This window comes from Microbacterium sp. S1037 (assembly GCF_048381605.1).
Taxonomy (GTDB): Bacteria; Actinomycetota; Actinomycetes; order Actinomycetales; family Microbacteriaceae; genus Microbacterium; species Microbacterium testaceum_B.
In genome coordinates, this window is sequence record NZ_JBLWIG010000001.1 from 1,906,634 (window position 1) to 2,014,747 (window position 108,114).

General features: G+C 68.9%; 124 protein-coding genes, 2 tRNA genes and 1 riboswitch (2 of these 127 only partly in view). Of the genes, 84 read left to right on the forward strand and 42 right to left on the reverse strand.

Annotated elements, in window-relative coordinates; genetic code table 11:
• The 7 genes from ACMW4R_RS08485 to ACMW4R_RS08515 form a co-directional block, all read right to left on the reverse strand.
• Window positions 1–33: the start of a M4 family metallopeptidase gene (locus ACMW4R_RS08485; RefSeq protein WP_058626379.1), read on the reverse strand. 1,026 nt of this gene lie to the left of the window's left edge; 33 of the gene's 1,059 nt are visible here — the first part of the coding sequence; the start codon lies at window positions 31–33; the stop codon falls past the left edge of the window.
• Between the two features lie 137 nt (window positions 34–170).
• Window positions 171–959, reverse strand: coding sequence for an ATP-binding cassette domain-containing protein (locus ACMW4R_RS08490; protein WP_418299654.1), 789 nt, complete (start codon window positions 957–959; stop codon window positions 171–173).
• On the reverse strand, window positions 956–1,822 hold the full coding sequence (locus ACMW4R_RS08495; RefSeq protein ID WP_058614049.1) for an ATP-binding cassette domain-containing protein: 867 nt from the start codon (window positions 1,820–1,822) through the stop codon (window positions 956–958). The genes ACMW4R_RS08490 and ACMW4R_RS08495 overlap by 4 nt, the downstream gene beginning before the upstream one ends.
• Window positions 1,819–2,688: an ABC transporter permease gene (locus ACMW4R_RS08500; protein ID WP_418299655.1), complete on the reverse strand. Its 870-nt coding sequence runs from the start codon at window positions 2,686–2,688 to the stop codon at window positions 1,819–1,821. The genes ACMW4R_RS08495 and ACMW4R_RS08500 overlap by 4 nt, the downstream gene beginning before the upstream one ends.
• Entirely contained in the window at window positions 2,685–3,635 is a 951-nt protein-coding gene (locus ACMW4R_RS08505; protein WP_418299656.1) for an ABC transporter permease, read from the reverse strand. Before ACMW4R_RS08505 ends, ACMW4R_RS08500 begins: the two co-directional genes overlap by 4 nt.
• Window positions 3,632–5,143, reverse strand: a complete 1,512-nt coding sequence (locus ACMW4R_RS08510) for an ABC transporter substrate-binding protein (RefSeq protein WP_418299657.1) — start codon at window positions 5,141–5,143, stop codon at window positions 3,632–3,634. The genes ACMW4R_RS08505 and ACMW4R_RS08510 overlap by 4 nt, the downstream gene beginning before the upstream one ends.
• A 140-nt stretch (window positions 5,144–5,283) precedes the next feature.
• Window positions 5,284–6,201 carry an alpha/beta fold hydrolase gene (locus ACMW4R_RS08515; RefSeq protein ID WP_418299897.1) on the reverse strand — a complete coding sequence of 306 codons (918 nt, stop codon included), beginning with the start codon at window positions 6,199–6,201 and terminating at the stop codon, window positions 5,284–5,286.
• A gap of 91 nt (window positions 6,202–6,292) precedes the next feature.
• On the opposite strand from ACMW4R_RS08515, the gene ACMW4R_RS08520 reads away from it, so the two are divergent.
• From ACMW4R_RS08520 to ACMW4R_RS08530, 3 genes are all read left to right on the forward strand, one after another.
• On the forward strand, window positions 6,293–6,781 hold the full coding sequence (locus tag ACMW4R_RS08520; RefSeq protein WP_418299658.1) for a carboxymuconolactone decarboxylase family protein: 489 nt from the start codon (window positions 6,293–6,295) through the stop codon (window positions 6,779–6,781).
• The gene (locus ACMW4R_RS08525) at window positions 6,778–7,488 is read left to right on the forward strand and encodes a tyrosine-protein phosphatase (RefSeq protein ID WP_058596563.1); all 711 of its coding nucleotides are present in this window, start codon (window positions 6,778–6,780) and stop codon (window positions 7,486–7,488) included. Before ACMW4R_RS08520 ends, ACMW4R_RS08525 begins: the two co-directional genes overlap by 4 nt.
• A 76-nt stretch (window positions 7,489–7,564) precedes the next feature.
• The gene (locus tag ACMW4R_RS08530; protein ID WP_058596564.1) at window positions 7,565–8,029 is read left to right on the forward strand and encodes an SIP domain-containing protein; all 465 of its coding nucleotides are present in this window, start codon (window positions 7,565–7,567) and stop codon (window positions 8,027–8,029) included.
• 218 nt (window positions 8,030–8,247) lie between these two features.
• Here ACMW4R_RS08530 and ACMW4R_RS08535 read toward each other — a convergent pair whose 3' ends face one another.
• The 4 genes from ACMW4R_RS08535 to ACMW4R_RS08550 all read right to left on the reverse strand — a co-directional run bounded on the left by ACMW4R_RS08535 (window position 8,248) and on the right by ACMW4R_RS08550 (window position 12,459).
• Window positions 8,248–8,703, reverse strand: a complete 456-nt coding sequence (locus ACMW4R_RS08535; protein ID WP_058615285.1) for a hypothetical protein — start codon at window positions 8,701–8,703, stop codon at window positions 8,248–8,250.
• On the reverse strand, window positions 8,700–9,512 hold the full coding sequence (locus ACMW4R_RS08540) for an arginase family protein (protein WP_058615284.1): 813 nt from the start codon (window positions 9,510–9,512) through the stop codon (window positions 8,700–8,702). The genes ACMW4R_RS08535 and ACMW4R_RS08540 overlap by 4 nt, the downstream gene beginning before the upstream one ends.
• Before the next feature lie 66 nt (window positions 9,513–9,578).
• A complete protein-coding gene (locus ACMW4R_RS08545) occupies window positions 9,579–10,334 on the reverse strand; it encodes a PspA/IM30 family protein (protein ID WP_058596567.1) in 756 nt (251 codons plus the stop codon).
• Between the two features lie 91 nt (window positions 10,335–10,425).
• On the reverse strand, window positions 10,426–12,459 hold the full coding sequence (locus ACMW4R_RS08550) for a TPM domain-containing protein (protein WP_058596568.1): 2,034 nt from the start codon (window positions 12,457–12,459) through the stop codon (window positions 10,426–10,428).
• Window positions 12,460–12,581: 122 nt separating this feature from the next.
• Here ACMW4R_RS08550 and ACMW4R_RS08555 point away from each other — a divergent pair, with 122 nt between their 5' ends.
• The 5 genes from ACMW4R_RS08555 (at window position 12,582) to ACMW4R_RS08575 (ending at window position 16,968) form a co-directional block, all read left to right on the forward strand.
• The gene (locus ACMW4R_RS08555) at window positions 12,582–13,415 is read left to right on the forward strand and encodes a DUF3097 domain-containing protein (RefSeq protein WP_418299659.1); all 834 of its coding nucleotides are present in this window, start codon (window positions 12,582–12,584) and stop codon (window positions 13,413–13,415) included.
• 56 nt (window positions 13,416–13,471) lie between these two features.
• Window positions 13,472–14,197, forward strand: a complete 726-nt coding sequence (trmB, locus tag ACMW4R_RS08560) for a tRNA (guanosine(46)-N7)-methyltransferase TrmB (RefSeq protein ID WP_418299660.1) — start codon at window positions 13,472–13,474, stop codon at window positions 14,195–14,197.
• Window positions 14,194–15,054 carry a CPBP family intramembrane glutamic endopeptidase gene (locus ACMW4R_RS08565; RefSeq protein WP_418299661.1) on the forward strand — a complete coding sequence of 287 codons (861 nt, stop codon included), beginning with the start codon at window positions 14,194–14,196 and terminating at the stop codon, window positions 15,052–15,054. The genes trmB and ACMW4R_RS08565 overlap by 4 nt, the downstream gene beginning before the upstream one ends.
• A gap of 63 nt (window positions 15,055–15,117) precedes the next feature.
• Window positions 15,118–15,182: riboswitch (guanidine-III (ykkC-III) riboswitch) on the forward strand.
• Window positions 15,183–15,192: 10 nt separating this feature from the next.
• Window positions 15,193–15,516 (forward strand): DMT family transporter, encoded by a 324-nt coding sequence (locus ACMW4R_RS08570; protein ID WP_418299662.1) that lies wholly within the window; start codon window positions 15,193–15,195, stop codon window positions 15,514–15,516.
• Between the two features lie 129 nt (window positions 15,517–15,645).
• Window positions 15,646–16,968 (forward strand): hypothetical protein, encoded by a 1,323-nt coding sequence (locus ACMW4R_RS08575; protein WP_058596572.1) that lies wholly within the window; start codon window positions 15,646–15,648, stop codon window positions 16,966–16,968.
• 61 nt (window positions 16,969–17,029) lie between these two features.
• Here the strand turns inward: ACMW4R_RS08575 and ACMW4R_RS08580 are convergent, their stop codons facing one another.
• Together ACMW4R_RS08580 and ACMW4R_RS08585 are read right to left on the reverse strand one after the other, a co-directional pair.
• Window positions 17,030–17,173: a hypothetical protein gene (locus tag ACMW4R_RS08580; RefSeq protein ID WP_193753676.1), complete on the reverse strand. Its 144-nt coding sequence runs from the start codon at window positions 17,171–17,173 to the stop codon at window positions 17,030–17,032.
• Window positions 17,170–17,313: a hypothetical protein gene (locus ACMW4R_RS08585; protein ID WP_193752680.1), complete on the reverse strand. Its 144-nt coding sequence runs from the start codon at window positions 17,311–17,313 to the stop codon at window positions 17,170–17,172. Before ACMW4R_RS08585 ends, ACMW4R_RS08580 begins: the two co-directional genes overlap by 4 nt.
• Before the next feature lie 110 nt (window positions 17,314–17,423).
• Here ACMW4R_RS08585 and ACMW4R_RS08590 point away from each other — a divergent pair, with 110 nt between their 5' ends.
• From ACMW4R_RS08590 to ACMW4R_RS08610, 5 genes are all read left to right on the forward strand, one after another.
• Window positions 17,424–18,599 (forward strand): sensor histidine kinase, encoded by a 1,176-nt coding sequence (locus tag ACMW4R_RS08590; protein WP_081317422.1) that lies wholly within the window; start codon window positions 17,424–17,426, stop codon window positions 18,597–18,599.
• A 97-nt stretch (window positions 18,600–18,696) separates the two neighbouring features.
• Window positions 18,697–19,200: an SRPBCC family protein gene (locus ACMW4R_RS08595; RefSeq protein ID WP_418299663.1), complete on the forward strand. Its 504-nt coding sequence runs from the start codon at window positions 18,697–18,699 to the stop codon at window positions 19,198–19,200.
• A complete protein-coding gene (locus ACMW4R_RS08600) occupies window positions 19,197–20,675 on the forward strand; it encodes a phytoene desaturase family protein (protein WP_418299664.1) in 1,479 nt (492 codons plus the stop codon). The genes ACMW4R_RS08595 and ACMW4R_RS08600 overlap by 4 nt, the downstream gene beginning before the upstream one ends.
• A 2-nt stretch (window positions 20,676–20,677) precedes the next feature.
• On the forward strand, window positions 20,678–21,502 hold the full coding sequence (locus ACMW4R_RS08605) for a DNA-formamidopyrimidine glycosylase family protein (protein WP_418299665.1): 825 nt from the start codon (window positions 20,678–20,680) through the stop codon (window positions 21,500–21,502).
• A 9-nt stretch (window positions 21,503–21,511) separates the two neighbouring features.
• Window positions 21,512–22,582, forward strand: coding sequence for a spore photoproduct lyase family protein (locus ACMW4R_RS08610; RefSeq protein ID WP_418299666.1), 1,071 nt, complete (start codon window positions 21,512–21,514; stop codon window positions 22,580–22,582).
• A gap of 6 nt (window positions 22,583–22,588) precedes the next feature.
• On the opposite strand, the gene ACMW4R_RS08615 is transcribed toward ACMW4R_RS08610, so the two are convergent.
• The 4 genes from ACMW4R_RS08615 to ACMW4R_RS08630 form a co-directional block, all read right to left on the reverse strand.
• The gene (locus tag ACMW4R_RS08615; protein ID WP_193751363.1) at window positions 22,589–22,738 is read right to left on the reverse strand and encodes a hypothetical protein; all 150 of its coding nucleotides are present in this window, start codon (window positions 22,736–22,738) and stop codon (window positions 22,589–22,591) included.
• A gap of 87 nt (window positions 22,739–22,825) precedes the next feature.
• The gene (locus tag ACMW4R_RS08620) at window positions 22,826–22,954 is read right to left on the reverse strand and encodes a hypothetical protein (protein ID WP_275044498.1); all 129 of its coding nucleotides are present in this window, start codon (window positions 22,952–22,954) and stop codon (window positions 22,826–22,828) included.
• Window positions 22,954–23,340 carry a hypothetical protein gene (locus ACMW4R_RS08625; protein WP_418299667.1) on the reverse strand — a complete coding sequence of 129 codons (387 nt, stop codon included), beginning with the start codon at window positions 23,338–23,340 and terminating at the stop codon, window positions 22,954–22,956. Before ACMW4R_RS08625 ends, ACMW4R_RS08620 begins: the two co-directional genes overlap by 1 nt.
• Before the next feature lies 1 nt (window position 23,341).
• On the reverse strand, window positions 23,342–23,725 hold the full coding sequence (locus ACMW4R_RS08630; RefSeq protein WP_058597238.1) for a hypothetical protein: 384 nt from the start codon (window positions 23,723–23,725) through the stop codon (window positions 23,342–23,344).
• A 112-nt stretch (window positions 23,726–23,837) separates the two neighbouring features.
• Here ACMW4R_RS08630 and ACMW4R_RS08635 point away from each other — a divergent pair, with 112 nt between their 5' ends.
• The 7 genes from ACMW4R_RS08635 to ACMW4R_RS08665 all read left to right on the forward strand — a co-directional run bounded on the left by ACMW4R_RS08635 (window position 23,838) and on the right by ACMW4R_RS08665 (window position 30,152).
• Complete coding sequence (locus ACMW4R_RS08635; RefSeq protein WP_058597239.1) at window positions 23,838–24,410, forward strand: MarR family winged helix-turn-helix transcriptional regulator; 573 nt, start codon at window positions 23,838–23,840, stop codon at window positions 24,408–24,410.
• Entirely contained in the window at window positions 24,407–24,586 is a 180-nt protein-coding gene (locus ACMW4R_RS08640) for a hypothetical protein (RefSeq protein ID WP_058597240.1), read from the forward strand. The genes ACMW4R_RS08635 and ACMW4R_RS08640 overlap by 4 nt, the downstream gene beginning before the upstream one ends.
• A gap of 69 nt (window positions 24,587–24,655) precedes the next feature.
• Window positions 24,656–25,012: a hypothetical protein gene (locus tag ACMW4R_RS08645; RefSeq protein WP_241490575.1), complete on the forward strand. Its 357-nt coding sequence runs from the start codon at window positions 24,656–24,658 to the stop codon at window positions 25,010–25,012.
• Window positions 25,013–25,342: 330 nt separating this feature from the next.
• Window positions 25,343–26,512: an RtcB family protein gene (locus ACMW4R_RS08650; protein ID WP_418299668.1), complete on the forward strand. Its 1,170-nt coding sequence runs from the start codon at window positions 25,343–25,345 to the stop codon at window positions 26,510–26,512.
• Window positions 26,513–26,600: 88 nt separating this feature from the next.
• Complete coding sequence (locus tag ACMW4R_RS08655) at window positions 26,601–27,230, forward strand: hypothetical protein (RefSeq protein WP_418299669.1); 630 nt, start codon at window positions 26,601–26,603, stop codon at window positions 27,228–27,230.
• A gap of 130 nt (window positions 27,231–27,360) precedes the next feature.
• Entirely contained in the window at window positions 27,361–29,886 is a 2,526-nt protein-coding gene (locus ACMW4R_RS08660) for a bifunctional lysylphosphatidylglycerol flippase/synthetase MprF (protein WP_418299670.1), read from the forward strand.
• The gene (locus ACMW4R_RS08665) at window positions 29,883–30,152 is read left to right on the forward strand and encodes a hypothetical protein (protein WP_058614592.1); all 270 of its coding nucleotides are present in this window, start codon (window positions 29,883–29,885) and stop codon (window positions 30,150–30,152) included. Before ACMW4R_RS08660 ends, ACMW4R_RS08665 begins: the two co-directional genes overlap by 4 nt.
• A gap of 81 nt (window positions 30,153–30,233) precedes the next feature.
• Here the strand turns inward: ACMW4R_RS08665 and ACMW4R_RS08670 are convergent, their stop codons facing one another.
• Entirely contained in the window at window positions 30,234–30,626 is a 393-nt protein-coding gene (locus ACMW4R_RS08670; RefSeq protein ID WP_193751224.1) for a DUF5684 domain-containing protein, read from the reverse strand.
• Between the two features lie 114 nt (window positions 30,627–30,740).
• Here ACMW4R_RS08670 and ACMW4R_RS08675 point away from each other — a divergent pair, with 114 nt between their 5' ends.
• The 3 genes from ACMW4R_RS08675 to ACMW4R_RS08685 all read left to right on the forward strand — a co-directional run bounded on the left by ACMW4R_RS08675 (window position 30,741) and on the right by ACMW4R_RS08685 (window position 31,639).
• Window positions 30,741–31,190, forward strand: a complete 450-nt coding sequence (locus tag ACMW4R_RS08675) for a hypothetical protein (protein WP_058597245.1) — start codon at window positions 30,741–30,743, stop codon at window positions 31,188–31,190.
• Window positions 31,191–31,273: 83 nt separating this feature from the next.
• Complete coding sequence (locus ACMW4R_RS08680; protein ID WP_193751225.1) at window positions 31,274–31,447, forward strand: hypothetical protein; 174 nt, start codon at window positions 31,274–31,276, stop codon at window positions 31,445–31,447.
• A 116-nt stretch (window positions 31,448–31,563) separates the two neighbouring features.
• A tRNA-Arg gene (locus tag ACMW4R_RS08685) sits at window positions 31,564–31,639 on the forward strand.
• 46 nt (window positions 31,640–31,685) lie between these two features.
• Here the strand turns inward: ACMW4R_RS08685 and ACMW4R_RS08690 are convergent.
• Together ACMW4R_RS08690 and ACMW4R_RS08695 are read right to left on the reverse strand one after the other, a co-directional pair.
• Complete coding sequence (locus ACMW4R_RS08690; RefSeq protein ID WP_418299671.1) at window positions 31,686–32,840, reverse strand: tyrosine-type recombinase/integrase; 1,155 nt, start codon at window positions 32,838–32,840, stop codon at window positions 31,686–31,688.
• Complete coding sequence (locus tag ACMW4R_RS08695; RefSeq protein WP_418299672.1) at window positions 32,833–33,447, reverse strand: helix-turn-helix domain-containing protein; 615 nt, start codon at window positions 33,445–33,447, stop codon at window positions 32,833–32,835. The genes ACMW4R_RS08690 and ACMW4R_RS08695 overlap by 8 nt, the downstream gene beginning before the upstream one ends.
• 90 nt (window positions 33,448–33,537) lie before the next feature.
• Between ACMW4R_RS08695 and ACMW4R_RS08700 the strand changes: the two genes are divergently transcribed.
• The 13 genes from ACMW4R_RS08700 (at window position 33,538) to ACMW4R_RS08760 (ending at window position 40,093) form a co-directional block, all read left to right on the forward strand.
• Window positions 33,538–33,753 (forward strand): helix-turn-helix transcriptional regulator, encoded by a 216-nt coding sequence (locus ACMW4R_RS08700; protein WP_418299673.1) that lies wholly within the window; start codon window positions 33,538–33,540, stop codon window positions 33,751–33,753.
• A 95-nt stretch (window positions 33,754–33,848) separates the two neighbouring features.
• Window positions 33,849–34,301 carry a hypothetical protein gene (locus tag ACMW4R_RS08705; protein WP_418299674.1) on the forward strand — a complete coding sequence of 151 codons (453 nt, stop codon included), beginning with the start codon at window positions 33,849–33,851 and terminating at the stop codon, window positions 34,299–34,301.
• Window positions 34,298–34,564, forward strand: coding sequence for a hypothetical protein (locus ACMW4R_RS08710; protein WP_418299675.1), 267 nt, complete (start codon window positions 34,298–34,300; stop codon window positions 34,562–34,564). Before ACMW4R_RS08705 ends, ACMW4R_RS08710 begins: the two co-directional genes overlap by 4 nt.
• A 78-nt stretch (window positions 34,565–34,642) precedes the next feature.
• Window positions 34,643–35,386 (forward strand): hypothetical protein, encoded by a 744-nt coding sequence (locus ACMW4R_RS08715; protein WP_418299676.1) that lies wholly within the window; start codon window positions 34,643–34,645, stop codon window positions 35,384–35,386.
• 191 nt (window positions 35,387–35,577) lie between these two features.
• Window positions 35,578–35,650, forward strand: a tRNA-Arg gene (locus ACMW4R_RS08720).
• A gap of 29 nt (window positions 35,651–35,679) precedes the next feature.
• Entirely contained in the window at window positions 35,680–35,943 is a 264-nt protein-coding gene (locus ACMW4R_RS08725) for a hypothetical protein (RefSeq protein ID WP_418299677.1), read from the forward strand.
• On the forward strand, window positions 35,940–36,323 hold the full coding sequence (locus tag ACMW4R_RS08730) for a helix-turn-helix domain-containing protein (protein WP_418299678.1): 384 nt from the start codon (window positions 35,940–35,942) through the stop codon (window positions 36,321–36,323). Before ACMW4R_RS08725 ends, ACMW4R_RS08730 begins: the two co-directional genes overlap by 4 nt.
• The gene (locus ACMW4R_RS08735) at window positions 36,320–36,865 is read left to right on the forward strand and encodes a hypothetical protein (protein ID WP_418299679.1); all 546 of its coding nucleotides are present in this window, start codon (window positions 36,320–36,322) and stop codon (window positions 36,863–36,865) included. Before ACMW4R_RS08730 ends, ACMW4R_RS08735 begins: the two co-directional genes overlap by 4 nt.
• Window positions 36,866–36,882: 17 nt before the next feature.
• Window positions 36,883–37,245: a hypothetical protein gene (locus ACMW4R_RS08740; protein ID WP_418299680.1), complete on the forward strand. Its 363-nt coding sequence runs from the start codon at window positions 36,883–36,885 to the stop codon at window positions 37,243–37,245.
• Complete coding sequence (locus ACMW4R_RS08745) at window positions 37,235–37,666, forward strand: hypothetical protein (RefSeq protein WP_418299681.1); 432 nt, start codon at window positions 37,235–37,237, stop codon at window positions 37,664–37,666. Before ACMW4R_RS08740 ends, ACMW4R_RS08745 begins: the two co-directional genes overlap by 11 nt.
• Window positions 37,667–37,957: 291 nt before the next feature.
• Entirely contained in the window at window positions 37,958–38,224 is a 267-nt protein-coding gene (locus tag ACMW4R_RS08750) for a hypothetical protein (protein ID WP_418299682.1), read from the forward strand.
• A 70-nt stretch (window positions 38,225–38,294) separates the two neighbouring features.
• Window positions 38,295–39,392, forward strand: a complete 1,098-nt coding sequence (locus ACMW4R_RS08755; RefSeq protein WP_418299683.1) for a hypothetical protein — start codon at window positions 38,295–38,297, stop codon at window positions 39,390–39,392.
• Complete coding sequence (locus ACMW4R_RS08760) at window positions 39,389–40,093, forward strand: hypothetical protein (protein WP_418299684.1); 705 nt, start codon at window positions 39,389–39,391, stop codon at window positions 40,091–40,093. Before ACMW4R_RS08755 ends, ACMW4R_RS08760 begins: the two co-directional genes overlap by 4 nt.
• Before the next feature lie 189 nt (window positions 40,094–40,282).
• Here the strand turns inward: ACMW4R_RS08760 and ACMW4R_RS08765 are convergent, their stop codons facing one another.
• Complete coding sequence (locus tag ACMW4R_RS08765) at window positions 40,283–40,717, reverse strand: DUF4145 domain-containing protein (protein WP_418299898.1); 435 nt, start codon at window positions 40,715–40,717, stop codon at window positions 40,283–40,285.
• A 912-nt stretch (window positions 40,718–41,629) separates the two neighbouring features.
• Between ACMW4R_RS08765 and ACMW4R_RS08770 the strand changes: the two genes are divergently transcribed.
• Complete coding sequence (locus tag ACMW4R_RS08770) at window positions 41,630–41,755, forward strand: hypothetical protein (protein WP_418299685.1); 126 nt, start codon at window positions 41,630–41,632, stop codon at window positions 41,753–41,755.
• Between the two features lie 314 nt (window positions 41,756–42,069).
• Window positions 42,070–42,285, forward strand: a complete 216-nt coding sequence (locus ACMW4R_RS08775; protein ID WP_418299686.1) for a hypothetical protein — start codon at window positions 42,070–42,072, stop codon at window positions 42,283–42,285.
• A gap of 113 nt (window positions 42,286–42,398) precedes the next feature.
• Here ACMW4R_RS08775 and ACMW4R_RS08780 read toward each other — a convergent pair whose 3' ends face one another.
• Together ACMW4R_RS08780 and ACMW4R_RS08785 are read right to left on the reverse strand one after the other, a co-directional pair.
• Complete coding sequence (locus ACMW4R_RS08780) at window positions 42,399–43,595, reverse strand: ATP-binding protein (protein ID WP_418299687.1); 1,197 nt, start codon at window positions 43,593–43,595, stop codon at window positions 42,399–42,401.
• 138 nt (window positions 43,596–43,733) lie between these two features.
• Window positions 43,734–44,144 (reverse strand): hypothetical protein, encoded by a 411-nt coding sequence (locus tag ACMW4R_RS08785; RefSeq protein ID WP_418299688.1) that lies wholly within the window; start codon window positions 44,142–44,144, stop codon window positions 43,734–43,736.
• Window positions 44,145–44,299: 155 nt separating this feature from the next.
• Between ACMW4R_RS08785 and ACMW4R_RS08790 the strand changes: the two genes are divergently transcribed.
• Window positions 44,300–44,581 carry a hypothetical protein gene (locus tag ACMW4R_RS08790; protein ID WP_418299689.1) on the forward strand — a complete coding sequence of 94 codons (282 nt, stop codon included), beginning with the start codon at window positions 44,300–44,302 and terminating at the stop codon, window positions 44,579–44,581.
• 17 nt (window positions 44,582–44,598) lie between these two features.
• Here ACMW4R_RS08790 and ACMW4R_RS08795 read toward each other — a convergent pair whose 3' ends face one another.
• Window positions 44,599–44,883 (reverse strand): hypothetical protein, encoded by a 285-nt coding sequence (locus ACMW4R_RS08795; protein WP_418299690.1) that lies wholly within the window; start codon window positions 44,881–44,883, stop codon window positions 44,599–44,601.
• A gap of 129 nt (window positions 44,884–45,012) precedes the next feature.
• On the opposite strand from ACMW4R_RS08795, the gene ACMW4R_RS08800 reads away from it, so the two are divergent.
• On the forward strand, window positions 45,013–45,423 hold the full coding sequence (locus ACMW4R_RS08800) for a hypothetical protein (protein WP_418299691.1): 411 nt from the start codon (window positions 45,013–45,015) through the stop codon (window positions 45,421–45,423).
• A 9-nt stretch (window positions 45,424–45,432) separates the two neighbouring features.
• Here ACMW4R_RS08800 and ACMW4R_RS08805 read toward each other — a convergent pair whose 3' ends face one another.
• Window positions 45,433–45,648, reverse strand: a complete 216-nt coding sequence (locus ACMW4R_RS08805; protein WP_418299692.1) for a hypothetical protein — start codon at window positions 45,646–45,648, stop codon at window positions 45,433–45,435.
• Window positions 45,649–45,831: 183 nt separating this feature from the next.
• Window positions 45,832–46,212 (reverse strand): ATP-dependent DNA ligase, encoded by a 381-nt coding sequence (locus tag ACMW4R_RS08810; RefSeq protein WP_418299693.1) that lies wholly within the window; start codon window positions 46,210–46,212, stop codon window positions 45,832–45,834.
• Window positions 46,213–46,440: 228 nt separating this feature from the next.
• Between ACMW4R_RS08810 and ACMW4R_RS08815 the strand changes: the two genes are divergently transcribed.
• The 3 genes from ACMW4R_RS08815 to ACMW4R_RS08825 all read left to right on the forward strand — a co-directional run bounded on the left by ACMW4R_RS08815 (window position 46,441) and on the right by ACMW4R_RS08825 (window position 48,471).
• The gene (locus tag ACMW4R_RS08815) at window positions 46,441–46,749 is read left to right on the forward strand and encodes a hypothetical protein (protein WP_418299694.1); all 309 of its coding nucleotides are present in this window, start codon (window positions 46,441–46,443) and stop codon (window positions 46,747–46,749) included.
• Window positions 46,750–47,896: 1,147 nt separating this feature from the next.
• Window positions 47,897–48,175, forward strand: a complete 279-nt coding sequence (locus ACMW4R_RS08820) for a type II toxin-antitoxin system RelE/ParE family toxin (protein WP_418299695.1) — start codon at window positions 47,897–47,899, stop codon at window positions 48,173–48,175.
• Window positions 48,176–48,192: 17 nt separating this feature from the next.
• Entirely contained in the window at window positions 48,193–48,471 is a 279-nt protein-coding gene (locus tag ACMW4R_RS08825) for a HigA family addiction module antitoxin (protein WP_418299899.1), read from the forward strand.
• A 61-nt stretch (window positions 48,472–48,532) separates the two neighbouring features.
• Here the strand turns inward: ACMW4R_RS08825 and ACMW4R_RS08830 are convergent, their stop codons facing one another.
• Entirely contained in the window at window positions 48,533–49,612 is a 1,080-nt protein-coding gene (locus ACMW4R_RS08830; protein ID WP_418299696.1) for a hypothetical protein, read from the reverse strand.
• 150 nt (window positions 49,613–49,762) lie between these two features.
• Between ACMW4R_RS08830 and ACMW4R_RS08835 the strand changes: the two genes are divergently transcribed.
• The 12 genes from ACMW4R_RS08835 to prfA all read left to right on the forward strand — a co-directional run bounded on the left by ACMW4R_RS08835 (window position 49,763) and on the right by prfA (window position 63,502).
• A complete protein-coding gene (locus ACMW4R_RS08835) occupies window positions 49,763–50,017 on the forward strand; it encodes a DUF6458 family protein (protein ID WP_058597247.1) in 255 nt (84 codons plus the stop codon).
• A gap of 33 nt (window positions 50,018–50,050) precedes the next feature.
• On the forward strand, window positions 50,051–51,190 hold the full coding sequence (locus ACMW4R_RS08840) for a serine/threonine-protein kinase (RefSeq protein WP_418299697.1): 1,140 nt from the start codon (window positions 50,051–50,053) through the stop codon (window positions 51,188–51,190).
• A complete protein-coding gene (locus tag ACMW4R_RS08845; protein ID WP_418299698.1) occupies window positions 51,187–51,675 on the forward strand; it encodes a hypothetical protein in 489 nt (162 codons plus the stop codon). Before ACMW4R_RS08840 ends, ACMW4R_RS08845 begins: the two co-directional genes overlap by 4 nt.
• Before the next feature lie 56 nt (window positions 51,676–51,731).
• Window positions 51,732–52,541: a transglutaminase-like domain-containing protein gene (locus ACMW4R_RS08850; protein WP_058628459.1), complete on the forward strand. Its 810-nt coding sequence runs from the start codon at window positions 51,732–51,734 to the stop codon at window positions 52,539–52,541.
• 146 nt (window positions 52,542–52,687) lie between these two features.
• Complete coding sequence (gene argS, locus ACMW4R_RS08855) at window positions 52,688–54,352, forward strand: arginine--tRNA ligase (protein WP_418299699.1); 1,665 nt, start codon at window positions 52,688–52,690, stop codon at window positions 54,350–54,352.
• 3 nt (window positions 54,353–54,355) lie between these two features.
• Window positions 54,356–55,129 (forward strand): DUF2993 domain-containing protein, encoded by a 774-nt coding sequence (locus ACMW4R_RS08860; RefSeq protein ID WP_058628461.1) that lies wholly within the window; start codon window positions 54,356–54,358, stop codon window positions 55,127–55,129.
• Window positions 55,130–55,256: 127 nt separating this feature from the next.
• Window positions 55,257–56,687 (forward strand): diaminopimelate decarboxylase, encoded by a 1,431-nt coding sequence (gene lysA, locus ACMW4R_RS08865; protein WP_058597253.1) that lies wholly within the window; start codon window positions 55,257–55,259, stop codon window positions 56,685–56,687.
• Window positions 56,684–58,006, forward strand: coding sequence for a homoserine dehydrogenase (locus ACMW4R_RS08870; RefSeq protein ID WP_418299700.1), 1,323 nt, complete (start codon window positions 56,684–56,686; stop codon window positions 58,004–58,006). Before lysA ends, ACMW4R_RS08870 begins: the two co-directional genes overlap by 4 nt.
• Before the next feature lie 2 nt (window positions 58,007–58,008).
• Window positions 58,009–59,091, forward strand: a complete 1,083-nt coding sequence (gene thrC / locus ACMW4R_RS08875; protein ID WP_058628463.1) for a threonine synthase — start codon at window positions 58,009–58,011, stop codon at window positions 59,089–59,091.
• Window positions 59,088–60,020, forward strand: coding sequence for a homoserine kinase (gene thrB, locus ACMW4R_RS08880; RefSeq protein WP_058597256.1), 933 nt, complete (start codon window positions 59,088–59,090; stop codon window positions 60,018–60,020). The genes thrC and thrB overlap by 4 nt, the downstream gene beginning before the upstream one ends.
• Window positions 60,021–60,173: 153 nt before the next feature.
• Window positions 60,174–62,393 carry a transcription termination factor Rho gene (gene rho, locus ACMW4R_RS08885; protein ID WP_418299701.1) on the forward strand — a complete coding sequence of 740 codons (2,220 nt, stop codon included), beginning with the start codon at window positions 60,174–60,176 and terminating at the stop codon, window positions 62,391–62,393.
• Window positions 62,394–62,425: 32 nt separating this feature from the next.
• Complete coding sequence (prfA, locus tag ACMW4R_RS08890) at window positions 62,426–63,502, forward strand: peptide chain release factor 1 (protein WP_058627841.1); 1,077 nt, start codon at window positions 62,426–62,428, stop codon at window positions 63,500–63,502.
• Window positions 63,503–63,577: 75 nt separating this feature from the next.
• Here prfA and ACMW4R_RS08895 read toward each other — a convergent pair whose 3' ends face one another.
• From ACMW4R_RS08895 to cysK, 3 genes are read right to left on the reverse strand one after another with little or no spacing between them, the layout of a single operon-like run.
• On the reverse strand, window positions 63,578–64,981 hold the full coding sequence (locus ACMW4R_RS08895) for an amidase (RefSeq protein WP_418299702.1): 1,404 nt from the start codon (window positions 64,979–64,981) through the stop codon (window positions 63,578–63,580).
• A gap of 37 nt (window positions 64,982–65,018) precedes the next feature.
• Window positions 65,019–65,588 carry a serine O-acetyltransferase EpsC gene (epsC, locus tag ACMW4R_RS08900; protein ID WP_058597258.1) on the reverse strand — a complete coding sequence of 190 codons (570 nt, stop codon included), beginning with the start codon at window positions 65,586–65,588 and terminating at the stop codon, window positions 65,019–65,021.
• A gap of 2 nt (window positions 65,589–65,590) precedes the next feature.
• The gene (gene cysK / locus ACMW4R_RS08905) at window positions 65,591–66,529 is read right to left on the reverse strand and encodes a cysteine synthase A (protein ID WP_058597259.1); all 939 of its coding nucleotides are present in this window, start codon (window positions 66,527–66,529) and stop codon (window positions 65,591–65,593) included.
• A 98-nt stretch (window positions 66,530–66,627) separates the two neighbouring features.
• On the opposite strand from cysK, the gene prmC reads away from it, so the two are divergent.
• The 17 genes from prmC to ACMW4R_RS08990 all read left to right on the forward strand — a co-directional run bounded on the left by prmC (window position 66,628) and on the right by ACMW4R_RS08990 (window position 82,245).
• Entirely contained in the window at window positions 66,628–67,521 is an 894-nt protein-coding gene (prmC, locus tag ACMW4R_RS08910) for a peptide chain release factor N(5)-glutamine methyltransferase (protein ID WP_058627822.1), read from the forward strand.
• 54 nt (window positions 67,522–67,575) lie between these two features.
• Window positions 67,576–68,364 (forward strand): L-threonylcarbamoyladenylate synthase, encoded by a 789-nt coding sequence (locus ACMW4R_RS08915; protein ID WP_058597261.1) that lies wholly within the window; start codon window positions 67,576–67,578, stop codon window positions 68,362–68,364.
• Complete coding sequence (locus ACMW4R_RS08920) at window positions 68,361–69,536, forward strand: MraY family glycosyltransferase (protein ID WP_058597262.1); 1,176 nt, start codon at window positions 68,361–68,363, stop codon at window positions 69,534–69,536. The genes ACMW4R_RS08915 and ACMW4R_RS08920 overlap by 4 nt, the downstream gene beginning before the upstream one ends.
• The gene (locus ACMW4R_RS08925) at window positions 69,533–70,015 is read left to right on the forward strand and encodes a hypothetical protein (RefSeq protein ID WP_058597263.1); all 483 of its coding nucleotides are present in this window, start codon (window positions 69,533–69,535) and stop codon (window positions 70,013–70,015) included. The genes ACMW4R_RS08920 and ACMW4R_RS08925 overlap by 4 nt, the downstream gene beginning before the upstream one ends.
• A gap of 222 nt (window positions 70,016–70,237) precedes the next feature.
• The gene (atpB, locus tag ACMW4R_RS08930) at window positions 70,238–71,050 is read left to right on the forward strand and encodes a F0F1 ATP synthase subunit A (RefSeq protein WP_373426631.1); all 813 of its coding nucleotides are present in this window, start codon (window positions 70,238–70,240) and stop codon (window positions 71,048–71,050) included.
• A 44-nt stretch (window positions 71,051–71,094) separates the two neighbouring features.
• The gene (atpE, locus tag ACMW4R_RS08935) at window positions 71,095–71,328 is read left to right on the forward strand and encodes a F0F1 ATP synthase subunit C (RefSeq protein ID WP_043360904.1); all 234 of its coding nucleotides are present in this window, start codon (window positions 71,095–71,097) and stop codon (window positions 71,326–71,328) included.
• A 34-nt stretch (window positions 71,329–71,362) separates the two neighbouring features.
• A complete protein-coding gene (locus ACMW4R_RS08940) occupies window positions 71,363–71,920 on the forward strand; it encodes a F0F1 ATP synthase subunit B (protein WP_058597264.1) in 558 nt (185 codons plus the stop codon).
• On the forward strand, window positions 71,920–72,708 hold the full coding sequence (locus tag ACMW4R_RS08945; protein WP_058597265.1) for a F0F1 ATP synthase subunit delta: 789 nt from the start codon (window positions 71,920–71,922) through the stop codon (window positions 72,706–72,708). The genes ACMW4R_RS08940 and ACMW4R_RS08945 overlap by 1 nt, the downstream gene beginning before the upstream one ends.
• Window positions 72,709–72,771: 63 nt before the next feature.
• Window positions 72,772–74,403, forward strand: a complete 1,632-nt coding sequence (atpA, locus tag ACMW4R_RS08950; protein WP_058597266.1) for a F0F1 ATP synthase subunit alpha — start codon at window positions 72,772–72,774, stop codon at window positions 74,401–74,403.
• 24 nt (window positions 74,404–74,427) lie between these two features.
• Window positions 74,428–75,327: a F0F1 ATP synthase subunit gamma gene (locus ACMW4R_RS08955; protein WP_058627821.1), complete on the forward strand. Its 900-nt coding sequence runs from the start codon at window positions 74,428–74,430 to the stop codon at window positions 75,325–75,327.
• Window positions 75,328–75,349: 22 nt separating this feature from the next.
• The gene (gene atpD, locus ACMW4R_RS08960) at window positions 75,350–76,798 is read left to right on the forward strand and encodes a F0F1 ATP synthase subunit beta (RefSeq protein WP_058597268.1); all 1,449 of its coding nucleotides are present in this window, start codon (window positions 75,350–75,352) and stop codon (window positions 76,796–76,798) included.
• 1 nt (window position 76,799) lies between these two features.
• Window positions 76,800–77,060, forward strand: coding sequence for a F0F1 ATP synthase subunit epsilon (locus ACMW4R_RS08965; RefSeq protein WP_058597269.1), 261 nt, complete (start codon window positions 76,800–76,802; stop codon window positions 77,058–77,060).
• Between the two features lie 72 nt (window positions 77,061–77,132).
• Entirely contained in the window at window positions 77,133–77,882 is a 750-nt protein-coding gene (locus ACMW4R_RS08970; protein ID WP_418299703.1) for a YaaA family protein, read from the forward strand.
• Between the two features lie 107 nt (window positions 77,883–77,989).
• Window positions 77,990–78,694 (forward strand): large exoprotein, encoded by a 705-nt coding sequence (locus ACMW4R_RS08975; RefSeq protein ID WP_418299704.1) that lies wholly within the window; start codon window positions 77,990–77,992, stop codon window positions 78,692–78,694.
• Between the two features lie 99 nt (window positions 78,695–78,793).
• The gene (locus tag ACMW4R_RS08980; protein ID WP_307382033.1) at window positions 78,794–79,774 is read left to right on the forward strand and encodes an aldo/keto reductase; all 981 of its coding nucleotides are present in this window, start codon (window positions 78,794–78,796) and stop codon (window positions 79,772–79,774) included.
• 118 nt (window positions 79,775–79,892) lie between these two features.
• A complete protein-coding gene (locus ACMW4R_RS08985; protein ID WP_058597026.1) occupies window positions 79,893–80,666 on the forward strand; it encodes a PP2C family protein-serine/threonine phosphatase in 774 nt (257 codons plus the stop codon).
• Between the two features lie 46 nt (window positions 80,667–80,712).
• Window positions 80,713–82,245 (forward strand): APC family permease, encoded by a 1,533-nt coding sequence (locus tag ACMW4R_RS08990; RefSeq protein ID WP_058629444.1) that lies wholly within the window; start codon window positions 80,713–80,715, stop codon window positions 82,243–82,245.
• Between the two features lie 32 nt (window positions 82,246–82,277).
• Here ACMW4R_RS08990 and ACMW4R_RS08995 read toward each other — a convergent pair whose 3' ends face one another.
• Window positions 82,278–83,261, reverse strand: a complete 984-nt coding sequence (locus tag ACMW4R_RS08995; protein WP_058626243.1) for an asparaginase — start codon at window positions 83,259–83,261, stop codon at window positions 82,278–82,280.
• A gap of 103 nt (window positions 83,262–83,364) precedes the next feature.
• Between ACMW4R_RS08995 and ACMW4R_RS09000 the strand changes: the two genes are divergently transcribed.
• Window positions 83,365–83,835, forward strand: a complete 471-nt coding sequence (locus ACMW4R_RS09000) for an OsmC family protein (protein ID WP_058614361.1) — start codon at window positions 83,365–83,367, stop codon at window positions 83,833–83,835.
• Between the two features lie 47 nt (window positions 83,836–83,882).
• A complete protein-coding gene (locus ACMW4R_RS09005; protein ID WP_058626244.1) occupies window positions 83,883–84,362 on the forward strand; it encodes a hypothetical protein in 480 nt (159 codons plus the stop codon).
• Window positions 84,363–84,450: 88 nt separating this feature from the next.
• On the opposite strand, the gene glpK is transcribed toward ACMW4R_RS09005, so the two are convergent.
• The 3 genes from glpK to ACMW4R_RS09020 all read right to left on the reverse strand — a co-directional run bounded on the left by glpK (window position 84,451) and on the right by ACMW4R_RS09020 (window position 88,654).
• Complete coding sequence (gene glpK, locus ACMW4R_RS09010; protein WP_058614357.1) at window positions 84,451–85,962, reverse strand: glycerol kinase GlpK; 1,512 nt, start codon at window positions 85,960–85,962, stop codon at window positions 84,451–84,453.
• A 96-nt stretch (window positions 85,963–86,058) separates the two neighbouring features.
• Window positions 86,059–86,814, reverse strand: coding sequence for an MIP/aquaporin family protein (locus ACMW4R_RS09015; protein WP_058597032.1), 756 nt, complete (start codon window positions 86,812–86,814; stop codon window positions 86,059–86,061).
• A 121-nt stretch (window positions 86,815–86,935) separates the two neighbouring features.
• On the reverse strand, window positions 86,936–88,654 hold the full coding sequence (locus tag ACMW4R_RS09020) for an FAD-dependent oxidoreductase (protein ID WP_418299705.1): 1,719 nt from the start codon (window positions 88,652–88,654) through the stop codon (window positions 86,936–86,938).
• 107 nt (window positions 88,655–88,761) lie between these two features.
• Here ACMW4R_RS09020 and ACMW4R_RS09025 point away from each other — a divergent pair, with 107 nt between their 5' ends.
• Window positions 88,762–89,727, forward strand: coding sequence for a sugar-binding transcriptional regulator (locus tag ACMW4R_RS09025; RefSeq protein WP_058597034.1), 966 nt, complete (start codon window positions 88,762–88,764; stop codon window positions 89,725–89,727).
• A gap of 3 nt (window positions 89,728–89,730) precedes the next feature.
• Here ACMW4R_RS09025 and dhaM read toward each other — a convergent pair whose 3' ends face one another.
• The 4 genes from dhaM to ACMW4R_RS09045 all read right to left on the reverse strand — a co-directional run bounded on the left by dhaM (window position 89,731) and on the right by ACMW4R_RS09045 (window position 92,886).
• A complete protein-coding gene (gene dhaM / locus ACMW4R_RS09030; protein ID WP_058626247.1) occupies window positions 89,731–90,459 on the reverse strand; it encodes a dihydroxyacetone kinase phosphoryl donor subunit DhaM in 729 nt (242 codons plus the stop codon).
• Window positions 90,456–91,094: a dihydroxyacetone kinase subunit DhaL gene (gene dhaL, locus ACMW4R_RS09035; RefSeq protein ID WP_058614369.1), complete on the reverse strand. Its 639-nt coding sequence runs from the start codon at window positions 91,092–91,094 to the stop codon at window positions 90,456–90,458. Before dhaL ends, dhaM begins: the two co-directional genes overlap by 4 nt.
• Window positions 91,091–92,086: a dihydroxyacetone kinase subunit DhaK gene (dhaK, locus tag ACMW4R_RS09040; RefSeq protein ID WP_363337413.1), complete on the reverse strand. Its 996-nt coding sequence runs from the start codon at window positions 92,084–92,086 to the stop codon at window positions 91,091–91,093. Before dhaK ends, dhaL begins: the two co-directional genes overlap by 4 nt.
• Before the next feature lie 98 nt (window positions 92,087–92,184).
• Window positions 92,185–92,886, reverse strand: coding sequence for a lysophospholipid acyltransferase family protein (locus tag ACMW4R_RS09045; protein ID WP_153001368.1), 702 nt, complete (start codon window positions 92,884–92,886; stop codon window positions 92,185–92,187).
• Window positions 92,887–93,045: 159 nt separating this feature from the next.
• Between ACMW4R_RS09045 and ACMW4R_RS09050 the strand changes: the two genes are divergently transcribed.
• Window positions 93,046–94,008: an FKBP-type peptidyl-prolyl cis-trans isomerase gene (locus ACMW4R_RS09050; protein WP_058597038.1), complete on the forward strand. Its 963-nt coding sequence runs from the start codon at window positions 93,046–93,048 to the stop codon at window positions 94,006–94,008.
• Between the two features lie 9 nt (window positions 94,009–94,017).
• Complete coding sequence (gene dxr, locus ACMW4R_RS09055; protein WP_418299706.1) at window positions 94,018–95,100, forward strand: 1-deoxy-D-xylulose-5-phosphate reductoisomerase; 1,083 nt, start codon at window positions 94,018–94,020, stop codon at window positions 95,098–95,100.
• Between the two features lie 127 nt (window positions 95,101–95,227).
• Here dxr and ACMW4R_RS09060 read toward each other — a convergent pair whose 3' ends face one another.
• A complete protein-coding gene (locus ACMW4R_RS09060; RefSeq protein ID WP_418299707.1) occupies window positions 95,228–96,886 on the reverse strand; it encodes a Mur ligase family protein in 1,659 nt (552 codons plus the stop codon).
• 87 nt (window positions 96,887–96,973) lie between these two features.
• On the opposite strand from ACMW4R_RS09060, the gene ACMW4R_RS09065 reads away from it, so the two are divergent.
• Window positions 96,974–98,290, forward strand: a complete 1,317-nt coding sequence (locus tag ACMW4R_RS09065) for a M50 family metallopeptidase (RefSeq protein WP_418299708.1) — start codon at window positions 96,974–96,976, stop codon at window positions 98,288–98,290.
• 94 nt (window positions 98,291–98,384) lie between these two features.
• On the opposite strand, the gene ACMW4R_RS09070 is transcribed toward ACMW4R_RS09065, so the two are convergent.
• Window positions 98,385–100,322, reverse strand: coding sequence for an anthranilate synthase family protein (locus ACMW4R_RS09070; RefSeq protein ID WP_058614352.1), 1,938 nt, complete (start codon window positions 100,320–100,322; stop codon window positions 98,385–98,387).
• Window positions 100,323–100,528: 206 nt separating this feature from the next.
• Between ACMW4R_RS09070 and ispG the strand changes: the two genes are divergently transcribed.
• Both ispG and ACMW4R_RS09080 read left to right on the forward strand, forming a co-directional pair.
• A complete protein-coding gene (ispG, locus tag ACMW4R_RS09075) occupies window positions 100,529–101,680 on the forward strand; it encodes a flavodoxin-dependent (E)-4-hydroxy-3-methylbut-2-enyl-diphosphate synthase (RefSeq protein ID WP_193751290.1) in 1,152 nt (383 codons plus the stop codon).
• Window positions 101,681–101,762: 82 nt separating this feature from the next.
• Window positions 101,763–102,974, forward strand: coding sequence for a benzoate/H(+) symporter BenE family transporter (locus ACMW4R_RS09080; protein ID WP_418299709.1), 1,212 nt, complete (start codon window positions 101,763–101,765; stop codon window positions 102,972–102,974).
• A 7-nt stretch (window positions 102,975–102,981) separates the two neighbouring features.
• On the opposite strand, the gene pcp is transcribed toward ACMW4R_RS09080, so the two are convergent.
• Both pcp and ACMW4R_RS09090 read right to left on the reverse strand, forming a co-directional pair.
• Window positions 102,982–103,620 carry a pyroglutamyl-peptidase I gene (gene pcp / locus ACMW4R_RS09085; protein ID WP_193754801.1) on the reverse strand — a complete coding sequence of 213 codons (639 nt, stop codon included), beginning with the start codon at window positions 103,618–103,620 and terminating at the stop codon, window positions 102,982–102,984.
• A complete protein-coding gene (locus tag ACMW4R_RS09090) occupies window positions 103,617–104,444 on the reverse strand; it encodes an NADH:ubiquinone oxidoreductase subunit 4 (chain M) (RefSeq protein ID WP_418299710.1) in 828 nt (275 codons plus the stop codon). The genes pcp and ACMW4R_RS09090 overlap by 4 nt, the downstream gene beginning before the upstream one ends.
• A gap of 105 nt (window positions 104,445–104,549) precedes the next feature.
• On the opposite strand from ACMW4R_RS09090, the gene ACMW4R_RS09095 reads away from it, so the two are divergent.
• From ACMW4R_RS09095 to ACMW4R_RS09110, 4 genes are all read left to right on the forward strand, one after another.
• The gene (locus ACMW4R_RS09095; protein ID WP_058614349.1) at window positions 104,550–105,077 is read left to right on the forward strand and encodes an RNA polymerase sigma factor; all 528 of its coding nucleotides are present in this window, start codon (window positions 104,550–104,552) and stop codon (window positions 105,075–105,077) included.
• Window positions 105,074–106,186, forward strand: a complete 1,113-nt coding sequence (locus ACMW4R_RS09100; protein ID WP_418299711.1) for a hypothetical protein — start codon at window positions 105,074–105,076, stop codon at window positions 106,184–106,186. Before ACMW4R_RS09095 ends, ACMW4R_RS09100 begins: the two co-directional genes overlap by 4 nt.
• Window positions 106,187–106,212: 26 nt before the next feature.
• Window positions 106,213–108,009, forward strand: a complete 1,797-nt coding sequence (locus ACMW4R_RS09105) for a proline--tRNA ligase (protein ID WP_058614366.1) — start codon at window positions 106,213–106,215, stop codon at window positions 108,007–108,009.
• 88 nt (window positions 108,010–108,097) lie between these two features.
• Window positions 108,098–108,114: the beginning of an aldo/keto reductase gene (locus tag ACMW4R_RS09110; RefSeq protein ID WP_418299712.1), read on the forward strand. Its footprint extends 805 nt past the window's final position; only the first 17 of its 822 coding nucleotides appear in the window; it begins with the start codon at window positions 108,098–108,100; the stop codon falls past the right edge of the window.

Below are 108,114 nucleotides of genomic sequence, written 5' to 3' on the forward strand. Positions count from 1 at the left end.
GAGAAGGAACGGGGGAACGATTCCGGGGATCATGCGCCGAGGCTAGCGCCGACCACCGACATCGCGGCATCCCTTGTCCACAGGTGCGCGGAGAGTCCGCGGGCGCCGGGGCGCGGCATCCGTCACGCGAACGCGATGAAACGGCGACGGGGCGCGACCGTCCTCGCCGCTTAGTGCGGAAGCGTCGGAACGGACGCCAACAATTGCCGGGTGTACGCGGCCTGCGGCTGCAAGAGCACCTTCTCGGTCGGTCCCTGCTCGACGACGCGCCCGTCCTTCATGACGACGACCTGGTCGCAGACGTTCTGCACCACACCGATGTCATGCGACACGAGCACGAGCGTCAGGTCTTCTTCCGCGCGCAGGCGGCTGAGAAGCCGCAGGATCTGCGCGCGCACGGTCACGTCGAGCGCCGACAGCGGCTCATCGCCGACGAGGATGCGCGGGCGGTGCACGATCGCGCGCGCCAGGGCGATCCTCTGGCGCTGGCCTCCCGAGAACTCGTGCGGGAAGCGGGTGGCCATGTCAGCCTCGAGACCGACCTGCCCGAGCACCTCGCGCACCCGCGCGCGCCGGTCGCCCTCGATGCCGAGTGCCCAGAGCGGCTCACCGACGATCCGGCCGATGCTCATGCGGGGGTCGAGCGAGGCGTACGGATCCTGGAAGACGATGCCCGTCGCCCGCCGCAGCCAGTGCAGCGAGCGGGCCGACCCGCGCGCGTCGACGGCGCGACCGTCGACCTCGACGGTGCCGGCCGTCGGGACGTCGAGTCCCAACAGCAGGCGGACGAGCGTCGACTTGCCCGATCCCGACTCGCCGATGACGCCCACGGCGGAGCCCGCGCGGACCGTCAGGTCGACGTCGTCGAGACCGATCGTGGGTTCCGGCCGGCCGAAGCCGCGACGGGGTGCGGGGTAGCTGCGCGACAGGCCGCGCGCGTGGATCTGCGTCTCGCTCACGGCGTCTCCTCTCCCGCGGCCGCCTCGCCGTGCGCGCGCGACGGACCGCGCGGATCCGTCGGGGTCCCGGCATCCCGACCAGGATGCTCCGGATGCCAGAGCGTCGCCGTCGCGTCCCGCAGCAGGGCCTTCGTGATCGGGGACGACGGTGCGCGCAGCAGCTCCGAGACCTCGCCCCGCTCGACCACGCGTCCGTGCTCGAGGACGACCGCGTGGGTCGCGACCTGCGCGAGCACCGCGAGGTCGTGCGTGATGAAGACGAGCGACATCCCGGCATCCTGGACCAGTTCGCGCAGCAGCGAGAGGACACCGGCCTGGATGGTCACGTCGAGAGCGGTAGTCGGCTCGTCGGCGATGAGCAGGCGCGGCCGGCACGCGAGGGCCATCGCGATCGCGACGCGCTGGCGTTGACCGCCCGACAACTGGTGCGGGTAGCGCGACACGATGCGCTCGGGGTCGGGCAGGGCCACGCGCCCGGCCTCGGCGACGGCACGCCGGAGAGCCTCACGACGCGAGACCCGCTCGTGGATGCGGACGGACTCGCCGATCTGGCGGCCGACCGTGTGGAGGGGGTTGAGAGCGGTGCGGGGTTCCTGGAACACCATGCCGATGTCGTCGCCCCGCAGGGTGGCGAGGTCGCGATCCGGAAGGCCGAGGATCTCGCGGTCGTTCCAGCGGACGCTGCCGGTGGCGCGAGCGCCGTCGGGGAGAAGCCCGAGGATCGCGAGGGCCGTCAGCGACTTGCCCGAACCAGACTCGCCGATGAGGCCGACGCGGGCGCCGTCGGGCACCTCGAACGAGATCCCGTCGACGACGGCGCGACCGCCGATCTCGACACGGAGGTCGGTCACCCGGAGACTCACGCGACCACCCCCGGCACGTGCGTGCGAGCGGCGGGCGCGCGCTCGGCGAGCGTCGGGTCGGCGGCCTCGCGCAGCGCGTCTCCGAGCAGGTTGAGTCCGAGAACGGTGAGGGTGATCGCGAGCCCCGGCCACACCACGGTCAGCGGATGCACGGCGATGTAGGCCTGCAGGTCGTTGAGCAGCACGCCCCACGAGGGCTGCGTGAGCGGGGCACCGAAGCCGAGGTACGACAGGCTCGCCTCCGCGAGCACGGCGACGGCCATACCCCACGACAACTGCACGATGAAGACGGGAGCGACGTTCGGGAGGAGGTGCCGCGTGAGGTTCTGCCACGTCGTGAGCCCGCTCGCGCGCCCCGCGAGAACGAAGTCGCTCTGCATCACGCGTCGCAGCTCAGGTCGGGTGACGCGCGCGATGTTCACGCCGAAGCCGATCCCGACGGCCCAGATCACGACGGCGAGCGAGCCGCCCCAGACGGCCGAGATCATCATCGCGATGATCAGCACGGGGAAGGCGATGAGGATGTCGACGAGCACCGCGACGCTCTCGCGTATCCACCGCGCCGTGAGTGAGCCGAGGGCGGCGAGGGCGATGCCCAGCACCGAGGCGACGACACCGGCACCCACCGCGACGACGATCGTCGTGCGGGTCCCGGCCATGAGCAGGCTCGCGATGTCGCGGCCGTTGTTGTCGGTGCCGAGGACGTGGGGCCAGGACGGGTCCGACCAGCGCGCACGCGCGTCGACGGCGGCCGGGTCGAACGGCGTCCACACGAGCGAGACCAGGGCGACGACGACCAGCGAGACGACGATCAGGATGCCGAATCTCCCGGTGCCGAGGGCCCAGAGGCGCCTGAGGGTGCTCACGAGGCCTCCCTCTGCCGGGGGTCGATCAGCCGGTGGACGAGATCGACGACGAAGCCGACGACGAGCACGAAACCGGTCAGTGCGAGGAGCTCTCCCTGCACCTTGGGCAGATCGCGCGCCGCGACGTCGGCGACCAGCATGCGTCCCACACCGGGGAGGGTGAACAGCTGCTCGATGACGACGGCCCCGACGATGATGCCGGCGACCTGCAGGCCGAGCACCGTGATGATCGACAGGCCCACGTTGGGTAGGCCGTGGCGCAGCAGCGCCCGCGTCCGGGTGAGGCCCTTCGCGGCCGCCGTGCGCACGTAATCCTGGCCGAGCGCCTGCAGGGTCGCGCTTCGCACGAAGCGGAGGAGCATCGCCCCCTCGACCACGCCGATGGTCACCGCGGGCAGCACGAGTGCTCGGAAGGCGGCCGCCGGGTCTTTCCAGCCCGCGCGGGGGAAGCCCTGCGGCGGGAGCCACCCGAGCCACACGGCGAACACGACGACGAGCATCATGCCCGCCCACACGATCGGAACGGCCGCGAGAGCCTGGGCGCCCACGCTGATCGCGGTGCCGCCCGCGTGCCGACGGCCTAGGGCCGACAGCACTCCGAGGGGGATGCCGACGACGAGCGCCACCGTGAGCGACATCGCCGCGAGGGGCACGGTCACCTGCGCCTTGCTGACGAGCTCGGTCATCACCGGCGTCCCGGTGAGCAGCGAACTGCCGAGATCGCCGCGGAGCAGTCCGCCGATCCAGTCGAGGTACTGCTGCCACAGCGGGACGTTCAGCCCGAGGCTCTCGCGCAACGCGGCGACCTGCTCGGGGCTCGCCTGCGTGCCCCCGACCAGCTGGGCGACATCACCCGGGAGCACGCGGAGCGAGAGGAAGATCAGCGCGCTGGCCACGGCCAGGCCCAGCACGAGCAGGCCCAGCCGTGTCAGCGCGTATCGGATCACTCCGACGAGACCGTCACGCCCGCGAGAGGCAGGCGCACGTTCAGCGAGTTCTTCGGGAAGTTCGACACGTTCGTGCCCACCGCCGTGCGCGGGGCCGAGAGGAACAGCCAGTCGGCGGCATCCTGATCGTCGACGATCTGTGCGGCTTCGGCGAGGAGATCGGACGACTGCTGGTCGTCGGTGCTCGCCAGGGCCTCCGCGTACAGGCGCTGCACCTCGGCGTTGTCGAAGCCGAAGTAATAGGTCGGGTCGGCCCAGTTGCCGAAGTCCCGCGCCTCGACGTGGCGCACGAAGCTCAGGTCGTAGTCGTGGTTGGTGTACACGTCGGTGAGCCACGTCGAGAAGTCGACCTGCTTGACCTGGAGCGTCACTCCCACGTCGGCGTAGGACGACACGAGGAAGGTCGCGAGAGTGCTCGGGTAGACGTTGGGGATCGTCAGCGACAGGTTGAGGTTCTCGGCGCCCGCCTCGGCCAGGAGCTCGCGCGCACGATCGGGGTTGTACGACACGCTGCCCGTGAGGTCTTCGTAGCCGGGGTCGAGCGGGGGGATCGGACCGTTCAGCGGCTGCGCCGTGACCAGCGTTTCGACGAGCGCGTTGTGGTCGACCGCGAGACGCAGGGCCTCGCGCACGCGCTGGTCGTTCAGGGGAGCGCGCTGGTTGTTGAACGCGAGGGTGCCCTTGTCGGTGGTGAGCCCGGACTCGATCGTGAAGTTCCCGGTGCCCTCGATCTGGCCCTGCAGGTCGGGGTCGATCTCGAGCGCCACATCGACGTCGCCGCTGACCGCCGCATTGGTGGCCGCGCTCTGGTCGGGGATGTAGTCGAGCACGACTTCGGCGACTCCCGCCTTGTCGCCCCAGTAGCCGTCGTAGCGGGCGAGCGTGAGGCTCTGTCCCGTGTTCCACGACGCGACGCGGAAGGGACCCGTGCCGTTCTCGGCGGTCTGGAGGTTCGTCGTGTCGCCGTTCTTGAAGATCAGGCCCGCGCGACCCGTCAGCGCGAACAGGAAGTCGATGTTGGGCTTCGCGAGCGTGACGACGACGGTGGACGCGTCGGGGGAGGAGATGGATGCCACGTTCGCGAGATCGGTGCTGTTCTGCACCGTCGCGTCGTCTTTCGCTGTCTGCAGCGAGGTGACCACGTCGTCGGCGGTGAGCGCGCTGCCGTCGTGGAACGTGACGCCCCCACGGAGCGTGAACGTGTACGTCAGACCGTCGGGCGAGACGTTCCACTCAGTGGCCAGGGCGGGCACGATCGCGTTGTTCTCGTCGCCGTTGCGGGTCACGAGGCCCTGGTAGACGTTGTCGACGAGGGCTTGCTCGAGGGCGGCTCCGCTGGTGTGGCGGATGTCGAGGTTCGACGGCTCGAGCGACAGGCGCACCGTGAGAGTGGCGTTCGGGTCGGCCTCGCCGGTCGGGCCGGGCGCGGTGTTCGAGCCCGTGCACGAGGTGAGCAGCAGGGCTGAGATCAGGAGCGCGCTCGTGGCGAGGGCAGTGCGGCGCAGCATTGCGGGATGTCCTTTCGCAGGCCGAAGGCATCCGAGTGCTGTGGATGCCGTGCAGGGGTGCAAACAGCCTACTTTCACCCGTATTCCCCGCACGCCGATGATGACGCCGCGCGACGGAGGATGACGCGGCGCGCAGGACGTCACTGCGCGGACGCGACCTCGCGGATCAGGGCGGCGAGACCGGCGGGGTCTTCCTCCTGGGCGTTGTGTCCGGTCGAGAGGACACGGACGTCGGCGGTCGGCACGCGCCGCACGAGCTCGTCGGCGTCGTCGGCGGTCACGAACCCGCGCTCGCCGCGAATCAGGGTGATCGGGGCGGTGACCTGGGCCACATCGTCCCAGCCCGTCGTCGCGAGCACCGCGCGCACGGCATCCGGGGTCGAGGGATCCGCCCCGGCGTTCACCGCGGCGGCGGCGAGGTGGGCGAAGTGGTGCTTCCACTCGACCCGCCCGTCGGGGCGCACGCGCGAGTTGTGGAACACCCCGCGTTCCGCGGCGGCGCGCGAACCGCCCAGACCGAACGACAGCGCGCGCTCCACCAGCTCGTCGCGCGACGCCCAGTCGGTGGGGCCGGCGAAGAACGCCCGCAGCTGCGCGGGACCGCCGCTCGGATCGATGCCCGGCGTGATGTCGACGACGAGGAGTCGTGCGACGAGATCGGGACGGGATGCCGCGACCGCGCCGCCCGTGAGACCACCGAGCGAGTGGCCGACGAGCGTCTGCGGTCCCTCCGTCCACGTCTCGATGGCGGTCACCACGTCGGGGGCGAGCACGCGGGCGACGTACGCGGCGTCGTCGCGCCACGAGGAGTCGCCGTGCCCCGGGAGGTCGAGCGCGAGCGCGGGCAGCCCGAGGTGCAGCAGCGTCGTGTCCCAGGTGTGGGCGTTCAGCCCCGCGCCGTGGAGGAGGGTCACCGCGGGGGGAGCGTCGCCCCACCGCAGGCCGCTCAGCACGCGACCGTCGTCGAGCGTCAACTGCACGCGTTCGACGGTCGGTGTCGGGCGACCGGCCTCGGCGGCCTGGGCGGGAAGGAACGAGAATTCGTCGACCTCGGGCATGGCATCCACCCTCCCACCCGCGCCCGCGGGCCGCCACCGCGCGTCCGGGGACAGGGGACCGGACAGGGTGAGGTCGCCGTAGGCTGTGGCCATGGGTGAGGAGAAGCGCGTTCATCTGTCGAAGAAGGCCCCCGAGGCGTACGCCGCGCTGCGATCGTTCTCGAGCACCGTCGGGCGGCTCGCCGCCGATGCCGGTGTCGACGCGCGCTTGCGCGAGATCGTGCAGATCCACGCCTCCCAGCTCAACGGCTGCGCGTACTGCGTGCGTGTGCACGTCGACGCGGCGGTCAAGGCCGGCCTCGACGCCGACGCGATCGCGCAGATCGCCACCTGGCGGGAGTCCGGCGTGTTCGACGAGCGCGAGCGGGCGGCTCTCGAACTCACCGAGTCGTTCACCTTCATCCATGAGGACGGCATCCCCGACGACGTCTACGACCAGGCGGGCGGCATCCTGAGCGAAGCCGAGTACGTGGCGCTCTCGTGGATCCTCGTCGCGATCAACGCGTTCAACCGCGTGGCGATCGCGGGACGATACCCCGTCCCGCCGCGCGCGGCTCACGACCACGGGGAGACCGCGTGACGTCGCTGGTCTCGGGGGCGGCGAACTTCCGCGACGTCGGCGGGCTGCCCGCGGGTGACGGCCGGACGCGAGCCGGCGTCCTCTTCCGCTCCGGCAATCTCGTCGCGGTCGACGACGACGGCATCGACACGCTGCGCTCGCTGCGGATTCGCCGCGTCATCGACCTGCGTGACGAGACCGAGCTCGCCCACGCCCCGAGCCGCTTCGACGATCTGCCCGTGGAGGTGCAGCACGAGCCGCTGTTCCTCGGGTCCGTCGACTCGTTCTTCGCCCGTGACGTGACCCTCGACGAGCTCTACGCCGCGATCGTCGACGAGTCCGCCGACCGGGTCGTGGCGGTGGTGCGTGGCATCCTGAGCGCCCAGCCCGTGCTCGTGCACTGCACCGTCGGCAAGGACCGCACCGGGGTGACGGTCGCGATCGCGCTCGCGGCGGCGGGCGTCGACCGCGAGGCCGTGGTCGCCGACTACGCGCGTACCGAGGCCCTCCTTCCACCCGAGCGCAACGCCGCCGTGCTGCGGGCGATCCGGGCGTTCCATCCCGAGAACGTCAACGCCGAGGCCCTGGCCACCCGCTCGCCGGCGCCCGTGATGCGGGCGCTGCTCGCGCGCCTCGACCGCGAGTACGGCTCACCCGCGGGTTACCTCCGTACCCACGGGATGAGCGACGACGAACTTCGACGCCTGCGTGAGGTCCTGATCGACTGAGCGATGCTTCGACGTCGCGATACAAAGCGGGAACTCAGGTTAGGCAACCCTTCTTCGCGGGTATAGTAGGGGCATCATGTCCTTCCCCTCCGAGCACAACGACGCCGCCTGTCGCGCGTCGCGGCACACCCGCGTGCAGCACCTCGTGACCGCCGACGAGACCTCTCTCGCCGAGCTCGAGGCACTGCTGGCGACGCTGCCGATCTGCTCGACGGGGCGCGTGTTCGTCGAGGTCCCCGACGCGTCGTGGATCGGCCGGATCGCGGCTCCCGCGCGCATGACCCTGACCTGGCTCGATCGTTCCCGCCGCGGTGGCGCGCCGGGGACCGGCCGCTGCTGCGCCGCGGGCGAGGCGCTCGTCCGCGCGGTCTCGGGCTGGGCCGGCGAGATGCTGTGCTGCGACGATGACGACACCCGCATCTTCCTGCTGGGCGGGTACCTCGGCACGGCCGAGATCGTCGACGAGCTCGTCGCCCGCCACGGCGTCGACGCGCAGTCGATCCACACGCCCGAGCGCTTCGGCCTCGCGACCGCGCGCTGAGCGCGGCCGAGGATCGGCTCGCTCGCGCGTGATCGGCGTGCCGCGCGCTTTTCGGCGCTGCATAAACGCGATCCGCGCGCATAAACGCGCTGTGCTCGTGTTTCTGTGAGCGGATGGCGTTTATGCGCGTCCGGCGGCGGTGCCGTGCGCCGGCGCGCTGAGCGCAGGGGCGGCGAAGCGCGAGGCGGCGGCACAGCGACGATGCGCGGTCGCGCCGATCAGCTGCCGCGCGGCACGTAGTTGCCCTCGACCAGGCCCGCCTCGATCTCGAAGCGGTTGCGCAAGGGGTCGCGGCCGGCGAGGGCGTAGAGGACCGGCATGAGGAAGCCGTAGCGCTGCCACTGGCGTTTGTGCACGGCCTCGTGGCCGAGCACGGTGTCGGTCGGTCGGGCGTCGCCGGTGAGGAAGCACCCGCCGACGCAGACGCCGCCGCGGGGATACGCCCACGAGGGCAGCCCGCGGAACACCCACAGGCCGTGGCGCTTCTCGACGCGACCGGTGCTCCAGAGGGATCCCCACACCCATCCGACGGTGCAGCCATACCAGTACCCGACGCGGCTGACGGGGGAATCGAGCAGGAAACCGGGAATGAACCGGTCCCAGAAGCGCCCGCGCGCGACAGCCCGGTCGGCGCGCTCTCGCCATCCGGCAGGCGGCCTTGGGACCGGGCTCACGCCAAGGCCCCGATGAGCCGGAGGATGGTCCCCAGGTCGTCGACGGCGGCGGCGGGCGACGACGGCGAGAACTCTGTGAGCGTGGCCCCCGCGAGCGGCACCCGCTCCCGCAGGCGACGAAGGGATGCCACGACGTCGGTCGTGCGCGCACCGAAGGGCTCCGGCAGGGCGACGCCGGTCATCTCCGCCGGGTCGAGCACGTCGAGGTCGACGTGCACGTACACACGGGAGGCTCCGGTCGCCTGCACCGCCTCGGCCAGCACCTCGGGGTCGGCGAGAGCGTCTGGCGCGATGACACGGATGCCGTGCTCGTCGATGAAGCGCTGCTCCTCGGCATCCAGAGCCCGCGTTCCCGCGAGAACGATCCGGGACGGCGAGATCCCGGGTTCGAGGCGGTGAAGGTTCTCGCCCTCGCCGGTGATCGCCCGGAGAACCATTCCGTGGAACGCGCCGCTGGGGGAGGAGGCGGGGGTGTTCAGGTCGGCGTGCGCGTCGATCCAGACCACGGCGAGGTCGTCGGCCGCGACGGGGGAGATCGCGCCGAGGGCTACGCCGCAGTCACCGCCGACGACGATCGCGGGATCGGTACTCGCGCGGACGGCGTCTTCGATCCGCTCGCGCATCCGAATCAGCGCGCTGAGCCGGTGGACGGCGGTGCCCTGGGCGTCGCCGGCCTCGGGCACGGCGTCGAGGACAGTGGTGGAGGCGCGCGGCAGGTCGCCCGCGATCGCCTCGGCTCCGTCGATGAGCTGCATCGCTCGAGAAGACGAAGAGCCCTGCCACTGCGGAGCGACGATGAAACGCGCCATGGGTACCTCCGGAAGAGACCGAGAGTGCACCGCCCGGCGGGCCGGACGATGCACTCTCGGAACAGATCAGACCTGGTCGGGGCTCGGGGCGTCGATCGCGGCGCGCTGCGGGCCGCCGACCTTGAGCGCGGCGAGGCGCGCCTCGACCTCGGTGAGCTCGCCCACGTCTTCGAGAGCGTTGAACTGCGCGTCGATGCTCGAGGCCGCCAGCTCCTGCTTCCCGGCGGCCAGGGCCTCCTGGCGGCGGATCTTGTCTTCGAAGCGGCCGAGCTCGCTCGTCGGGTCGAGGACGTCGATCGAGCGGACGGCGTCGTGCACCTTGTTCTGCGCCTCGGCGACCTTCGCCCGCGCGGTGAGCTCGTTGCGCTTCGCCTTCAGCTGCTCGAGCTTGGTCTTCATGCCGTTGAGGCCGTCTTTGAGCTTGTCGACGACCTCGGTCTGCGCGGCGATGGTCGGCTCGGCGGCCTTGGCCTCGCCCTCGGCGGTGATCTGACGCTGGAGGGCGATCTTGGCGAGGTTGTCGAACTTGTCGGCCTCGGGGATGTTGCCCGACGCGCGGAGCTCGTCGCCCTTGCGGCTCGCGGCGAGGGCCTTGTTGCCCCACTCCGCGGCGGCCTGGCGGTCTTCCTGGTGGTCGCGCTCGAGGAGGCGCAGGTTGCCGATGGTCTCGGCGATCGCCGATTCGGCGTCGGCGATCGAGTTGGAGTAGTCGCGGACGAGCTGATCCAGCATCTTCTGCGGGTCCTCGGCCTGGTCGAGGAGCGCGTTGATGTTCGCGCGGACGAGGGTGGTCATGCGACCGAAGATGGACTGCTTGGCCATGCGGGGGTTCCTTCCTAGGGCGACGATGTCGAGTCTGGTGTCGAATGCTACGAATTTTCTGTGACGGCCGGGATCGGCTTGCGGCGGCGGCTCAGAAGCGCCCGCCTCCGCGGCGCGACCTGCCGCCGCCGCTGCTCCGCGAGCCGCCCGAACGCATGCCGCCACCGCCGGAGCGCGACCGGGAGCCGCCGGAGCGGATGCTCCCACCGAAGCCTCCACCGAACCCTCCACCGAAGCCGCCGCGCGAGCGCGAACCGCCCCCGCCGAGCAGGGAGTTGACGGCGATCCCGCCCAGAATCGCGCCCAGCATGTCGGTTCCGCCGCCGGAGCCGCCCCCGAACCCGCCCACGTCGTTCTGGGCGAGGGAGCCGGCCTCGCCGGAGAGCTGGACCGCGCGCTGAGCGAGCGTCAGCGCCGTCACCGGATCGCTCGCGCGCAGCTGCTCGGCCTGCACGAGGGCGGCGCCGGCTTCGGCCAGACGTGTCCGGGCCGTGGGTCCTACGGCTCCGCGTCGGGCGGCGATGAAGCTCTCTGTCGACGACACCTGCGCGCGCGCCTGAACGAGGGTGCTCTCGAGCTGAGAGGCGGCGCGCCGCTGGCGCTCCGCCGCGTCGCGCGCTTCGGCGAGAACGGCATCGATCGTCGCGTTGGCCTTCTCGAGCGTGCCGAGCGCCCCCAGGGGATCGGAGCGCTCCCCGCCGAGCGAGGCGCGCGCCGCGTTGCGTTGCGCCGTCGCGGCCGCCACGGCTCCCGCGATCCGGCCGTCGGGGTCGGGGAGGGCGCCGGCGGCGGCGATGTCGCCGTCGATCTCGGCAGCGAGGTCGGCGCAGCGCTTCTCCGCGGTCGCCAGGTCGGCGGCCAGGGCCGATACCGCCTTCTCGAGCGTGTCGGCCTGGCTGACGGCCATCTGGCTCGCGCGCAGGGCGACGGCTGCCTCGCCCGTGTCACCCGCGGCGAGGGCGGTCGAGGCCGTCGCGATCTGTTGCGCGGCGAGGTCGAGCCGCGCCCGGGCTTGCGCCGGATTGTCGGCGACGGGGGAGAGGGCGGCGTCGCTGTAGCGCTGGCGGAGTCGCGCGAGCTCGGCCTCGGCGCCGGGGAGCGCGGCTGCGGCCGCGGCGTGCTGCTCCTGCACGCGCGCGAGGGCCTCGGGTGCCTCGGCCTCGAGGGCGCGGAGCTCTTCGAACGCCGACGCCTTGGCATCCAGGGCCTCATCGGCCGACGCGCACAGGCGCAGGATCTCGGTGTACCCCGCGCGGCGCTGTTCGGGACTCTCGGGCGTTTCGTCGTCGAGCTGCTGCGAGATCGTGAAGGCACGGTCGAGATCGGCCTTCGCCTGCGCGAGGACCTCGACGAACGGGGCTGCGGCCTCGTCGCCGAACTGCGCGCGGGCGAACCCGAGCTCTTGCTCGCTGTTCTTGACCGCGTCGTCGGTGGCGACGAGCGCCGACCCCGCCCGCTTCGCGAGATCGTCGATGTCTTCCTCGCGTGACGACGAACCCCCGGATGCCGCGCGCCGACGGCGCAGCCCGAACCACAGCAGGCCGCCGCCGATCGCCAGTACGAGCACGACGAGCAGGACGATGAGCCCGATGTCGGGCCCGCTCCCGGCGGGCGTCGGCGGGGCGGGAGCGGGAGCTGCACGCTCGGCGGCCGTGAGCCCGTCCGCGGCCCTGATCGCCGCCCCTGCCCAGTCACCGTTCGCGAGAGCGGGCTGGACGAGGTCCTGCTCGATGTCGGCCAGCTGGGTCGAGGTCAGGGCGCCGTCATCGACGTCGCCCGACAGGTAATAGGCGCGGCCGCCGACCGAGACGGCGAGCAGGTACTGGTGCGGACCGAGGTTGTTGCGGTTCGCCGTCTCGTTGGCCCAGTCCGCAGCCGCCTCGGGCTGCGTGAACTCGTCGACGTACGCGACCCACATGTCGAAGCCGGTCTCGTTCGTGAGCCGCAGCAACCGGGACTGCACCTCGGCCTCTTGCGCGTTGGTCAGCACGTCGGCCTGATCGAGGACGTAGCTCGACCCCAGCGCGGGCGGGGGGACGGCCGCCGCGGACAGCGGCCACCCGAGCACCCCCGCGGCCAGCACGAGCAGAGCCACCGTCGCTTTCGCGGCACCGGGCTTTCGCATCCCTCCCCCTTCGGCTGCGGACCCGACCACTCTATAAACGACCTCCGACACCGGGGTAGGAGCGGCGCGTCCGCTCTCAGCGCACACGAGCGCCGCATAGGCTCGAATGCTCGGAGGTAGGTATGGACGACCGCTACGGCACCGATGTGCTCGCCCGCGGCTGGCGCGACGCCGGACGAGTGAAGCCCGCCCAGGTGGCGGCATCCGTCGATCTGGTGGTCGAGGTCGCCGGCACGGACTTCGTGGGTGCCGTGACCCGCGTCGAGGGCATGAACGTCGAACTCGAGGACCGCTTCCGCAAGCGCCGGCTCTTCCCCCTCGGCGGAGGCTTCCTCGTGGACGGCAAGCCGGTCGTGCTGACCGCCCCGGCCGCCGCCGCGAAGGGTCGTACGCGCACGGCATCCGGGTCCTTCGCCGTCGACGACCAGCGCGCCCGCACGGCGCGCGCGAGCCGCATCTTCGTCGAGGGCAAGCACGACGCCGAGCTCGTCGAGAAGGTCTGGGGCGCCGACCTGCGCGCCGAGGGCGTCGTCGTCGAGTTCCTCGAGGGCGTCGACCTGCTCGAACAGACCCTGGATGCCGAGCCCCCGACCGCCGAGCGACGCTACGGCGTGCTCGTCGATCACCTCGTCCCGGGCTCCAAGGAGTCGCGCATCGCCGAGAAGATCGCGCGGGGGCGGCACGGCGCCCACGTGCGCATCGTTGGTCACCCCTTCGTCGACGTCTGGCAGTGCGTCACGCCCCGTGCCCTGGGGATCGCCGACTGGCCCGAGGTCCCCCGCTCGATCGAGTGGAAGGTCGGCGTCTGCCGCGCCCTCGGCTGGCCCGCGGAGGAGCAGGCCGACCTCGCCCGCGCCTGGCAGCACATCCTGTCGAGAGTGACCACGTTCCGCGACCTCGAACCGGCCCTGCTCGGCCGCGTCGAGGAACTCATCGATTTCGTGACCGTCCCGTGAGCGGCCGCAAGGTGCCCGTCCGGCACACACCGGAGGGCTCGCCTAGCCTGGACGACATGGATGCCGCCGCCCCCGTCTTCCGCGACAAGCCGGTGTCGTTCGTGCGTCGAAGCGGCCGCATGTCCGAGGCGCAGGACCGCGCGTGGGCCGAGCTCTCGCCGTTCTACCTGCTGCCCGTGGAGCGGGCCGCGGCGGCGACGAGCGTCAAGGCCGGCACCGCCGTCGACCTCGTCCAGGTCTACGGCCGCTCGGCCCGCCTCGTCGTCGAGATCGGCTCGGGGCAGGGCCACCAGATCGTCTCGGCCGCAGCCAGCGACCCCGACACCGACTTCCTCGCGGTCGAGGTCTTCACGGCGGGCCTCGCGCGCACCATGCTCGACGCCGACCGCGAGGGCGTGAAGAACCTCCGCCTCGTCGAGGCCAATGCCCCCGAGGTGCTGGAGCATATGCTGCCCGCGGCATCCGTCGACGAGCTCTGGGTGTTCTTCCCCGATCCGTGGCACAAGAACAAGCACACGAAGCGGCGCCTCGTCGCCCCCGACTTCGCGCGCGTCGCCGCGCGGGCGCTCCGCCCCGGTGGCACGCTCCGCCTCGCGACCGACTGGCAGGACTACGCCGACCAGATGCGCGACGTGCTCGATGAGGCCGATGGCTTCGAGCGGGCGTTCGCGGGGGAGTGGGCCGAGCGTTTCGACGGCCGTGTGCTCACCGCCTTCGAGCGCAAGGGTCTCCGGGTCGGCCGCGACATCCGCGACCTGACGTATACACGGGTCTCCCCGTGACCGCGCACACCGCGGTGCCGGTGCGCGAGCGTTCCACCTGGACGCCGAAGCTCCTCCCGGCGCTGTTGGTGTGCCTCGCCGCCCCGGTGCTGTTCGTCGTCCAGATCGTGTGGCTCGGGTGGCTGCTGCTGGCTCTCGCCGTGGCATCCGCGGTCCTCGTCGACCGCCGCAACGGGGTCGCCCTCGCCCGGAGCGAAGAGCCCAGCATCGCCCGCGACGTGTCACTCGTCGCGATCGGGCAGTTCATCGTCAGCCTGATCCCGTTGCACGCCGAGCTCGACAACGCCGCCTTCGTGCGGTTCACCCTCGCCCTGGGCGGCGCGGTGGTCGTTCCCTACGTCGTTTCGCGTTTCGTCTACCGCGACTATGCGATCCGCTTCCCCTGGCGCGGCGGCGGCCGGTGGACGTGGTGGCAGTGGGCGTGGCTCGCCGGGGTGATCGTGCTGGGGTACCTGATCCTGCCGTTCTACTTCATCACCTCGGGCGTCTACATGAACTGGCCCGTCGTGGACACCCCCGACCTCATCGCGCGCCTGTTCGTGGGCGTCGGCGCGGTCGGCATCTGGGACGAGCTCTTCTTCATCTGCACGGTGTTCGTGCTGCTGCGACGGCACTTCCCCGACCTCACCGCGAATCTCCTGCAGGCGATCGTGTTCGTCTCGTTCCTGTGGGAGCTCGGCTACCAGGCGTGGGGGCCGCTGCTCACCGTGCCCTTCGCGATCGTCCAGGGCTTCCTCTTCCTGAAGACCCGCTCGCTCTGGTATGTCGTGACGGTGCACCTGCTCTTCGACGCCGTGGTCTTCGGCGTGCTCGTTCATGCGCACAATCCGTCGGCGGCATCCATCTTCCTGCTCTGACGCGCGTCCCGGGTGCTGGCGTCGCTGCACGGGCGCTGCCCAGGTGTGTTCTCTACCGTGGGGGGAGGACGCTCGATCGCGTCCCCGGACGAGGGATCAGTACCCGGAGCGCGACAAGACTGGCCAGGGAGCACCGCCATGTCGTGGATCGTCCTCATCGTGTCCGGAATCCTCGAGGCTGTCTGGGCCACCGCGCTCGGCCGCTCGGAGGGATTCACCAGGCTCTGGCCGACCGTCGTCTTCGGCGTCGCGCTCGTGGCATCCATGGGCGGACTCGCGTTCGCGATGCGCGAGATTCCCACCGGTACGGCGTACGCGGTGTGGGTCGGGATCGGTGCGGCCCTCACGGTCGTCTTCGCGATGGCCACGGGCGCGGAGGCGCTCTCGCTGGTCAAGGTGCTGCTCGTGCTGGGGCTCGTCGGCTGCGTCGTCGGCCTCAAGCTGGTCAGTGACACCCACTGACCAGGGACTTTTCTGAAAGTCAACCGGATGGAACGTTCGGTTTGATCCGCTACGATCTGGCTTCACTGCACTTGTCCGGGCCCGACACCGTCGTCACTCGCCCACATCTTCCTCTGTGAAAGGTTCCGAGTGAGCGCACCGCCGAGCGAGCTTGCCTCCCCGACACGTCCTTCGCGCGTCATCGAGCGACCGAGCCGATACCGCCGCCTCGACCGGCTGCGCGGGTCGCGTATCGGTCGTGCTCTGCGGCAGTACGGCGAAGACGTCCTGCGTCCGCCGCAGGGCGCGGTGCCGGTGGAGCGCGGATCGTTCACCCGTGTCCTGCTGCTCTGGGCCGTCGCGCGTGCGGTGAACTTCGGATTCCTCTGGGGCTTCTACTCGATCGCGAAGGCCGCCCGCTGGGGCTTCGGTCCCGACAGCGAGCGCCTCGGCACCTTCTTCGACTACCTCACCGGCTGGGATGCCGACCGTTACGGGCAGATCGCCGCGCAGGGGTACCCGATGTCGCTCCCGATGAACGTGTCGGGTGACATCCTCCCCAACAACTGGGCGTTCCTGCCCGTCTTCCCCGGACTCGTCCGCGTTCTCTCGGATGCCACGGGCCTCGGGTGGCAGCCCATCGCGGTGCTCCTCAGCCTCGGCGCGAGCCTCGGCGCCACCTGGCTGCTGTTCCTCCTGCTGCGCACCGTCACCAAGCCCCAGCCTGCCTGGTGGGCGGTGGTGTTCTTCTCCTTCGCGCCGATGTCGTTCCTCTTCGTGATCGGCTACAGCGAGGGCCTGTTCATGGCGCTGATGTTCGGCGCGATGCTGCTCGCCATCAAGCGCATGTACCTGTGGATCCTCCCCATCGGACTCGTCACCGCGTACACGCGGCCGGGCGTCCTCGCCCTGGGGCTCGCTCTCGGGATCGTCTTCCTGGTTCGGTTCCTCCGTCGCCGCGTCGACCCGTTCCCCGTCCGCGAGTGGGCGTCGCTCATGGTGACCGGTGGCACGATCGCGATCGCGGGCCTGTCGTGGAACCACATCGCGCAGTACGTGACCGGGACGCACAACGCCTACATCCGCACCGAGCTCGGCTGGTGGCTCGACTACGTCGGCAACGACGCGTTCACGCCGTTCACGCCCTGGTTCCGCCAGGCGGGTACCCATCTCGGTGTCGTCGGCATCGTGCTGGTCATCGCCCTGATCGTCGCCTTCCTCGCGCTGATGTGGTCGCGTCCGGTCCGCCGACTCGGGCTCATGGTCGTCTCCTACGCCTTCAGCTACGGGGTCTACATCCTCGCGGTGTTCCTCCCGCAGCAGAGCACGTTCCGTCTGCTCATGCCGATGGCGCCGATGATGGCCGACGAGCGCTGGTCGTCGACCCCGCGTCGCCGTGCCGCGATCCTGGTCGGGTGCCTCGTCCTGCAGGTCGTCGCGATCCTTCTGCTCTGGACCCGCGGGAACCCGTGATCCGAATGAATGACGAGGGGGCGGCGCCGTGATGGCGTCGCCCCCTTTTCGTTCCGCGAGGTCAGTCGGGACTGCCGCCGGGGTCCACGGCCTCGATCATGTCTTCCTCGACCGGGTTGTCGGCATCCATCTCCGCGGTTCCGACGGCTTCGGCCTCGTCTTCGGCGAAAGCGCCGGCCGTCTCGTCGCTCTTTCTGCCGCTCATTCCGCGACGCCTGAGGGTGCTGGAGCGGTCTCGGGCGGGAGCGGCACGGTGGGTTCGGCGGGGTTCGGGGCCAGGGGCTCGGGTGCCGTGGGCGTGCCCGGTTCGGTGGGCGTCTGAGGGGAGGGGGTGGGAGTGCTCATGTCGTCACTCTTCGCGCGTGCGGTGGCCGACGCGACCCCCTTCCACCCCGGCCGCCGGGGGTGTAATCGCACTAGGCTCGGGGAGGGGAGTACCACAAAGAGGGGACGACGTGTCCACAGCGCATGATGTGACGCGACGCGAGGCGATCGCGCAGTACCGGCTCATCGGGGAGCCGTCGGAGCCCGACCTCCAGGGGATCGTCGAACTGGCGGCCACGATCTGCGGGGTTCCCACCGCGGTGATCAACATCATCGACGACCGTATGCAGCACCAGATCGCGGCTGTCGGCATCCAGGCGGCTGTGTGCTCGCGCGAGGACTCGATGTGCGCGGCCGTGATCAGCTCTCCGGGTCGCGTGGTCGTCCCCGACGCCCAGCTCGACACGCGTTTCGCCCAGAACCCCTTCGTGACCGGCGAGGTCGCGCACGTCCGGTTCTACGCGTCCAGTCCGTTGATCACGCCCGCGGGCGTCGCGATCGGCACGCTGTGCGTGTTCGACGACGTCGTCGGGGAGCTTTCGGATGCCAGCAGCCGAGCTCTCGACCTGCTCGCCCACCAGGTGATCGACGTCCTCGAACTGCGGCGTATCCAGCGCGAGCTGGTGGAGTCCAACGCGCAGCTCGAGCAGTTCGCGGTCCAGGTCAGTCACGACCTTCGCAACCCGCTCACGGCGCTGACCGGCTTCATCGAACTCGCCGCCGACAGCCCCGAGATGGCGCAGGCACCCCGGGCGACGCAGTCGCTCGCGCGCGCGGAGGCCGCCGCCGGACGCATGACCGCGATGGTCACCGACCTGCTCGATTTCGCGCGGATGGGGGGTACTCGACCCCACGTGAGCGACGTCGACGTGGCGGACACCGTCGACGCTGTGCTGGAAGACCTCGACGGAAGCCTCGTCAGCACGGGGGCCGAGGTGACGGTGGACGCGTCCACCCTCGTCCGTGCCGACGACACCCTCCTGCGGGTCCTCCTGCAGAACCTCATCGCCAACGCGGTGAAGTTCACGGTCGCGGCCGAGCGCGTGCCTCAGATCCGCGTGACGGTCGAGACTCTTCCGGACGGGTGGCGGATCAACGTCGACGACAACGGCGAGGCGCTCGACCCCGAGATGCGCGATCGCGTCTTCGAGCCCATGCAGCGCGGCCACGGCGCCGACGTGCCGGGCATCGGCATCGGACTCGCGACGTGCCGCCGCATCGTCGATGCGCACAAGGGCTCGATCGGCCTCGACGCGTCGCCCGCGGGCGGGACCCGCGCGTGGTTCGTCCTCCCGGCGGCCGCGTGAGGGCTACCGGGCGATCCGTCTGAGCGCAACCGTCGCGACGTGCCGCACGACCGGCACGTAGCGTGGACGCACATCCCGCTGACGAGGAGGAGCGACCGTGGCCCGCAACGTGCGTCTGATGCGCTGTGCTCCCGAGGACGTCTTCCGCGTGCTCGCCAACGGCTGGCTCTACCCGTTGTGGGTGGTGGGCGCGTCGCGTATGCGCGACGTGGCGGAGGAGTGGCCCGCCGAGGGGGCGACTCTGCATCACTCCTTCGGATCCTGGCCCGCCCTGGTGAACGACACGACGATCATGCGGGTGTGGGATCCGCCCCGGCGCGCGGTGCTCGAGCCGCACGGCGGTCCGATCGGCATCGCGCGCGTGGCCGTCGACGTCAAGGCGCGCGGCGACATGTGCGTCGTGCGCCTGCAGGAGGAGCCGGTCACCGGTCCGACCACGCTGCTCCCGGACGTCGTCTTCGACGCCATCACGCGCTGTCGCAACGCGGAGACGCTCCACCGTCTCGCCTACCTCGCCGAGGGTGGTGCGCCCGGGACGAGCGGTGGTTCGGCGGCGCGCGGTCACGAGTCGACCGCCGAACGTGAGCCGATCGACCGATGAGCGAGAACTACGACGCGATCATCGTCGGCTCGGGGCCGAACGGTCTCGCCGCCGCTGTCACCCTCGCCCGTGCGGGGTTGTCGGTGGCGGTGTACGAGCGCTCCGCGACCTTCGGGGGAGCGGCCTCCACCGCCGAGTTGACGCTCCCCGGCTTCCACCACGATGTCGGTTCGGCCGTGCACCCTCTCGCGCTGGAGTCGTGGTTCTTCCGTGAGTTCGGGCTCGATCGCCGGGTGCCGCTCGTCGTGCCCGAGGTGTCGTACGCCCACCCGCTCGACGGGGGCCGTGCCGGCCTCGCCTTCCGCGACCTCGAGCGGGCAGCCGACGCCCTCGGCGTCGATGGAGCAGCGTACGAGCGCCTCATGCGTCCGCTGGTCGACCATCTCCGCGGCGTGGCCGACTTCACCGGCAACGCCCTGTTGCGCATCCCGGGAGACCCTCTCGCGGCGTTCTTCTTCGGCATCCGCTCGCTCGAACAGGGCGGCCCCTGGTGGAACGCACGGTTCCGAGAAGAGGTCGCTCCGGCTCTCATCACGGGCGTCTCGGCGCACACGATCCTCTCCCAGCCGAGCCTGGCGGCGGGCGGGGCGGGTCTCGTTCTCGCGACCTACGGCCACGGCCGCGGGTGGCCGATCCCGATCGGCGGCAGCCAGGCGATCGCCGACGCGATGATCGCCGACATCCGCGCGTACGGCGGGGTGCTGCACGCCGACGTCGAGGTCACCTCGCTCGACGAGCTCCCGCCCTCCCGTGCCGTCCTGCTCGATACGACGCCGCGTGCCCTCATCCGTCTCGCGGGGGATCGGATGCCACCGGCCTACCGTCGTGCGCTCGAGAGGTTCCGCTACGGCGGCGGTGTCGCCAAGGTCGACTTCGCTCTCAGTGAGCCCGTGCCCTGGGCGAACGCCGATATCGCCCGCACGGGTACGGTGCACATCGGCGGGACGCGGGCCGAGATCGCCGCGGCCGAGAACGCGGTGGTCCGAGGGAGTCTCCCCGACGCACCGTACGTGCTCGCCGCCCAGCCGACGCTGTTCGACCGCAGCCGCGCTCCGGAGGGGAAGCACGTGCTGTGGGCCTACACGCACGTCCCGTCGGGGAGTCCCGCCGACCGTGAAGAGGCGATCGTCCGTCAGATCGAGCGGTTCGCGCCCGGATTCCGCGACACCGTCCTCGCATCGGCGTCGCGCACCGCGGAGGACATCGAGGCGTGGAACCCCAACTTCCCGGGTGGTGACATCTCCGCCGGAGCGCCCACGTTCACTCAACTGCTCGGGCGCCCCGTCTATAGCCCGGACCCCTGGCGCACCCCGATGAGTGGGGTGTACCTGTGCTCGTCGTCGACGAGTCCCGGACCGGGAGTACACGGGCTCGCGGGCTGGCAGGCGGCGCTCAGCGCCCTGCGGCACGAGTTCGGCACGCGGTTGCGACCGGATCTCGCGCCCCGCGACGACCAGCTCGTCTCGGCTCCGTAGCCGTGCCGGAGGGCGACAGCGTCTATCGCCTGCGGCAGCGCCTCGACGCGGCAACGACGGGGGAGCGCGTGCGCGACGGCGAACTGCGCTCGGGCCCTGCCGCCGGCACCTCGCTCGCGGGCCGTCGGATCCGGGGGTACGACACGCACGGCAAGCACCTGCTGACCCGTTTCGACGACGGCACCACCCTGCACACGCACCTACGGATGCAGGGCAGCTGGACCCTCACCCGCGCGGGGCGTGCTCTCCCCACCACCGTGCGGGAGAAGGCCCGCGTACGCCTCCGCCTCGACGACGGCCGTGAACTCTGGGGGCTCGACCTTCCCGTGGTCGAACTCCTCCCGACCGCGCGCGAGGTCGACGCGGTGGGGTATCTCGGGCCCGATCCGCTGCGGGAGGATTGGGATGCCGTCAAAGCGGTGCGGCGGTTGTCGCTCTCGCCCGCTCGGCCTTTCGTCGCCGCGCTGCTCGATCAGACGCGGATCGCGGGTCTCGGCAACCTGTGGGTCAACGAGCTCGCCTTCCTGCGCGGCATCCATCCCTTCGCCCCCATCGGGGCGACGGATCTCGACGCGCTTGTCGCTCTGGCCGCGCGGTGTCTGCGGATTTCGGCGACGATCCCCGGGATGTACCAGGTGACGACGGGGGACCGGGGCAAGGGACGGTCGCACTGGGTGGTGGGCCGCGCGGGTCGACCGTGTCTGCGTTGCGGGACTCGCGTCCGGGTGCGCGAGGAGGTCGCGGGCGACCCGGAGCAGCGCCGCACCTGGTGGTGTCCGCGCTGCCAGCCGATGCCGCCGGGGGCCGATGTCGGACCCCCGGAGTAGAACGGGACGATGGCCGTCGCTCGAGAAAACCTGCTGCGCGTCACCCGCATCTACGCGGAAGACGCGGCGCTCGAGCTCGAGCGTGGACGCGAGATCGTTGCGCGGTGGCCCGACGCCGACATCGTCCCGATCTCCTCGCACTGGCAGATCCCCGAGGTCCACGGCGACGAGACGAACGTCGCTCGGTGGGTGCGCATCAAGACCGAGGCGCTCGTCCTGGGGGTGAAGAAGAGCGTGGCCACCAGGGTCAACGGCCGGTCGGCCGACTTCATCGCTCCTTCGCTGTCCAACGGCTGCGCCATGGCCTGCAGCTACTGCTACGTGCCGCGACGGAAGGGCTACAGCAACCCGATCACCGTGTTCGCGAACATCGAGCAGATCACGAAGCACCTCGCCCGCCATGTCGCTGCACGCGGACCGAAGACGCATCCCAACCAGTGCGACCCCGAGGCGTGGGTCTACGACATCGGCGAGAACGGCGATTGCTCCGTCGACGCGATGATCAGCGAGAACGTCCGGGACGTGTGCGATCTGTTCCGCATGATGCCCGCGGCGAAGGCGTCCTTCGCGACCAAGTTCGTCAACCGCGACCTGCTCGAGTGGGATCCGGCGGGTCGCACGCGGATCCGTTTCTCACTGATGCCAACGGCGACGGCGAAGGTCACCGACCTCCGCACGTCGCCGATCTCGGAGCGCATCGCCGCGATCAACGACTTCGTCGATGCGGGGTTCGAGGTTCACGTGAACTTCTCGCCGGTCATCCTCGCCCCGACGTGGCTCGCCGATTGGCGAGAACTCTTCGACGAGATCGATGCCACCCTGCGCCCCCGCGCCAAAGCGCAGCTCGCGTGCGAGGTGATCTTCCTCACGCACAACGAGGGTCTGCATCAGGTCAACCTCGGCTGGCATCCGAGAGGCGAGGAGCTTCTGTGGACACCGAGGCTGCAAGAAGAGAAGACATCGCAGAACGGTGCCGTCAATGTGCGATATCGGCATCCGCTGAAAGCTCAGAGCGTCGCCGCCCTGACAGAACTCATCGCCGAGAAGCTGCCGTACTGCCGCTTGCGTTACGCGTTCTGAGCGCCGCTACGAGATGTCACCCGTCGGCGAGTCCGCGGTGGTCGCAGCCTCGTCGGCATCTTTCTGCGCGGCAGCGCCTTCATCGGGCGACTCGCTTCCGGCCCCGTTGGAGTCTTCGTCGGGGGCGTCGTCGGCGCGGCCGTCGTGGTTCGTCATGCTTTCTTCCTCTCGTCACGGGCCGGTTCGCTGACCCGCGCTCGACGGTGGCATGCCCCGGTGGGTGTGTCCAGGGGGTCGACACCGCTAGAGAGGCACGACCCCGTAGCGCGCCGTGAAGGCCGCAGCGGCCGCGTCTTCGAATTCGTCCGCCTCGTCGCGCAGATCGGCATCGCGCAGGTCGGCGTGGCGCAGGTCGCTCCCGTCCACGGTCATCACAGGAGCGGCGCGAGAGCGCCGGCGGTCAGGGCGAAGCCGAGGGCGGTGGCGCCGAGCGCGGTTGCCGCGGCGAGCGAGAGGCGTTCCGTGCGGCGTCGACGGGCGGCATTCACGGGATCAGCGGTGGAACGGAGAGAGGCCTTCGCGGCGTCGAGATCGTCGTACCGACCGATCGGGATGCCGTGCGCGTCGCGGGAGACGTACCCGCCCGCGACCTCGTCGACGGATCCGAAGTACTCACCGCCGTGGTGAGCGACCCAGAACCCGGTGTCGACCTTCGCCCACATCGTGCGCGCGGGGGCCGTGCGAGCGGGAACCGAGCGAGCGGGCACGGTGCGAGCGGGCGCCGTGCGGGTGGGTGCCTGCGGGGAGGTGATCGTCATCTCAGGCCGCCGCGGTCAGCGACGAACGTCGCGAGGAGACGGGGGTCGGGCGCGAGGGGGAGACGCGCTTCTCGGCGTCGTGCGCCGGGATCTCCGCGGAGAGGTCCATCATGAGCCCCGCCGACGAGTTCGCCATCTCGGCCATGTTCTTCAGCACGGTCGCGTTCAACGTCTCGGGTTCGGCCGTGTCGAAGACGAACCGGAGGGGAATCGAGGGCTGCAGCCAGAGGGTGGAGCGGCCGGGGGTGCCGTCGACATGGGTCCAGCTGAGAGTGAAGCTCTCGCTGCGACGGAGCTTGGTCGTCACGACCACCTTGATGTGCGAAAGCAGGCGGTCGGGAATCTCGATCGACTCGGCCGACGTGGCGTAGAACAGGTTGCCCATGTGTTGCTCCTCTCTCAGCGGTTAGCTCTCCTAAGAACATACTCGCTTAGTAACTAGTTCGTCTAACTATTATTCTGGGGTATAGTCTCCCCAAACTGAGGGGAGGTGTGCCATGACGGATGTCGATCTCGCGAACCGTGGCACGAACGCCGCCCAGCCGAGCTACTGGTACGGCGACGCGCCCTCGGATCGTCGGCAGCGGCACAAGGCGGTGCTCGAGGCCCTCCGGGTCTACCGCGCCGCCGAGGTGGCCATGCGCCGCCGCACGCGCGACTCCATGTCGATGGGCGAGAACGAGCTCCTCGTTCTGCGCTACCTTCTGCGCGACCCGTCACGTGAGGTGCGTCCGGGCGAACTGACGCGCTACCTCGGGCTCTCCACCGCCTCGACCACGGCGTTGCTGGACCGGCTGGAACGCTCCGGCCACATCGTTCGCGTCGCCAACCCCGGCGATCGTCGCAGCATCTTCATCCGCTCGACGCCCCGGGCCGACGCCGAGGTGCGCCAGACGCTCGGCAATATGCACGAGCGCATGCTCGCGGCGGTCATCGACATGACGCCCGAGGAGTCCGCCGTGGTGGTGGCCTTCCTCCGCCGCATGAGCGACGCTGTCGACGGCGTCGCCGTCGAGGGCGGTGCCGGCGAGCATGGCGCCATCGAGGACGCGGCGGTCGAGTCCTCGTGATCTATGTGCTCGTCGGCGGCCCGCGCGACGGACAGCACGTCGACGATCTCCCTCGCGGCTACCGTCTCTCGCTCGCCGACCCGCCTCCGGAACCGTTCGGGGAGTTCGAGACGGTGCGCGCGGTGTGGTTCGAACTCGACGAGGTCTTGTTCCGCTCCGCTCAGCGGCGCGAATGAGCCGTACCCTACGGTTCCCGTGGAGGCAACCCACCCTCGGCTTCGACCGGTTCCCCGCAGGGTGAACTCATGCGCTGCGTGACATATGCCGGAGAAACCGTCCTGACGACCGACGACGTTGCCTCGTCGCTCATCGAGCTGACGGCGGCGGTGGCGAAGGAGGGGCAGGCCGAGGCGGTGAGCATCCCCATCGTCACGAGCGACAACAAGGTCGCTCAGGCTGAGCTCGTCATCGGCGTCGGAAACGACGTTCTCTCCGCGCCGGTTGAATGGGATGACGAGGAACCCGACTTCTCGCACGCGGCCAAAGAACTGCGCGACCACCGCTTCTTCCCGCACACGCAGCTGCGCATGGTGGAGCCCGATCCGGATGCCGACGACGAAGGGCCGATCGACTGGGATTTCGATCAGCCCACCCAGGCCTGACGGCGGCACCCGATCGATCGAAGGGTGACCAGGATGCCGCGACTCTTGCGCCGAGTTCGCGGCATCCGTTATGTTCGCTAGTCCGTGCCATCCGGCACGACAGCCGAGGAAAGACGAGACGATGACCGCGAAGCGCGATCGCCGCACGGAGCAGCAGTACCTGCCGTTCCTCCTCTCGTCGTACCCTCCGGCGCCGGTCGTCTAGACATTCGTTCTTGCACGCCCCGCACCGTCAGGTCGGGGCGTTTCTCTTTCCGCCGTGTGGGGGAGTGCCCCGTCTCGAGGCTCGACCCCCTCGCGCAGTCGCGCATCACACGAAGGAAAGGATCCATGCAGAAGCTCACCGAGCGACTGGTGTCGTGGGCGAGCCTGATCGATGACAAGACCATCGAGCAGGCCCGCACCTCGTCGACCATGCCGTTCATCCACCCCCACCTGGCCCTCATGCCCGACGCCCACCTGGGCCTGGGCGCGACGGTCGGCTCGGTCATCCCGACGCTCGGCGCCATCATGCCCGCGGCCGTCGGTGTCGACATCGGCTGCGGCATGATCGCCGTCAAGACGCAGTTCCACGCCTCCGACCTCGACGGTCGGGATCTCGCGGAGCTGCGGCAGCAGATCGAGCGCGCCATCCCGCTGTCGGCGGGCCGTGACAATCGCAAGATCGTCGCGACCGCCGAGCCGCGCGTGGCCGAGCTCGAGGCACTCGCCGAGAAGGCCGGCTTCGACCCCACGACCTACGCCGGCCACTGGCGGCAGCAGCTCGGGTCGCTGGGCAGCGGCAACCACTTCATCGAGATCTCGCTCGACGAGAACGACGACGTGTGGATGTTCCTGCACTCGGGGTCCCGGGGCGTCGGCAACCGCATCGCGCAGCACCACATCAAGGTGGCGCAGCGTTTGGCGAAGCAGTGGTGGATCGAGCTTCCGCACCCCGACCTGGCCTACCTGGTCGAGGGAACGCCGGAGTTCACCCGGTACATCCGCGAGCTCCGGTGGGCCCAGCACTTCGCCCTGCTCAACCGCGAGGAGATGATGGACCGCGTCGCGAACCAGCTCGGCCGTTTCCTCGACACACCCGTCGAGGAGCGCGAGCGGATCAACTGCCACCACAACTTCACCGAGTCCGAGAGGCACTTCGGCAAGCAGGTGTGGGTGTCCCGCAAGGGCGCGATCATGGCGGATGCCGGTCGACCGGGGCTGATCCCCGGCTCGATGGGCACCGCCTCGTACGTCGTCGAGGGGAGGGGCAACGCCCTCTCGCTCAACTCGTCGCCGCACGGCGCGGGCCGGGAGTACTCCCGGTCGGCGGCGCGCAAGACCTTCACGCGCGAGCAGTTGCGTGAGGCGATGGCGGGGATCGAGTACCGAGACACCGACGCGTTCATCGACGAGATCCCGCACGCGTACAAGCCGATCGACCGGGTGATGGCGGATGCCGCCGACCTGGTGACCGTGCGCCACACGCTGCGGCAGATCGTCAACGTGAAGGGTGACTGAACCGGATGCCACGGACGCAACCGCGCGTCCGTGGCATCCGTCTTCCCGTGGTACCCGTCTTCCCGGCCGTGCCGCATAGCCTGGAGGCATGCGGGCGAGGACGAGGACGTGGCGGACCGGGGGCATCCTGCTCGGAGTGGCGGGAGTGCTGACCCTTCTCGCGGGGCAGCACGCGCTGAATGGGTTCGCGTTGCGCGTCGTGATCGACATCGTCTGGGCGATCGGCGTGCTCGCCTTCGCGGTGGGGTTCTCTCGCGACGCGAGCGTCGTCGGTCGGAGACCGCTCGGGATGACGGCGCTCATCGTCGTGGCGGTGACGCCGCTGGTCTCGGATGCTGTGGTCATGGCCCTTCCGGAGGTGCGTTCGCCGGACGACCCGGCGGTTGTCGCGACCTCCGTCGTCTCCTGGGGCGGAACGATCGTCTCTCTCGCCGCCGGACTCGTCGCCGCCGTGCAGATCGCACGGCTGGGGGCCGTGCCGCGCCGGTGGCGTTGGATGCCGATGTGGGCTCTGTGCGTGAGCGTCGGGGCGGCAGCGTTGCAGTACGCGACCGTGGCCCTTCTCTTCGGCGCGGGGGCGGGGCAGGATGTCTTGGTCGCGGCCAACATGATCGGGGTGTTGTCGCTTCTCGCCCCGACCCTCGGATTGGGCGTCGTCGCGCTCGTCGCGGCGGCGTCGGAGCGCCCCGACAGCGTCGACGTGTATCGCCCGGTGTAGCGAGGCGGGCCCCGCCGACCAGCGGAGACGAATACACCCAGAGGTGGATGCCTTCGTTCACCTCGGTCGGCGAGCATGAAGTGTCGCCGCCGCTCCGTGCGTGCGACGAATCGCTTCGGAGCACTGTTTCATGCCCTCGACCGTCGCCTCGGCACCGCCTCCCCTCACCGACCCCTCGATCGACGTCGTGGTGGACTCTCACCGCGCCCGGCGGTTCACGATGCCGTTCGCGGCGCTCGCGCTCGCCGCCGTCGTGACGACGGTGAGCCTCTCGCCCGTGGGCACGGCCGCGTTCATCGACGCCCCGCTCGACCTCCGTGCCGTCCTCGTCGCACTGTTCCGGGTCGACGACCTCCGGCTGCTCCCGTTCATCGTGGCGGCGATCCTGCTCATCGGAGCCGGTGCCGAGCGCATGATGGGGGCTCGGCGCGTGCTCCTCGCGTATATCGGAGGCGGGGTCGCCATCTCGGTCCTGGGGCTCGCGATCGGCGTGGTCGAGACGTCGTTCCTGCCCGCGCTGCCGCTGAACTCTCCACCGTTCGAGGGCGCTCCGCCGATCGCCGCGCTCCTCGCGGTGACCATGGCATCCAGCTGTTTCGCCGGTGCGCTGTGGCGCCGACGCGTGCGGCTGGCGAGTGTCTTCGTCGCCCTGACCCTTTTCCTCTACTCCGCGTCGGCGAGCGACCTGTACGCCCTCGTGGCTCTGCCCGTCGGGCTCGCGATCGGCATGCTCGCGGGCGGTCGGCGCGCGCGGCTCCGCGTCCAGCGGAGCTCCCACCATGAGACGCGGGTCCTCCTCTCGGCCCTCACCGCGGTGACGGCGATCGGACCCGTCATCGCCACGGTGTGGGGGAGCGGTGCCGGTCTGCTCTCGGTCTACGGGTGGCTGTCCATGGACCCTTTGACATCGGCCGACGGGATCGTGTGCGTGGGCTCCTCCGCCCTGCCGTGCCCGTCCGCCGAGAACTACGCGGAACTGCAGCCGCTCGCGGGATGGATCGCGATCCTGCCGCTGGCGATCCTCCTCGTCGCGTCGTGGGGGATCCTGCGCGGGCGTCGCGGTGCTCTCAGCCTGGCCATCGCGATGAACCTGCTGGTGTTCGCCGGGGTGGCGTACCTCTTCGCGGTCACGGAGCCTTCCACGCTCGCCGACCTGGCCGCGGTGCGTCCGACGGACGCGATCTCGGTGTGGCAGACCCTGGTCGGTCTCGCTGTCAGCGCTCTGGTTCCTCTCGTCGTCGCACTGACGCTTTTCGTGTTCCGTCGAGCCGCGCCCGTGCCGTCCGTCCCCGGCGCGCGTTCGTCCTTCGCGCTGACCGTCGGGATCGCGGCGTCGGGGACCCTGGCGTTCACGCTCGCGGGGACGCTGGGATTCGCCGACCAGTTCAGCCCTCGCCCGGACGCGGCTTTCCTCGTTCAGACGCTGCCGCTGCGATTGCTCCCGCCCACCCTGCTCCCCGTCGAGTCGGTGCAGTTCGTCCCGCTGACGCCGTGGGCACAGGCGATCTGGTATCTCCCATCGGCGGTCTTCTGGGCCGTGTGCCTCGTGGCCGCCCTGCGCCTCGTGGTCCGTTCGAGCGAGGCCCAGGCGACCGGTGATCGCGTGCGGGCACGCGCGGTGCTCGAGCGCGGGGGCGGCGGGACGCTCGCGTGGATGACGACCTGGCCGGGCAATGCCTACTGGTTCGCCCCGGATGCCGACGCGGCGTTCGCGTACCGCGTCTCCGGCGGCGTCGCGGTGACGCTCGGGGGAGCGTTCGGCGCCGACCGCGCGCGGCCCGGCATCGGACGCGCGTTCGTCGACTTCTGCGGGGAGCACGGCTGGACGCCCGTGTTCTACAGCGTCGATGACGAAACGCGGGACGCCCTCGCGGATCTCGGGTGGCAGCACACGAGCGTCGCCGATGAGGCCTTGCTCGACCCGCGCACGTGGACGCCGACGGGCAAGAAGCGACAGGACGTCCGGACCGCGACGAACCGCGCCGCTCGCGAGGGCGTGACGACTCAGTGGACGCGCTGGATGGACCTCACCTTCCTCGACCGCGCGCAGCTGCGCGAGATCTCCGAAGGGTGGGTCGCCGACAAGACGATCCCGGAGATGGGATTCACGCTCGGCGGTCTCGACGAGACGGCGGATCCGGCGGTGCGTCTCATGCTCGCGCGTGATCGTGAGGGGCGCATCGTCGCGGTGACGAGCTGGCTGCCCGTACGCGGATGGGACGGCGTCGTCGGCTACGCGCTCGACGTCATGCGGCGCCGCGACGACGCGATGAACGGCGTCATGGAGTTCGTCATCGGAGCCGTGGTGGAGCAGGCCCGGGCCGAGGGGTGCTCGGTCCTCAGCCTGTCGGGCTCGCCGTTGGCATCCCATCGAGAGGGGGATGCCGCCGACCTCCCCGCCGTCGATCGTGTGCTCGAACAGCTCAGCGCTCTGCTCGAGCCGGCGTACGGGTTCCGCTCCCTGGCGAACTTCAAGAAGAAGTTCCAGCCGGAGTTCGCGCCGATGTGGATGATCTACCCCGATGCCACCCACCTGCCGGCCATCGGCCTGGCGCTGCTGCGCTGCTACGTGCCCGGGTTGACGCTCGCCGGCGCCGCGCGCCTCGGCGCCCGCCTGCGTCCGGCTGCTCGAGAGAGCGCGGAGGTGTCCGCGTGAGCGCGGCGAGTGCGCTCGAGCGCCAGCGCGCCGCCATCCGCGCCGCCCAGGCACGGCTCGCCGCGTTCGTCGCGAGCACGTCTGCCGACGTCGACGACGCCGCGCGAGACGCCGAAGCGGCATTGCGGTCGGCCGTGTCGTCGGGGGCGGGCCTCGATCGCGTCTCGGCCGAGCTCGAGCTCAGCCCGCGGGCGCTGCGGGCGATCGTCGAGGGTTCGGTCCGCTTGCGCAGCCTGCATCCCGACGATCGCCTGCGTCCCGCCTGACGCGGGCCCGAGACCGCGAGGGCCCCGACGACCGCGGGCGCGCGTTCGTCGGGGCCCTCCGCCTCGGCATCCCGACCGGGATCAGATGCGCTCGGCGCGGTACGTGTCGCTGCTGAAAGCGAGGATCAGGTACCCGATGATGTGCAGCAGCACCAGCAGCACGATCGAGAAGAACCAGCCGTGGCCGAAGGCACGGCCGACGCGGATCGACACGATGATGTAGAACACGAATCCGACGATCGGGATGATGTACAGCAGCGCGAACCATCCCGAGAATCCCGCGATCTTCGTCAGGAAGACGAGGTTCACAATGGGGATGATCGCGAGCCACCCCGGGTACCCGGCCTTGGTGAACACGCGCCACAGCGCCACGACGAGCAGCACGTAGACGGCGAGGCCGATGAGCGAGTTGGTCGCGCTCAGCGCGAAGATCGAGGTCTGGTCGGTGATGGAGTACGGGCTCGAAGTCAGCATGCGCTCATCGTAGAGGTCTCTCAGCTTCCGCTCAGCTTTCGCATCCGGATGCCGAGCCCCGCCGCCATGGCCGGCGTCGGGGTTACGCTCGGGGAACGCGAGTCGGGGAGGGACATGGGCGAGCGCAGATTCGAGTGGGGCGGCCTGAGCGCCGACCGCGCCGATTACGTCACCGCGGCCGAGGCCCTGGCCATGCTCGAGGTCCTCGCCCTCGCCCACACCGACCTCGAGGTGACCACCGACCTTCGCGACGGGGCCGCGCATGCGCGTTTCGCCCGCGGGGCGCGCTGGGCGGTCGTCTCGACACCGGGATCCCGCTGGTTCTCGGTCGAGACCGACACCGGCCACCGGACGCAGCTCGTCGACGCCACCTCATCGAAGGACGAGAGCGCCCGCCTCCTGGCCGTCTACGTCGACGTGGCCGAGGCGTACGTCCGCGGCGATGCGGTCCCCGTCCCCGCGGGCATGTTCGGCGCGACGTCGGTGACGGTAGACGTCAACGGTCGAGCGGTCGTGCTGACCCCGTCTCTCGGCCGTCGCGTGCGGGCCCTGTTCGGCCGCTAGGCCCGGCCGCGCCCCCGGTCAAGCCTCTGCAGCGCCCGCGGCCTCCTTGCCAGGCTGGACGCACACGCGACGAGAGGAATGCCATGAGCGACCCCCAGAACTCCGCACCCGCCGACGACGCGGCCGACCTCGGCGACGACCCCACGGTCAAGCCGAGTCAGGAGAACGACCCCGACGAGGCGTCGAAGGCCCCGACGAAGGACGACCCGAACGTCGACCACCAGGCGACGGGGATCGGCGTCATCGGCGACGAGTGATCCGGATGCCACGCCCCGGCGCCACGCGGGTCGTTCCGGCCCCGCGGCGTCGGGCGCGGTCCGCCCGGCACGCGGCGTCGGGGGCGGTCGCGGCGCGGTGATAACCTTGACCGTCCGCCTCCGTAGCTCAGGGGATAGAGCGTTGGTTTCCGGTACCAAAGGTCGCAGGTTCGATTCCTGTCGGGGGCACCAGTCGGGAGAAGGGATCGCGGGTCATTCAGACCTGCGGTCCCTTTCTTCATGGCAACACGGTGGCAACATTCGCTGAGCGGCGTGCGTGATCGAGGGCACTCGCAACGGCGTCCAGATCGTCGTCAAACAGGTCTGCGTAGACGTCGAGAGTCATCGCCGCGGACGCGTGCCCGAGCATCCGCTGAACAGCTTTCACGTGAGCGCCGGCTTGCACTGCGAGAGACGCGGCAGTGTGGCGGAGGTCGTGCGGAGTGATCCGCGGGAACGCCTTATCGGCCGCGCGCACCCGAGCGACAGTGCTCGTGAACCACCCGTTCCGGGAGGCCGGGAGCTTCACGTGGATCTTGCCGTCACCGAACAGCAGGTCATCGCGGCTCTTGCCCTCGGCGAGCTTCGCGATCGGCAGCGCGAGGAACTCGGGGTAGGGGACCGACCTCGAGCGGTGCGTCTTCGGCGTCCCGACATGCACCAGGCCCGCGACAAGCACGGCGTTCTCTTCGACCTTCACACGACGTCTGAGCGCGTCTACGTGCCGGACGCGTAGTCCGGTGGCCTCGCCCCATCTGAGGCCCGTATAGGCGAGGAACTGGACGAGCGTGACGTGCTGTGGGGGAGCAGCGTCGACAAGCTGCTGCACCTGCTGGTGCGACAGGTAGACCCGGCTCTTGCTCGTACCCTTTGCCGGCAGGTTGACGTCACGGGCGACGTTGCGAGCGAGACGCCGGTCTCGGACTGCGACATCGAGGATGCCGGCGAGCACCCCGTGTGCTCGGCGAACGGTTGTCGAGCTTGCCGTGCGCGCGGGGGAGTCGCCGCGAGCCTTACCGGTGGCCGTGGTCGCCAACTCCGAGACCCATGCCTGCACCTCGCTGTGTCGGATGCTCCCCACCGTGCGTGTTCCCCAGCGCGGCTCGACATGCTTCGTCCACGCCGACGCGAGCGGGCCGTAGCTCGAGGGTTTGAGGACGCCCTTCCGGTCCCGTAACCACTCTGTGCCCAGGCTGCTCACCGTGGCCGACGCGGTCGACGGGTCAATGTACTCGCCGCGGTCTTTCGATGTCTCGACTTCGCGTAAGCGGCGTTCGGCGTCTGCCTTGCGGGTGAAGCCGCGCTCCTGTGTTTGCGAGTGGTCAGGACGTCGGTAGACGATCCGGTAGAGCTTCTTGCCGGCCTTCGTCTCGTATGCGTAGACGCTACCCATCGCCCTCGTTGTCCCCGATGCCGCTCATCGTCTTTGCAGCCTTGGGATGCACTCGCAGCTCGACGGTGTCACCAAACTTTTTCTCGAACTCGCCGAAAAGCCCCGGCGCTGGTGTGGCGTCTACCGGACCGTCCATCTCGTCCCGGATTCTGCGCCCAGCGTTCTCCGCGACTCGGTCCCGCCGGTACTCGGACAAGACGTCTTCGGCCGACTCCAGGATCATGTTGCGGAGCAGCTCCATGTCTCGCGATTCAACCAAACGATCTGCACTCATCGCTGCCAACTGCTGGCCACTTTCGAAAGCCCTCAACGAGTCCACTACGTCGGCTCGTAACGAGCCGAGTCGAGCCATCAGGATCGAGCTACTGAGATACGAGCGCCCCATCAGCAGACTGCGGATGGTCGTTTGCAGAGCACGAGCGAATGCCTCCGCTTCGCCAACCGTGACTCGACGTTCTCCTCGTTCGATCTTGCCTACCGTCGCTTGACTCATCGGGTAGCCCTGCTTGGTGACTGATTGAGCGAGTTCGTCTTGGCTCATCTGAAGGTCCTGGCGCATCACGCGAATCGCCGGGCCGAACTCATCGTCTATGCGGTGTACGTCCACGACCTCATCCTACTGATTCGGTAGGTCTTGCGTAACAATAAAGTAGATGTCATGATTTCGAACATCCTGTAAAACGATTTGGGAGTCCACATGGATCACAACTACATGTCGCCGCAACAGGTTCACGAGAGGTGGCCGTTCCTGTCAGTGAGCCATTTAGCGCAGCTGCGGTTCACGGGAGCCGCGGAACGCGGCGAGGGGCCGAAGTTCCTCAAGCCGACGCCGCGCACGGTCGTCTATCGCGAACGCGACGTCGTCGCGTGGCTCGAGGCATCCGAGCGGACCAGCACGGCGGTGTCCAACTGAACGCAGACCTAGAGCGCCTCTGCCACACACAAGAAGAAGGCCTCGCACACGGTTGCCGCCGTTGCGAGGCCATGACGCCTCAGGAGGGCATCGAAATGAACATCGGAATCATCGCACAGCAAGCCGACATCCGCCAATGGCTCAAGGACCACGCCGGTGCCGTGGCGTCGGGGCAGCCAGCATGGGCAGACCGCGGCCTCACGTGGGTTGACCTCGACTTCGAGGGTAGGGAAGCCACGTCGGTTCGCTTCGTGCGCAGCGTCGGCGGGGTCGAGGTCTCGCAGTGGGCAGCAGTCCGCGGGGAGACGCTGGCTCTCGAGGGGGAACCGCGCATCGGGGAGATCCCGGACGACCTGATCGACGAGATGAGCGCGGAAGGCGCTGCACGTGCGGGCGTTCGCGTGGCTCAGTTCATTGCCGTAGCCGAAGGAAACGCGACAGACATCTCCGAGCTGACGCTGGGCGACCTGAGGCGCCTCGCCGGAATTGCCGACACATCGGTCTCCGGCTTGTTCGCGTCGCTTGTCGCTTCGGGGGTGAAGCTGTGAGCCGCGTCGAGCCGGTCGATGACCCGATCTACGAGAAGTTCGCGAAAGAGATCGTCATCGCGATTCTCGACACCGACGCGAACATCCCGACGCAGGTGGGGTTGCTCAACGACTCCGGCGAGGAGGTCGTTCACGTCTTCAGCGAACCTCTCGCTAGAGCGGTCGCGCGGGAACTGTTCAGGATGGCCGACGAGGTGGCGCGGCACAGGCCGATCCGTCGCCTGCGGATCGTCGATGAGCGACTCCGCGGGCTCGATGGCTGATGCACACACGATTGGCGCACCGGGGATCGAAGCGGTATCCCCGGTGCGTCACCACCCGTCTCCCGGGAATGAGGACAGATGACTGACGCACGACTCCCCGGATACTGGCTCACCGAGATGAGGTTCCAAGACCTCTCCGACAAGGAGTGGCGTGTGTTCACCGGATTACTCATGTGGTCGGTGGAGCAAGGCACGGACGGACACGTTCCCACGCGCTACGTCCCCACGGTTCACCTCGACGGCGTCGATGAGGAGGATCTAGACGCTCTCGTCGACTGCGGGGTTCTCGAGCGTGTCTCTACGGGGGTGCAGTTGCTCGGATGGGCCGATCCCCGGGGCCTGAGGCAGTCCACGGCTGAGCAAGTGGCGAAGTACAGGCAGGGAGGCAGGGAGCGTCAAGCGGCGTTCAGAGCGCGAAAGAAGACGCGTGAGGTAACGCGTGACGTAGGCGGAGGCTTTCATTCTGAATCTTCTTCCGCCTCCGCCTACGTACCGGGTGACTCAACGCATGACGTAACGCGTTACGCACCGTCCCACCCTCACGAGAAGAATGCTCTCCCGTCGCTCAAGAGGGCATGTGAGGACGCGCGCTTACAGATCTCAGCGGAGGAATTGCTTCCCGACGCGTACCGGATCGGTAACGGGGATCCGTGGGTCGGTTACCTCGAAATCAAGGCCGCTATCGATCAAGGATTCGCGGGCGCGAGGAACCCTGTGGCCGTTCTCAGGAAGCGGTTGCAGGAGATCCGCAGCCCTCGCCCGGTCATAGCAAAGAGCGACGAGTGGATGTATCCACCGACCGCCAATGTGAGGCCCGTATGAGCAAGATCCCTGCACCTAAGCCCGCGAACTTCGATGCGCTGTCCCGCACGTGGAATGACCCTGCTGCGTTCGCTCGTGAGCGCGCCGCGTACTACGCATCCCTGGTCCCTGAGGTGCGTGACATCACTGTTCCGGTTCACGAGCGGGAGGAGGCGATCTAACCCTTGGTCGGAGGCCGGTCCGACCTCCAACCCCTCGTAGCTCAGTGGATAGAGCGCCGACCTTCTAAGTCGAGAGGCGCAGGTTCGAATCCTGCCGAGGGGACGCAACACCCCTACCGAGAGGAACCACCCATGACAGGCCCGATGCAGCACCTCGCCAACAAGGGATTCCCGCGACCGAACTGGGCGGACAACGAACAGATCGTCTCCGTGGAGGGAAAACCCCAATGGCACTACCGCGCCGGCTACCTCTCCACTCGCTCGATTCAGGACCTCGCGTGGCTCATGGTCGACGGCTGGGACGTGTACGTACACGCACGCAGCTCGAGGGTCACCGTACGGATCGCGCGAACCGAAGACCGCGCCAGACGAGACCAAAAGGGAGACGAAGAGTGAGCGCATTCACCCAAGGCCCCGTCGTCATACTCACCCCGAAAGACGCCCGGATGCTCTGGCAGATCGCGAAGCTCAACGAACTGCGCATCAAGCACCGCAGCGACCCCTACGTCTACGACGTCCTCCACACCATCTACAAAGGCACCCTCCTCGAACCTGCCGAGCGCGGCAACGAGACACGGCAAACCGCGGCAACAGAGGAACGTGATTACTGGACAACCAGACAGGTAGCCAAAGCCGCCGGAGTCTCCGAACGCACAGTACGAAGCCACTGCGCAGACAAAACACTCCCCGCGGAACACACCCGCAACAACGGCCCCTGGCTGATCCCGAAGGACCAAGCACTGACATACATCCATTGGAAGAGGAACCGCCCATGACTCTCGAGACCATCGACGCGAAAGTCGACGCCCTCCGCGATCGAGCGAAGGCACTCGGCAAGCAGTACCAATCTCTCTACGCCAACATCGGCAACGACTCGACCCTCTCCGAGGAAGGCAAGCGACAGGCGCGCGACGAACTGCGGGCGGAGTTCAAGCCCCAGATGACGGAGCTACGCGAGCGGGAAAAGACCGTCGTCGGCGAAGCCATCGAAAGCCGCCTCGCACGGATCGAATCCCCCGGGTCACTCACCTCGGGTGACGTGATCTCATTCCGCGACGCACAGGACCGCGCAGAACGCGTACAGAACGCGGACGAAGCCGTCCAGATCCTCGAACGAGCACTCCGCCAGAAGGACAAGACACTCGCTCACGCCGTCCTCCGCATCGGAATCGACAAGGGGTACACCAAGGTCATCGACACCTTCGCCGCCAAGGACCCGAGCATCAAGGAAGTCATCCGCGAACTCCGCACCCTCCAAAGCTTCCTGAACGACACCATGCCCCGGACACTCGCCTACGCCCTCGACCTCTTCAACTGAGCAGCAGGGACACGCACATGCAAACCGACACCACAGACACATCCGATCACGAGGACGCGACAACCGCAGCCCGGGAAACCGAACGCCTAGAACGTCAGGTCGCGGAGATGGAAGAAACTCTCGCCGCGGAGAAGCGGAACGCACTCATCTCCCGCATCATCAGCGACCACAACCTCGAACCCGAAGACGCGATCCTCCTCACCGGGCAAGACGAAGCGACACTCACCGCTCAAGCCGAACGCCTCGCTGCACGATCAAGCGACGTAAGAACCCTCGGCAACGTCGCCCCACGAGAGGGAGCTACCAAAGTCACCGGAACCGAGGACCGCGACATCAGGGAGTTCGCCGCACTCCTTTTCGGGAGGGCCGATGAGCTCTGACACTCAGCCCTCGCCGGCCGACGTCGCACGACAGATCACCAAGACAAAGACCGAAACCGCACCCGAACCGACCGCAGAGCAGCAGTCAGCCACCACCAACGAAAACCAGCGCGCCGCAGCCGCACGCGAACAGATCACAAAGCTCGAACGGGAACTCTCCCAAGTACGACGTGAAGCGCTCATCAACCGCATCGTCAACGATCACAAACTCGCCCGAGAAGACGCGATCCTCCTCACCGCAGAGACCGAAGACGGCCTCATCACTCAGGCGCAGCGACTCCAAGGACTACTCGGCACATCGAAGCGCCTAGGACCCATCGCACGCCACGAAGGCCAGCTCATCCGCAACACCGCGACCACGGACGACCGACACGCATTCCCTAGCGAACTCGGCGTCTCCGACGACCCGGACGGATGGTGAACACGATGACGACGAACTCGACTCCCGAACGGACTCACCATCGACCTCGCCACAACCGGCAAGGAAGTGCAGGCCCGACAAGACCACGTCGACCAGGGACGCGAAGAGCGAGACGCCCAGAGAGCCAAGACCGAGAAAGACGCGCTCGGCCGCGAATACCGATTCCGGTGATCATCGAACGCCTGTTCGAGAGGGGTGGGGGAGGCCCCCTCTCGAGCGGACCTCAGTGTCTCTGGGCATTGCCGACATCTCTCCCCGGTTCAAAAAAAAGCCCCCTGAGGGGAGGTGACCATGACTGACGACGAAGATTCGAACAGTCTTCCGCCTGGTACGACGCTCGCGGCGGCTACCAAGGGCACGCGTTTGCAGCTCTTGACGGTGGCTCGTCGGCGTCTCGCGGAGGTGATCGACGGCAACGTGCCGGTGCACGCCCTGGCACGGCTGATGACCGAGCTGGATCGGCTCGATAGCGAGATCCGGCGTCTTGAGTCCCTGCCCCCCGAGGACGACGACCCGGGGTTGATCGAGGACGAACCGTTCGATCCCAGCACCATCTAGCAACCCAGGTGGGCGGGGTGTCGGAAGTCCGACAGCTCGCCCGCCCGGACAACCACCAGAGAGGCAACACATGACTACTGAGACGAAGCGGTGGCGTTTTTGGATCGTCAACACGGTGACCGGCGTCAAGCGGCGTGAGGTGTTCCCCAAAGCCGGTCGATGGAAGACGATGCTGAACGGCGTCGGGGACGGGGAACACGCGTTTCGGCTGGACGACAAGGACACGAAGCTCCCGCGGGGTATGTGGCGTTCCCTGTCGCTGCCGTGGGCGTCGACACTCGTCGTTTGCTGGGACGACCTCCCCGTCTACGCGGGCATCATCATCCGCCGCACCTGGACGGCGGCGAGCAACACGCTCGTCCTATCCCACAAAGAGTTCCGCATCATCGCCACGAAGCGGATGCTGTACGGCGTCGGACCCTACGACCCACGGTCGACCATCACGATCGCGAACAAGTCAAACCGGGGCCTCGCCCGCGCGTACGCGTTCCACGCCCTCATCGACGGGGGCGACCGGTGGGCGTTGCCCGTCGCGCTCCCGGATGATCAGGCTGGCGAGTGGACCCGGGAGATTGAGCGGTGGCAGTTCCGCACCCTCGAGACCCTGCTCACCGAGGTGCAAGAGTCGGACGGCGGACCGGACATCCACTTCCGCCCCCGGTGGACATCGGCGGGAACACTTGAGTGGGAACTGCGCCTCGGCACACCCCGCCTGAGCGGACCCACCCTCAACGTCAACGTCTCCGCCCCCGAATCGCCCGCGGTGAACTTCACCGAGATGAGCGACGGTGTCATGCAGCTCACCGGATTGTGGGGCCTCGGAGAAGGCTCGGGCGCGGGGCGTCTCGTCAGCGCCCAACCGTTGCCAGAAGGGTCGCGTGTGCCGTTCCTCGACACGTCCCGCTCGTTCCCCAGCGTCGACCAGCAGGACCGCCTCAACTCGATCACGACCGAGAGCTTGCAGACCTCGCGCGAGATGACCGATCAGTGGGGTTTTGGCCTCAAGGGCGGCGACTGGCCCGAGAAGGCAATACCCGGGGCGACTGTGCGGTGGTTCCACGAGGGCGACGCGTTCACGGAACCCACCCCTGAGGGCGGCAGGCCCTCCTACCTGATCGCCGTGGCCGGCGACATGACCGACTCCCCGACCGGATTGGACTTCCAATGACCCGCATCGACAACCTCAACGACCTCACCCCGTGGAGAGCTATCTGGAAAGCGATCGACGACCTCAACCAAAAGAACGACCTACAGCACGCCGCGATCGGGCGGGGCGGGATCACCGTCTACGGCGGTGGTGTCATCACCATCGAGAACGGTGGACTCAACGTCACCGGGTACGCCCAGATCACCGGGGAGCTACGCGGGGATGGAACGCTCATCTGGACCGGGCCGTGGGCGTTCACGGGCGCGGGGGAGATCACCGGCAACGTCGACCTCACCGGCAACCTCGACGTGGTCGATGACGGCAACATCACCATCGGAAACATCCTCATCGAGGACGGGAAGATCTACGTCGGCACTGGGGCTTCTCAGATCGTCATCGACGGGGCGACGGGGAAGATCACCGCCGGCAACATGTCGATGGACCCGACCGTCTCCGGCGGCGCGCTGACGTTTGCGAACGGCGCTCAGGTGTTCACCGACGACAACACGGTTCAGCTCTACAAGGGCAACAGCGTCATCCAAGTGTCGAATGCATACGCTCGCTTGCAGAACGGCGGGAACGTCATCGAGGTCAACGACGGTCGAGCACGGATTTCGTCAGGCGCGATTGAGCCCGCCGACCCAGGCGAAGACGTCGCTGCGCTTGGCATCAGCAGCGGCGGCTGGCTGCGTCGTTTGCCGACTATCGACGGTGCGTCATGAATTTTGCAGAGATGAGCCGGGTGGATGAAGCATTGCTCGGTCGGTTGGTCCGAGTCCAGAACCCCTGGGACTCAGGCTCACGATGGGTGGGCGAGGCCGTGGCTGTTTCGGGCCGACCGTCCGTACTCGTCGACACAGGGAGCCAGCTTGTGATGCTGCCCCTCGACTGGGTGGTCTGGTCGGACGGGCTCAGTCCGGCTGAGTAAATCTGGCGGCGGACATTTCAGCCTGTCGACGCTTGTTCTCCGGGACCATGTTGTAGATCTCGTCGGCCGCGGACGGCTGTGTGATGAGTTCCTCGACCAGTAGGTTTATCGCACCCAGCAGCGGGTCGAGAATGTCATCCTCGTCACCCGTGAGGTCGATGACGACATTGCCGTCCGTACTGCTGTGCAAGGCGTCGTTGCCGACGACCCGCAAGGTGGTGAGGAGTTTCCACAGAGTGGGGCGGACGTGCTGCCGGATCTCCCCAATCCGTTCTTGCATGTTGCGGGCCTGCGAGTCGGGGAACAATTGCTTCAGGAGGATTTCCAGCGAGGCTCTAGCCAAGGCTGCCGCTGCGCGCTTTGAGGCCGGCGCGACTAGAGCCGCTTCGACGAAGATGGCCCGCGCGTCAGCGGGCATGTCCACATGGGGCTGGATAGATACGCGTTGGGGGTGTACCAAGATGCCGTCTCGCCACACAGACGAGGTCTTGCAGCCCAGGCATACGGTAGCTGTCCACTGGACCACGCCAGGCCGCTGCGCCACGAGGGAAGTGCTTGGCCCTAGGACATACGGCGTGCTGTCGGAAAAGGGAGGGTAGGGAAACTGGTTTCCGCTACTAGCGTGGATAAGAAGGGGAACCCTGGCGTGCTGACTCAGGGCACCACACTTGGCACACACGAAGCGCTCCATCTCCATCGACTCGCTCATCTCATCCTCGCTCTAAGCGGTCACTGCTGCCAACTCGGTACACCGTGGTATCAGAGCTGCGGTTGAATGACTCCTGCCCGAGAAGAATAGTAGGGGTCTTGAGCTTTGGTTTGAGGGAACCCACCCCCTCCCCACCCGGCGCACGTTCGCTCCCTCGGCTTCACGCCGCGGTGGAGTGGGCTGACACTCTCTGTGTGCGAAAGTCGCAAGGCCGAGGGAGCGAACGCGGCGGGTAGGGAGGGGGTGGGTGGCCTGGTCCCGTTCAGCGGATCATCTGCCCTGACCCGTACCGAGGTGGTGCAACCGCCCACCCCTCGGGGGTGGCCGCTCTCGCCTTCTTCAAGGCGCTCGAGTACGTCCGCGCCTCTACAAATATTGCGAGGTCGAAATCACTTGGCACTACGGAAGTCTCGAACACTTCGAATACCCACATCATTCCCCCGACGATCCAGCCTTAGCCGGTGGTCCGAGGTGTGCGTTGACGCGACGATACGAAAGTGCAGTCGGCCGAACGACGGTGAAGTTGTCGCCTCAGATATGGCCCCCCTATCTATCTGACGAGAAGAGCGTATGGTCGCGAATATGTGGATAACACTTCTCGTCCTACTGGTCGCTTGGGCGGTGCTGACGATCGTGGGATTCACGTTCCAGGGGCTGCTATGGCTCGCCATCATCGGCATCATCCTGTTCGTCGCCACCATTATCTTCGGCATAATCCGCACCCGCGCCGGCCGGCGAACCTCTTAGTCGGACCACCCGCCGCACGCCGTTGGCGCTCACCCTGAAAGGGTTCCAAACCCATGTCCACCACAGACCGATCAACGCACGAGGCACCCACCCCGACCGCGTACCCCAACCCTCTAGGGCTAACTTCCGTCCTCCCCGGATCTCTGCCACCCAGTCTCGGGACCCTCGACGCCCCGGAGTCCTACCAAGTCGATGCTGTCTTCAACCGTCGCCCACAGTCCGAGGAAGTCTCGGCAATCCACTCACTGGACAGTCTCAAAGCGCTTAGCACTGCGGGGTATCCCTCGGTCACGCTGCATGTGTCGGACAGGCGCTTGGAGATCAAGAACACGAACCTCGAGCAGTTGGAGGACGGTCTGGCGACCTTCCTCGCCGACCATCTCGCCTCAATCACAGCGAATATCCAGATGGAGCGTCTCGCGCAGCAGTCGCGGCTGGCGTCGGCAGCGGAGGCCGAAGGATCCCGCGCCGATGCCGTCGGCGCGAAAGCTGCACGGATTACCTTCACCCGTACGCCCGCCACGTCATAACCGCACGTCAACCACCACGGCCCCCGCCTTCAGCGAAGCTGACGGGGGCCGTGCCTCTGATACCGGCATTGGTGGGAGGGGGGTGTGCCCTGGTCGCCAGGCGGAGTTTTGGCTCAGTCGCCGGCGGGGTCTGCATCCAGATCAGGCATGTAGCGCCGCATGAATATGTCGAACTGAGGGACTGTGAATTTCGCATACCCGAAACGAGGGGTGTACAGCAGCCCTTTGCTGATCAGTCGAGCGCGAAGGGGTGCAACCTGCTCGGACGTTTTGCCTAGCACATCCGCTACATCCGAAGCTTTTTGCTCCGCCTTCCCCAGTTCGGCCATCGCTCGCAGATAGCGCAACTCCTCTTTTGTCGAGCGCTGAACCCGCGTGCGGTAGAAGCTATCGTCCAACTCTCGATCTACTTCTCCTTTGGCCTCCTCCACAATCTCCGCGGAAATCGGGGAAACATCCGCTAAGTTCCAGGCCGCTCGCCCGTACTCCTGGATGAAGTAGGGATAGCCCTCGGTGTATTCGAAGACTTTCGAGATCGCGCCGACTTCGTATTGAACGTCCTCATCAGAAGCGGGGCGAACAAGCGCGGCGTCAGCTTCGGGCTGAGGCAGAGCGTCGATGTCGACATATCGGAACGCCCGCTCTGCGTATGACTTGGCATCCCCGGACAGCCCAGGCAGCTGAGGCAACCCAGCGGCAGTGAATGTGACGGGAAGCTTCCTCTGCGTAGCTCGATGAACGGACGCAATCAAAGCCTCCAGCTCTTCTTTGCTGACGAACTGAATTTCGTCGAGGAGGAATACAACGCCGGTTCCGCGCTCGCGCGCCGCGTGACCGATCGCCTCGAAAACGTCGGGCAGATCGTCTATCAGAGAACCGGTGTCCGCGATGCCCTCAGCCGCAACCACGTCCAGGCCCGCGGTCAGCGTACCGTCAGGCTGCACCGACAGGGAGAAGGCTTTGATGATTGACGCGGCAGACCGCGCGAGTTCGCCCCATCGTGCCTTCGGAGAGACTCGCAACAATGCCTTGCGTGCCAAGCTGGCCATCTGTCCCGCAAAAGGGACGTTCTTGGACACCTCGCCCTGAATGGGAATCCACTTCTTTTCGAGCGCGATTCGTTCGAACTCCAGTAGTAGCACGGTCTTTCCGACGCCGCGCAGGCCGACCAGTGCCATTGCTTTCTCGGTCCGCTTGCTTGCTAGTCGGTCGAGGAGTATCTCGAAGTCACGAATCTGTTGCTCCCGCCCAGCGAGGTAAGGCGGTGTCGCTCCAGCGTTCGGCGTGTACGGATTGCGGACAGGATCCAAGATTGACCATCTTTCTATGGTTTAACAATCTGCGTTAAGGTTGTTAATCCTTGCCAAAAATCTTAAGGTGACGCCCGGCATGACCTCTCAACGACGCTACGGACTGGCCGGACGATGAGGCTACTGGGTCTTGCGCCTTTACTTCTGCTCGGGCACGTCCCCGAGAGCCTTGACGCGGAAGGGGTGGTTTCCGGCCCCATGAACGCGGAGGCGTAACTGGAACTGGTGGATGATGCGTCGAAGCAGGTAAAACGGTTCGACGTTGTGAATGAGGAAGTCGGTGACCGGTATCTCGCCGCCATTGAGGTCCGCGATCGTCGAGAGAACGTCGCTGCCAGCAGGGATGTCAGTGTGGTGAACAGCCACGACGTGGAGATCCAAGCCACTCTCCCCGCCACCGATGTCGATGCCGACGATCATCCACTCATTCCGATCGAGTCCTATGATCTCCTCGAGCAGCTCGTCGGTGCGCTTCTGGTCGAGCTGAGCGGTGCCGTTCCAGTCGGGATAGGTCACTTTGGCATCCCGCCAGATGAAGTCTGGGTCCATGGCCACATTGTCACAGCACGGCAACGCCTCCCAACCCTCCCTCGCTGAGCGATTGGAGATTTAGGCTTGGGGTAGCGTTACCCGGCCAGCAACTGCTTGGCTCCGCAATGAGCGAGAGGAGGCTTGGATGCCTAGGTATCTCATAGACTCATCGCGTGACGGAGCGACGCGACCTGGATGGCTCATCGTCCATATGCGTCAACCCGGCGTACTCTCCGATCAACTACCACTGGTACCGCGCTGACCCGGCCCGCCGTCTCATAGACGAAGTGCATGCCGTCATTGACGGCATGGGGGTGGATCAGGGCATTCGGGATCGATTGATTGGTGACTTCACCGCGCGGATGCTTCGGCGCGCGCCACTTCTTGATCTGATGCGTCCAGGCGATCTGAAGATCAATCCCGAGAGCGCCATGAGCGACTCCGGCGAGTCCTGACGCAAGGAGCCGCCAGGTCATCGATCGTCTCCCCTAGGGTGGCGTTGCCCCCAGTCTGCAACCGGTGGCCCGGGGTTCCCCATGGTCGCCAGGTGAGCCATGTGGATCTTGTGGCACGCGAGGCGGAGTGTGTGCGCCCAGCCGATGACCTCGCCCCGGTGGATGGCCTTGTAGGCGACCTGCTGACCGTTCATGACGCGGCGGATCTCGATCCGCCCGTACTCGATGCCGTGCGGGTCGACCATCCGCCATGTGCCGGTCGGGCCTTCGACGGCGGACATGATGGGGTGCCAGGTCTCCACGGTGCGCCGGATCCTTCCTCCGGCCGAGGAAATACAGGGTAGAACAAAGATTCGAAACGTGGGGTCCGGCGCGGAGGGTGGGCGTCACTCTGTCGTTAATTGTCATCTGCGCGTCGCAATATGATCAGCGTGATCGATTCCCAAGGTGTTCGCTCAACAACGGCTGTACCTTCTGCTCAGTACGTCATTGGGTGGGCAAAGGAGCTACCTATGTTCGGGGCGCAGGGTGTTGCAAGGCTTGTCTGGACGTCGATCGAGGATGACTTCCTTATCGGGGCGTGTTCGCACCGAATCGTGGGGTTCGTGACTCTCGGCCGTGATGAGCGTTGGGATGCGTTCGATGGGGACTCGGCCCCGCTGGCATCATTCGACGCGCTCAGTGATGCGAAAGTGGCCCTCTGGGATGCTCACAACGCTGAGCATGCCCGCGAGTGTGAACCGCGTGACCCGCTCGCGACGTGGCAGAAACTTACCGGCGCGATCACGCGACGGCTCGCAGGTCAGGGTGTGCCGGGCCTCACGAAACCAAAGGCCCTCTGACCGTCCGCGTCAGTGCCGACCGCTATTGCGGTCCCAGTCGAGTGACTTCCATTGCAGGAACGCGCACAGGTTGCCCGCAATGACGATCTCGGCGGCGAGGTTGGCGATGTCGTTCACGGACATGACGTGATCCTCGGGCTGAGGTGAGAGCGTGGCCTCCCACACCGGGTCGTCGTACCCACGGGGCTTGATGTAGATGGAGGACGGAGCGTTACGCAGGTGCACGATGACGAGGCCGGTGTCTTCGCGGTCCGTGTCTTCTTGCGGGGCGACCGAGATCCTGCCGGGGATGCAGTGACCTTCGTCCTCAAACTCCTTTACCCAGGCTTCGAGCTGCTCGCGGGAGCGTCTGGGCGGTTAACCCTTGATTTCGGTCACCGTCCAATTATCCAGGGCGGCGACGGCGTTTCAATGTCCAGCGGCGGGCGGGGGTGCGTCGGCGGGCACCTCACTGAAGGTCATCGGGTGAGGTGTTGCCTGGTGGCGGATCTCGTGGTCCGGTTCGGGGACGACGTAGAGACCTCGGCCAGAGTTGGCGGTGTAGGTGAGCGCTTGCAGCCACGCCGGGTTGAGCTGAGGTGTCCGCCCGCCGTTGAACTTGAACACCAACGACACGTAAGGGTGGATGTACACGGTGGTGCGGCCGCCGCCGGTGCTGATGTCTTCTTTCCAGGTGAAGGTGAAGCTTTCACTGCGACGGACTTTCGCCATGATGACCGCTTGCAGGTGCGCGAGGAGTCGGTCTTCGAACTCGATCTTGATGTTCGAGTCGTACGTGAACTTGCCCATGATGACCTTTCCAGTACCGCCGGTCGCCGGGGGGACGAGTTGCGGACGGCGCGTACCTGCGGCTCACTCTGTGCTTCCTCATGTTTCCGCGCATCCCCTTGCGCCCCGCGCGAGATCGTGGACAATCAGCTCGCAAGCGGCGCGCGGCGGGCGGCCGGAGTGTCCCTCGCGCTTGTCGCATGCGCAACCCCGGGCCGCGCGGAGCCACGTCGATCTACGTTGGCTCGCATGGGGGGCAGCATCGAGCGAATCACGCTCACCGTCGACGGGTCGAGTTACGCGCTCGGCCCGCTCGAGAGCCTCGACGACCTACGCGAGCAGATCCTCCGAGCGGCCCACGCGGCCGGCGGTTTCCTCAACGTCACCGCCGACGGCGGGCAACGCTTCATCTTCTTCGTCACAGCCGCCACCTCGATCGTCATCTCAATCGCCACCGTCCCCCTGGAAGGCCCCGCCGCGGACCAAGACCCAACCGGGTGGAGGTCAAGCATCCCGCCCGACTACGAAGACGACGACATCCCCTTCGACACCATCTAGGCACGTCGGTGCCGAGGGCACAGTCTGAGCGACGCGTCGCGTGAGGCGGGTCGCGGACTGAGGGTTACCCCTCGGCGCGAGTGTCTCTTATGAGACGCCCGGTGCCACGGAGCAAGCTATAGATGTACGGCACATAAGTCACGGAGCAAGCTAAGAGATAGGGCACCTGATCTGCCGCGACGGAGGCTCGAGTCCCGTTGCCGGGTCGCTGCGCTGGACTGTGAAGATGGCTCGCTCGTGGCAACACCGTGGCAACAGACGACGTGATCGAGGGTGATTGAAAGTTGCTCGCGTGAGCTGTGTCCCGTGTAATCACGGCGTTCTGCGGGTCGGTCGCGTCAGGTAGCGGCCCGTCCTGGGTTTCCGGTACCAAAGGTCGCAGGTTCGATTCCTGTCGGGGGCACCAGTGGAGACAAGGGATCGCGAGAAATCGCGGTCCCTTTCTCTATGCCCGTGACAACGGCGTGACATCAAATGAACGACGCTTCGCCTCGTCGAGCGCGGTCACGACTCGGTCGAGATCGATTCGAAGAGATCGGCGTGAACCTCCAGAGCCATCGCCGCGGACGAGTCGCCGAGCATCCTTTGCACCGCTTTCACCTGCGCGCAGGCCTGCTGCCCTTACGGCCGATCGGACCGGGCAAGAACCCGCTGATCAGATCTCACTGAGCATCCGGAAGCAGCTGGAACCGCGACACGTCTCGAGCATCACCAACTCACCCCCCCCATTTGGGAGACAGAAGCCCGACCTGATTCAGTCGCGTGACCTCTCCTACTGATTGACCTCGTAGCCGAGTGCCACCGCAATGACAAGCGCGGCGAATCCAAGAAGCAGAACCACACCCGCCACGACCTCAAGTCGCGGCAGCGCGGCGAACAACCACAGGAGCCAGCGCGGTGGTTCGCGGTCTCGTCCTCGCTCGTCCACCAGCCCAGCATGTCGTATCGGCACCGCAATGATTGCAGCCGGCACTGCTCGGTCTTGGGCACCAGGCGTCGTCCTGTGACGATCACAACTCGCGGCGAGATCGGGCGGCACGGGCCCTGATATCGACTCCGGCGCAATTGCGGCGGCTCGCTGAGCCGCGCCGCTCGCCGACACCAAAAGCGCGTTGTATCGTGATGCGATACACGATACACTCGCTCCGTGATCGTGAGCTTCAGACACAAGGGGCTCCAGGCGCTCTACGAGTCGGGCTCGAAGAAGGGTGTGCAGCCTGCGCACGCGCCGAAGTTGACGCGCATCCTCGGTCTCCTCGACGTGGCGCAATCACCGGCCGACCTCGCGATTCCGGGGTACCGAGCCCACGAGTTGAAGGGTGATCTCGCCGGTCACTGGTCGCTCTGGGTGAACGGAAACTGGCGTGTCACACTCCGATTCATCGGGCAGGACGTCGAGCTCGTCGACTACCAGGACTATCACTGAAGGAGGACCGCATGATGATGAAGTATCCACCGCACCCCGGAGAGATCATCGGGGAGGACGTACTCGGCGAACTCGGCCTCACCGTCGCAGAGGCGGCTGCGCGCCTCGGTGTCGCCCGTGTCACCCTGAGTCGTGTCATCCATGGACATTCCGGGGTGAGCCCGAACCTTGCGATCCGCCTCGAGCGTGCGGGCGTCGGAACCGCGCGCGCCTGGATGGCCATGCAGACCAACTATGACCTGGCCCGCGAGCTCGACGGCAAGACCCACGACGTCCAGCCCCTCGTCGTCACATAACGTCGCCCAGACGAGATCCGATTCACCCGTCCCCAGACTCGTTCTCACCAACCTGATCGACTCAGGTCCAATACTCGATGAGTCCTTCGGCGCGCAGCTCGTCGAGAGTCGCACGCACGGCGCTGCGCGCGTCTCCGTCGGCCGGGTTGCCGTGCGCACGCACCGCGGCGACCACCAGGTCGTCGAGCGTCACACCGCTCGCCGTCCGCCAGAGCGTGGGGCCGATGCCGTCGAGGACGTGGACGGAACTCCCGCCCTCTCCGCTGCGTCGCAGCACGGCGAGCCGGCCGTCCGCGAGGGTGATGGCATCCAGAACCGGTGTCCGCGCGTAGCCCGCGGTGGCAGACACCGGGACGATCGTCAGGCGCTCGAACGTCGAGATCGCGTCGCGCGGGGGCGACGAGAGAAGGTCGCGGATCAGCGGAAGAGCGTCCTCTGCTTCGCGGTAGCGCAGTCGGAGGGGTCCACCGACGCTCTCGATGTGCCCGAGCAGCGTCGTCAGTGGTGCATCGAGCTCGGAGAGGTAGCTGCACTGCGGGGCGATCGCGGCGATGGCATCCGTCATGTTCAGCGGCTCGAGCTCGGCGACGGCGGCGTCCCCGTTGCGGTCGAGGACGACGATCGCATGCAGGCGCAGCGGTGCCGACGGGAGGGCGCGGAGGCCGAGACTCCTCGGCGGGAGCTGCTGTTTGGCGCCGGCGCCGACGATGACCGAGAGAGGCTTCCGGTACGGCAGCACGGTTCCGTCAGCGGTCACGCCGACGCTCTCGTCGGTGACGTACGCGAACTGTCGCGCGAGGCGCGACATGAGCGTGGTCTTGCCCATGCCCGAACGCCCGGAGAAGAGCACGACCCTCCCGTGGTCGTCGGCGACGGCGCCGGCGTGGACCATCCAAAGCTCGCCGCGGCGCGCGGAGAGGGCGGCGAGCGTCACTCGCGTCGTGAGGTCGGCCGCGGCCGCGTCGAGGGGGAGATCCGCGCGGCACCGCACGATGGAGGCGGGCTCCGCTCTTCCGCTCGTGCGAGCGCCCGACCAGCCTTCCGCGAGCAGATCGCGGTCGGTCGGCGAGAAGCCTGAGACATCGATCCGGACGGTGACCCCGAGCGCGTCGACGTCGAACATGGTCAGGGGGCTCGGCACGGCCGTCAGTCTGTCCGCACCGCCGAGGCGCCCGAATCGTCGGGCGGTACGTTGCGCGAGGGTGAAAACGCGCGAGGGGGCGTTGTCAAGACCTCTCCGCGATTCGGCCGGGCATTGGGATGCTGGGGGAACTCTTGAAAGGAGCCTGCCATGAGCATCGGAGCCGGCATCGCGCTGTTCGTCATCGGCGCCATCCTCGCTTTCGCGGTGAACCTCCCGAACGACTTCGTGAACCTCAGCATGATCGGCTACATCATGATGGGGGCGGGCGTCGTCGTCTTCCTCATCGGGATCGTGCTCCTCGTTCGTCGTCGGCAGACCGACACGGTGACCCGCACCGAAGGAGTCGGGGGAGCGCAGGTCACGCGCTCGACGACGCGTTCCTCGAACGACGACCTCGTGTGAGACCCTCGGGGTCCCCGCCCCGAGAGAGCCAAGATGACCGAATCGATTCCCACTGCGCCTTACCACGCGTCCGCCGAGGACCTTTTCGACGGCCGCTACCGCCTGGGACGCGTCCTCGGACAGGGCGGTTACGCGCGCGTCTATGAAGCGGTCGATACGTCGCTCGGCCGCACCGTCGCCCTCAAGGTGATTGAGGGCGAGGGAGCAGACCCCTCGGATGCCGTGCGCGTGCGCTCCGAGATCCGCCTGCTCGCGTCGCTGTCGCACCCCTCGCTCGTCACCCTCTACGACGCGCGCCTGGCGGCGACTCCCGCGTACCTGTCGATGGAGCTCATCGCCGGTCCCACCCTCACCGATCTCATCGCCCGCGGACCGATGTCGGCCGAAGACGTCGCCCGCACCGGCGTCGAGATCGCCGAGGCGTTCGCGGTGATCCACGCGCGCGGGATCGTGCACCGCGACGTCAAGCCGTCGAACATCCTCATCCGCCCCGGCGCCCACTCCGGAGAGAAGCCGCGAGCCACGCTCGCCGACTTCGGCATCGCCTCGCTGGTGGGCGCCACGCGCGTGACCCGCGCCGAGACGGTCGTCGGCACGGCCGCCTACCTGAGTCCCGAACAGGCGCGCGGAATGCCGGCTGCACCGGCCAGCGACGTCTACTCCCTCGGGCTCGTGCTGCTGGAAGCCCTGACCGGCGCGCGCCCCTTCGCGGGGCGGACGCCGCATGAAGCGCTCGCCGCACGTCTCGTTGCGGCGCCCGAGATCCCCGCGCGAATCCCCGACGCGTGGCGCGACGTCCTCGAGCGGATGACGGCCGTGGATCCCGCCCAGCGCCCGGATGCCGCCGGCCTCATCGTCGCTCTCCGCTCCCTGTCCGAGGTGCCGGTGCCCGCCGATGTCCGGACAGCGGTCTCCGGGACGACGGGCGAGTCGCCAACCCGGGTCCTGCCGCAGGAGCCCGCGCCCACGCGCGTCCTCGACAAGCCGCGGCGGCGGATCTCGCGCCGCGCCGCGATCGTGGCATCCGTCATCGCCGTCCTCCTCGTCGGCGGCGGCACGGCGACCGCTGTCGCGCTGAGCGGGTCATCCGCGAGCGCCGCGCCGGATTTGCCCGCGCTGCCCTCGCCGCTCGACCAGCATCTCGGCGACCTCTGGACGGAGGTCGGACCGTGAGGCGCCGCACGCTCCCCATGGTCGGGGTCCTTGTCGCGATGACCGTTGCGCTCGCCGGGTGCACGCCGCCGGCCACCGAGCCGACCGCGTGGCAGAGCACCGTTCGCACCGTCGCCGATCAGGCCTCGGCCGGGGACTATGCATCCGCCCTCGCCACTCTCGACGCGCTCGAGGCGGAGGTGACGGCCCGTCGTGATGCCGGCGAGCTGTCTGCCGAGGACGCCACAGCGATCCTCGACAGGATCGCGACCGTCCGCGCCGACCTGACGTCGCTGGCACCCACGCCCACGCCGACGCCGGAGGCAACACCCGAGGACCAGCCGACCATCTCTGACGACGGGTCATCGGACGACGGGTCATCGGACGACGAAGCGCCCGCGAATCCGGGCGAGCAGGGCCCGGGCGACAACGGCAAGGGCAAGGGTCCGGGCAAGGACGATCAGGGTCCGGGAGCAGGGGGAGGCCCCGGCAAGAAAGACGGCTGACGGGGTCTTCCCGCGCCGCGGGCCGAACCACCCCCGCGGCGTGCGAGGATTGCTCGGTGCCGCGCCGGGTGACCGCTGAACTCGACCTCGATCTGGGGGCGTCCGTCGACCTCATCTTCCAGATCACCGCCGCGCAGGGCGTGCCCCTCGCGAGCGAGAACCTGACCTTCTCGCAGGGTGATCGCCTCTATACCCCGACCGAGATCGTCGACCAGTCCGGCAGCCGTCTGCACAGGCTCACCGCCGAGCAGGGGCCGCTCTCGGTACGGTACGACGCGGTCGTGCAGGGGCCGTCGCAGACTCCGCGCACGAGCGACCTCGAGACGATCACCTACCTCCGCCCCAGTCGCTACTGCCAGTCCGACGAGGTGTTCGCGCAGGCGCGGCGGCAGTTCCGCGGACTCGCCGGGGCAGACCTCCTCGCCGCGGTCTCGAACTTCGTCGCGACGACGGTGACCTACACCCCCGGCCTCAGCCTCGGTACCGACAGCGCGGTGACCACGCTCATGACCGGTCAGGGCGTGTGTCGCGACTACGCGCACGTCGTGATCGCCCTGCTGCGCGCGATGGACATGCCCGCGCGCTACGCGGCGTGCTTCGCCCCCGGGCTCGAGCCGATGGACTTCCACGCGGTCGCCGAGGCGTACCTCGACGGTGCGTGGTACGTCGTCGACGCGACCCGCCTCGCCGACCGCCGCTCGCTCGTCCGGATCGCAACGGGCCGTGACGCCGCCGACTGCGCCTTCCTCAGCTATCACGGCGGATACGTCGGTCTCGAGCGCATGCACGTCGACGCGGTCCTCGAGAACGAGATCCCGGATGCCACGGCCCCCGACGACCACGAAGCGCTGGTGCAGATCGCCTGACGCACGTCGCCGCCCCGCCGTGGCCCGTATGCATGATCGGTGCGGTCGCGGCCGTCCCACCAGCCACACCGAGTGACATCGGCCCCACGGGTCATGCAGATGGACCGGCGAGAGGAGCGGGCCGCGCCGCCTAGAATTGCAGGGCTATGGATCCCGCTGCCCTCTCCGCCGCCCTGCTCGCCGTCATCGTCCCGCTCGCGGAGGCGCGACGAGAGGGGTCCTCGGCCGGGCTGAGTGCCGCCGACCTGCCCCTCGAACGCCCGAAGAACCGCGACCACGGCGACTGGGCCTCCAACGCCGCGATGAAGCTCGCGAAGGTGGTCGGTGCGAACCCGCGCGAGTTCGCGGCCGAGATCGCCGAGGGCCTCGCGTCCGTCGACGGTGTCGCGAGCGTCGAGGTCGCCGGTCCCGGCTTCATCAACATCCGACTCGATGCCGCCGCCGCCGGAGCCCTGGCGAAGACGATCGTCGAGCAGGGCGCGGCGTTCGGAACGAACGACAGTCGCGCCGACGAGATCATCAACCTCGAGTTCGTCAGCGCCAACCCCACGGGGCCGATCCACCTCGGCGGAACGCGGTGGGCCGCGCTCGGCGATGCCCTCGCGCGTATCCTGTCGTCGCAGGGTGCGAAGGTGACCCGCGAGTACTACTTCAACGACCACGGTGCGCAGATCGACCGCTTCGCCCGCAGCCTGGTCGCCGCTCACCAGGGTGACCCGACGCCGGATGACGGCTACGGCGGTGCCTACATCGGCGACATCGCGAAGCGCGTCGCCGAGGCGTACGACGGCGACATCGACGCCCTCGACGCGGACGCCAAGCAAGAGGCGTTCCGCGAGCTCGGCGTCAACTTCATGTTCGACGAGATCAAGCAGTCGCTGCACGAGTTCGGCGTCGACTTCGACGTCTACTTCCACGAGAACGACCTGCACAACTCCGGCGCGGTCGAGCGCGCCGTCGCGCGCCTGCGCGAGCTCGGGCACATCTTCGAGGCCGACGGCGCCACCTGGCTGCGCTCGACCGAGTTCGGCGATGACAAAGACCGCGTCATCATCAAGTCCGACGGGCAGCCCGCCTACATCTCGGGCGACCTCGCCTACTACCTCGACAAGCGCGAGCGTGGCTTCAACTGCTGCATCATCATGCTCGGCGCCGACCACCACGGTTACGTGCAGCGGTTGATGGCGATGTGCGCCGCGTTCGGCGATGTGCCGAACGTCAACCTGCAGGTGCTGATCGGCCAGATGGTCAACCTCGTGCGTGACGGCCAGCCTCTGCGCATGTCGAAGCGCGCGGGAACGGTCGTCACCCTTGAGGATCTGGTCGAGATCGTCGGAGTGGATGCCGCCCGCTACGCCCTCACGCGGAGCTCCGCCGACTCGAACCTCGACATCGACCTCGACGTGCTGCAGAAGCGCACGAACGACAACCCTGTGTTCTACGTGCAGTACGCGCACGCCCGCACGCACAACGTGGCGCGCAACGCCGCGGCATCCGGGGTCGATCGTTCCGAGTTCGCCCCCGAGCTGCTCGACCACGAGTCGGAGTCGGCGCTGCTGGGAGCCCTCCAGGAGTATCCGCGCGTCGTCGCCCACGCCGCGGATGTCCGCGAGCCGCACCGCATCGCCCGCTACCTCGAAGAGGTCGCCGGCCTCTATCACCGCTGGTACGACAACTGCCGCGTGATCCCGCTCGGCGACGCGCCGGTCGAGCCCGTGCACCGCACGCGCCTCTGGCTGAACGACGCGACCGGCCAGGTCCTGCGAAACGGACTGACCCTGCTCGGCGTCTCGGCCCCGGAGCGGATGTAACGGATGACGGATGCCACGGCTCCCACGCCGCGCAAGAACGGCCGGTGGATCGCGATCCTCATCGTGGTCGTCGTCCTGGTGGCGGGCGCCGCGGTGGCGGCGGAGTTCATCGCCCGGTCGGTCATCTCGAACACCGTCCGTTCGCTCGTCGTGGAGAAGATCGGCCTCCCCGACGACCAGAATGTCGACGTGGAGCTCGGTGGGGTCGTCCTGCCTCAACTGCTCGCCGGCCGCCTCGACGACGTGACGATCACCTCGGACGATGTGACCCTGGGTCCCATCACCGGTGACGTGCGCGCCGAGATGACGGGCGTCCCGGTGTCGGGCGGAGGCGCCGCCGACGGAGGGACCGCGTCGATCCGCCTCGACGAGCAGCAGCTGCGCACGCTCCTCGCGCAGATCCCCGACTTCCCCTCCGGGACGGTCGCGATGGCCGCCCCCGATCTGACCTTCACGAACGAGCTGTCGGTGTTCGGAGTGGGCATCCCGGTCGGAGTGTCCGTGACGCCGGGTGCGTCGAACGGAGACCTCACGCTCACCCCGACGGGTTTCCAGCTCGGCGGGAACAGCATCGACGCCGACACCCTCCGGGCGCAGTTCGGGGGAGTGGCCGATGTGGTGCTTCGCTCGCAGAGCCTCTGCTTCGCCGACCGCCTTCCCGCGGCGCTCACCCTGACCTCGGCGACCGTCCAGGGTCAGAACCTCGTCGCGTCGTTCGACATCGACGGTGGGGTTCTGAACGATCCGGCACTCCAGCGCGACGGCTCCTGCGGATAGGGCGCGGGAAGGGAGCGGCATACGCCGTGCCCTAGACTGCTAGGGCTGCCCGCCGCGTGACTCTCCGCGGGGGCGGAAGCCGTGATCCGCGGCCGTCGCGTCGCCGCAAAACCCGATTGGTCCCTCTGTGTCCGCCTCGCACTCCGCGCTCGTGCCCGAGTGGCTCACCGCCCCGGCCGATGCGAACGAGCTCGTCGCTCCCGTCTGGCCCGCGTCCGCCCGTCGCCGCGACGACGGTTCCGTCGAGGTCGGCGGCGTCTCGGTGTTCGACCTCCGTGATCGTTTCGGCACCCCGCTCTACGTCCTCGACGAAGACGAGGTGCGCGCGCACGCCCGCCGCGCCCGCGCCGCGTTCGAATCCGCGGCGGCTCGTCATGGCATCCGCTCCCGCGTGTACTACGCGGGCAAGGCTTTCCTCTCGACCGAAGTCGTCCGCTGGGTCGTCGACGAGGGACTCGCCGTCGACGTGTGCACCCGCGGCGAGCTCGAGGTCGCCCTCGCGGGCGGCGCGGACCCCGCGCGCCTCGGCTTCCACGGCAACAACAAGAGCGTCGCCGAGCTGGAGCGCGCCGTCGAGGTCGGCATCGGCTCCGTCGTCGTCGACAGCCCGATCGAGATCGAGCGTCTCGCCGCGATCGCGGACCGCCGCGGCGCCGTCCAGTCGGTGCTCGTCCGCGTGCGCACCGGCGTCCACGCCGAGACCCACGCGTTCCTCGCGACCGCGCACGAAGACCAGAAGTTCGGCTTCTCGCTCGAGGGCGCCGCCGAGGCGGTCGCCCGTATCCGCGAGCTGCCGAGCCTGCGCTTCGTGGGACTGCACGCGCACATCGGCTCGCAGATCTTCGACTCCTCGGGCTTCCGCGAGTCCGCCGCACGCCTCGTCGACCTCCACGCCGACCTGCTCGCCGGGGGAGAGATCCCCGTGCTCAACGTCGGCGGAGGCTTCGGCATCTCGTACACCTCGGTCGACGACCCGAAGCCCATCGAAGAGATCGCCGACGGCATCCTGGATGCCATCGCCGACGAGTGCGCGGTGCGCGGCATCCCGATGCCCGACGTCGCCACCGAGCCCGGCCGTGTCATCGTCGGTCAGGCCGGTGTCACGCTCTACGAGGTGGGCACGGTCAAGACCGTCACCGCCGCCGAGAACCTCGAGCGCACCTACGTCAGCGTCGACGGCGGGATGAGCGACAACGCCCGCCCGGCCCTCTACGGCGCCGACTTCTCGGCGCGGATCGTCTCGCGGACGAGCTCCGAGACCCCCGCACTGTCGCGCGTGGTCGGCCGACACTGCGAGTCGGGCGACATCGTCGTGGATGCCGAGTACCTCCCCGCGGATGTGACTCCGGGCGATCTGCTCGCGGTGCCCGCCACCGGTGCGTACTGCTTCTCGCTCGCGAGCAACTACAACTACACGCCGCGCCCGCCCGTCGTCGCGGTCCGTGACGGCAGCGCCCGCGTGATCGTGCGCGGCGAGACCATCGACGACCTACTTTCGCGAGACGCCGGCATCCCGGCATCCGATCCGACCGATACACCCCACGGAGACACCGAATGACCGACTACCGCACGCTTCGCGTGGCGCTCCTCGGCGCCGGCGCCGTCGGCTCGCAGGTCGCCGACCTGCTTCTCAAGCACGGCGACGAACTCGCCGACCGCGCGGGCGCGAAGCTCGAGCTCGCCGGCATCGCCGTGCGCAACCTCGATTCCAAGCGCGACGCAGACCTGCCGCGCGAGCTCTTCACGACGGATGCCGAGACCCTCATCGTCGGCAGCGACATCGTCATCGAGCTGATGGGCGGTATCGAGCCCGCCCGCACGCAGGTGCTGCACGCGATCGCCTCGGGCGCCGACGTCGTCACGGCCAATAAGGCGCTCCTCGCCACGCACGGCTCCGAGGTGTTCGAGGCCGCCGACCAGGTGGGCGCCGAGGTCTACTACGAGGCCGCCGCGGCCGGCGCGATCCCGATCATCCGGCCCCTGCGCGACTCGCTCGCCGGCGACCGCGTCGTGCGCATCATGGGCATCGTCAACGGCACGACGAACTACATCCTCGACCGCATGGACACCGAGGGCGCCGACTTCGCCGACGTCCTGGCGCAGGCGCAGGCCCTCGGCTACGCCGAGGCCGACCCGACGGCCGACGTCGAGGGATACGACGCCGCGCAGAAGGCCGCGATCCTCGCCAGCCTCGCGTTCCACACGACGGTTCCCCTGGATGCCGTGCACCGCGAGGGCATCACCTCGGTCGACGCCGCGATGATCGAGTCCGCGCGCCACGCCGGATACGTCATCAAGCTGCTCGCCGTGTGCGAGCGCCTGACGGCCGCCGATGGCTCGGAGTCGATCTCGGTCCGCGTCTACCCGGCTCTCGTCGACCGGTCGCACCCCCTCGCGAGCGTCCACGGTGCGAACAACGCCGTCTTCGTGCAGGCCGAGGCGGCGGGTGACCTCATGTTCTACGGCGCCGGCGCCGGCGGCGTGCAGACCGCCTCCGCTGTGCTCGGCGACGTCGTCTCGGCGGCACGCCGTCACATCGCCGGTGGCGTCGGGGTGGGGGAGTCGACCCGCGCGAACCTTCCCGCCGTGCCCATCGGTCACGTCATCACGCGCTACCAGATCACCCTCGAGGTCGACGACAAGCCGGGCGTGCTGGCGACCGTCGCCGGCATCCTGAGCGAGGGGCGCGTGTCGATCGCGACCGTCGAGCAGACCGTCATCGAGGCGGACGAGAACACTCAGACCTCGGGCTCCGCCCGCCTGATCATCGGAACACACAAGGCCCGCGAGCAGGACCTGAGCGAGACCGTCGAGCGTCTCGCCGCGAGCGGCGTCGTCGAGCGCGTGGTCTCCGTGCTGCGCGTGGAAGGGAACTGAACATGGCACACCTTTGGCGCGGAGTCCTCCGCGAATACGCCGACCGGCTGGGCGTCACCGACGCCTCCACCGTCGTCACCCTCGGCGAGGGCGGTACGCCGCTGCTGCCCGCCCCCGCTCTCTCGCGCCGCACCGGTGCCGACGTGTGGGTGAAGTACGAGGGCATGAACCCCACCGGTTCGTTCAAGGACCGCGGCATGACCGTCGCCCTCTCGCGCGCCGTCGAGCACGGCGCCAAGGCCGTCATCTGCGCCTCGACGGGCAACACCTCGGCCTCGGCCGCGGCCTACGCCGCGCACGCCGGGATCACGGCCGCGGTGCTCGTCCCCGAGGGCAAGATCGCCATGGGCAAGCTCAGCCAGGCCGTCGCGCACAACGGCCGCCTCATCCAGATCCGCGGCAACTTCGACGACTGCCTCGAGATCGCGCGCGAGCTCGCCGATCACTACCCGGTGCACCTGGTCAACTCGGTGAACCCCGACCGCATCGAGGGGCAGAAGACCGCGGCCTACGAGGTCGTCGAGGTCCTGGGCGACGCGCCCGACTTCCACTTCATCCCGGTCGGCAACGCGGGCAACTACACCGCGTACTCGCGCGGCTACCGCGAAGAGGCCGCTCGCGGTGTCGCGACGCGCGTTCCGCGCATGTTCGGCCTCCAGGCCGCGGGGTCCGCCCCGCTCGTGCGCGGCGAGGTCGTCAAGCAGCCCGAGACGATCGCCAGCGCCATCCGCATCGGCAACCCCGCGTCGTGGGACCTCGCCCTCGAGGCGCGCGACGCGACGGACGGCTGGTTCGGCGCGATCGACGACGCCGGCATCCTCGAAGCGCAGAAGATCCTCGCCGGCGAGGTCGGCATCTTCGTCGAGCCCGCCTCGGCGATCAGCGTCGCGGGGCTGCTCGACCGCGCCGAGGCGGGGGTCGTCCCCGCCGGCGCCAAGGTCGTGCTCACCGTCACCGGCCACGGCCTCAAGGACCCGCAGTGGGCCCTGCGCAAGGCCGACGGCACCGACGTGCAGCCCACCGTCGTCGACGCGGCCACCTCGGAGGTCGCTTCGGTGCTCGACCTGCAGCCGGTGAGCGCGTGACCACAGGCCCCGGCCGTCGGGTCGCGGTCCGTGTTCCCGCGACGAGCGCGAACCTCGGACCCGGCTTCGACACCCTCGGTCTCGCCTTGAGCGTCTACGACGAACTCGTCGTCGAGCAGCTCGACGACGGCCTCCTCGAGATCGAGGTCGAGGGCGAGGGCGCAGCCGACGTCCCCCGCGATGCGTCGCACCTCGTCGTCCGCGCGATGGCGCACACGTACGCGTCGGTCGGCCGTGCCCTTCCCGGGCTGCGGCTGACCGCGCACAACGTCATCCCGCACGGTCGCGGCATGGGCTCGTCCGGAGCCGCCGTGGTGGCCGGCATCCTCGCCGCCAAGGGCCTGCTCGAGGGCGAGGTGACGTTCAGCGATGTCGACCTGCTGCGGCTGGCCACCGAGATGGAGGGTCACCCCGACAACGTCGCGCCGGGCCTCTTCGGCGGTCTGACGATCGCGTGGATGGATGCCGAGGGCCCCCAGCACAAGCAGCTCATCGTGCACCGCGGTGTGTCGCCGCTGGTCTTCGTGCCGAGCTTCACGATGTCGACCGCCGTCGCGCGAAGCCTGCAGCCGCTGCAGGTGCCGCGCGAGGACGCGGTGTTCAACGTGTCGCGTTCGGCCCTGTTGATCGCCGCGATGACCCAGAGCCCCGAGCTGCTCATGGCCGCGACCGAGGACAAGCTGCACCAGAACTATCGCGCCCAGGCGATGCCCGAGACCGACCGGCTCGTTCGCGCCCTCCGCGCCGAGGGCTACGCGGCCGTCGTGTCGGGCGCGGGACCGAGCGTGTTGGTTCTCGCCGACGGGCCGGGGCAGCGACTCGCGGCGGCAGATCTTATGGCATCCGTGGTCGACACCCCGTGGCAGGCGCTCATGCTCGCCGTCGACGTCAAGGGTGGTACAGTGAAAATCGCAGAGGGTTCCGCGTAATTCGCGAATCTGAGCCTCTGCACCACCTGCGAAATCCGCAACACATCGCGAACCCGGTCTCGGCTGCAGTCTCCCGAACCGCTGGTGTCTCTTCGTCTGCGTTCTGCATGGCGAAGCGCGATCTGATCACGTTTCATTTTCTGAGGAGCACTCGTGGAGTCCATCTCCGAGACCCAGCCCGTCGACGCGCCCGAGGGCGCCGAGATCCCCGCCGAAGAGCTTTCGGCCGAGGCGCAGGGCACCGACACCGACCGGGCCGACACGGCCGCCGAGACCCCGGATGCCGAGGGCGCAGACGCCTCGGCCGCCGAGGTTGCGGCTGACGACGCGACCACCGACGAGGCCGCCGCCGACGCGGCGCCCGCCGATGCCGCACAGCCCGAGGCGCTGTTCACCGATGACGCGCTGGCCGCCGAGGCGCCTGCCGCGGCCGAGGCGGTCGCTGAGCCCGCTGCCGAGGCGCCCGCCGCTGCCGAGCCCGCTGCTGCCGAGCCCGCCGCCGCGGCCGAGGAGCCGACGGCTGCGGCCGCGGAGGCCCCCGCCGAAGAGGCCGCCCCGGCCGAGAAGCCGGCGAAGGCTCCGCGCAAGCGGGCGCCGCGTCGCGCGACGACCGCCTCCGCAAAGGAGAAGGCGGCCGCCGAGGCCGCTGCCGCCGAGGCTGCCGCGGCCGAAACCGCCGCTGCGGAGGCCGCCGCGGCGGACACCACTGCGACTGACACGGTCGCCGCCGAGGCGCCCGCGGCCGACGTCGCCGCCGAGGCGGAGGTCGACGCGGCAACCCCCGCGACCACCGCGGCCGATGTCGCCGACGACGCCGCCGCGGCCGAGCAGACCCCGACGGTCGACGAGGCCGGCGCGACCGACGCGCCCGACGCGCCGGTTGAGGGCGACGCCCCCTCGAGCGAGGCCGCCGACACCACCTCGCCGGACGACACCGCCGACCAGACGCCGGCGCGGGGTCGGGGCCGGAACCGGTCCCGCAATCGGAACCGCAACCGCGCCGAGAACGCCGAGACCGCCGAGGCGCAGCCCGCGGCAGCCGATGAGTCCGAGACCGCCCCGCAGGGCGGCCAGCGCGACGGTGGCGCCCAGAACGGTCAGCAGGCTCAGCAGCAGCAGGGCGGCACCAGCAACCGCAACCGTCAGCGCAACAAGCGCCGCGGCCAGAACACGACGGGCGACGAGTTCGATTCCGAGATCGGCGAGGACGACGTCCTCGTGCCGATCGCCGGCATCCTCGACGTGCTCGACAACTACGCTTTCGTGCGCACCACCGGCTACCTGCCCGGGCCGAGCGACGTCTACGTCTCGCTGGGCCAGGTCAAGAAGTACAACCTGCGCAAGGGCGACGCCGTCGTGGGGTCGATCAAGCAGCCGCGCGAGAACGAGCAGTCCAGCCGCCAGAAGTACAACGCGCTGGTCAAGGTCGACTCGATCAACGGTCTGTCGGTCGACGACGCCGCCACGCGCGTGGACTTCGGCAAGCTCACCCCGCTCTACCCGCAGGAACGCCTGCGTCTCGAGACGGCACCCGAGAAGCTGACCCAGCGCATCATCGATCTCGTGGCGCCCGTCGGCAAGGGCCAGCGCGGCCTCATCGTCGCGCCCCCCAAGGCGGGCAAGACGATCGTGCTGCAGCAGATCGCCAACGCCATCGCGCACAACAACCCCGAGGTCCACCTCATGGTCGTGCTCGTCGACGAGCGCCCCGAAGAGGTCACCGACATGCAGCGCACCGTCAAGGGCGAGGTCATCGCCTCGACCTTCGACCGCCCGGCCGAAGACCACACCACGGTCGCCGAACTGGCCATCGAGCGTGCCAAGCGCCTGGTCGAGCTCGGTCGCGACGTGGTCGTGCTCCTCGACTCGATCACCCGCCTGGGCCGCGCCTACAACCTGTCGGCGCCCACCTCGGGTCGTGTGCTCACCGGTGGTGTCGACGCGTCGGCGCTGTACCCGCCCAAGCGCTTCTTCGGCGCCGCGCGCAACATCGAGAACGGCGGATCGCTCACGATCCTCGCCACCGCCCTGGTGGAGACCGGTTCGAAGATGGACGACGTGATCTTCGAGGAGTTCAAGGGCACAGGCAACAGCGAGCTGCGCCTGAGCCGCCAGCTCGCCGACAAGCGCATCTTCCCGGCCGTCGACGTGAACGCGTCGAGCACCCGCCGCGAAGAGATGCTGCTCTCGCCCGACGAGGTGAAGATCACCTGGAAGCTCCGCCGCGCCCTGGCCGGTCTCGAGCCGCAGCAGGCCCTCGAGGTCGTGCTCGGCAAGCTCAAAGAGACGCAGTCGAACGTCGAGTTCCTCGTACAGATGCAGAAGTCCATCCCGGCGCCGTCGCGCGGCGGTGACGACAACAGCATCCGCTGATCCGAGCGGCAGACGCGATGTCGGTGCCCGCGATGTTCGAGTCGGTCCGAGGACTGATCGAGGAGCACAAGGCCGTCCAGGAGGAGCTCTCCGATCCGGCCGTGCACGCCGACGCTGCGCGCGCCAAGCGCGTGAATCGGCGATACGCGGAGCTGTCGCGGATTGTCGCGGCTCACGAGGCCTGGGTCTCGGCATCCGACGATCTGGTTGCGGCTCGCGAACTCGCGAGAGAAGACGAGGCGTTCGCCGCCGAGATCCCGGCGCTGGAAGAGCGGGTCGCCGAGACGCAGGAGCGTCTGCGGCGCTTGCTCATCCCGCGCGACCCGGATGACGCGCGCGATGTGATCATGGAGATCAAGGGCGGCGAAGGCGGGGCCGAGAGCGCGCTGTTCGCCGCCGATCTGCTGCGCATGTACCTGCAGTACGCCGCTTCGATGGGCTGGAAGACCGAGCTCCTCGAACGCACGGAGTCCGACCTCGGCGGCTACAAAGACGTCCAGGTCGCGATCAAGGGTTCCTCCAGCGACCCCGCTCAAGGGGTGTGGGCCCACCTGAAGTACGAGGGCGGCGTGCACCGCGTGCAGCGGGTGCCCGCGACCGAGTCGCAGGGGCGTATCCACACGTCCACGACGGGCGTGCTCGTGTTCCCCGAGGTCGACGAGCCCGAAGAGGTCGCGATCGACCCGAACGACCTCAAGATCGACGTGTTCCGCTCGTCGGGCCCCGGAGGCCAGTCCGTCAACACGACCGACTCCGCCGTGCGCATCACCCACGTTCCGACCGGGATCGTCGTGTCGATGCAGAACGAGAAGTCGCAGCTGCAGAACCGCGAGGCGGGTATGCGCGTGCTGCGCGCCCGGCTGCTCGCGAAGCAGCAGGAGGAGCGCGACGCGGTCGCCGCCGACGCGCGCCGGTCGCAGATCCGCGGCATGGATCGCTCGGAGCGCATCCGGACGTACAACTTCCCCGAGAACCGGATCGCCGATCACCGCACCGGATACAAGGCCTACAACCTCGACCAGGTCATGGACGGCGCCCTCGGCCCGATCATCGAATCGGCCATCGCCGCCGACGAAGAGGCCCGTCTGGCCGCTCTCGCCGGCGACTGACGTTCTCGCGGTCGCCCGCCGCCGGGACACATCGTCGCCGAGGGATCGCCCGTCCTCAGTAAGACACGTCGGCGATCACGCGTCCCACACCGGGGGGTGGGGGAGCGGGCCGCGACGGTGCTCGAGCTGCGCCGCCAGCGACAGCAGGGTCGCCTCTCCGCCGGGGCGGCCGATGAGCTGCACCGAGACCGGGTGGCCGCTCGCATCGGTCGTGACGGGCAGGGTCAAAGCGGGCAGTCCCGCCACGTTGACGAAGCTGGAGTACGGTGCGTACTCGACCTGCATCGCGAACGTGCGCTCCGGGCTGTGACCCGCATACGACCCCACAGGCTGCGGCGCCTGCGCCAGCGCGGGGGTCAGCACCACGTCGAAGGCGGCGAAGTCCGCAATCGTCCGACGCTCGAACGCGCGTGCCGAGGCGAGACCGCCGAGCAGATCGAGCGCCGACAGCCGTCGCCCTTCCTGCACCAGCCATGCGGTCAGCGGTTCGACGAGGGTCATGTCGTCGTCGCTCAACGGGATGCGGGCGGCGCTCGCGCGCCAGAGCACGTGGAAGAGCGAGGCATACCCGAACGGATGCCAGTCGGCATCCGTCACGTCATGGCCCGCATCCGCGAGCCAGGCGGTGGCCGTCTCGAATGCCGTGCGTGCGTCGGGATCGAGCACGATGTCCTCGTCGTCGTCCCACGGCGACACGGTCGTGACGCCGATGCGGAGGGCTCCGGGTGAGCGCCGGGCCGCGTCGACGAACGGACCCACACCGGGTGCCTCCGTGGCGTAAGCGAACGGAGCGAGCCCCACGAGCGCGTCGAGGAGGAGGCCGGCGTCCTCGGCCGACCGAGCGATCGGCCCGGTGACCGACAGACCGTCGGGGGAGTCGAAGCCCGAACCGATCGGCAGCCTGCCGCGCGACGGTTTCAGCCCGACGACGCCGACCGTGGCCGAGGGGATGCGGATGGAGCCGCCGCCGTCCGAGCCCACCGCCGCCGGCAGAAGGCCCGCCGCGACGGCGACGGCCGCACCACCGCTGGAGCCGCCGGCCCCGGCCGAGAGTCGCCACGGATCGCGCGCGGGAGCGTGGATGAGCGGTTCGGTGAAGCCGGTGAGACCGAACTCCGAGGTGCTCGTCTTGCCCACGTTGATCGCCCCTGCGGCATCCAGCGCCTCCGCGAGAGGGTCGGATGCTGCGGGCACAAGGTGCGCGCGAGCGCGGGAGCCGTAGCGGGTGGGGACACCGGCCCGCGCCACGAGGTCCTTATCGGCGAGGGGGATTCCCCAGAGGGGACCCCGGGTGGGGGCAGCTGCGAGCAGGGCAGATCGTCGGCGTGCCGCATCCGGTGTCACCTCAGCGAACGCGCCGAGATCGGCGAAGCGTCGGATCCGTTCGAGGTAGTGCGTCGTGAGGTCGACGGGCGACAGTTCGACCGCGCGAACCGCCTCGATCTGGGCGGCGAGGGAGAGGTCGTGCAGCCGCGTCATGTGTCGAGCCTAGGGTGCACGTTCCTCGGAGCTCGCCTCAGATCGAATACTCCGGCGCCATCAGCAGGGCGCGCGTGTCGTCGCCGCTCCGCCGCGAGCGCGCCTTCGCCGGGACCCCGACGAGCACGCTGTCCGCGGGGGCGTCCCGCGTGACCACCGCGTTCGCGCCGATCACGGAGCGCGCCCCGATCGTGATCGGGCCGAGCACTTTCGCCCCGGCTCCGACGGCGACTCCGTCGTGCAGAGTGGGGTGGCGCTTGCCGCCCTCGCGCTGCCGACCGCCGAGGGTCACGCCGTGGTAGAGCATGACGTCGTCACCGACCTCGGCCGTCTCACCGATCACGACGCCCATGCCGTGGTCGATGAAGAAGCGGCGTCCGATCGTGGCACCGGGATGGATCTCGATGCCGGTGAGCCAGCGTGTCACCTGGGACAGGGCCCGTGCCGGGAAGCGCAGCCCCCGTCGCCACAGACGGTTCGCGAGGCGGTACGACCACACGGCGTGCAGCCCCGGGTAGAGCAGCGCGATCTCGAGCCCGCCGCGAGCCGCGGGATCGCGGAGCTTCGCCGAGGAGACGTCTTCGCGGATGCGGGAGAGAACCCCCACCGTCAGTCTTCGCGGAGGTGCTCGTAGAGGGCGGTCGAGAGGTAGCGCTCGCCGTACGACGGGATGATCACGACGATGTTCTTGCCGGCGGCCTCGGGACGGCGCGCGATCTCGAGCGCAGCCCAGATCGCCGCTCCCGACGACATGCCGACCAGGATGCCGTCCTTGGCCGCGGTCTCGCGGGCGACGCGGATCGCGTCGTCGAACTCGACGTCGATGACCTCGTCGAGGATGTCGCGGTCGAGGATCGCGGGGACGAAGTTGGGACCGATGCCCTGGATCTTGTGGGGCCCCGGGTGCCCCTTCGTGAGGATGGGGGAGTCGGCGGGCTCGACGGCGACGATCTTGACGCCGGGGACGCGCTCCTTCAGCACCTGGCCGACACCGGTGATCGTTCCGCCCGTGCCGATGCCGGCGACGAAGTAGTCGACCTTGCCGTCGGTGTCGCGCAGGATCTCTTCTGCGGTCGTCTTGCGGTGGATCGCCGGGTTCGCCTCGTTCTCGAACTGGCGCGCCCACACGGCGCCCGGGGTCTCGGCGACGATGCGCTTGGCCTCGTCGACCGCGTACGACATGCCCTTGGTGGGGTCGGTCAGAACGAGCTCCGCGCCGAACGCCTTGAGCAGGATCCGGCGCTCCTTCGACATCGAGGCGGGCATCGTGAGGATGACCTTGTAACCGCGAGCGGCGCCGACCATCGCCAGGGCGATGCCGGTGTTGCCGCTCGTGGACTCGACGAGGGTGCCGCCCGGCTTCAGCTCGCCCGACGCTTCTGCGGCGTCGACGATCGCGATGCCCAGGCGATCCTTGACGCTGGAAGCCGGGTTGTAGAACTCCAGCTTCGCCAGGATCTGCGCCTCGGTCCCCTCCGCAACGCGGTTCAAGCGCACCAGCGGAGTGTCGCCGAACGCAGAGGTGATGTCGGAGTGGATGCCGGGCATGGGTCGCCTTTCGCCGTCGATGAGAACGCGATCATCCTAGGCGAGTCCTCCGACACGCAGGCGTGTGTGACGCCGGACGACTAGGCTCGGACCCCGTCATGCGTGAGACCGCACCACCCCCCGCCCCCACGGCCGTTCCCGTCGCCGACGTCGTCCGCGACCTCGAGGCCCGTTTCGCAGTCGCGGGCATCCCCGACCCGCGGGTCGACGCCGAGCTCCTCGTGGGGCACGTGCTGCAGCTCTCGCGCGGGGGAGTGCAGGCCGCCGCTATCCGCGGAGACCGGATGCCACCCTCCGCTGCCGCGGAGCTGCTCCCGCTCGCCGACCGCCGGTGCGCCCGCGAGCCCCTGCAGCACCTCACCGGTGTGGCCCCGTTCCGTTCGCTCGAGCTGGCCGTCGGCCCGGGCGTGTTCGTCCCGAGGCCCGAGACCGAGATGGTCGCGCAGCTGGCGATCAACGCGCTCGGCGCCGTCGCCTCCGAGTCGCCGATCGCGGTCGATCTCGGAACCGGCAGCGGCGCGATCGCCCTGGCGATGGCCACCGAGGTGCCGCACGCGCGGGTGTTCGCCGCCGAGAACAGCGTCGACGCATTCATCTGGACGAAGGAGAACGTCGCCCGGATCGGAGCGGAGAACGTCACCCTCGCTTTCGTCGACCTCGCCGAGGCGTTCCCCGAGCTCGACGGAAAGGTGTCGGTCGTGGCATCCAACCCGCCGTACGTTCCCGACGACGCCATCCCTCGCGATCCGGAGGTGCGACTGTACGATCCTCCGGCCGCGCTGTACGGCGGACCGGACGGACTGGATGCCGTGCGCCACCTCTCGCGAGTGGGACTTCGGCTGGGCCACCCCGGGGCGACCCTCGTCATCGAGCACGGCGAGTGGCAGGGCGCCGCGATTCGCGATCTCCTGACGGCGGACGGGTGGCGCGCCGCCGCGACGCACCCGGACCTGACCTCGCGCGACCGCGCGACCACGGCGGTGCACCCCTGACACGCGCCCTCGGGAGTGAGGAGCGTCCGACGCGCAAGTAGACTGGCGCGCGATATGTCACCTGTCTACGACTGCCGAGACGAGTCGCAGCTGCTGTCGGGCATGCGCCATGCACGCCAGGCTATCGGCCGCGGCGAGCTCGTCGTGCTCCCCACCGACACCGTCTACGGCGTCGCCGCCGACGCGTTCAACGCCCGCGCCGTGGCCGGTCTCCTCGAGGCCAAGGGTCGCGGTCGCCAGCAGCCGCCGCCGGTGCTGGTCGCCGGGATCGGCACCCTGCGGGCGCTCGTGGCCGAGATCCCTCCGGCCGTGGACGACCTGGTCCGCGAGTTCTGGCCGGGCGGGCTCACCATCGTGCTCCCCGCCCAGCCGTCCCTGTCGTGGGACCTCGGCGACACCCACGGCACCGTCGCCGTACGCATGCCGGCTCACCACCTCACCCTCGAGCTCCTCGAAGAGACGGGCCCCCTCGCCGTCTCCAGCGCGAATCGCACCGGCATGGCGGCGGCCGTGAACATCGACGCCGCGCGCGACATGCTCGGCGACAGCGTCGCCGCGTACCTCGACTCCGGCCCGAGCGAGACGGGGATCGCGTCCACGATCGTCGACGCCACCACCCTCGTCGGCGGTGCCGAGCCTCGCGTGCGCGTCCTCCGAGAGGGCGCCGTCTCCCGCGAACGTCTGCGAGAGGTGCTGGGGGATCTTCTCGAGCCGGATCCCGACCCCGATGCTCCCGTGCCGACCCCCGCCGCGGCTTCCGCCGATGCGTCGAGCGTCGACGCGTCGGACGGTGCGTCCGCACGTGCGGCGTCGGACACGGATGCCGAGGCGCCGGGTCCGTGACCCAATACCTCCTCACCATCCTGTTCACGGCGGCGGTCACGCTCGCGCTGTCGTGGGTGGTGTGGAAGCTCGCCCTGCGCTTCAAGCTCTATCCCGGCATCCGGGATCGCGATGTGCACAAGACCCCGACGCCTCGGCTGGGCGGCGTGGCGATGTTCCTCGGCGTCGTCGCTGCCTTCGCCCTGTCGAGCCGTAACCCGTACTTCTCGATCTTCTGGGTCGACCCGGCTCCCGTTCTGTGGCTGCTCGGTGCCGTTCTGCTCATCGTGCTCGTCGGGGTCGCCGACGACCTGTGGGACCTGGACTGGATGATCAAGCTCGGCGCGCAGTTCGTCGCGGCCGGAATGATCGCGTGGTTCGGTCAACTGCAGATCCTGTCGTTGCCGATCGGTGCACTCACGGTGGGGTCGAGCTGGGTCAGTTTCCTCCTGACCGTCTTTGCGCTCGTCGTGGTGATGAACGCCGTCAACTTCATCGACGGGTTGAACGGTCTCGTGGCGGGCGTGTGCCTGATCGCGAACGGGGTCTTCTTCGCCTACTCATACCTGCTCGTGCGGGACACCGGTGCCAGCACCTACTTCAACCTGGCCTCCTTCATCGCGGCCGTGCTGGTCGGCGCGTGTCTCGGCTTCCTCCCCATGAACTGGACGCCGGCGAAGCTGTTCATGGGCGATGCCGGCGCCCTGATGCTGGGTCTGCTCATGGCCAGCTCCGCGATCGCCATCACGGGGCAGCTCGACCCGGCCGTCCTGGACCCCGAGAAGATCGGCCGTTCGCAGCTGCTGGGTGCGTTCATCCCGATCCTGCTCCCGGTGGTGATCGTCCTCCTTCCGCTGCTGGACTTCGGCCTCGCCGTGGCTCGCCGCCAGTGGGCGGGCCGGTCGCCCTTCTCGCCCGATCGCAAGCACCTGCACCACCGCATGCTCGACATGGGGCACACCGACACCAGTGCGGTCCTCATCTTCTACTCCTGGACGGCCGTGGTGAGCCTGGCCTTCCTGCTCATGTACATCGGAACCCAGCAGAGCTGGCCCGGCGACTATCTGTTCGGCATCCTGTTCGGCGCGGTCGGCGTCGTCGCCTGCGCGGTGCTGACCGTTCTTCCCTCCCCGCATCGCTGGCGACTCGCGTCGCGGCGTCCGCGTCCCACCCCACCGGAGCCCCACTCATGACCAGCATCACTCCCGCCCGTCGCCCGTCCAGCACCCCGGTGCTGCGAACCGCCCTGGTCTGGGGTGGCATCGTCACCGTCGTCCTGCTCGTCGTCGGCGCGGTCGTCGGCCTCTCGGTCGGGGGAGCGGGAGGTCTCGGCAGCGCTCTGGCCGGAGTCGCGGTGAGCGCTTTCTTCCTCGCGGTGACCGCCGCGAGCATCCTCATCGCCAATCGGTGGTTCGGCGATCCGCTGTACGTCCCGATCTTCTTCGGCATCGTTCTCGGGGGGTGGCTGCTGAAGCTGGTGCTGTTCATCGTCGCCATCGTCGTGCTCCGCGAACAGGCGTGGGTGAGCCCGGTGATCTTCTACGTCGCGCTGGTGGTCAGCGTGGTGGCGTCCCTGGTCGTCGATGTCGTCGTGCTTCTGCGCATGCGCATCCCCAGTGCGAGCGACGTGTCTCTGCCGACCGATCCCGACGAGGGCGACCGTCGGTCCTGACAAGGACGCCGACTGCCTATCGTCCCGTCGCCCGTCGTGCAAGCCGGATACCCCGGTGCCGAGAGGATCCGTCGCACGCGCCACATGGATCCGCTGGGAGTTTGATAGGGTGGGGTAAGTACCCGCCCGCACCAGGGTTATCCCTCCAGGTCTGCATTCTGGGTGCTCTCACCGACCATCGTCGCAACGGTTCATACCGGTGCCCCGAAGCTGGAGCCAGCGCTGACTACTCAAGCTGCGACCCTGATCACGAACCTCGCGTCCGCGGGTGCGGAGTTCCACCCGCCGTCCATCGGCGAGTTCTTCCCCGACGCGGTGCTCTTCGAGGGCACGATCTTCGCGATCACCCGCATCAACCTGACGCAGATGCTGGCCACGCTCGTGCTCGTGCTGTTCCTGGTCATCGGAACCCGGCGCATGACGGTCGTCCCCGGCCGATTCCAGAGCGTCGTCGAGATGGGCCTGGACTTCGTCCGCGTCAACATCGCCGAAGACATCCTCGGGCGCAAGGACGGCAAGCGCTTCCTGCCGATCCTGACCACCATCTTCTTCATGGTGTTGTTCATGAACATCACGGGTGTCATCCCGGGTCTGAACATCGCCGGCACGAGCGTCATCGCCGTGCCCATGCTGCTGGCGATTGTCGCCTACGTGACGTTCATCTACGCCGGTATCAAGAAGAGCCCCGGCGGCTTCTTCAAGAACGCGCTGCTGCCCTCGGGCGTCCCGTGGCCGCTCTACATCATCATCGTTCCGCTCGAGTTCCTCTCGACCTTCATCATCCGTCCCGTCACGCTGACGCTGCGACTCCTGATGAACATGGTCGTCGGCCACCTCATGCTGGTGCTGTTCTTCTCGGCCACGCAGTTCTTCGTGGTCGACCTCAGCGGCTGGTGGACGGCTCTCGGTGCGGGTTCCCTCGCCTTCGGCTTCGCCTTCACCCTGTTCGAAATCTTCGTCGCCTTCCTCCAGGCGTACGTCTTCGCGATCCTCACCGCGGTCTACATCCAGCTCGCGGTCGCAGAAGAGCACTGAGCGGCCCGGCGCACGCCGAGCCACCCAACCGAAAGGAAAAATCCGTGGACGCAACTACGGTTCTCGCCCAGGTCACCGGTAACGTCGCCACGATCGGCTACGGCCTCGCCGCGATCGGCCCCGCCATCGGCGTGGGTATCGTCGTCGGCAAGACGATCGAGGGTGTCGCCCGTCAGCCCGAGCTCGCGGGTCGCCTGCAGGTGCTGATGTTCATCGGTATCGCCTTCACCGAGGCGCTCGCCTTCATCGGCATCGCGACCGGCTTCATCTTCACCTGATCCGGCCGCTCTCGACTCACTGTAAGGAGACAGGATGCTGAACGCTCTTGTCACACTCGCCGCGGAGCCCGCGGGGGAAGCGCACAACCCGCTCATTCCCGCGGTCTACGACATCATCTGGTCGGCCGTGTGCTTCGTCGTCATCGTCTTCGTGGTGTGGCGCGTCGCTCTGCCGCGCATGGCGAAGCTGCTCGACGAGCGCAGTGCTGCCATCGAGGGCAACATCGCGAAGGCCGACGAGGCTCAGCGACAGGCCGAGGCCGCCCTCGAGCAGTACACCGCCCAGCTCGCCGAGGCGCGCCGCGAGGCCGGTGAGATCCGCGAGACCGCGACCCAGGACGGCCGCAAGATCGTCGCCGAGGCGAAGGAGACCGCCGCGGTCGAGGCCGCGCGCATCACCGCCGCCGCTCACAACCAGATCGAGGCCGAGCGCCAGACCGCTCTCGTCCAGCTGCGCTCCGAGGTCGGCACCCTTGCCGTCGATCTCGCGGGCAACGTGATCGGAGAGACCCTGTCGGACGACGCCCGTGCGAACGCCGTCGTCGACCGCTTCCTCGCCGAGCTCGAGGCATCCGAGAAGGCGGCCAAGTAATGGGCAGCGCGACCACTCAGGCGCGGACCGCGACGGCGGAGGCCCTGGCTTCCACCTCGGGCGTCGATCTCGACGTCGCGCGCGAACTGTTCGCTGCCGTCGGCACCGTGAGCGGGTCGGCTCAGCTGAGCGGCGCGCTGTCCGACTCGTCGGTGCCGGCTCCCGCTCGCGCGGGACTGGTGTCGGCCGTCTTCGGCTCTTCCTACCGTCCGGCGACGGTGGCGCTGCTCAGCAGTGCCGCTCAGCAGCGCTGGTCCACCTCCGCCGAGTTCGTCGAGGGCATCGAGGAGCTCGCCGTTCGCGCCACAGCCGTGGCGGAGTCGGCCGACATCGAGCCCGAGCTGTTCTCGTTCTCGCGTACGGTCGCCGCCAACGGAGAGCTCGAGCTCGCACTGGGCGGGCGTCTCGGAGACGCCTCCGCAAAGGGCGCGCTCGTCACGAAGCTCCTCGACGGACGCGTCAGCGCCGGTACGACCCTGATCGTGTCGTCGCTCGTGCAGAACGCCCGCGGTCGTAGGGTGCGCGCACTCCTCCGCCGCGCGGAGAGCATCGTCGCCGACCAACGGACGCGCATCGTCGCGACCGTCTACGCGGCAGCGCCTCTGAGCGCCGAGCAGCAGACCCGTCTGCAGAACGCTCTCAGCGCTCGCTACGGTTCGGCGGTCACGCTGAACACCGTGATCGACCCGACGGTGGTCGGCGGTCTGCGCGTGCAGATCGCGGACGACGTCATCGACGCGAGCGTGTCCGCACGTCTCGCTGACCTCCGCCAGCGGATCGCAGGCTAAAGACTTTCCGCCCGAACGGGCGTGGATCTGGGGGCCTCGCAGCCCCACGAACGAAGGAAGACAATGGCAGATCTCTCTATCAGCCCCGACGTCATTCGTGACGCGCTGAAGGACTTCGTCACCGCCTACGAGCCCACCGGCGCTGCGGCGACCGAGGTCGGCGCCGTCGTCGACGCGGCCGACGGCATCGCTCACGTCGAGGGCCTTCCCGGCGTCATGGCCAACGAGCTCATCCGCTTCGCGGACGGCACGCTGGGCCTCGCGCAGAACCTCGACGAGAACGAGGTCGGTGTCGTCGTCCTCGGCGACTTCGCCGGCATCGAAGAGGGCCAGAGCGTCACCCGCACGGGCGAGGTCCTCTCGGTCGGTGTCGGCGAGGGCTACCTCGGCCGCGTCGTCGACCCGCTGGGCAACCCCATCGACGGTCTCGGCGAGATCGCGACGACGGGTCGTCGTGCCCTCGAGCTCCAGGCTCCCGGCGTCATGCAGCGCAAGAGCGTTCACGAGCCGCTTCAGACCGGCATCAAGGCGATCGACGCCATGATCCCCGTCGGTCGTGGACAGCGCCAGCTCATCATCGGCGACCGCCAGACCGGCAAGACGGCCATCGCGATCGACACGATCATCAACCAGAAGGCCAACTGGGAGTCGGGCGACGTCAACAAGCAGGTGCGCTGCATCTACGTCGCCATCGGCCAGAAGGGCTCGACCATTGCTTCGGTGAAGGGCGCGCTCGAGGACGCCGGCGCGATGGAGTACACCACCATCGTCGCGGCTCCTGCCTCCGACCCCGCGGGCTTCAAGTACCTCGCCCCGTACACCGGCTCGGCCATCGGCCAGCACTGGATGTACGAGGGCAAGCACGTCCTGATCATCTTCGACGACCTGTCCAAGCAGGCCGAGGCCTACCGTGCCGTTTCGCTTCTCCTCCGCCGCCCGCCGGGCCGCGAGGCGTACCCCGGCGACGTCTTCTACCTGCACTCGCGTCTGCTCGAGCGTTGCGCGAAGCTGTCCGACGAGCTCGGCGCCGGTTCGATGACGGGTCTGCCGATTATCGAGACCAAGGCCAACGACGTCTCGGCCTACATCCCCACCAACGTGATCTCGATCACCGACGGCCAGATCTTCCTGCAGTCCGACCTCTTCAACGCCAACCAGCGTCCCGCGGTCGACGTGGGTATCTCGGTCTCGCGTGTCGGTGGTGACGCCCAGGTGAAGTCGATCAAGAAGGTCTCCGGAACGCTCAAGCTCGAGCTCGCGCAGTACCGTTCGCTCGAGGCCTTCGCGATGTTCGCGAGCGACCTCGACGCGGCTTCGCGTCGTCAGCTCGCCCGCGGTGCGCGCCTGACCGAGTTGCTCAAGCAGCCGCAGTACTCGCCGTACCCCGTCGAGGAGCAGGTCGTCTCGATCTGGGCCGGTACCAACGGCAAGCTCGACAGCGTCGAGGTCTCGGACGTGCTTCGCTTCGAGCGCGAGCTGCTCGACTACCTGCGTCGCAACTCGACCGTGCTCGACACGCTGCGCGAGACCAACGTGCTCGACGACGACACGCTCGCCGAGCTGGAGAAGAAGGTCGACGCGTTCGCCCTCGAGTTCCAGCCCGGTGGCGACCAGAGCGTCGTGGGCGCCGAGAAGGTCGACGCGGCCGAGGCGGAAGACGTCAACCAGGAGCGGATCGTCAAGGGCCGTCGCTAAGAGCGGCGACACGAGAACGGAATCATGGGCGCACAACTGCGGGTCTACAAGCAGAAGATCAGTTCTGCTCAGACGACCAAGAAGATCACCAAGGCGATGGAGCTCATCGCGGCCTCGCGCATTCAGAAGGCGATGGCGCGTGTGCGCGCGGCATCCCCCTTCGCGCGTGCCGTGACGAGCGCCGTCTCCGCGGTGGCCACGTACTCGTCCGTCGACCACCCGCTGACGACCGAGCGCGAGAACATCCGCCGCTCGGCCGTGGTCATCTTCACGTCGGACCGCGGTCTTGCCGGCGCGTTCAACTCGCAGATCCTCCGTGAGGGTCTCGAGCTGGCCGAGCTGCTGCGGTCGCAGGGCAAAGAGGTCGTCTTCTACCTCGTCGGACGCAAGGCCGTCGGATACTTCCAGTTCCGTCGCATGCCGAGCATCGAGCAGTGGGTCGGCGACACCGACACTCCGCAGTTCTCGACGGCGGAGGAGATCTCCGAGTCGGTCCTCAAGGCCTACCGCGCGGGCGGCGACAATGACGGCGTCGATGAGATCCACCTCGTCTACAACCGCTTCGTCAGCATGATGACGCAGTCGCCGGAGTCGGTCCGCCTTCTCCCGCTCGAGGTCATCGAGGCCGATGAGGCGCCGGCGCAGTCCGAGATCTACCCGCTCTACGAGTTCGAGCCCGACGCCGAGACGGTTCTCGACGCGCTCCTGCCGGTGTACGTCCAGAGCCGCATCTTCAACGCTCTCCTCCAGTCGTCGGCTGCAAAGCACGCCGCGACGCAGAAGGCCATGAAGTCGGCCAGCGACAACGCCGACAAGCTCATCACCGACTACACCCGCCTGCGCAACAACGCGCGTCAGGCGGAGATCACGCAGCAGATCGCCGAGATCGTCGGCGGCGCCGATGCCCTGGCATCCGGCAAGTAAGTTCCCAAGGAGAGAAGAAGCCATGAGCCTCACCGCCGAGAAGACCGACGCGGCCGTCGTCGGACGCGTCGCGCGCGTCACCGGCCCGGTCGTCGACATCGAGTTCCCGCATGACGCGATCCCCGAGATCTACAACGCGCTGAAGACCACGATCACCATCGGTGACGAGTCGACCGAGATCACCCTCGAGGTCGCTCAGCACCTCGGTGACGACCTCGTTCGCGCGATCGCCCTCAAGCCGACCGACGGCATCGTCCGCGGCCAGGAAGTGCGCGACACCGGCGGCCCCATCTCGGTGCCCGTCGGCGACGTCACCAAGGGCAAGGTCTTCGACGTGACCGGTGAGGTCCTCAACGCTGCTCCCGGCGAGCAGATCGAGGTCACCGAGCGCTGGGGCATTCACCGCAAGGCGCCGAGCTTCGACCAGCTCGAGTCCAAGACCGAGATGTTCGAGACCGGCATCAAGTCGATCGACCTCCTCACCCCGTACGTGCAGGGCGGAAAGATCGGCCTGTTCGGTGGTGCCGGTGTCGGCAAGACCGTCCTCATCCAGGAGATGATCCAGCGCGTCGCGCAGGACCACGGTGGTGTCTCGGTGTTCGCCGGTGTCGGCGAGCGCACCCGTGAGGGCAACGACCTCATCGGTGAGATGGAAGAGGCGGGTGTCTTCGACAAGACCGCCCTCGTGTTCGGCCAGATGGACGAGCCGCCGGGGACGCGTCTGCGTGTCGCCCTGTCGGCCCTGACGATGGCGGAGTACTTCCGCGACGTCCAGAAGCAGGACGTGCTGCTGTTCATCGACAACATCTTCCGCTTCACGCAGGCGGGTTCCGAGGTGTCGACGCTGCTCGGTCGCATGCCCTCCGCCGTGGGTTACCAGCCGAACCTCGCCGACGAGATGGGTGTGCTCCAGGAGCGCATCACCTCGACGCGCGGTCACTCGATCACCTCGCTGCAGGCGATCTACGTCCCCGCCGATGACTACACCGACCCGGCCCCCGCGACCACCTTCGCGCACCTCGACGCCACCACCGAGCTCTCGCGTGAGATCGCGTCGAAGGGCCTGTACCCGGCCATCGACCCGCTGACGTCGACGAGCCGCATCCTCGACCCGCGCTACATCGGTGCCGACCACTACCGCGTGGCGACCGCCGTGAAGCAGATCCTGCAGAAGAACAAGGAACTGCAGGAGATCATCGCGATCCTCGGTGTCGACGAGCTCTCCGAGGAAGACAAGATCGTCGTGTCGCGTGCACGTCGCATCCAGCAGTTCCTTTCGCAGAACACCTACATGGCGAAGAAGTTCACCGGTGTCGAGGGCTCCACGGTTCCGATCAAGGAGACCATCGAGTCGTTCGACGCGATCGTCAAGGGCGACTTCGACCACGTGGCCGAGCAGGCCTTCTTCAACGTCGGTGGCATCTCCGACGTCGAAGCCAAGTGGGCGCAGATCCAGAAGGAGAACGGCTGACATGTCGTTGCGCGTGAGCCTGGTGTCGGCCGACGCCGAGGTGTGGACGGGAGAGGCCTCGCTCGTCGTGGCCAAGACCGTCGAGGGTGAGATCGGGTTCATGCAGGGGCATGAGCCGGTGCTCGCGATCCTCGCCCAGGGCGAGGTGCGCATCACCCGCACCGACGGCTCGAAGATCCTCGCCAACGCTGAGGACGGCTTCCTGTCGATGGCGAACGATGAGCTCACGATCGTGGCCGGAAACGCTGCGCTCGTCTCCTGACGCCTGATTCCTCACGACGCGCGTCGCCCGGTTCGCCGGGCGGCGCGCGTCGCTCCTTTCGTGGAAGGTCGCATGCTCGTTCTCCTGCCTCCCTCTGAAACCAAACGGCCCGGCGGCGATGGCGAGGCCATGCGTCTCGAGGCCCTCTCGCTTCCGGCGCTGCGTCCGCAGCGTGAAGCGGTCATCGACGCGCTCGTCGCTCTGTCCGCCGACGAGGACGAAGCGGCGCGGGTGCTCAAGCTCAGCGCGAAGCGTCGTCACGAGATCGCCGACAACGCGGCTCTGCGCAACGCGCCGACGATGCCCGCGGTCGACCGCTACACCGGCGTTCTGTTCGATGCTCTGGATGCCACCAGCCTCGACACCGCGGCGCGGTCGTGGCTCGCGGACCACGTGCTGATCCATTCGGCGCCGTTCGGCCCGGTCGGTGCGCTCGACGGCATCCCCGCATATCGCCTGGCGGCGGGAATCTCGATACCCGGACTCCCGTCTTTGCGTCGGGTGTGGGCGGATGCCGTCACCTCGGCGCTGTCCGCTCTCTCGACGCCGTTCATCCTCGATCTGCGATCCGAGGCGTACGCGGCGCTCGGGCCTGTGCCCGCGGATGTCGCGAGCGCCTACGTCCGCGTTGTGACCGGTGGGGGAGAGGCGCCGGTTCGCGCGTTGAACCACTTCAACAAACACGCGAAGGGCGACCTGGTCCGGTCACTGGCGCTCACGGCCCCGACGATCGGGTCTCGGAACGATTTCGTGGCGTGGGGACGTCGGGCCGGCTGGGACATCCGCGAGGCCGCGGACGGAGAGCTTGCCCTGTTCGTCTAGCACACCCGCGCGGTGGGTGTCAGGAAACACTCAGGTTCGCTACCATGTCACCCGCGGGAAACTCCCGCTGGCGCGCGTCTGCGCCATCATCGTCCGAAAGGATCGACGTGGACACCCTTCACCTCGCATACAGCGACCCCTACGGGGCGTCGGATGCCGCCGGGTTGGCCGCCCTGGGCGCACTCTATGCTTTCTCGGCCGTCCTCGGCCTCATCGGCTACGTCATCGGCGCCTTCCTGCTCATGAAGGTCTTCGAACGCGCCGGCGTCGAGGGCAAGTGGCGCGCGTGGGTCCCTGTGTACAACTACATGGTCTTCGTCAAGCTCGGCGACATCTCGCCGTGGGTGATTCTCGGAATCGTCATCGCCGGTGTCATCCCGATCCTGAACTTCCTCGCGATCCCGGTCGCGTTCGTGATCCTGATCATGGCGGCCGTGCGAGTCAACGCGAAGTTCGGCCGCGAGTGGCCGATCCTGCTGCTGTTCCTCCTGAGCGGGCTCGGCGTCTGGATCTGGCTCGGCATCCTCGGCTTCAGCGGCAACCGGTGGAACCCCGCCGCTGCTTCCCCGTCGCCGTGGGGCAACTCGTTCCTCGCGGACAAGACGGTCTGGAACGGCGTGCCCGTGCAGCCCGCGCAGCAGGGCGTCGGTGCGAACGCCGCCCCGCAGGGCTACGGCGCGCCCCAGGGCTACTCGGCTCCGCCGGCCGGCTCGACCCCGCCCGCAGCGGGCACCACCCCGCCGCCGCCGGCCCCGCCCGCGACGGGAACGACCCCGCCGCCGCCGGCACCGCCGGCCGGCCCCCAGGTCTGATCGCTCGATGGGCTCCTCACCTCGGTGAGGAGCCCATCCTCGTCCCCTGGGTTGTGGGGCGGCCGTCCCCGCATGCCCTCGCGGGGTTAGCGTGGAGGGATGACGACTTCCCTTCTTCCCCAACGACCTGTCGGACGCTCCGGACTGCGGGTCTCCGCGGTCGGGCTCGGTTGCAACAACTTCGGCCGGTCGGGAACCCCCACCGAGACGCTCGAGGGGACCCGTGCGGTTCTGGACGCCGCACTCGATGCGGGCGTCACTTTCCTCGACACGGCCGACGTGTACGGCCGGGAGTACGGGCTGTCGGAGACGCTGATGGGCGAGGCGCTCCTGGGTCGTCGTGACGAGGTCGTGCTCGCGACGAAGTTCGGCCACGCCGATCTCGCGCCCGGCGTGCTCGGGGGAGCGAAGGCGTCACGGACATCGATCCGTCGATCGGTGGAGGGATCGCTCCGCCGACTGCGGACCGACTGGATCGACCTCTACCAGCTGCACACGCCCGACCCCTCGACCCCCATCGAAGAGACGCTCGACACGCTCGCTGATCTCGTCCGCGAGGGCAAGGTCCGGTACGTGGGCCACTCCAACTTCGCCGGATGGCAGATTGCGGAGGCGGAGTTCGCGGCACGCGGCGTGAGGTTCATCTCGTCGCAGAACCAGTACAGCCTGCTCGCTCGTGCGGCAGAGCGGGAGGTGCTGCCGGCGGTGGGACGGTTCGGCCTGGGTCTTCTGCCGTTCTTCCCCCTCCACAACGGCCTGCTGACGGGAAAGTTCTCACGGGAGGGAGGGCCCGAGGGAAGCCGCATCATGCGCCAGCGCCCTCACCTGTGGCGGGACGCGCCGTGGGATGCCCTCGAGCGGTATCAGACGTTCTGCGAGGAGCGCGGCATCACCATGCTCCAGGCGACGTTCGCGTGGTTCCTCGCCAATCCGCTGGTGTCGAGCGTCATCGCGGGAGCCACGAGCCCGGAGCAGGTGCGCGCGAACGCCGAAGCGGCGACCGCGTGGACGCCCACCGCGGAGGAGATCGCGGAGATCGACGGCATCCTGAGTCTTCCCGCCGACCCGGCCGCCGGATGAACCGTCCGTCTGCCGCGGCTGGGCGCGGCGCTGCCCGAGTCCGTGCGCGGGCGTCCATTAGGATGGCAGGGCCGCGCGCTCTCGCCGGCGAAGCTGTCGGCCAACCGGAGGATCTCTCGTGCCCGAGGTGACCACGCATACGCGTACCGTTCCACTCACGGGGGCGACGCTCGAGCTGGCGTGGGCTGCGGGCACCGACACTGGGAAGCGCCGTGAGGTCAATCAGGACGCGGTCCTCGCGGAGTACCCGTTGTTCGTGGTCGCCGACGGAATGGGCGGACATCTCGGTGGGGAGATCGCGAGCGCGAGCACGGTCGACCGACTGCGCGCCGTCGTCGACGGGGGGACGGTGTCGCCCCGGCACATCGAGAAGGCCCTGTCCCGCGCGGTCAAGGACATCGTCTCGCACCCCGAGACCACCGATGAGGGCACCGGGACGACGCTGACCGGGCTGTATCTCGAGACGGCGGCCGATGAGCCCCACTGGGTCACCCTGAACATCGGTGATTCGCGCGTGTACCTCCTGCGCGACGACGACATCGTCCAGGTGACGACTGATCACTCGGTGGTGCAGGAGCTGATCGCCGCGGGGCGACTGAGCCCCGAAGAGGCGGAGAACCACCCGTACGGAAACGTCATCACACGTGCCGTCGGACCGAGCGACAGCGTCAAGCCGGACTACCTCCGCCTCGAAGTCGTCGACGGTGATCGGTTCGTCGTGTGTTCGGACGGGCTCACCAAAGAGCTCACCGACTTCGGTATCAAACACTTCCTCGAGGCGAACGCCGATCCGGCCGCAGCCGTCGACGCGATGATGGCGGCGGCCCTCGAGAACGGCGGCCGCGACAACATCACGATCATCGTGCTCGACGTCAACCGCCGCTCTTCCTGAGAATTCACCCTTGACCGCGGTTGCCCGCGGATTCTACGTTCGGCATATGACTTCCGCTCCCGAACGGACGTCGGGCAAAGGACTGGCCGCCGGGACCCTCGGACTCTGGGGTTCGACCGTCATCGGACTGGCATCCACAGCCCCCGTCTACTCTCTCGTCGCCACCCTCGGCTTCGTCGTCGTCGCGGTGGGTGCCCAAGCGCCGATCGCGTTCGTCCTGGCGTTCATCCCGATGCTCTTCATCGCCTTCGCCTACCGTGAACTGAACAACGAGGTGCCGGACTGCGGCACGACGTTCACCTGGGGCACGAAGGCGTTCGGTCCGTGGGTCGGCTGGATGGGCGGGTGGGGGGTCGCCGTCGCGGGCATGGTCGTCCTCGCCAACCTGTCGCAGATCGCCGGCATCTACCTGTGGTCGCTGGTCGGTGACGGATCGCTCGCCGAGAACGTCCCGCTCGTGACGGCCACCGGCGTCGCGTTCATCGCCGCGATGACGTACGTGAGCTACCGGGGCGTCGAGATCGGCGAGCGCATCCAGAACATCCTGCTCGCCGTCCAGTACATCGTTCTCGCGCTCTTCGTCGTCGTCGCGCTGTGGAAGTTCTTCGACGGCACGGCCCCGAACCCGACCCCGTTCGACTTCGCGTGGTTCAACCCGCTCGGCTTCACCGACTGGAGCGGCTTCACCGAGGCCGTCCTGCTCGCGCTCTTCATCTATTGGGGATGGGACACGTGCCTCGCGCTGAACGAGGAGACCAAGGATCCGAAGCGCATCCCCGGACGCGCGGCCCTGCTCACCACGGTGATCCTGCTCGGCACGTACGTCACGGTCACCGTCGCGGCGATGATGTACGCCGGCGTGGGAGAGGACGGCGCCGGCCTCGCCAACGCAGATAACGCCGACGACGTCTTCCTGGCGATGAAGGACGGGCTGTTCGGCCCGTTCGCGTGGGTGCTGGTGGTCGCGGTGCTCATCTCCGCGGTGTCATCGACGCAGACCACGATCCTGCCGACGGCACGCGGCACGCTGGCGATGGCGGCCTATAAGGCGCTTCCCGCTCGCTTCCAGACGGTGCACCCGCGCTTCCACACGCCGTCGTTCTCGACGCTCGTCATGGGGATCGTCGCGAGCGTGTACTACGTGGGCATGACCATCATCAGCGACAACATCCTCCAGGACTCCATCCTGTCGCTCGGTCTCGCGATCGCGTTCTACTACGCGATGACGGGGTACGCGTGCGTGTGGTACTTCCGCCGCGAACTCTTCACGTCCGGCAAGAACCTCGTCTACCGTGGCATCCTTCCCCTTCTGGGGGCACTGATGCTCACGTACGCCTTCGTCCAGTCGGCGATCGACATGTACGACGTCGGCTACGGCAATTCCGAGCTGCTCGGCATCGGCGGCACGTTCGTCATCGGAATCGGCGCGCTGGCCTTCGGCGTCGTGCTGATGGTCGTGTGGTACCTCGTCCCGGCGTCCAAGCCGTTCTTCCGGGGCGAGAGCCTGAACCGGGACACCGAGGTGCTCGTTCCCGACGAGCCCATCACGTACCCGCGTTCGGTCGACGGCGGTATCTGACCACCCGGGCCGCTCTCGTGCGGGGCGGCCCGTCAGACCGTCGCGCGGATGAGACCGACCTCGCGGCCACCGCCCGAGATCGTCAGGGGCAGCAGGGCGAGCGTGTCGGCGACCGCCTCGGGGGCGAGAGCTCCGGCACGCTCGAGCAGGCGCAGTGCGACCGCGTGACCGGCGCGGTTGGAGCCGTCGAGCATCTTGAGCGCCACCGTCGTGCCGTCGGGTGCCGTCATCACCTGGACGCCCTCGGCGCCGAGCTTCGAGAAGACACCGAGGCGCTCGATGACGACGGTGTCGGGCCGACCCGGGCCGTCGATCGTCCACGGGTGCTCTTTCACCGCGCGGACGAGCGTCCCGGCGCTGCGGTGCAGGGCGAACGGAGAGCGCTCCGACGAGGTCGCGATGCGCTGGATGGCGCGCGCGAGACCGACGAGGCTCATGGCGTACACGGGGGCGCCGCAGCCGTCGATCGCGGTGGTCGTCATGCGCTCGCCGACGAGGCGCTCGAGCACCTCGCGGATGTGCACCTGCAGCGGGTGCTCCGGGTCGAGGTAGTCCGCCGTGGACCAGCCGTTCGCGACGCACGTCAGCAGCATCGCCGCGTGCTTGCCCGAGCAGTTCATGCGCAGGGGCGAGGGCGACCCGTGATCACGCACGAGTTCATCGCGCGCGGCGGTGTCGCTCGGCCACGCTGCGGGGCACCCCAGGTCGTCTTCGGTCAGGCCGGCGGACTGCAGGATGCCACGGGCCGTCTCGACGTGGCGCTCGGTGCCGCAGTGGCTCGCCATCGCGATCGCCAGGCGTTCCTCGGCGAGGTCGGCGCCCGCGGAGAGGCACGCCAGCGCCTGCAACGGCTTCATGCTCGAGCGGGGGAGGAAGGGGGCCGTCGCCTCGCCGAGCGCGAGCTTCTCGGATCCGTCGGGAGCGAGCACGACGGCGACGCCGTGATGACGGGATTCGATGAAGCCGTTCCGTTCGACGACAGCGAGCTCGACGGAGGCGGGGGGCGTGGCGGGCATCCGTCCATTCTATGGCGGCGGCGTCGTCGTCCCCCGCGTAGACGTCGGCGCTCCACGGGCCGGGAGTCGCCCTCTCAAACGGGCAGCACGGCAGACTGGGACCATGAACGGAGAGCACCACTACCACCTGCGCTCGACCTGGACCGGGGACCGGGGGAGCGGCACCAGCGGATACCGCGACTACGACCGCGCGGTCACGCTGGAGGTCGACGGCAAGCCCGCGATCGCGGCATCCGCTGACAAGCCTTTCCGGGGCGATCCCGCCAAATGGAATCCGGAAGAGCTGCTGCTCGCGGCCCTCAGCGAGTGCCACCTGCTGTCCTACCTGCACGCGTGCGTCACGACCGGTGTCGTGGTCACCGCGTACGAGGACGACGCGACGGGGACCATGCAGGAGGACGGCAACAGCGGCGGGGCTTTCACGGAGGTCGTTCTGCGTCCCCGCGTCCGGGTCGCCGACGAATCGATGGTGGAAGCGGCCCGCGCCGCCCACAAGCAGGCGCGCGAGTGGTGCTTCATCGCGAACTCGGTGAACTTCCCGGTCCGGCACGAGCCCGAGATCACCGTCGGCTGATCCTGGCGGCGGAGCGCCGTCGGTGTCCGGCGTCGTACAGTGAGCGCATGCAGCTCGAACCGGCCCTCCGTCGCCTCGATCGGATCGCGGGTGGACGCCAGGCGGACCACCGCGTGGATGTTCCCGAGGACCCGAGAGTGCATCGGGCGTTCCGCGCGATCACCCTTCTTCTCGGACTCGGATTCGTGCTGGGTGTCGCCACGGTCGTCGTCGCCCTGGTGATGACCCTGAACGGCGCCGACGTCGGGTTCGCCGTGTGGATGCGGTGCCTCGTGGTGCTCGCGATCACGACGACGCTGTTCTACTTCCTCTGGCGGGCGCGGGCCGGGTGGTACTGGGCGTTCCGTCGGTTGCAGCTGTTCAGCCGGATCTTCCCGATCGTCGCGCTCGTGCTCGCGGCGATTCCCGGCCTCTACCCGTTCTGGGTGGTGACCGAGCAGATCCTCTTCGCGATCCTGCTCATCGGGGTGTCGGACTATTTGCAGTCCGACGTGGTCCGCGCGGCGTACCCGAAACCACGGCGCTGATCCGTCGGCATCCGGATACCGAGATCTCCACGAAACGATGGAACCCCGCCGGCGCGAGGCCGACGGGGTTCCATTCTGGCGGGGGTGCTCAGCGCACGTCGTCGTCGACCCAGTCCATCGACTTGGTGACGGCCTTCTTCCACAGGCGCAGCTCGCGGTCGCGCTCGTCGGAGTCCATGTCGGGCTCCCAGCGCTTGTCCTCCTGCCAGTTGGCGCGGAGGTCGTCGAGGTTGTCCCAGAAGCCCACCGCGAGGCCGGCAGCGTATGCCGCACCCAGCGCCGTGGTCTCCGCGACGACCGGACGCACGACCGGCACGCCGAGGATGTCGGCCTGGAACTGCATGAGCGCGTCGTTGGCGGTCATGCCGCCGTCGACCTTGAGCTCGGTGAGGTCGACGCCGGAGTCGGCGTTGACGGCATCGAGCACCTCGCGCGTCTGGAAGGCCGTGGCCTCCAGGGCGGCGCGCGCGATGTGGCCCTTGTTGACGTAACGGGTCATGCCCACGATCGCGCCGCGGGCGTCGGGACGCCAATACGGGGCGAACAGACCCGAGAACGCGGGCACGAAGTACACGCCGCCGTTGTCGTCGACCGAGCTGGCCAGCGCCTCCACCTCGGGAGCCGAGGAGATGATGCCGAGCTGGTCGCGCAGCCACTGGATGAGCGAACCCGTGACGGCGATCGATCCTTCGAGCGCGTAGCGGGCGGGCTGGTCGCCGAGCTTGTAGCCCAGGGTGGTCAGCAGGCCGTTCTTCGAGTGGACGATCTCTTCCCCGGTCTGGAAGATCAGGAAGTTGCCCGTGCCGTAGGTGTTCTTGCTCTCGCCGGGGTCGAATGCGGCCTGGCCGAAGGTCGCCGCCTGCTGGTCGCCCAGGATGCCGGCGACGGGGGTCTCGCGCAGGAGCGACGACGACTCGACGGTGCCGTACACCTCGGACGAGGAGCGGATCTCGGGCATCATCGAGCGCGGCACGCCGAAGTCGGCGAGGATGTCGTCGCGCCACTCGAGCGTCTCGAGGTCCATGAAGAGCGTGCGGCTGGCGTTCGTGACGTCGGTGGCGTGCACGCCGCCGTCGATTCCGCCGGTGAGGTTCCACAGCACCCACGTGTCGGTGGTGCCGAAGATCAGGTCGCCGGCCTCCGCCTTCTCGCGTGCTCCCTCGACGTTCTCGAGGATCCAGACGATCTTCGTCCCCGAGAAGTAGGTCGCGAGGGGCAGACCGACGATGCTCTTGTAGCGTTCGGTGTCGCCGTCGGCGAGGCGGTCGACGATCGACTGCGTGCGCGTGTCCTGCCACACGATGGCGTTGTAGACGGGCTTGCCGGTGTTCTTGTCCCACACGACGGCGGTCTCGCGCTGGTTCGTGATGCCGACGGCGGCGATGTCGTGACGGGTGATGTCGGCGCGGCTCAGAGCGAGGCCGATCACCTCCTGGGTGTTGCGCCAGATCTCGAGCGGGTCGTGCTCGACCCATCCCGCGCGCGGGAAGATCTGCTCGTGCTCCTTCTGTCCGACGGCGACGACGCCTCCGGACTTGTCGAAGATCATCGCGCGCGTCGAGGTCGTGCCCTGGTCGATGGCGAGGACGTAGTCGGCCATGGATGGACTCCTTTGTCTTGTTGAGGTGAGGAAAGAGGTGAAGCGGAGCGCGGGGGCGGCGCAGGCCGGGTGGTTCGCACCGCCCCCGCGGAGGTGTTACTTGCCGAGGTGGAGCAGCACGGGGGCGAGCAGACCCGCGAGCAGCCCGCCGACCAGGGGGCCGGCGACCGGCACCCAGGCGTAGCTCCAGTCGCTGGAGCCCTTCCCCTTGATGGGGAGGATCGCGTGGGCGATGCGCGGGCCGAGGTCACGGGCCGGGTTGATCGCGTAGCCGGTCGGGCCACCGAGCGAGGCGCCGATACCGACCACCAGCAGGGCCACGGGGACGGCGGCGAGGCCACCGATGCCACCGGGGACGCCGATGTCGGCGACGCCGTAGTCGGCGAATCCGAAGATCACGAAGACCAGGACGAAGGTCGCGATGACCTCGGTGAGGAAGTTGAATCCGTAAGAACGGATCGCGGGGCCCGTCGAGAAGACGCCGAGCTTGGCGGCCGGGTCGGGTTCGTCGTCGAAGTGCTGCTTGTACGAGGCCCACGCCAGCACGGCACCGATGATCGCACCGACCATCTGCGCGGCGACCGCGACGAGGAACTGGACGAAGGAGATCTTGCCGGCGACCAGCAGGCCGATCGACACGGCGGGGTTCAGCTGGGCACCCGAGTAGGCGGACACGATGACGCCGGCGAAGACCGCCAGGCCCCATCCCCAGTTGACCATGAGGAACCCACCGGCGTTGCCCTTGGTCTTGGCCAGGGCCACGTTGGCGACCACTCCGCAGCCCAGCAGGATGAGCATCGCGGTGCCGACCACCTCCGAGAGGAAGTACAGCCCCAGATTGACTTCTTGCATGTCGTCATCGACCTTTCTGTTGTCGCCCGTCCACCTTCGGCTCGGGCGTCGTTGCGGCTCGGTGATCCGAACCTATGACCGCCGTGCGGGCGCGCAACAGGTGACGCGCCCGCACGTTCTCTCAGATTGCGGCGACCCCGGCTTCGGCCAGATCGACGCGGTGAGCGGTGAGAAGGATGTCGCGGGTGCGCTCGACCTCCTCCTGAACGCGGTCGGTGTCCCACCCGAGAGGGCCGGCGACTGCCTCGGCGACCTCGACCAGCGTGCGCTCGGTCATTCCCCCCACGAAGGCGAGGTGCGTCCGGCGCAACAGCACGTCGATCAGGTGCACGACCTGCTCGTTGCGGGCGATCCACTCGAGCTCCTCGACGTAGTAGCCGGGGGCGTGCTCGATCGGGGTGGGCTCGGCCGGAAGCGCCTCGAGCAGCAGGTCGGCACGGGTGCCGTAGCGCGTGAGCAGCGCCTCGACGAGCTCGCGGGAGTGAGCATTCGTGCGTGCGGCCACCCACCGGCGGCGCGCCTCGGGGGTCGCCGGGAAGCCCGCGCCGCCGCCGATGGGCAGGCCCTGCGTGCTCACGCGGTGCGGACGACGCAGTTTCTGCAGCGTCTTCATGCTGAGGTGCTCCGCCAGAGCGCGGAACGTGGTCCACTTGCCGCCCACCAGGCTCATTGCGGGAACGCCCGCGATCTCGTCCTCGACGATGCGGTAGTCGCGCGAGACGAAACCGGGAGCGGTGTCGTCGTGACGGGGGAGGGGGCGGATGCCGGAGAAGGTGTAGACGATCTGCGAGCGGTCCACCGTGATGCTCGGGAAGACGTGCCCGACGAGGTCGAAGAAGTAGTCGATCTCGTCGTCGGTGCACACGACGGGCTTCGCCGGGTCGGCGTCGATGTCGGTCGTCCCGACGAGGACGCGGTCCTTGAGCGGGTAGATGAGCACGATGCGACCGTCGGAGTGCTCGAAGAAGATCTCGCGTCCACCTGTCGCGGCGAGCAGCTCGGGGTTGTCGAGGACGATGTGCGAGCCCTTGGTGCCCCCCATGAACTGGGTCTTGAGCCCCATGGCGGCGTTCGCGAGGTCGGTCCAGGGGCCGGCCGTGTTGAGGATGACCTTGGCCTTGACCGAGAACTCCTCGCCCGAGACCTCGTCGCGGACGCGCACGCCGTTCGCGTCTGCGCCGACGGCCGAGACGTAGTTGACGGCCTGCGTGCGACCGGCACCGGCGACGATGCCGTCGTGGAGCACGTCGAGCGCGATGCGCTCGGGGTCGTGCATCGACGCGTCGAAGTACGTCGCGGTGTATGCGAGGTCGGGGTTGAGCTTGGGGAGCTCGGCGAGCGACTTCTTCTTGCCGAGGAACTTGTGGCGGGGAACCGATCCGCCGTCGCGCGAGAAGGTGTCGTACATGATGAGGCCGACCTTGATCAGGAGGGCTCCGCGCTCGTTGGGCTTTCCGCGGCCGTGGGTCACGAGCAGGCGGAAGGGAGCCGACAGGATGCCCGAGAACGTCTTGTAGATCGGGATCGTGGTCTCGAGGGGCTTGACGTAGTGGGGCGCGGTCTTGAGCAGATCGTTGCGCTCGGTCACCGCTTCCTTGACGAGGCGGAACTCGCCGTTCTCGAGGTAGCGGATGCCGCCGTGCACCATGTGGCTGGAGGCCGACGAGGCGCCCGAGACGAAGTCGCCGCGCTCGACGAGGGCGACGCTGACACCCTGCAGGGAGAGGTCACGGAGAGTGGCGAGGCCGTTGATGCCACCGCCGATGATGAGGACGTCGATGTCTTCGGCGTCACGAAGCGCCTGAACGTCGGCGCGGAGCGAAGTTGCGGGGGACGACATGTCGACTGCGACCTTTCGTAGTTGGTACGCCGACAGAATGCGCCCGTCTGCACGTTGTTGCAAGCCCCTTGAAAAAACGTGCACAATGGGGGCGGACGGGAGGGCCCATGGTGACCCAGGCAGAAGCCCGCGGCCGGGATGCTCTCCGCGCCGCGCAGCTGTATTACATGCAAGATCTGACGATGGACGCCATCGCCCATGAGATGCGCGTCTCGCGCTCCTCGGTGTCGCGCCTGCTGCAGCACGCCCGCGACGTCGGGCTGGTGACGATCTCGATCAGCCCGCCCGACGACGCTCGCGGGCAGATGGCGCAGCGCATCGCCGACCGCTTCGGCATCGCCGCGCACGTGGTGCCCACGCCCGCACGCACGACGGAGGCCGATCGCCTCGAACGCACGGCCCTGACCGCCGCGCGCATCCTCACCGAGCGGGTCGAGTCCTCGATGACCGTGGGGATCGCGTGGGGGTCGACGCTCTCGGCGATCGCCCGTCACGTCCCCGCCAAGGACGTACACGACACCCACATCGTGCAGATGAACGGTGCCGCCAACGTCCGCACCAGCGGCATCCCATACGCGGGAGAGATCCTGTCGCGGTTCGGTACGGCCTGGTCGTCGTCCGTGCACCAATTCCCGGTTCCCGCGCTCTTCGACGATCCCCAGACGAAGCGTGCGATGTGGCGGGAGCGCTCGGTGCGTTCCGTCCTCGAGATCCAGGACCGCGTCGGGCTCTTCGTCTTCGGCCTGGGCTCGCCGCAGGCGGACGTGCCCTCGCACGTCTACAGCAGCGACTACTTCGACGAGCGCGATCGGGCGGTGATAGAGCGAGAGGGGGTCGTCGGCGACTGCGCGACGGTGTTCTACCGCGTCGACGGGTCGAGCGACATCCCGGAGCTGAACGCCCGTTCGAGCGGTCCCGACCTCGACACCGTCCGGCGCATCCCGCGGCGCTTCTGCGTCGTGTCGAGTCTGTCGAAGCTCGACGCCCTGCGCGGCGCCCTCGCCGCCGGCCTCGTCACCGAGCTCGTCGTGGAGGAGGCCCTCGCCCGCCGCCTGCTGAGCGTCACCCGCTGAGCGTCAGCGCTCGCCGAAGCCGTCTTCGATCAGAGCGCGCAGCTCGTCCAGCGCCGCCTGAGCCTCGGGGCCGGTCGCACTGACGCGGACGCGTGATCCCTGACGCACTCCCAGCGCCATCAGCGCCAACAGGCTGCGCGCCGAGATCTCTTCCGAGCCCGTGTCGAGATCGACGAGGCGCACGTCGGCGTCGTACCGCGACGCGGTCTTGACGAAGGTCGCGGCCGGGCGAGCGTGCAGGCCCGACGGGTTCGTGATCACCGCCTCGAAAGCCGCGCCTTGCGCGGTCCTCGCGGTTCCGGATGCCGCACCCGCACCGGCGCTGTCCGTGTCCGCCCCCAGCTGTCGGCGCTTCGCGTCGCCCGCCGTCGCGCATTCCGTCGCGACCGCGTCGAGTCCTGCTCCGCCCGCGGCGGTCACGACCGCCGCCACGAGACCCTCGACGAACGGTGCGGCGCTGAGGCGGACGCGCTCCGGTGCGGCGACGAACTCCAGAGCCGTCTCGGCGCTGAGGATCGCGGAACCGAGGTCCATCAGAACGAGCACCCCCTCGCCGCCGTCTGCCTCGTCGATCGCGGAAGCGATGGCCACGGCATCCGTCCCGAGGTCGCCGTCGGGCCCGCCCGCGGCGACGCGAACCGTCGGAGGGTTCTCCCCGCCCATCTGCAGGGCCAGTTCGACCGCGGCGTCGGCCAGGGCGCGAGAGTGCGAGACGACGACGAGGCCGATCACGCGCCGCCCGCCAGTGTGTCGCGCAGGGCCTCGAGCAGGAGCGTCGCCGAGGTGGCACCCGGGTCGAGGTGCCCGGCACTGCGCTCGCCAAGATAGCTCGCGCGGCCCTTTCGCGCGACGAGCGGCTCGGTCGCGTCGCGGCCTCGGGCGGCGGCCTCGGCTGCCGCCCGCGCGGCTCCGGCAGGGTCGGCGCCGTCGGTGACGGCCGTATCCCACGCGTCGAGCGCGGGGGCCAGGGCGTCGATCATCGTCTTGTCGCCGAGTTCCGCCCTGCCGCGAGCCACGACCCCGTCGACGCCGGCGCGGAGGGCGGCGCCCAGGGCCGCGGCATCAGCATCGTCCGACGTCAGGGCGGGACCCATCCGCAGGAAGAACGTGCCGTAGAGCGGGCCGCTCGCGCCGCCCACCGACGACACGAGCGTCATCCCGACGGTCTTGAAGAGCTCGGCAGGGGTCGCCGGTGCGGGGTCGAGCTTGGCCACCACGGCGTCGAGCCCCCGCGCCATGTTCGAACCGTGATCGGCGTCACCGATCTCGGAGTCCAGGCGCGTGAGCTCGTCCTTGTGCTGTTGGACGGCGTCGCGGAACGCATGGATCCAGGCGACGAGATCGTCGGTCGAGACGGCGCCGCTCATGCGCCCCACCGCAGACCCGGGGTCACGACCGGGGCATCCCAAAGGCGCAGCATCTCTTCGTCCGCCTTGACGACCGTCAGTGACGCGCCCGCCATGTCGAGGCTCGTGATGTAGTCGCCGATGAGGACGCGCTGCGCGTCGATCCCCGCCTCCGCGAGCAACGGCGCGATCTCGCCGTAGAGCAGGTACTGCTCGATCAGCGGCGTCCCGCCGAGGCCGGACAGGAGGACGATCGCCGGCCCCACCGGGTCACCGAAGTCGTGGACGATCGGGTCGACCATGAGCTTTGCGATCTCGTGAGCGGATGCCAGCTTCACGCGCGAGCGACCGGGTTCGCCGTGGATGCCGACGCCGACCTCCATCTCGTCGTCGGGCAGCTCGAAAGTGGGGCGGCCCGCCGCGGGGACCGTGCAGCTGGTCAGCGCCACTCCCATCGAGCGGCCGGCCGCGGACACGCGACGAGCGAGCTCGGCGACGGCGGCGAGGTCGGCTCCCTCTTCGGCCAGGGCGCCGACGATCTTCTCGAGGATGACCGTGGTGCCGGTGCCACGGCGGCCCGCGGTCCACGTCGAATCCTGGACCGCGACGTCGTCAGCCACGACGACCGCCTCGACCTGCACACCCTCGGCCGCCGCCAGCTCGGCCGCCATCTCGAAGTTCAAAACGTCGCCGGTGTAGTTCTTCACAATGTGCAGCACACCCGCACCCGAGTCGACGGCCTGCGTCGCGGCGAGCACCTGATCCGGGGTGGGGGAGGTGAAGACCTCGCCCGCCGCCGCCGCGTCGAGCATTCCGCGTCCGACGAAGCCTCCGTGCAGTGGCTCGTGGCCCGAGCCTCCACCCGAGACGAGGGCGACCTTGCCGGCGCGGGTCGGCTCCGCCCGCAGGATCACGCGATTCTCCGCGTCGACGCGGAGCTCGGGGTAAGCGGCTTCGATGCCGCGCAGGGCCTCGGCCAGCACGTCGGCCGGGTCGTTGACGAATTTCTTCACGGTGCCTCCTCGTCGTGGCGGTGACGGTTCGGGGCCGTCACTCCCGACCCTGCTCGCCCCGCGTCGCCGCGTCAAGCAGCAAGTCGAGGAGGAGAGCGTCAGAGGCGCTCGTGCGGGAGCACCTGCTTGATGCGCTCGAGGGGATTCTGCGCGGGGGCCTCGTTGTACGCGTTCGCCAGCTCCTGCTCGCTGAGGGCGTGGATCGCGGCCATGATCTCGTCGGTCGCGCCGCGACGCGCCCGGCCCGAGGTGGCGGGTCCGTGGGGGGAGAGGTCGATGGGCTCGCCGAAACGGACCGTGATGCGCTCTTTCGTCGTCGGGATCTTCGCTCCGACCGGCATGACCTTGTCCGTGCCGATGAGGCCGACCGGGACGACCGGAGCGCCCGTCTGCAGGGCCAGGAAGGCGACTCCGGTGCGTCCTTTGTAGAGGCGGCCGTCGAGGGAACGTGTGCCCTCGGGGTAGAGCGCGACCGCGCGACCGTCCTCGAGCAGCGCGCGCTGCTGCTCGAGGGCGTCGAGGGCTTTCTGACCGGCGCCGCGTTCGACGGGGATCGCGCCGATCGCGGTGAAGAACTGCCGCGAGGCCCATTTCTCGAAGTACGCCGACTTCGCCATGAAGTGAACGGGGCGAGGAGCCGCGACGGGGATCGCGATGGAGTCGATGAACGACAGGTGGTTGCTCGCAAAGATGACGGGGCCCGTGCGCGGGACGTTCTCGCGTCCTTCGACGCGCGGGCGGTACACGGCGCGGGCGAGGGGGGCGATGAGCGAACGCCCGAGGACGTACGTCGCACCCATCTGCTGCGGCACGGCGGCGGGGGTCTCGGCGGGCACGTCGGAACTCACCCGTCGAGATTACTCGCCGCCGCATGCCGGGTCGCGCATGGGGACTCCCAGCCGCGCCTAAGACGGATGCGCGAGGATGGGGGTTCCCTGTCTTCTCTCGAGAGGTTCTCCGTGCGCTTCCGCCCGATCGCTTCCCTGTCCGTCGCCGCCGTCGCGGTGCTGCTTCTGGCCGGGTGCGCCGGTTCGTCCGATGACAGCCAGACGCCGGACGCCAGTGCGAGCCCCGACGCCGGACAGTGCCAGACGCCGTTCACGGGCGACGTTCCCGCGGGCCTCGAGGTGTCCGGCGACTTCAAGGGCGAGGTCACGGTGACCCGGCCCGACGGATTCGCGCCGAGCGCGATCCAGCGCAGCACTCTCATCGAGGGCACCGGCGACGAGGTGAAGGCCGGCGATCTCGTCAAGGCGAACTACACCGTGATCGACGCGTCGACGGGTGAGGTCGCGCTCGACTCGCTCAAGAGCGACCCCTCGGGCATGGACATGATCGTCAACGCCCAGCAGATCTTCGGTGCCGCGGTGTCGTGCGTGCCGATCGGCTCGCGCACCGTTTCGACGTTCCCCGCGGGAACGCTCGGCGAGGGCTCGCCGGCCTACATCCTCGTCGCCGACTCGATCTCCGAGCTGCCCACGCGTGCCGAGGGCACCGAGGTGGCGCCCGTCGAGGGCATGCCGACCGTGACCTTCGCCGACAACGGTGCTCCGACGATCACCGTGCCGACCACCCCCGCCCCCACAGAGACGCGCATCGAGAACCTCCGCCAGGGGACGGGTGACGTCGTGAACCCCGGCGACACCGTGATCGTTCAGTACACCGGCGTCCTCTACGACGGCGGCACCGTGTTCGATTCGAGCTGGGACAAGGGCGCGCCGACGCAGTTCGCGACGACCGACGTCGTTCCGGGCTTCAAGCAGGCGCTCGAGGGGCAGACGGTCGGCTCGCAGGTCGTCGCCGTGATCCCTCCCGCCGACGGCTACGGCGACCAGGCCAAGGGCTCCATCCCGGCCAACTCGACCCTCGTCTTCGTCGTCGACATCCTCGGCGTCCAGCACGCGACTCCCGCCGCTCAGTAGGCTGACGGGATGCGCCGCGTCCTCCTCCTCGGTTCCACCGGTTCGATCGGCACGCAGGCGCTCGACGTCATTCGCGCGAACGCGGATCGCTTCGAGGTCGTCGGCCTCGCCGCCGGTTCCGACCGTGCGGGGGTCGAGGCGCAAGCCCGCGAGTTCGGCGTCGACCACATCGCCATGGGCGCCGCCGAGGCCGAGCAGCTCGTCCGCGATGTCGAGGCCGACGTGGTCGTCAACGGCATCACGGGCTCGGTGGGGCTCGGCCCCACGATCGCGGCCCTCGAATCCGGACGCACCCTTGCGCTGGCCAACAAGGAGTCGCTGATCGTCGGTGGCGACCTCGTCACCGCGCTCGCCGCCCCGGGTCAGATCGTGCCGGTCGACTCCGAGCACTCGGCGATCGCGCAGGCGCTGCGATCCGGAGAGGCGAACGAGGTACGAAGGCTGGTGCTCACGGCATCCGGAGGCCCCTTCCGCGGGCGTTCGCGCGAGCAGTTGCGGGGCGTCACGCCCGCCGAGGCGCTCGCGCACCCGACGTGGGACATGGGCCGCGTCGTGACGACGAATTCGGCGACGCTGGTCAACAAGGGTCTCGAGGTCATCGAGGCTCACCTGCTCTTCGACGTGCCGTACGACCGCATCGACGTCACCGTCCATCCGCAGTCGATCGTGCACTCGATGGTCGAGTTCATCGACGGATCGACGATCGCGCAGGCCTCGCCGCCCGACATGCGCCTGCCGATCTCCCTCGGCCTCGACTGGCCGCGCCGCGTGGCCGGCGTCGGGGCGCCGCTCGACTGGACGACCGCGAGCCAGTGGACCTTCGAGCCGCTCGACGAGGAGGCCTTCGGGTCCGTCGCGCTCGCGAAGAAGGTCGGGCGCGCGGGAGCGACGTATCCCGCCGTCTTCAACGCCGCGAACGAGCAGGCCGTCGATGCGTTCCACGAGGGGCGTCTGAGCTTCCTCGGCATCCTCGAGATCATCGAAGAGGTCGTCGACCGTCACGAGGCACCCGCGACGCTCACGCGCGAATCGCTTGCCGACGCCGAGGCCTGGGCTCGTCGGACGGCGGATGCCGTGATCGCGGCGCGCTGACCGCTTCGAGCCGCATGCGGGGGTCCCTGAGCCTGTCGACGGGACCGGGCTGACGCGGCTTCTGGTGGGTTCGACGGGCTCAGCCACCTCGCGTCGGGTGGCTGAGGCGTGACGCGGCGCTGCCGCCTCAGGCGGGGAAGTCGACGGGGCGCTCGGGGTCGGACGACGGGGTCTCGTCGAGCGGGTACGGCACCGGCCACTGCGGGTCGGGAACCGCCCAGCCCGCCGCGCGCAGGGCACGCCGTGACAGCTCACGGGCAGAGTACGGGGTGCGTACGCCCCGGATGTCGCGGTAGTCCTGGTGTCCGGGGCCGGCCCACAGGATCGCGTCGCCCTCGCTCACGAGCTTCACGGCCTCGAGGATCGCGCGCTCGGGCGGGGTGAACTCGAGGATCTCGGCGTCGGGCCGCGCGCGGCGCGCACCCTCGATCAGGACCTCGCGGATGGTGTCCGGATTCTCGCGCCGAGGGTGGTGGTCGGTGACGACGAGGATGTCGCTGCCGAGCACAGCCGTGCGCCCCATGTCGTGGCGCTTGGTGGCGTCGCGGTCGCCGTCGGCGCCGAAGAGCATGACGACCTTGCCGGGGGTCACCCGGCGGACCGCCGCAAGGGTCTTCTCGAACGCGTCGGGGGAGTGACCGAAGTCGACGTACACCGCCGGGCCCTCGGGGCCGGAGACCAGCTGGGTCCGCCCGGGGAGGGAGGCGTCGATGCGGCCGCCGTCGAGAGCATCGACGAGACGTTCCCACGCGTAGCCGGTCTCGAGCAGCATCACGATCGCGAGACCGGCGTTGGCGGCCATGTGCCGGCCGATCACCGGAACCACCGTGGTGAGCGTCCGGCCATCGCGCGCGCGCAGGGTGAACTCCGTGCCCTCCTGGCGCTCGTCGACGATCTCGACCGTCCAATCGGCCTCGGCCGTCGCATCCGCCGCGATGGCCGGGGTGACGATGGTGACCACGGGAATCTCGGCGCGGGCCGCGATCTCGGCGCCGGCCGGGGAATCGAGGCAGACGACGCCGCGGCGCGCGCGGTCGGCCCGGAAGAGCGGCAGCTTCGCCTCGAAGTACTCGCGCATGTCGGCGTAGTCGTCGAGGTGGTCGTGCGTGAGGTTGGTGAAACCCGCGACGTCGAACACGAGTCCGTCGACGCGGTGCCGCGTGAGCGCCTGCGCGCTCACCTCGACGGCGACCGCTTCGACGCCGCGTTCGCGCATGAGGGCGAGAAGGGCGTGGAACTCGGATGCCTCGGGCGTAGTGAGCCGCGACACGATGACCTCGCCCGCGATGTGGCGCTCCGCCGTCGAGGAGAGGCCCGTGACCACCCCGAGCTGGCCGAGGATCCCCTCGAGCAGGTGAGACACGCTCGTCTTGCCGTTGGTGCCGGTCGTGGCCAACAGCTGCGGGAGTTCGTCGTCAGGGCCGGTGCCGTACACCCACGCGGACAGGTCGCCCAGGAGCGCACGGGGATCGTCGACGACGACGATCGGAAGACCCGTGGGGCCGGCGATATCGGCACCGTCGGCATCGGTGATGACGGCGACCGCTCCGCGCTCGGCGGCGGTCGCGGCGAACTCCGCCCCGTGCCGGTTCACGCCGCGGATCGCGACGAAGGCCTCGCCCGCGCGCAGATCGGCCGTGGCGAGCGTGATGCCCGTGAGGGTCGTCGCCTCGACCTCCCCGACGCTGCGCACGCCGAATCGGCGGGCGAGCTCGGCGAGGTCGCGCTGGGGCGGACGCTCGGGCCGGAGCACGGGCGGGAGGTTCGGGGCAGCGTCGGTCGGCATCGGGTCCATTGTCTCATCCGGTCTCGCACAGACAGGGCATCGCCGCCGCACGGGCGCTTCAAAGGAGCGCGGCGGTATCGTCGGCGGGTGACTGTCATCGCGTTCCTCATCGGCGTCCTCGTGCTCGTGGTGGGACTGGCCGTCTCGATCGCGCTGCACGAGATGGGTCACCTTCTGCCGGCGAAGATCTTCGGCGTCCGGGTCGGGCAGTACATGATCGGCTTCGGGCCGACGCTGTGGTCGCGCCGGATCGGCGAGACCGAGTACGGGTTCAAGGCTCTGCCCCTCGGCGGCTTCATCTCGATGGCAGGCATGTATCCGCCCGCTCCCGAGGGTGAGGAGCCGTCGAAACGGCGGTCGCGGTTCTTCGCCACGATGGTGCAGGACGCCCGGGATGCCAACGCCGAGACGCTCATCGGGGGCGACGATCGCGCCTTCTACCGGCTGCCCGTGTGGAAGCGCATCATCATCATGCTCGGCGGGCCCGCGATGAACCTCGTCCTCGCGGTCGTGCTGTTCACGATCGCGCTGAGCGGCATCGGCATCCAACAGGGGACGACGACCGTCGCCTCCGTCTCGGAGTGCGTGATCCCGGCGAGCCAGCAGCGGCAGGACTGCGAACCGTCCGACCCGGTCGCCCCCGCCAAGGCGGCGGGCATGCAGCCGGGCGACAGAATGATTTCGATCGCCGGCACCCCCGTCTCGAACTTCAACGAGGCGGCGGCGATCATCCAGGCGTCTCCCGGCAAGCCCCTGTCGATGGTCATCGAGCGAGACGGCGCGGAGCAGACCATACAGTTCACCCCGCAGTCGACCGACCGGGCGGTGACGAACGCGCAGGGCCAGCCGGTGACCGATGCCTCCGGCGCCCCCGAGTACGAGACGATCGGGTTCGCCGGCCTCAGCCCGCAGATCGCGTTCGAGCCGCAGCCGATCTGGACCGGAGTCGAGGCGACGGGTCAGTACATCGGACAGGTCGCGACGATCATGTCGCAGCTGCCGGTGCGCGTCTACGATGTCGCCGTCGACACGATCACGGGTCAGCCGCGAGACGCCGACAGCCCGATGAGTGTCATCGGCGCCGGCCGGATGGCGGGCGAGATCGCCGCGGTGAACGCTCCGATCCTCGAACGCGTGCAGCAGATCGTCCTGCTCCTCGGCGGACTGAACATCGCCCTCTTCGCGTTCAACTTGATCCCGCTGCTGCCCCTGGACGGCGGACACGTCGTCGTGGCGCTCTGGGACGGACTGAAGAAACTCATCGCGCGCGCTCGCGGCCGTGTCGCCAAGCCCGTGGACGCCACGCGTCTCGTGCCCGTGACCTTCGTCGTCGTGATCCTGCTGGTGGGCGTGGGCAGCGTGCTGTTTCTCGCGGACATCTTCAATCCGGTGAAGCTGCTGTAACGCCATCTGGTCCCGGTGGCTCCGACGGGCTCAGCCACCTGTGCCGGCGAGGGCCGGCGGCCGGGTGGTCCCTGAGCCCGTCGAAGGGACCGCGTCAGAGGACGTGGGCGATCAACCGCTCCAGCGTCCGCATGCCGTCGCGCGACAGGATCGATTCGAGGTGCCCCTGCACGCTCGCGTAGCCGGGTCCCCGCAGGGCGTAGACGTCGCCGGTCTCGGCATCCGCCGCCACATCGGTGACGATCTCGGTCGTGACCGAGCCCTGGCCGACGGTCATGCCGCGCTGGGTGTCACCGGGTGCGACGCGCGCCGTGAACGTGTTGTAGAAGCCGATCGAGGCGGGCTCGCCGAACACGTCGACGGTCTTCTGCAGGCCCTGGTGCGGCTGGGCCAGCGGCCGCAGGTCGATCCCGAGCGAGTCGGCGAGGATCTGGTGGCTCAGGCACACCGCGAGCAGCGGCGCGCCGGCCGCGCGTCGGCGGCCGACGACGTGGCGCATCGCCGCCATCCGCGGGCTGTCGTCGCGCGGGTCGCCGGGGCCCGGGCCCGAGACGACGAGGTCGGCCGCGTCGAGATCGGCGTCGGTCACCTCGGACCAGTGCACGATCCGGGTCTCGAGGCCGAGGTGGCGCAGCTGGTGCGCGAGCATCGTGGTGAAGCGGTCCTCGGCATCCACGACGAGAGCCGTGCGTCCCGCGAACGGACCCGAGCCGTCGGGATCCTGCGGGTTCATCCAGAACGGCGCGAGACGGTCGTTTCGGGATGCCAGCAGCTCGGCGATCGCGGGATCCTCGGCCAGCGGGCGACGCTCGGACACGGGCGCGTCGGGGTCGGCGTCGGCGGGCGCAGCGGGGACATCGCGCGGGATCGCGCCGATCGCCCCGAGGACGCCCGCAGCCTTGCCGTGGGTCTCGCCCACCTCGCCGTCCGGATCGGAGTGGCGGACGAGCGTGGCTCCCACGGGGACTCGGAGGCGGCCGTCGACCAGGTACGCCGTGCGGATGAGGATCGGCGCGTCGAGATCGTGCGTCGGGCCCTCGGTCGCACCGTTCGGGGTGAACAGCGCCGCGACGCCCGAGTAGTAGCCGCGCGGCGTCGTCTCGTGCCGGGCGATGACGGTGCAGGCGTTCTGCATGGGGGAGCCGGTGACGGTGGGGGCGAACATCGTCTCGCGCAGGATGTCGCGCGGGTCGAGATCGCTGCGACCGCGCAGCATGTACTCGGTGTGGGTCAGGCGGGACATTACCTTGAGGTGAGGGCCGGTGATGCGACCGCCGTCACTGCAGACGGCGCTCATCATCTTCAGCTCCTCGTCGACGACCATGAAGAGCTCCTCGGTCTCTTTGGTCGAGCGGAGGAACTCGGCGAGCGTCTCGGCCGTCGCGCCGCCCGCGGGGTGACGGAAGGTGCCCGAGATGGGGTTCATCGTCACGATGCCCGCCTTGGCGCTCACGTGCGCCTCGGGGCTCGCGCCGACCGCGATGTGCCCCTCGGTCACCACCGCGAAGGTCCAGTACGCGCCCTTCTCGTGCTCGAGCAGAGCGCGGAACCACGTCAGCGCCGCGACGCGCGGGTCGACGTCGACTCCGGCGACGAAGTCGCGGCGGATGACGAAGTTCGCGCCCTCGCCCCGGCCGATCTCGTCGGCGATCACCCGCCGCACGATGTCGGCGTACTCCTCGTCGGCGATGTCGAAGCCCGCGTCCGCGAGCGGGATGGGGGAGGAGGGGAGGGATGCCACGGTCTCGGCGCGATCGAGCGAGACGCGCTCGTCCACGACGAGGCACCGCAGCGGCGCCCCGTCGTCGTGGCAGACGAACCCACGCTCGCGCACCTGCCGGAACGGCACGAGCGCGAGGACTTCGCGCGCGGTGCCGGTGGCATCCGTCAGGGGGATGTCGCGCAGCAGCTCGACGTCGACGACGTCACCGGTGAGGACCTCGACGGTCGTGCCGTCGCGCGCGATCAGGGCGAACGGGGCGGTGCCGCTGAGGAGGTCGTGGATCAGGGAAGAGGGGTCGGGCCCGGTCATCGAAGTACTTCCGTCTGTGATCGAGGGTCCGGAACGGCCGCCGGAAAACACGAAGACCGCCCCGATCCCGAGGGAGGGCGGTCTGTCGCACGCGTGCTCACCGCCTAGACGGTGGGCCACCAGGATGTGTACGCGCGCATGGCGCCGAACTTATCACAGGGCGACCCTCAGCCCCTGTCAGGGTGCGGAAGCGTAGGCTTGTGGACGTGCCTGCAGTGAACATCGGGATGCCCCGCGTGCCGGAGGTCCTCGCGCCTCGTCGCAAGACCCGTCAGATCAAGGTCGGCAAGGTGCTCGTCGGCGGTGACGCCCCCGTGAGCGTCCAGTCGATGACGACGACCCCCACGACGAACATCAACGCCACTCTCCAGCAGATCGCGGAGCTCACGGCATCCGGCTGCGAGATCGTGCGCGTGGCGGTCCCGTCGCAGGACGACGCGGATGTGCTGCACATCATCGCGAAGAAGAGCCAGATCCCGGTCATCGCCGACATCCACTTCCAGCCGAAGTACGTCTTCCAGGCGATCGACGCCGGGTGCGGCGCGGTGCGCGTGAACCCGGGCAACATCCGAAAGTTCGACGACCAGGTCGGTGCGATCGCCGCGGCCGCGAAGGCGGCGGGCGTGTCGCTGCGCATCGGCGTGAACGCCGGATCGCTCGACCGTCGTCTACTCGAGAAATACGGCAAGGCCACCCCCGAGGCGCTCGTGGAGAGCGCCGTGTGGGAGGCGTCGCTGTTCGAAGAGCACGACTTCCACGACTTCAAGATCTCGGTCAAGCACAACGACCCGATCGTCATGGTGAAGGCCTACCGCCTTCTCGCCGAGCGGGGCGACTGGCCCCTGCACCTCGGCGTGACCGAGGCCGGACCCGCGTTCCAGGGCACGATCAAGAGCGCGACGGCGTTCGGCATCCTGCTCTCCGAGGGCATCGGCGACACGATCCGCGTGTCGCTCTCGGCCCCTCCGGCCGAAGAGGTCAAGGTCGGCCACCAGATCCTGCAGTCGCTGAACCTCCGCGAGCGCAAGCTCGAGATCGTCTCGTGCCCCTCGTGCGGTCGCGCGCAGGTCGACGTCTACACGCTCGCGGACGACGTCACCGAGGGCCTGAAGGACATGACGGTGCCGCTGCGCGTGGCCGTCATGGGCTGCGTCGTCAACGGTCCCGGCGAGGCGCGCGACGCCGACCTCGGTGTGGCTTCGGGCAACGGCAAGGGCCAGATCTTCGTCAAGGGCGAGGTCATCAAGACCGTTCCCGAGGCCGAGATCGTCCGCACGCTCATCGAAGAGGCGAACCGCCTCGCCGACGAGATGGGTCCCGACGCGGCTCCCGGTACGGCGCAGGTCATCACGGTCTGACCGACGCATCGCGTGGTCCGCGCAGGAGGGGTCCGCGCGCGAGCGATTGGACCACTGCCGTTCCGATAGCGTCGGAAGTCGTATGACCGCTTCCGCCGCCGCTCCCGCATCCCCCGGACCCGACGCGTCCGCGATCCGCCCGATCGTCGCCGGTGTCGTCACCGCGCTCGTCGGGTTCACGAGCACGTTCGCCGTCGTCCTCACCGGCCTCCGGGCCGTCGGCGCGAGCGACGACCAGGCCGCCAGCGGACTCCTCGCCCTGTGTCTCGCCATCGCGGTGGGATGCCTGTTCGTCGGCGCGCGCTACCGGATGCCGATCACGATCGCGTGGTCCACCCCCGGCGTCGCGCTGCTCGCCGCCACCGGCGCTGTGGACGGCGGCTGGCCGGCGGTCGTCGGCGGGTTCTTGGTCTCGGCGGTTCTCATGCTGCTCGCCGGGTTCTTCCCTCCGCTCGGCGCACTCATCGCCCGCATCCCGCCGTCGATCGCCCAGGCGATGCTGGCGGGAGTGCTGTTGCCGCTGTGCGTGGCGCCGTTCACCGGCGTGCTCTCGGATCCGTGGGGCGTCGCGCCGGTGCTCGTCGTGTGGCTCGTCGCCGCGCGGCTGCTGCCGCGCTGGGCCGTGCCTCTGGCGTTCGCGGCCGCCACTGTCGTGATCGTGATCGGGATCGTCCGGTCGGGCGCGCAGGTGGACCCGGCGACCCTGGTTCCCCGCGTCGAGTTCGTGCTCCCCACCCTCACGTTCGGCTCGGTGGTCGGCATCGGCATCCCGCTGTTCGTGGTGACCATGGCGTCGCAGAACGTGCCCGGGGTCGCCGTGATGCGGAGCCTCGGGTACACCGTCCCGTGGCGCCCGGCGATGATCGTCACCGGCCTCGGCTCGGCCGTGGCCGCGACCGCCGGCGGCCACGCCGTCAACCTGGGAGCCATCAGCGCCGCCATCGCGGCAGGACCCGACTCGCATCCCGATCCCGACCGCCGGTGGCTCGCGAGCATCTCGGTCGGCTGCTCGTACTTCGTCCTCGCGGCGCTGTCTTCCGCGTTCGCCGCTCTGGTTCTCCTGGCACCCGCTGGCGTCATCCCTGCCGTCGCGGGGGTCGCGCTGTTCGCGGCGTTCGGTTCCGCGATCCAGCAGGCGATCGATGACCCCGGCGAGCGGATGCCGGCGGTCGTGACGTTCCTCGTCGCGGCGTCCGGCATCGCGATCGCCGGGGTCAGCGCGGCCTTCTGGGCACTGCTGGCCGGGCTCGTGGTGCGGGCCGTGCTGCACGTGGGGCGGCGACGCGCGGTCTGAGCGCCGCTCAGTGGAGTGTGCCGCCCGGGAGCGCCGCGTCTGTCGGAGCGTCGACCGCGATGCGGAGGGCCACCTCGAGCCCGCGGACGATGTCGCCGAGGGGCAATGAGTCCACTCTGTCGGGGGCGTTCTCTGCTGCGTAGGGGACGTGGAGGAACCCCGCCCGGATGCCGTCGGCGTCAGCCGTCTCATGCAGTGCCGTGAACATCACCTGGTTACAGACGAACGTGCCCGCCGAGTGGGAGAGGGATGCCGGGATGCCGGCCGCGGCGATCGCCGCGGTCATCGCCTTCACGGGCAGCGTAGTGAAGTAGGCGGCCGGGGCACCCTCGACGATCGGCCGGTCGAGGGGCTGCTGACCCGCGTTGTCGGGGATCCGCGCATCGGCCAGGTTGATGGCGACGCGCTCCGGCGTGAGGCCCCTGCGGCCGCCGGCCAGACCGACCGCCAGCACGACGTCGGGGGAGTGCGCCCGGATGAGCGCAGCGAGACGGGCGGAGGCCTCCGCGAACACGACCGGCAGCACCTCGGCCACGAGCGTTCCCGGACCCGACCACCGTTCCGCGACGAGGCGCACGGCGTCGCCCGAGGGATTGGTCGCGTCACCGGCGAAGGGCTCGAAGCCCGTCAGGAGGATCGTCGTCACTGTCCGGTCCTCCACTCCAGGTGGAATTCCGCGCGGATGCGCTCGCGCGCGGAAGCGTACTCCGGCAGGGCGTCGAAGAACGAGAATTTCCGCGCGACGACGGAGTCGGTGGCATCCACGTCCGGCTCCACCACGTACGCGGCGAACGTCTCCGCGAAGTCCTCGGAGACGTTGGTCGCCGCGTAGTCGCTCACGAAGTCCTCCTCGTGCGCCTCGTAGAAGTCCCACGCCGTGTCGGCGTCGACGTTGTCGCGTGCGGGGGCATCGGTGTAGCCGGCCCAGAACCGGTCGGCGAAGCGCTGGAGGTCGGAGTCGGGGAGGAGGCATCCCGATCCCGCCCATTCCGTGTCGCATCCGATCGCCGATGGGTCGGTGTCGTCCTCGCCGAGGCTCAGCATGTGCGCGTACTCGTGGATGAGCGTCACCAGCAGCAGATCACGATCCCCGTCGTAAGCGAGGTTGGCGGCGAAGACCCATTTCGTCGGGTCGTCGGCGGTCTCGACGTAGGCGAGCGTGTCGCTGTCGGGGTCGTCGCCGGTCTGGTACTCCGTGATCGTGGATGCCGCGAACTCCGGCGTGGTCACGCGGAGGAGTTCGCTCCAGACCCGGCTCGAGCGGCCGTCCGGCCGCGGGGTGAGGGTGCCGTCGGCCGCAACCGAGAAGACGTCTGTCGCCGCGAACTCGGGAAGGGCCTCGGCGTGTTCGCGCCCGAGTCCGCCGAGCGCATTTCCGACGCTCATTCCGGCGACGATCGCGACCCACGTCATCACGCCCACGAGGACGGCGACGGAGGCGCTCAGAAGAGCGATCCAGCGGGGACGCATGACCTCACCCTAGGGTGTGCGGCGGGGTCGGCGACCGTTGTCGTTTCGTTATCGAATCGGCCCGGCGGGCGGGAACCGATCGCCAACTCGCGGACACTACAGGGTGTGGATGACGACGACGCCGGGCTCTGGTCCCGGGTGCGCCAAGGCGACGAGCTCGCGCTCGCCGCGCTGTTCGACCGGCACGAGGCGCGGCTGTTCCGCCACGCCTGCCGATTGCTGACGCACAGAGAGGACGCGAAGGATGCCGTGACGGTGGCGTTCTTCGAACTGTGGCGCAAGCGTGCGTCGGTGCGTCTCGTCGACGGGTCGCCGTTGCCGTGGTTGTTGAACACCGTGGCGCACTCCGCGCGGAATCTGGAGCGGTCGGCGCGTCGATACCGCGCACTGCTGGATCGGGCCCCCGCCTCGTCGTCCTCCTCCGTCGAGCCGGAAGCCAGTGACGTGATGGCGGCGCTCAAGAGGTTGCCCGAGCGGGAGCAAGCGGTGGTGGTGCTGTCGGTTCTGGAGGGGTACGCCGAACGCGAGGTCGCTGAGGCGCTCGGCATCCCGGCGGGAACCGTGAAGTCGCGTCTGAATCGCGCGAAGGCGAAGATGCGCGGCGAACTCGCGCAGGAAGGAGCGCGGGCATGAACGATCAACTGACGCCCGAAGAGCGCGCGGTGATGCGCGCGCGCCTGGTCGGCGGAGCGCGCGACATCAAGCCCGTCGGTGCGCACCGCGGCGCGGTGATCGCCGGCTCGATCGCCGCGGCGCTGGTCATCGCGATCGCGGGAGGGGTGGCTGCCACGACCACGCTGAGCGCGCCCGAGATCGCCACGACGCCCTCTCCTGCACCGACCGAGTCCACGCCGACTCCGTCGCCCACGTCCACGCCGGAACCGATCGTGACGCCGACGCAGGCCGCCCCGACGACGCCTGTGCTCGCCTTCGGCGGGGACTGTTCTGCCGTGCTGAGCGAGAGCGCGGTCTCTGCCCTCGTCGGTGTTCCCATGGAGTTCTCGCCAGGACTACCCGTCTGGGATGCGACCTTCCTGGGAGGAGTGTCATGCCAATGGCGTGCACAGGACACGAGTCAGTGGCAAGCGTTGAACGTGACCGTGCTTCCGTGGTCGCTCGTCCCGGAGGCGGTTCGAGCGAGGGCCGGTGTCACGCCGTCGTGCGAGGGCGGCCCGTGTGACTACTCCCAGCGATTCGGCGATGCATGGGTCGTCGTGAACGCCGACGACGCCGACATCGCGGTCCGCGCGGCCGCCGAGATCGGTCCGCGTGCGGCCGCCTCACCGGGAACCGAGCGACAGCTCCCTTCCGGGGCCTGGAAACTCACCGATTGTCAGGAACAGCTCGCCGATGCTGTGTCGGGAGCCCTCGGTCGCGACGATCTCGGGCCGATCGGGACCGACAACGTTCCGATGGGGCAGGAGTGGGACGTCCTCACCGCGAGCGGGTTCGCCGACTGGTGTTCGTTCGCGCCCGTCACGTACGACGAAGTCACGCCGCCGGGGCTGCGGATCGGCATCGCCGCGGGTGCGCGGTTCGACGCGAGCGAGGTCGAGGCGTTCGGCGGGACACCCGTCGAGGTCGACGGCGCGCAGCAGGCCTGGGTGATCGAGGAACCGAGCCTCAAGGCTCTGCGTCTCGTCGCGGACGCACCGGGCGGCCTGATCGACGTCACCGCGAGCAACCTGACGGAGGAGCAGGTGCGCACGGTCGCAGCCGCCGTGCTCGCCGCACTCGGGTGAGACGGCGCGCCGTAGACTCGATGATCGTGGTCACCCGTCTCTCGAACTACTTCCTCCGCACGCTCCGCGAAGACCCCTCGGATGCCGAGGTCACGAGCCACCGCCTGCTCGTGCGCGCCGGATACATCCGTCGCAACGCCCCGGGCATCTTCGCGTGGCTCCCTCTGGGTCTGAGAGTCAAGGCCAAGATCGAGACGGTCGTGCGCGAGGAGATGGCGAATGCGGGTGCCTTCGAGGTGCACTTCCCGGCGCTGCTGCCCCGTGAGCCCTATGAGGTCACGGGCCGCTGGGAGGAGTACGGCGACGCGCTGTTCCGCCTGCAGGACCGTAAGGGCGCCGACTACCTGCTCGCCCCCACGCACGAGGAGATGTTCACGCTCCTGGTGAAGGACCTGTACTCGTCGTACAAGGACCTGCCGCTGACGATCTACCAGATCCAGGACAAGTACCGCGACGAGGCGCGTCCTCGCGCTGGCCTCCTGCGCGGCCGCGAGTTCACGATGAAGGACGCGTACTCGTTCGACGCGACGGATGCCGGGCTGGACGCGTCGTACCAGGCGCAGCGCGACGCCTACGAGCGCATCTTCACGCGCCTCGGGCTCGAATACGTCATCGTCGCGGCCGACGCCGGCGCGATGGGTGGCTCGAAGTCGGAGGAGTTCCTGCACCCGACCCCCATCGGCGAGGACACCTTCGTGCGCTCGGCGGGCGGCTATGCCGCCAACGTCGAGGCGTTCACGACGGTGGTGCCCGAAGCTCTTCCCATCGAGGGGCAGCCGGAGGCCGTGATCTTCGACTCCCCGAACACCCCGACGATCGCGACCCTCGTCGATCACGCGAACGCTCACCTCGACGCCCCGGCGCCCGGCATCGCCGGCCCGGCCACGGCCGACGCCACCGCGTGGACCGCGGCGCACACGCTGAAGAACGTCGTCCTCGCCCTCACGCACCTCGACGGCACGCGCGAGCTCGTCGTGGTGGGCCTGCCCGGCGATCGCGATGTCGACGACAAGCGCGTCGAGGTGGCCTTCGCTCCCGCCGAGGTCGAGGCCGCGACCGAGGCCGACTTCGCGAAGAACCCGCTCCTGGTGAAGGGCTACATCGGCCCCTGGTCGCCCACGGGTCCCGTGCTGGGCGAGGAGTCGGCGACGAACATCCGCTACGTGCTCGACCCCCGCGTGGTCGACGGCACCGCGTGGATCACGGGCGCGAACATCGACCAGAAGCACGTGCACTCGCTCGTCGCCGGCCGCGACTTCGTCGGCGACGGTTTCGTCGAGGTCTCGACCGTGCGCGCGGGTGACCCGGCCCCCGACGGGTCGGGCCCGGTGGAGCTTGCACGCGGCATGGAGATCGGCCACGTCTTCCAGCTCGGCCGCAAGTACGCCGAAGCGCTGGGCCTCAAGGTGCTCGACGAGAACGGCAAGCTCGCGACCGTCACGATGGGCTCCTACGGCATCGGCGTCACGCGCATCCTTGCGATCATCGCCGAGCTGAACAACGACGACAAGGGCCTCATCTGGCCGGAATCGGTCGCGCCGTTCGACGTGCACGTCGTGGCGACGGGCCGTGACGCGGCGGCGTTCGAGCTCGCGGCATCCGTCTCCGACCAGCTCGAGGCGCAGGGGCTCGACGTGCTCTACGACGACCGCCCCAAGGTCTCGCCGGGTGTGAAGTTCGGCGACGCCGAGCTCGTCGGCATCCCGCGCATCCTCATCGTCGGACGTGGTGCCGCCGACGGCGAGGTCGAGTTGTGGGACCGCCGCACGGGCGAGCGCGAGACGCTCCCGGTCGCCGACGCCGTGGCGGCGCTCACGCGCTGACAGCCTGCCGAAACGGCATCCCTCCCGCACGGGTCAAGGGGTGCCGTTTCGCCGTTTCCGGGAGGCTGCCGCCGGTAGCGTGGATGCCATGATCTCGGCCCCTCG

What these genes read in the sequence shown, in the direction of transcription:
- ACMW4R_RS08660 (WP_418299670.1), top strand. Translation starts at nt 27,361, where the DNA reads ATGCCCTCGACCGTCGCCTCGGCACCGCCTCCCCTCACCGACCCCTCG.
- dhaL (WP_058614369.1), bottom strand. Translation starts at nt 91,094, where the DNA reads ATGAGCGGCGCCGTCTCGACCGACGATCTCGTCGCCTGGATCCATGCG.
- ACMW4R_RS08615 (WP_193751363.1), bottom strand. Translation starts at nt 22,738, where the DNA reads ATGACGAACCACGACGGCCGCGCCGACGACGCCCCCGACGAAGACTCC.
- ACMW4R_RS08860 (WP_058628461.1), top strand. Translation starts at nt 54,356, where the DNA reads ATGACGGATGCCACGGCTCCCACGCCGCGCAAGAACGGCCGGTGGATC.
- ACMW4R_RS09080 (WP_418299709.1), top strand. Translation starts at nt 101,763, where the DNA reads ATGACCGCTTCCGCCGCCGCTCCCGCATCCCCCGGACCCGACGCGTCC.
- atpA (WP_058597266.1), top strand. Translation starts at nt 72,772, where the DNA reads ATGGCAGATCTCTCTATCAGCCCCGACGTCATTCGTGACGCGCTGAAG.
- ACMW4R_RS08680 (WP_193751225.1), top strand. Translation starts at nt 31,274, where the DNA reads ATGAGCGACCCCCAGAACTCCGCACCCGCCGACGACGCGGCCGACCTC.
- ACMW4R_RS09090 (WP_418299710.1), bottom strand. Translation starts at nt 104,444, where the DNA reads ATGCGTCCCCGCTGGATCGCTCTTCTGAGCGCCTCCGTCGCCGTCCTC.
- prmC (WP_058627822.1), top strand. Translation starts at nt 66,628, where the DNA reads ATGCGTGAGACCGCACCACCCCCCGCCCCCACGGCCGTTCCCGTCGCC.
- ACMW4R_RS09020 (WP_418299705.1), bottom strand. Translation starts at nt 88,654, where the DNA reads ATGTCGTCCCCCGCAACTTCGCTCCGCGCCGACGTTCAGGCGCTTCGT.
- ACMW4R_RS08700 (WP_418299673.1), top strand. Translation starts at nt 33,538, where the DNA reads ATGGATCACAACTACATGTCGCCGCAACAGGTTCACGAGAGGTGGCCG.
- ACMW4R_RS08620 (WP_275044498.1), bottom strand. Translation starts at nt 22,954, where the DNA reads ATGACCGTGGACGGGAGCGACCTGCGCCACGCCGACCTGCGCGATGCC.
- argS (WP_418299699.1), top strand. Translation starts at nt 52,688, where the DNA reads ATGGATCCCGCTGCCCTCTCCGCCGCCCTGCTCGCCGTCATCGTCCCG.
- ACMW4R_RS09100 (WP_418299711.1), top strand. Translation starts at nt 105,074, where the DNA reads ATGAACGATCAACTGACGCCCGAAGAGCGCGCGGTGATGCGCGCGCGC.
- ACMW4R_RS09045 (WP_153001368.1), bottom strand. Translation starts at nt 92,886, where the DNA reads ATGGGTGCGACGTACGTCCTCGGGCGTTCGCTCATCGCCCCCCTCGCC.
- ACMW4R_RS08750 (WP_418299682.1), top strand. Translation starts at nt 37,958, where the DNA reads ATGACTGACGACGAAGATTCGAACAGTCTTCCGCCTGGTACGACGCTC.
- ACMW4R_RS08655 (WP_418299669.1), top strand. Translation starts at nt 26,601, where the DNA reads ATGCGGGCGAGGACGAGGACGTGGCGGACCGGGGGCATCCTGCTCGGA.
- atpD (WP_058597268.1), top strand. Translation starts at nt 75,350, where the DNA reads ATGAGCCTCACCGCCGAGAAGACCGACGCGGCCGTCGTCGGACGCGTC.
- ACMW4R_RS09000 (WP_058614361.1), top strand. Translation starts at nt 83,365, where the DNA reads ATGAACGGAGAGCACCACTACCACCTGCGCTCGACCTGGACCGGGGAC.
- trmB (WP_418299660.1), top strand. Translation starts at nt 13,472, where the DNA reads ATGGATGCCGCCGCCCCCGTCTTCCGCGACAAGCCGGTGTCGTTCGTG.
- ACMW4R_RS08570 (WP_418299662.1), top strand. Translation starts at nt 15,193, where the DNA reads ATGTCGTGGATCGTCCTCATCGTGTCCGGAATCCTCGAGGCTGTCTGG.
- ACMW4R_RS08630 (WP_058597238.1), bottom strand. Translation starts at nt 23,725, where the DNA reads ATGGGCAACCTGTTCTACGCCACGTCGGCCGAGTCGATCGAGATTCCC.
- ACMW4R_RS08835 (WP_058597247.1), top strand. Translation starts at nt 49,763, where the DNA reads ATGAGCATCGGAGCCGGCATCGCGCTGTTCGTCATCGGCGCCATCCTC.
- ACMW4R_RS08825 (WP_418299899.1), top strand. Translation starts at nt 48,193, where the DNA reads ATGAAGTATCCACCGCACCCCGGAGAGATCATCGGGGAGGACGTACTC.
- ACMW4R_RS08625 (WP_418299667.1), bottom strand. Translation starts at nt 23,340, where the DNA reads ATGACGATCACCTCCCCGCAGGCACCCACCCGCACGGCGCCCGCTCGC.
- ACMW4R_RS08810 (WP_418299693.1), bottom strand. Translation starts at nt 46,212, where the DNA reads ATGGGCAAGTTCACGTACGACTCGAACATCAAGATCGAGTTCGAAGAC.
- prfA (WP_058627841.1), top strand. Translation starts at nt 62,426, where the DNA reads ATGTTCGAGTCGGTCCGAGGACTGATCGAGGAGCACAAGGCCGTCCAG.
- ACMW4R_RS08635 (WP_058597239.1), top strand. Translation starts at nt 23,838, where the DNA reads ATGACGGATGTCGATCTCGCGAACCGTGGCACGAACGCCGCCCAGCCG.
- ACMW4R_RS08650 (WP_418299668.1), top strand. Translation starts at nt 25,343, where the DNA reads ATGCAGAAGCTCACCGAGCGACTGGTGTCGTGGGCGAGCCTGATCGAT.
- ACMW4R_RS08600 (WP_418299664.1), top strand. Translation starts at nt 19,197, where the DNA reads ATGAGCGAGAACTACGACGCGATCATCGTCGGCTCGGGGCCGAACGGT.
- ACMW4R_RS08955 (WP_058627821.1), top strand. Translation starts at nt 74,428, where the DNA reads ATGGGCGCACAACTGCGGGTCTACAAGCAGAAGATCAGTTCTGCTCAG.
- ACMW4R_RS08895 (WP_418299702.1), bottom strand. Translation starts at nt 64,981, where the DNA reads ATGACGCGGCTGCACGACCTCTCCCTCGCCGCCCAGATCGAGGCGGTT.
- ACMW4R_RS08675 (WP_058597245.1), top strand. Translation starts at nt 30,741, where the DNA reads ATGGGCGAGCGCAGATTCGAGTGGGGCGGCCTGAGCGCCGACCGCGCC.
- ACMW4R_RS08520 (WP_418299658.1), top strand. Translation starts at nt 6,293, where the DNA reads ATGGGTGAGGAGAAGCGCGTTCATCTGTCGAAGAAGGCCCCCGAGGCG.
- ACMW4R_RS08540 (WP_058615284.1), bottom strand. Translation starts at nt 9,512, where the DNA reads ATGGCGCGTTTCATCGTCGCTCCGCAGTGGCAGGGCTCTTCGTCTTCT.
- ACMW4R_RS08705 (WP_418299674.1), top strand. Translation starts at nt 33,849, where the DNA reads ATGAACATCGGAATCATCGCACAGCAAGCCGACATCCGCCAATGGCTC.
- ACMW4R_RS08585 (WP_193752680.1), bottom strand. Translation starts at nt 17,313, where the DNA reads ATGAGCACTCCCACCCCCTCCCCTCAGACGCCCACCGAACCGGGCACG.
- dxr (WP_418299706.1), top strand. Translation starts at nt 94,018, where the DNA reads ATGCGCCGCGTCCTCCTCCTCGGTTCCACCGGTTCGATCGGCACGCAG.
- ACMW4R_RS08645 (WP_241490575.1), top strand. Translation starts at nt 24,656, where the DNA reads ATGCGCTGCGTGACATATGCCGGAGAAACCGTCCTGACGACCGACGAC.
- ACMW4R_RS08530 (WP_058596564.1), top strand. Translation starts at nt 7,565, where the DNA reads ATGTCCTTCCCCTCCGAGCACAACGACGCCGCCTGTCGCGCGTCGCGG.
- ACMW4R_RS09005 (WP_058626244.1), top strand. Translation starts at nt 83,883, where the DNA reads ATGCAGCTCGAACCGGCCCTCCGTCGCCTCGATCGGATCGCGGGTGGA.
- ACMW4R_RS08980 (WP_307382033.1), top strand. Translation starts at nt 78,794, where the DNA reads ATGACGACTTCCCTTCTTCCCCAACGACCTGTCGGACGCTCCGGACTG.
- ACMW4R_RS08815 (WP_418299694.1), top strand. Translation starts at nt 46,441, where the DNA reads ATGGGGGGCAGCATCGAGCGAATCACGCTCACCGTCGACGGGTCGAGT.
- ACMW4R_RS08515 (WP_418299897.1), bottom strand. Translation starts at nt 6,201, where the DNA reads ATGCCCGAGGTCGACGAATTCTCGTTCCTTCCCGCCCAGGCCGCCGAG.
- ACMW4R_RS09070 (WP_058614352.1), bottom strand. Translation starts at nt 100,322, where the DNA reads ATGACCGGGCCCGACCCCTCTTCCCTGATCCACGACCTCCTCAGCGGC.
- ACMW4R_RS08740 (WP_418299680.1), top strand. Translation starts at nt 36,883, where the DNA reads ATGCAAACCGACACCACAGACACATCCGATCACGAGGACGCGACAACC.
- ACMW4R_RS08760 (WP_418299684.1), top strand. Translation starts at nt 39,389, where the DNA reads ATGACCCGCATCGACAACCTCAACGACCTCACCCCGTGGAGAGCTATC.
- ACMW4R_RS08940 (WP_058597264.1), top strand. Translation starts at nt 71,363, where the DNA reads ATGCTGAACGCTCTTGTCACACTCGCCGCGGAGCCCGCGGGGGAAGCG.
- ACMW4R_RS08545 (WP_058596567.1), bottom strand. Translation starts at nt 10,334, where the DNA reads ATGGCCAAGCAGTCCATCTTCGGTCGCATGACCACCCTCGTCCGCGCG.
- ACMW4R_RS08915 (WP_058597261.1), top strand. Translation starts at nt 67,576, where the DNA reads ATGTCACCTGTCTACGACTGCCGAGACGAGTCGCAGCTGCTGTCGGGC.
- ACMW4R_RS08785 (WP_418299688.1), bottom strand. Translation starts at nt 44,144, where the DNA reads ATGGACCCAGACTTCATCTGGCGGGATGCCAAAGTGACCTATCCCGAC.
- ACMW4R_RS08990 (WP_058629444.1), top strand. Translation starts at nt 80,713, where the DNA reads ATGACTTCCGCTCCCGAACGGACGTCGGGCAAAGGACTGGCCGCCGGG.
- ACMW4R_RS08945 (WP_058597265.1), top strand. Translation starts at nt 71,920, where the DNA reads ATGGGCAGCGCGACCACTCAGGCGCGGACCGCGACGGCGGAGGCCCTG.
- ACMW4R_RS08510 (WP_418299657.1), bottom strand. Translation starts at nt 5,143, where the DNA reads ATGCTGCGCCGCACTGCCCTCGCCACGAGCGCGCTCCTGATCTCAGCC.
- ACMW4R_RS08755 (WP_418299683.1), top strand. Translation starts at nt 38,295, where the DNA reads ATGACTACTGAGACGAAGCGGTGGCGTTTTTGGATCGTCAACACGGTG.
- ACMW4R_RS08965 (WP_058597269.1), top strand. Translation starts at nt 76,800, where the DNA reads ATGTCGTTGCGCGTGAGCCTGGTGTCGGCCGACGCCGAGGTGTGGACG.
- ACMW4R_RS08715 (WP_418299676.1), top strand. Translation starts at nt 34,643, where the DNA reads ATGACTGACGCACGACTCCCCGGATACTGGCTCACCGAGATGAGGTTC.
- ACMW4R_RS08840 (WP_418299697.1), top strand. Translation starts at nt 50,051, where the DNA reads ATGACCGAATCGATTCCCACTGCGCCTTACCACGCGTCCGCCGAGGAC.
- ACMW4R_RS09060 (WP_418299707.1), bottom strand. Translation starts at nt 96,886, where the DNA reads ATGCCGACCGACGCTGCCCCGAACCTCCCGCCCGTGCTCCGGCCCGAG.
- ACMW4R_RS08725 (WP_418299677.1), top strand. Translation starts at nt 35,680, where the DNA reads ATGACAGGCCCGATGCAGCACCTCGCCAACAAGGGATTCCCGCGACCG.
- cysK (WP_058597259.1), bottom strand. Translation starts at nt 66,529, where the DNA reads ATGCCCGGCATCCACTCCGACATCACCTCTGCGTTCGGCGACACTCCG.
- glpK (WP_058614357.1), bottom strand. Translation starts at nt 85,962, where the DNA reads ATGGCCGACTACGTCCTCGCCATCGACCAGGGCACGACCTCGACGCGC.
- thrC (WP_058628463.1), top strand. Translation starts at nt 58,009, where the DNA reads ATGGCACACCTTTGGCGCGGAGTCCTCCGCGAATACGCCGACCGGCTG.
- ACMW4R_RS08550 (WP_058596568.1), bottom strand. Translation starts at nt 12,459, where the DNA reads ATGCGAAAGCCCGGTGCCGCGAAAGCGACGGTGGCTCTGCTCGTGCTG.
- ACMW4R_RS08610 (WP_418299666.1), top strand. Translation starts at nt 21,512, where the DNA reads ATGGCCGTCGCTCGAGAAAACCTGCTGCGCGTCACCCGCATCTACGCG.
- ACMW4R_RS08970 (WP_418299703.1), top strand. Translation starts at nt 77,133, where the DNA reads ATGCTCGTTCTCCTGCCTCCCTCTGAAACCAAACGGCCCGGCGGCGAT.
- ACMW4R_RS08925 (WP_058597263.1), top strand. Translation starts at nt 69,533, where the DNA reads ATGACCAGCATCACTCCCGCCCGTCGCCCGTCCAGCACCCCGGTGCTG.
- ACMW4R_RS08765 (WP_418299898.1), bottom strand. Translation starts at nt 40,717, where the DNA reads ATGCCCGCTGACGCGCGGGCCATCTTCGTCGAAGCGGCTCTAGTCGCG.
- ACMW4R_RS08735 (WP_418299679.1), top strand. Translation starts at nt 36,320, where the DNA reads ATGACTCTCGAGACCATCGACGCGAAAGTCGACGCCCTCCGCGATCGA.
- ACMW4R_RS08580 (WP_193753676.1), bottom strand. Translation starts at nt 17,173, where the DNA reads ATGAGCGGCAGAAAGAGCGACGAGACGGCCGGCGCTTTCGCCGAAGAC.
- ACMW4R_RS08670 (WP_193751224.1), bottom strand. Translation starts at nt 30,626, where the DNA reads ATGCTGACTTCGAGCCCGTACTCCATCACCGACCAGACCTCGATCTTC.
- ACMW4R_RS09015 (WP_058597032.1), bottom strand. Translation starts at nt 86,814, where the DNA reads ATGCAAGAAGTCAATCTGGGGCTGTACTTCCTCTCGGAGGTGGTCGGC.
- ACMW4R_RS08690 (WP_418299671.1), bottom strand. Translation starts at nt 32,840, where the DNA reads ATGGGTAGCGTCTACGCATACGAGACGAAGGCCGGCAAGAAGCTCTAC.
- ACMW4R_RS09025 (WP_058597034.1), top strand. Translation starts at nt 88,762, where the DNA reads ATGGTGACCCAGGCAGAAGCCCGCGGCCGGGATGCTCTCCGCGCCGCG.
- ACMW4R_RS08995 (WP_058626243.1), bottom strand. Translation starts at nt 83,261, where the DNA reads ATGCCCGCCACGCCCCCCGCCTCCGTCGAGCTCGCTGTCGTCGAACGG.
- ACMW4R_RS08870 (WP_418299700.1), top strand. Translation starts at nt 56,684, where the DNA reads ATGACCGACTACCGCACGCTTCGCGTGGCGCTCCTCGGCGCCGGCGCC.
- ACMW4R_RS08555 (WP_418299659.1), top strand. Translation starts at nt 12,582, where the DNA reads ATGGACGACCGCTACGGCACCGATGTGCTCGCCCGCGGCTGGCGCGAC.
- ACMW4R_RS08745 (WP_418299681.1), top strand. Translation starts at nt 37,235, where the DNA reads ATGAGCTCTGACACTCAGCCCTCGCCGGCCGACGTCGCACGACAGATC.